The organism is Methylocystis iwaonis (assembly GCF_027925385.1).
GTDB lineage: Bacteria > Pseudomonadota > Alphaproteobacteria > Rhizobiales > Beijerinckiaceae > Methylocystis > Methylocystis iwaonis.
In genome coordinates this window covers 2,001,446-2,111,701 of sequence record NZ_AP027142.1, presented here as the reverse complement: position 1 = coordinate 2,111,701, position 110,256 = coordinate 2,001,446, and the positions used below count along the sequence as shown (strand labels likewise).

The 110,256-nt window shown below is 63.9% G+C and carries 119 protein-coding genes and 4 tRNA genes (2 of these 123 only partly in view); 55 read left to right on the top strand and 68 right to left on the bottom strand.

Going from position 1 to position 110,256, the window contains the following annotated elements; translation table 11 throughout:
• The 4 genes from QMG84_RS10240 to QMG84_RS10225 form a co-directional block, all read right to left on the bottom strand.
• A protein-coding gene (locus QMG84_RS10240; protein WP_202071770.1) for a tetratricopeptide repeat protein crosses the window boundary here: on the bottom strand, positions 1–187 show its start. The gene continues 596 nt to the left of window position 1, outside the view; the window shows 187 of its 783 coding nt (coding positions 1–187); its start codon is at positions 185–187; the stop codon falls past the left edge of the window.
• 118 nt (positions 188–305) lie between these two features.
• Complete coding sequence (locus tag QMG84_RS10235; RefSeq protein WP_281927674.1) at positions 306–917, bottom strand: uroporphyrinogen-III synthase; 612 nt, start codon at positions 915–917, stop codon at positions 306–308.
• 89 nt (positions 918–1,006) lie between these two features.
• Positions 1,007–1,933 carry a hydroxymethylbilane synthase gene (hemC, locus tag QMG84_RS10230; protein WP_281927672.1) on the bottom strand — a complete coding sequence of 309 codons (927 nt, stop codon included), beginning with the start codon at positions 1,931–1,933 and terminating at the stop codon, positions 1,007–1,009.
• A 1,030-nt stretch (positions 1,934–2,963) separates the two neighbouring features.
• Positions 2,964–4,052: a linear amide C-N hydrolase gene (locus tag QMG84_RS10225; protein ID WP_281927670.1), complete on the bottom strand. Its 1,089-nt coding sequence runs from the start codon at positions 4,050–4,052 to the stop codon at positions 2,964–2,966.
• 177 nt (positions 4,053–4,229) lie between these two features.
• On the opposite strand from QMG84_RS10225, the gene QMG84_RS10220 reads away from it, so the two are divergent.
• Positions 4,230–5,450, top strand: a complete 1,221-nt coding sequence (locus QMG84_RS10220; protein WP_281927669.1) for an MFS transporter — start codon at positions 4,230–4,232, stop codon at positions 5,448–5,450.
• A 23-nt stretch (positions 5,451–5,473) separates the two neighbouring features.
• Here QMG84_RS10220 and QMG84_RS10215 read toward each other — a convergent pair whose 3' ends face one another.
• The gene (locus tag QMG84_RS10215; protein WP_202071765.1) at positions 5,474–5,713 is read right to left on the bottom strand and encodes a hypothetical protein; all 240 of its coding nucleotides are present in this window, start codon (positions 5,711–5,713) and stop codon (positions 5,474–5,476) included.
• A gap of 242 nt (positions 5,714–5,955) precedes the next feature.
• Between QMG84_RS10215 and QMG84_RS10210 the strand changes: the two genes are divergently transcribed.
• The 15 genes from QMG84_RS10210 to QMG84_RS10140 all read left to right on the top strand — a co-directional run bounded on the left by QMG84_RS10210 (position 5,956) and on the right by QMG84_RS10140 (position 16,290).
• A complete protein-coding gene (locus QMG84_RS10210) occupies positions 5,956–6,282 on the top strand; it encodes a hypothetical protein (RefSeq protein WP_281927668.1) in 327 nt (108 codons plus the stop codon).
• Positions 6,283–6,333: 51 nt separating this feature from the next.
• A complete protein-coding gene (gene metG, locus QMG84_RS10205; RefSeq protein WP_281927666.1) occupies positions 6,334–7,890 on the top strand; it encodes a methionine--tRNA ligase in 1,557 nt (518 codons plus the stop codon).
• 41 nt (positions 7,891–7,931) lie between these two features.
• Entirely contained in the window at positions 7,932–8,174 is a 243-nt protein-coding gene (locus QMG84_RS10200) for a type II toxin-antitoxin system VapB family antitoxin (RefSeq protein WP_202071762.1), read from the top strand.
• Entirely contained in the window at positions 8,171–8,599 is a 429-nt protein-coding gene (locus QMG84_RS10195) for a type II toxin-antitoxin system VapC family toxin (RefSeq protein WP_350356484.1), read from the top strand. Before QMG84_RS10200 ends, QMG84_RS10195 begins: the two co-directional genes overlap by 4 nt.
• A 36-nt stretch (positions 8,600–8,635) precedes the next feature.
• Positions 8,636–9,442, top strand: a complete 807-nt coding sequence (locus tag QMG84_RS10190) for a class I SAM-dependent methyltransferase (protein WP_281927665.1) — start codon at positions 8,636–8,638, stop codon at positions 9,440–9,442.
• Complete coding sequence (locus QMG84_RS10185; protein WP_281927664.1) at positions 9,439–9,927, top strand: hypothetical protein; 489 nt, start codon at positions 9,439–9,441, stop codon at positions 9,925–9,927. Before QMG84_RS10190 ends, QMG84_RS10185 begins: the two co-directional genes overlap by 4 nt.
• 77 nt (positions 9,928–10,004) lie before the next feature.
• On the top strand, positions 10,005–10,211 hold the full coding sequence (locus tag QMG84_RS10180; RefSeq protein WP_281927663.1) for a hypothetical protein: 207 nt from the start codon (positions 10,005–10,007) through the stop codon (positions 10,209–10,211).
• Positions 10,212–10,243: 32 nt separating this feature from the next.
• Positions 10,244–10,492: a type II toxin-antitoxin system RelE/ParE family toxin gene (locus QMG84_RS10175; protein WP_202071758.1), complete on the top strand. Its 249-nt coding sequence runs from the start codon at positions 10,244–10,246 to the stop codon at positions 10,490–10,492.
• A 264-nt stretch (positions 10,493–10,756) separates the two neighbouring features.
• Positions 10,757–10,906, top strand: coding sequence for a hypothetical protein (locus tag QMG84_RS10170; protein WP_281927661.1), 150 nt, complete (start codon positions 10,757–10,759; stop codon positions 10,904–10,906).
• Between the two features lie 7 nt (positions 10,907–10,913).
• Positions 10,914–11,705 carry a TatD family hydrolase gene (locus QMG84_RS10165; protein WP_281927660.1) on the top strand — a complete coding sequence of 264 codons (792 nt, stop codon included), beginning with the start codon at positions 10,914–10,916 and terminating at the stop codon, positions 11,703–11,705.
• Positions 11,702–12,496, top strand: coding sequence for an MBL fold metallo-hydrolase (locus tag QMG84_RS10160; protein WP_202071757.1), 795 nt, complete (start codon positions 11,702–11,704; stop codon positions 12,494–12,496). Before QMG84_RS10165 ends, QMG84_RS10160 begins: the two co-directional genes overlap by 4 nt.
• A gap of 49 nt (positions 12,497–12,545) precedes the next feature.
• Entirely contained in the window at positions 12,546–13,400 is an 855-nt protein-coding gene (locus tag QMG84_RS10155; protein ID WP_281927658.1) for an alpha/beta fold hydrolase, read from the top strand.
• A gap of 686 nt (positions 13,401–14,086) precedes the next feature.
• Positions 14,087–14,758, top strand: coding sequence for a cold-shock protein (locus QMG84_RS10150; RefSeq protein WP_202071754.1), 672 nt, complete (start codon positions 14,087–14,089; stop codon positions 14,756–14,758).
• Between the two features lie 80 nt (positions 14,759–14,838).
• Positions 14,839–15,678, top strand: a complete 840-nt coding sequence (gene mazG / locus QMG84_RS10145; RefSeq protein ID WP_281927657.1) for a nucleoside triphosphate pyrophosphohydrolase — start codon at positions 14,839–14,841, stop codon at positions 15,676–15,678.
• 57 nt (positions 15,679–15,735) lie between these two features.
• Entirely contained in the window at positions 15,736–16,290 is a 555-nt protein-coding gene (locus QMG84_RS10140; protein WP_281927655.1) for a cytochrome b, read from the top strand.
• Between the two features lie 168 nt (positions 16,291–16,458).
• On the opposite strand, the gene QMG84_RS10135 is transcribed toward QMG84_RS10140, so the two are convergent.
• The 5 genes from QMG84_RS10135 to QMG84_RS10115 all read right to left on the bottom strand — a co-directional run bounded on the left by QMG84_RS10135 (position 16,459) and on the right by QMG84_RS10115 (position 22,602).
• Positions 16,459–16,779 carry a DMT family transporter gene (locus QMG84_RS10135; RefSeq protein ID WP_281927653.1) on the bottom strand — a complete coding sequence of 107 codons (321 nt, stop codon included), beginning with the start codon at positions 16,777–16,779 and terminating at the stop codon, positions 16,459–16,461.
• Between the two features lie 12 nt (positions 16,780–16,791).
• A complete protein-coding gene (gene hflX / locus QMG84_RS10130) occupies positions 16,792–18,132 on the bottom strand; it encodes a GTPase HflX (RefSeq protein ID WP_281927651.1) in 1,341 nt (446 codons plus the stop codon).
• A 5-nt stretch (positions 18,133–18,137) separates the two neighbouring features.
• Positions 18,138–18,398, bottom strand: coding sequence for an RNA chaperone Hfq (gene hfq, locus QMG84_RS10125; protein ID WP_202071749.1), 261 nt, complete (start codon positions 18,396–18,398; stop codon positions 18,138–18,140).
• Positions 18,399–18,979: 581 nt separating this feature from the next.
• A complete protein-coding gene (gene ntrX / locus QMG84_RS10120) occupies positions 18,980–20,344 on the bottom strand; it encodes a nitrogen assimilation response regulator NtrX (RefSeq protein WP_202071748.1) in 1,365 nt (454 codons plus the stop codon).
• Entirely contained in the window at positions 20,344–22,602 is a 2,259-nt protein-coding gene (locus tag QMG84_RS10115) for a sensor histidine kinase NtrY-like (RefSeq protein WP_281927649.1), read from the bottom strand. The genes ntrX and QMG84_RS10115 overlap by 1 nt, the downstream gene beginning before the upstream one ends.
• Positions 22,603–22,805: 203 nt before the next feature.
• On the opposite strand from QMG84_RS10115, the gene QMG84_RS21405 reads away from it, so the two are divergent.
• Genes QMG84_RS21405 through QMG84_RS10105 form a run of 3 tightly spaced genes read left to right on the top strand, consistent with a single transcriptional unit; the run spans position 22,806 to position 23,828 of the window.
• On the top strand, positions 22,806–22,925 hold the full coding sequence (locus QMG84_RS21405; RefSeq protein WP_350356512.1) for an AAA family ATPase: 120 nt from the start codon (positions 22,806–22,808) through the stop codon (positions 22,923–22,925).
• The gene (locus QMG84_RS10110; RefSeq protein ID WP_281927647.1) at positions 22,867–23,346 is read left to right on the top strand and encodes an adenylyl-sulfate kinase; all 480 of its coding nucleotides are present in this window, start codon (positions 22,867–22,869) and stop codon (positions 23,344–23,346) included. The genes QMG84_RS21405 and QMG84_RS10110 overlap by 59 nt, the downstream gene beginning before the upstream one ends.
• Entirely contained in the window at positions 23,343–23,828 is a 486-nt protein-coding gene (locus QMG84_RS10105) for a GNAT family N-acetyltransferase (RefSeq protein ID WP_281927645.1), read from the top strand. The genes QMG84_RS10110 and QMG84_RS10105 overlap by 4 nt, the downstream gene beginning before the upstream one ends.
• A 40-nt stretch (positions 23,829–23,868) precedes the next feature.
• On the opposite strand, the gene QMG84_RS10100 is transcribed toward QMG84_RS10105, so the two are convergent.
• Positions 23,869–25,089, bottom strand: coding sequence for a DUF3047 domain-containing protein (locus tag QMG84_RS10100; protein WP_281927643.1), 1,221 nt, complete (start codon positions 25,087–25,089; stop codon positions 23,869–23,871).
• A gap of 138 nt (positions 25,090–25,227) precedes the next feature.
• Between QMG84_RS10100 and QMG84_RS10095 the strand changes: the two genes are divergently transcribed.
• A complete protein-coding gene (locus QMG84_RS10095) occupies positions 25,228–26,244 on the top strand; it encodes a helix-turn-helix domain-containing protein (RefSeq protein ID WP_281927642.1) in 1,017 nt (338 codons plus the stop codon).
• 295 nt (positions 26,245–26,539) lie between these two features.
• On the opposite strand, the gene ntrC is transcribed toward QMG84_RS10095, so the two are convergent.
• Genes ntrC through dusB form a run of 3 tightly spaced genes read right to left on the bottom strand, consistent with a single transcriptional unit; the run spans position 26,540 to position 30,253 of the window.
• Positions 26,540–28,012, bottom strand: a complete 1,473-nt coding sequence (gene ntrC, locus QMG84_RS10090; RefSeq protein WP_202071742.1) for a nitrogen regulation protein NR(I) — start codon at positions 28,010–28,012, stop codon at positions 26,540–26,542.
• Positions 28,013–28,040: 28 nt separating this feature from the next.
• Entirely contained in the window at positions 28,041–29,213 is a 1,173-nt protein-coding gene (locus QMG84_RS10085; protein WP_202071741.1) for a two-component system sensor histidine kinase NtrB, read from the bottom strand.
• The gene (dusB, locus tag QMG84_RS10080; RefSeq protein ID WP_281927639.1) at positions 29,210–30,253 is read right to left on the bottom strand and encodes a tRNA dihydrouridine synthase DusB; all 1,044 of its coding nucleotides are present in this window, start codon (positions 30,251–30,253) and stop codon (positions 29,210–29,212) included. Before dusB ends, QMG84_RS10085 begins: the two co-directional genes overlap by 4 nt.
• A gap of 101 nt (positions 30,254–30,354) precedes the next feature.
• Here dusB and QMG84_RS10075 point away from each other — a divergent pair, with 101 nt between their 5' ends.
• From QMG84_RS10075 to QMG84_RS10060, 4 genes are all read left to right on the top strand, one after another.
• Positions 30,355–31,599, top strand: coding sequence for a bifunctional 2-C-methyl-D-erythritol 4-phosphate cytidylyltransferase/2-C-methyl-D-erythritol 2,4-cyclodiphosphate synthase (locus QMG84_RS10075; RefSeq protein WP_281927638.1), 1,245 nt, complete (start codon positions 30,355–30,357; stop codon positions 31,597–31,599).
• A gap of 488 nt (positions 31,600–32,087) precedes the next feature.
• Positions 32,088–33,158: an acyltransferase family protein gene (locus QMG84_RS10070; protein WP_281927636.1), complete on the top strand. Its 1,071-nt coding sequence runs from the start codon at positions 32,088–32,090 to the stop codon at positions 33,156–33,158.
• A gap of 322 nt (positions 33,159–33,480) precedes the next feature.
• On the top strand, positions 33,481–33,903 hold the full coding sequence (arfB, locus tag QMG84_RS10065; protein WP_281927635.1) for an alternative ribosome rescue aminoacyl-tRNA hydrolase ArfB: 423 nt from the start codon (positions 33,481–33,483) through the stop codon (positions 33,901–33,903).
• A gap of 3 nt (positions 33,904–33,906) precedes the next feature.
• The gene (locus QMG84_RS10060) at positions 33,907–34,398 is read left to right on the top strand and encodes a CinA family protein (protein WP_281927633.1); all 492 of its coding nucleotides are present in this window, start codon (positions 33,907–33,909) and stop codon (positions 34,396–34,398) included.
• Positions 34,399–34,401: 3 nt separating this feature from the next.
• Here QMG84_RS10060 and QMG84_RS10055 read toward each other — a convergent pair whose 3' ends face one another.
• The gene (locus tag QMG84_RS10055; protein ID WP_281927632.1) at positions 34,402–34,872 is read right to left on the bottom strand and encodes a type II toxin-antitoxin system RatA family toxin; all 471 of its coding nucleotides are present in this window, start codon (positions 34,870–34,872) and stop codon (positions 34,402–34,404) included.
• Between the two features lie 110 nt (positions 34,873–34,982).
• On the opposite strand from QMG84_RS10055, the gene QMG84_RS10050 reads away from it, so the two are divergent.
• Positions 34,983–35,477 (top strand): hypothetical protein, encoded by a 495-nt coding sequence (locus tag QMG84_RS10050; protein WP_281927631.1) that lies wholly within the window; start codon positions 34,983–34,985, stop codon positions 35,475–35,477.
• A 71-nt stretch (positions 35,478–35,548) separates the two neighbouring features.
• Here the strand turns inward: QMG84_RS10050 and QMG84_RS10045 are convergent, their stop codons facing one another.
• The 7 genes from QMG84_RS10045 to QMG84_RS10015 all read right to left on the bottom strand — a co-directional run bounded on the left by QMG84_RS10045 (position 35,549) and on the right by QMG84_RS10015 (position 45,371).
• The gene (locus QMG84_RS10045; RefSeq protein ID WP_281927630.1) at positions 35,549–36,631 is read right to left on the bottom strand and encodes an OpgC family protein; all 1,083 of its coding nucleotides are present in this window, start codon (positions 36,629–36,631) and stop codon (positions 35,549–35,551) included.
• A gap of 124 nt (positions 36,632–36,755) precedes the next feature.
• The gene (locus QMG84_RS10040) at positions 36,756–37,754 is read right to left on the bottom strand and encodes a sodium:calcium antiporter (RefSeq protein WP_281931972.1); all 999 of its coding nucleotides are present in this window, start codon (positions 37,752–37,754) and stop codon (positions 36,756–36,758) included.
• A gap of 2 nt (positions 37,755–37,756) precedes the next feature.
• The gene (locus QMG84_RS10035) at positions 37,757–38,980 is read right to left on the bottom strand and encodes a cation:proton antiporter (RefSeq protein WP_281927629.1); all 1,224 of its coding nucleotides are present in this window, start codon (positions 38,978–38,980) and stop codon (positions 37,757–37,759) included.
• Positions 38,981–39,444: 464 nt separating this feature from the next.
• The gene (gene lipA / locus QMG84_RS10030; protein ID WP_434085941.1) at positions 39,445–40,419 is read right to left on the bottom strand and encodes a lipoyl synthase; all 975 of its coding nucleotides are present in this window, start codon (positions 40,417–40,419) and stop codon (positions 39,445–39,447) included.
• A gap of 22 nt (positions 40,420–40,441) precedes the next feature.
• Entirely contained in the window at positions 40,442–40,771 is a 330-nt protein-coding gene (locus QMG84_RS10025; protein ID WP_281927628.1) for a hypothetical protein, read from the bottom strand.
• 399 nt (positions 40,772–41,170) lie between these two features.
• Positions 41,171–44,632, bottom strand: a complete 3,462-nt coding sequence (gene dnaE, locus QMG84_RS10020; protein WP_281927627.1) for a DNA polymerase III subunit alpha — start codon at positions 44,630–44,632, stop codon at positions 41,171–41,173.
• Between the two features lie 397 nt (positions 44,633–45,029).
• On the bottom strand, positions 45,030–45,371 hold the full coding sequence (locus tag QMG84_RS10015) for a phasin family protein (RefSeq protein WP_202072023.1): 342 nt from the start codon (positions 45,369–45,371) through the stop codon (positions 45,030–45,032).
• A gap of 266 nt (positions 45,372–45,637) precedes the next feature.
• On the opposite strand from QMG84_RS10015, the gene QMG84_RS10010 reads away from it, so the two are divergent.
• The gene (locus QMG84_RS10010) at positions 45,638–47,377 is read left to right on the top strand and encodes a serine hydrolase (RefSeq protein ID WP_281927625.1); all 1,740 of its coding nucleotides are present in this window, start codon (positions 45,638–45,640) and stop codon (positions 47,375–47,377) included.
• Positions 47,378–47,440: 63 nt separating this feature from the next.
• Here QMG84_RS10010 and QMG84_RS10005 read toward each other — a convergent pair whose 3' ends face one another.
• Both QMG84_RS10005 and QMG84_RS10000 read right to left on the bottom strand, forming a co-directional pair.
• Entirely contained in the window at positions 47,441–48,148 is a 708-nt protein-coding gene (locus QMG84_RS10005; RefSeq protein ID WP_281927623.1) for a DnaJ domain-containing protein, read from the bottom strand.
• Between the two features lie 3 nt (positions 48,149–48,151).
• Positions 48,152–48,862 carry a VWA domain-containing protein gene (locus QMG84_RS10000; protein ID WP_281927621.1) on the bottom strand — a complete coding sequence of 237 codons (711 nt, stop codon included), beginning with the start codon at positions 48,860–48,862 and terminating at the stop codon, positions 48,152–48,154.
• A 219-nt stretch (positions 48,863–49,081) separates the two neighbouring features.
• On the opposite strand from QMG84_RS10000, the gene QMG84_RS09995 reads away from it, so the two are divergent.
• Positions 49,082–49,609: a DUF2478 domain-containing protein gene (locus QMG84_RS09995; protein WP_281927619.1), complete on the top strand. Its 528-nt coding sequence runs from the start codon at positions 49,082–49,084 to the stop codon at positions 49,607–49,609.
• Here QMG84_RS09995 and QMG84_RS09990 read toward each other — a convergent pair.
• Positions 49,601–50,560, bottom strand: coding sequence for a DUF817 domain-containing protein (locus tag QMG84_RS09990; RefSeq protein ID WP_281927618.1), 960 nt, complete (start codon positions 50,558–50,560; stop codon positions 49,601–49,603). The two genes, QMG84_RS09995 and QMG84_RS09990, sit on opposite strands and share 9 nt — an antisense overlap.
• Positions 50,541–51,593 carry a transporter substrate-binding domain-containing protein gene (locus QMG84_RS09985; RefSeq protein WP_281927616.1) on the bottom strand — a complete coding sequence of 351 codons (1,053 nt, stop codon included), beginning with the start codon at positions 51,591–51,593 and terminating at the stop codon, positions 50,541–50,543. The genes QMG84_RS09990 and QMG84_RS09985 overlap by 20 nt, the downstream gene beginning before the upstream one ends.
• An 84-nt stretch (positions 51,594–51,677) precedes the next feature.
• Here QMG84_RS09985 and metC point away from each other — a divergent pair, with 84 nt between their 5' ends.
• The gene (gene metC, locus QMG84_RS09980) at positions 51,678–52,859 is read left to right on the top strand and encodes a cystathionine beta-lyase (RefSeq protein WP_281931968.1); all 1,182 of its coding nucleotides are present in this window, start codon (positions 51,678–51,680) and stop codon (positions 52,857–52,859) included.
• A 97-nt stretch (positions 52,860–52,956) separates the two neighbouring features.
• On the opposite strand, the gene QMG84_RS09975 is transcribed toward metC, so the two are convergent.
• The 8 genes from QMG84_RS09975 to QMG84_RS09940 all read right to left on the bottom strand — a co-directional run bounded on the left by QMG84_RS09975 (position 52,957) and on the right by QMG84_RS09940 (position 56,417).
• Positions 52,957–53,430, bottom strand: coding sequence for an NUDIX hydrolase (locus tag QMG84_RS09975; RefSeq protein WP_281927615.1), 474 nt, complete (start codon positions 53,428–53,430; stop codon positions 52,957–52,959).
• 140 nt (positions 53,431–53,570) lie between these two features.
• Entirely contained in the window at positions 53,571–54,311 is a 741-nt protein-coding gene (locus QMG84_RS09970; RefSeq protein ID WP_281927613.1) for a DUF2865 domain-containing protein, read from the bottom strand.
• A 34-nt stretch (positions 54,312–54,345) separates the two neighbouring features.
• Positions 54,346–54,422, bottom strand: a tRNA-Arg gene (locus QMG84_RS09965).
• A gap of 98 nt (positions 54,423–54,520) precedes the next feature.
• Positions 54,521–54,597: transfer RNA gene (locus QMG84_RS09960), tRNA-Arg, on the bottom strand.
• 13 nt (positions 54,598–54,610) lie between these two features.
• The gene (locus tag QMG84_RS09955; RefSeq protein ID WP_202071722.1) at positions 54,611–54,922 is read right to left on the bottom strand and encodes an ETC complex I subunit; all 312 of its coding nucleotides are present in this window, start codon (positions 54,920–54,922) and stop codon (positions 54,611–54,613) included.
• Positions 54,923–55,134: 212 nt separating this feature from the next.
• Positions 55,135–55,211, bottom strand: a tRNA-Pro gene (locus tag QMG84_RS09950).
• 79 nt (positions 55,212–55,290) lie between these two features.
• On the bottom strand, positions 55,291–55,779 hold the full coding sequence (locus tag QMG84_RS09945; RefSeq protein ID WP_281927611.1) for a DUF192 domain-containing protein: 489 nt from the start codon (positions 55,777–55,779) through the stop codon (positions 55,291–55,293).
• A gap of 59 nt (positions 55,780–55,838) precedes the next feature.
• Complete coding sequence (locus QMG84_RS09940; protein ID WP_202071720.1) at positions 55,839–56,417, bottom strand: cold-shock protein; 579 nt, start codon at positions 56,415–56,417, stop codon at positions 55,839–55,841.
• A 299-nt stretch (positions 56,418–56,716) separates the two neighbouring features.
• On the opposite strand from QMG84_RS09940, the gene QMG84_RS09935 reads away from it, so the two are divergent.
• From QMG84_RS09935 to QMG84_RS09920, 4 genes are all read left to right on the top strand, one after another.
• The gene (locus tag QMG84_RS09935) at positions 56,717–56,857 is read left to right on the top strand and encodes a hypothetical protein (RefSeq protein ID WP_281927609.1); all 141 of its coding nucleotides are present in this window, start codon (positions 56,717–56,719) and stop codon (positions 56,855–56,857) included.
• The gene (locus tag QMG84_RS09930) at positions 56,854–58,311 is read left to right on the top strand and encodes an aspartate aminotransferase family protein (RefSeq protein ID WP_413661869.1); all 1,458 of its coding nucleotides are present in this window, start codon (positions 56,854–56,856) and stop codon (positions 58,309–58,311) included. The genes QMG84_RS09935 and QMG84_RS09930 overlap by 4 nt, the downstream gene beginning before the upstream one ends.
• A 148-nt stretch (positions 58,312–58,459) precedes the next feature.
• Complete coding sequence (locus QMG84_RS09925; RefSeq protein WP_281927608.1) at positions 58,460–59,056, top strand: hypothetical protein; 597 nt, start codon at positions 58,460–58,462, stop codon at positions 59,054–59,056.
• A 47-nt stretch (positions 59,057–59,103) separates the two neighbouring features.
• Positions 59,104–59,583: a hypothetical protein gene (locus QMG84_RS09920; RefSeq protein ID WP_281927607.1), complete on the top strand. Its 480-nt coding sequence runs from the start codon at positions 59,104–59,106 to the stop codon at positions 59,581–59,583.
• A gap of 102 nt (positions 59,584–59,685) precedes the next feature.
• On the opposite strand, the gene QMG84_RS09915 is transcribed toward QMG84_RS09920, so the two are convergent.
• Positions 59,686–60,561, bottom strand: a complete 876-nt coding sequence (locus QMG84_RS09915; protein WP_281927606.1) for a branched-chain amino acid aminotransferase — start codon at positions 60,559–60,561, stop codon at positions 59,686–59,688.
• Between the two features lie 202 nt (positions 60,562–60,763).
• Between QMG84_RS09915 and QMG84_RS09910 the strand changes: the two genes are divergently transcribed.
• Genes QMG84_RS09910 through QMG84_RS09900 form a run of 3 tightly spaced genes read left to right on the top strand, consistent with a single transcriptional unit; the run spans position 60,764 to position 63,490 of the window.
• Positions 60,764–61,327 carry a MarR family winged helix-turn-helix transcriptional regulator gene (locus QMG84_RS09910; protein ID WP_434085939.1) on the top strand — a complete coding sequence of 188 codons (564 nt, stop codon included), beginning with the start codon at positions 60,764–60,766 and terminating at the stop codon, positions 61,325–61,327.
• A gap of 6 nt (positions 61,328–61,333) precedes the next feature.
• Entirely contained in the window at positions 61,334–62,110 is a 777-nt protein-coding gene (locus tag QMG84_RS09905) for a response regulator (RefSeq protein WP_281927604.1), read from the top strand.
• 9 nt (positions 62,111–62,119) lie between these two features.
• Positions 62,120–63,490 (top strand): ATP-binding protein, encoded by a 1,371-nt coding sequence (locus QMG84_RS09900; RefSeq protein WP_281927602.1) that lies wholly within the window; start codon positions 62,120–62,122, stop codon positions 63,488–63,490.
• On the opposite strand, the gene QMG84_RS09895 is transcribed toward QMG84_RS09900, so the two are convergent.
• The 4 genes from QMG84_RS09895 to QMG84_RS09880 form a co-directional block, all read right to left on the bottom strand.
• A complete protein-coding gene (locus QMG84_RS09895; RefSeq protein WP_281927600.1) occupies positions 63,487–64,155 on the bottom strand; it encodes a helix-turn-helix domain-containing protein in 669 nt (222 codons plus the stop codon). The genes QMG84_RS09900 and QMG84_RS09895 overlap by 4 nt on opposite strands.
• 72 nt (positions 64,156–64,227) lie before the next feature.
• Positions 64,228–65,055, bottom strand: coding sequence for a pyrroline-5-carboxylate reductase (proC, locus tag QMG84_RS09890; protein ID WP_281927598.1), 828 nt, complete (start codon positions 65,053–65,055; stop codon positions 64,228–64,230).
• Positions 65,052–65,555, bottom strand: a complete 504-nt coding sequence (locus QMG84_RS09885; RefSeq protein WP_202071709.1) for a type III secretion system chaperone family protein — start codon at positions 65,553–65,555, stop codon at positions 65,052–65,054. The genes proC and QMG84_RS09885 overlap by 4 nt, the downstream gene beginning before the upstream one ends.
• 340 nt (positions 65,556–65,895) lie before the next feature.
• Positions 65,896–66,417, bottom strand: a complete 522-nt coding sequence (locus QMG84_RS09880) for a L,D-transpeptidase (protein WP_281927596.1) — start codon at positions 66,415–66,417, stop codon at positions 65,896–65,898.
• Between the two features lie 235 nt (positions 66,418–66,652).
• Here QMG84_RS09880 and QMG84_RS09875 point away from each other — a divergent pair, with 235 nt between their 5' ends.
• From QMG84_RS09875 to QMG84_RS09855, 5 genes are all read left to right on the top strand, one after another.
• The gene (locus QMG84_RS09875; protein ID WP_281927594.1) at positions 66,653–67,516 is read left to right on the top strand and encodes a methyltransferase domain-containing protein; all 864 of its coding nucleotides are present in this window, start codon (positions 66,653–66,655) and stop codon (positions 67,514–67,516) included.
• Between the two features lie 365 nt (positions 67,517–67,881).
• Entirely contained in the window at positions 67,882–68,691 is an 810-nt protein-coding gene (locus QMG84_RS09870; RefSeq protein ID WP_281927591.1) for an SDR family oxidoreductase, read from the top strand.
• Between the two features lie 641 nt (positions 68,692–69,332).
• Positions 69,333–69,545 (top strand): cold-shock protein, encoded by a 213-nt coding sequence (locus QMG84_RS09865; RefSeq protein ID WP_281927590.1) that lies wholly within the window; start codon positions 69,333–69,335, stop codon positions 69,543–69,545.
• Between the two features lie 293 nt (positions 69,546–69,838).
• The gene (locus QMG84_RS09860; protein WP_202071702.1) at positions 69,839–70,090 is read left to right on the top strand and encodes a hypothetical protein; all 252 of its coding nucleotides are present in this window, start codon (positions 69,839–69,841) and stop codon (positions 70,088–70,090) included.
• A gap of 33 nt (positions 70,091–70,123) precedes the next feature.
• A complete protein-coding gene (locus QMG84_RS09855) occupies positions 70,124–70,369 on the top strand; it encodes a hypothetical protein (RefSeq protein ID WP_281927587.1) in 246 nt (81 codons plus the stop codon).
• Between the two features lie 15 nt (positions 70,370–70,384).
• On the opposite strand, the gene QMG84_RS09850 is transcribed toward QMG84_RS09855, so the two are convergent.
• Together QMG84_RS09850 and QMG84_RS09845 are read right to left on the bottom strand one after the other, a co-directional pair.
• Positions 70,385–70,750 carry a protease inhibitor I42 family protein gene (locus QMG84_RS09850; RefSeq protein WP_281927585.1) on the bottom strand — a complete coding sequence of 122 codons (366 nt, stop codon included), beginning with the start codon at positions 70,748–70,750 and terminating at the stop codon, positions 70,385–70,387.
• Entirely contained in the window at positions 70,747–72,165 is a 1,419-nt protein-coding gene (locus QMG84_RS09845; protein WP_281927583.1) for a glycosyltransferase, read from the bottom strand. Before QMG84_RS09845 ends, QMG84_RS09850 begins: the two co-directional genes overlap by 4 nt.
• A gap of 9 nt (positions 72,166–72,174) precedes the next feature.
• Here QMG84_RS09845 and rlmN point away from each other — a divergent pair, with 9 nt between their 5' ends.
• Together rlmN and QMG84_RS09835 are read left to right on the top strand one after the other, a co-directional pair.
• On the top strand, positions 72,175–73,356 hold the full coding sequence (gene rlmN / locus QMG84_RS09840; protein ID WP_281927581.1) for a dual-specificity RNA methyltransferase RlmN: 1,182 nt from the start codon (positions 72,175–72,177) through the stop codon (positions 73,354–73,356).
• A 17-nt stretch (positions 73,357–73,373) separates the two neighbouring features.
• On the top strand, positions 73,374–74,006 hold the full coding sequence (locus QMG84_RS09835) for an SGNH/GDSL hydrolase family protein (RefSeq protein ID WP_281927579.1): 633 nt from the start codon (positions 73,374–73,376) through the stop codon (positions 74,004–74,006).
• A 14-nt stretch (positions 74,007–74,020) separates the two neighbouring features.
• Here the strand turns inward: QMG84_RS09835 and QMG84_RS09830 are convergent, their stop codons facing one another.
• From QMG84_RS09830 to QMG84_RS09815, 4 genes are all read right to left on the bottom strand, one after another.
• A complete protein-coding gene (locus tag QMG84_RS09830) occupies positions 74,021–74,743 on the bottom strand; it encodes a Crp/Fnr family transcriptional regulator (RefSeq protein WP_281927578.1) in 723 nt (240 codons plus the stop codon).
• Between the two features lie 37 nt (positions 74,744–74,780).
• Positions 74,781–75,314: a DUF4142 domain-containing protein gene (locus tag QMG84_RS09825; RefSeq protein WP_281927577.1), complete on the bottom strand. Its 534-nt coding sequence runs from the start codon at positions 75,312–75,314 to the stop codon at positions 74,781–74,783.
• A gap of 72 nt (positions 75,315–75,386) precedes the next feature.
• The gene (locus QMG84_RS09820) at positions 75,387–75,896 is read right to left on the bottom strand and encodes a disulfide bond formation protein B (protein ID WP_281927575.1); all 510 of its coding nucleotides are present in this window, start codon (positions 75,894–75,896) and stop codon (positions 75,387–75,389) included.
• Positions 75,897–76,041: 145 nt separating this feature from the next.
• Positions 76,042–76,620 carry a YqaA family protein gene (locus QMG84_RS09815; RefSeq protein WP_202071689.1) on the bottom strand — a complete coding sequence of 193 codons (579 nt, stop codon included), beginning with the start codon at positions 76,618–76,620 and terminating at the stop codon, positions 76,042–76,044.
• A 158-nt stretch (positions 76,621–76,778) separates the two neighbouring features.
• Here QMG84_RS09815 and QMG84_RS09810 point away from each other — a divergent pair.
• From QMG84_RS09810 to metK, 4 genes are all read left to right on the top strand, one after another.
• Positions 76,779–76,863 (top strand) — tRNA-Leu (locus QMG84_RS09810).
• A gap of 110 nt (positions 76,864–76,973) precedes the next feature.
• Positions 76,974–77,270 (top strand): putative quinol monooxygenase, encoded by a 297-nt coding sequence (locus tag QMG84_RS09805; protein ID WP_281931962.1) that lies wholly within the window; start codon positions 76,974–76,976, stop codon positions 77,268–77,270.
• 563 nt (positions 77,271–77,833) lie between these two features.
• Complete coding sequence (locus QMG84_RS09800; RefSeq protein ID WP_281927572.1) at positions 77,834–80,854, top strand: cation-translocating P-type ATPase; 3,021 nt, start codon at positions 77,834–77,836, stop codon at positions 80,852–80,854.
• On the top strand, positions 80,844–82,019 hold the full coding sequence (gene metK, locus QMG84_RS09795) for a methionine adenosyltransferase (RefSeq protein ID WP_281927570.1): 1,176 nt from the start codon (positions 80,844–80,846) through the stop codon (positions 82,017–82,019). The genes QMG84_RS09800 and metK overlap by 11 nt, the downstream gene beginning before the upstream one ends.
• Here the strand turns inward: metK and QMG84_RS09790 are convergent.
• Positions 82,016–82,459: a hypothetical protein gene (locus QMG84_RS09790; RefSeq protein ID WP_281931961.1), complete on the bottom strand. Its 444-nt coding sequence runs from the start codon at positions 82,457–82,459 to the stop codon at positions 82,016–82,018. The two genes, metK and QMG84_RS09790, sit on opposite strands and share 4 nt — an antisense overlap.
• A gap of 2 nt (positions 82,460–82,461) precedes the next feature.
• On the bottom strand, positions 82,462–82,779 hold the full coding sequence (locus tag QMG84_RS09785) for a DUF5132 domain-containing protein (RefSeq protein ID WP_202071684.1): 318 nt from the start codon (positions 82,777–82,779) through the stop codon (positions 82,462–82,464).
• 311 nt (positions 82,780–83,090) lie between these two features.
• Between QMG84_RS09785 and QMG84_RS09780 the strand changes: the two genes are divergently transcribed.
• A complete protein-coding gene (locus QMG84_RS09780) occupies positions 83,091–85,448 on the top strand; it encodes an Orn/Lys/Arg family decarboxylase (protein ID WP_281927568.1) in 2,358 nt (785 codons plus the stop codon).
• 101 nt (positions 85,449–85,549) lie between these two features.
• Positions 85,550–86,134, top strand: coding sequence for a GNAT family N-acetyltransferase (locus QMG84_RS09775; protein WP_281927566.1), 585 nt, complete (start codon positions 85,550–85,552; stop codon positions 86,132–86,134).
• On the opposite strand, the gene QMG84_RS09770 is transcribed toward QMG84_RS09775, so the two are convergent.
• The 7 genes from QMG84_RS09770 to QMG84_RS09740 form a co-directional block, all read right to left on the bottom strand.
• Positions 86,131–86,913 carry a tRNA nucleotidyltransferase gene (locus tag QMG84_RS09770; protein ID WP_281927565.1) on the bottom strand — a complete coding sequence of 261 codons (783 nt, stop codon included), beginning with the start codon at positions 86,911–86,913 and terminating at the stop codon, positions 86,131–86,133. The genes QMG84_RS09775 and QMG84_RS09770 overlap by 4 nt on opposite strands.
• 412 nt (positions 86,914–87,325) lie before the next feature.
• Positions 87,326–87,703: a hypothetical protein gene (locus tag QMG84_RS09765; protein WP_281927564.1), complete on the bottom strand. Its 378-nt coding sequence runs from the start codon at positions 87,701–87,703 to the stop codon at positions 87,326–87,328.
• A gap of 156 nt (positions 87,704–87,859) precedes the next feature.
• A complete protein-coding gene (locus QMG84_RS09760) occupies positions 87,860–88,387 on the bottom strand; it encodes a YdeI/OmpD-associated family protein (protein WP_281927563.1) in 528 nt (175 codons plus the stop codon).
• Positions 88,388–88,509: 122 nt separating this feature from the next.
• Positions 88,510–89,367 carry a patatin-like phospholipase family protein gene (locus QMG84_RS09755; RefSeq protein ID WP_281927562.1) on the bottom strand — a complete coding sequence of 286 codons (858 nt, stop codon included), beginning with the start codon at positions 89,365–89,367 and terminating at the stop codon, positions 88,510–88,512.
• A 39-nt stretch (positions 89,368–89,406) separates the two neighbouring features.
• Positions 89,407–89,895, bottom strand: a complete 489-nt coding sequence (locus QMG84_RS09750) for a DUF2165 family protein (protein ID WP_281927561.1) — start codon at positions 89,893–89,895, stop codon at positions 89,407–89,409.
• Positions 89,892–91,022, bottom strand: a complete 1,131-nt coding sequence (locus QMG84_RS09745) for a GNAT family N-acetyltransferase (protein ID WP_281927560.1) — start codon at positions 91,020–91,022, stop codon at positions 89,892–89,894. The genes QMG84_RS09750 and QMG84_RS09745 overlap by 4 nt, the downstream gene beginning before the upstream one ends.
• Positions 91,019–91,963 carry a hypothetical protein gene (locus QMG84_RS09740; RefSeq protein WP_281927558.1) on the bottom strand — a complete coding sequence of 315 codons (945 nt, stop codon included), beginning with the start codon at positions 91,961–91,963 and terminating at the stop codon, positions 91,019–91,021. The genes QMG84_RS09745 and QMG84_RS09740 overlap by 4 nt, the downstream gene beginning before the upstream one ends.
• Positions 91,964–92,045: 82 nt before the next feature.
• Here QMG84_RS09740 and QMG84_RS09735 point away from each other — a divergent pair, with 82 nt between their 5' ends.
• The 3 genes from QMG84_RS09735 (at position 92,046) to QMG84_RS09725 (ending at position 94,889) form a co-directional block, all read left to right on the top strand.
• Positions 92,046–92,750 carry a glutathione S-transferase N-terminal domain-containing protein gene (locus QMG84_RS09735; RefSeq protein ID WP_281927557.1) on the top strand — a complete coding sequence of 235 codons (705 nt, stop codon included), beginning with the start codon at positions 92,046–92,048 and terminating at the stop codon, positions 92,748–92,750.
• A 375-nt stretch (positions 92,751–93,125) separates the two neighbouring features.
• Complete coding sequence (locus tag QMG84_RS09730; protein WP_281927556.1) at positions 93,126–93,809, top strand: orotate phosphoribosyltransferase; 684 nt, start codon at positions 93,126–93,128, stop codon at positions 93,807–93,809.
• 435 nt (positions 93,810–94,244) lie between these two features.
• On the top strand, positions 94,245–94,889 hold the full coding sequence (locus QMG84_RS09725) for a M15 family metallopeptidase (RefSeq protein ID WP_281927555.1): 645 nt from the start codon (positions 94,245–94,247) through the stop codon (positions 94,887–94,889).
• Positions 94,890–95,683: 794 nt separating this feature from the next.
• On the opposite strand, the gene QMG84_RS09720 is transcribed toward QMG84_RS09725, so the two are convergent.
• Positions 95,684–96,085: a type II toxin-antitoxin system death-on-curing family toxin gene (locus QMG84_RS09720; RefSeq protein WP_281927554.1), complete on the bottom strand. Its 402-nt coding sequence runs from the start codon at positions 96,083–96,085 to the stop codon at positions 95,684–95,686.
• Positions 96,082–96,330 carry an AbrB/MazE/SpoVT family DNA-binding domain-containing protein gene (locus tag QMG84_RS09715; RefSeq protein WP_281927553.1) on the bottom strand — a complete coding sequence of 83 codons (249 nt, stop codon included), beginning with the start codon at positions 96,328–96,330 and terminating at the stop codon, positions 96,082–96,084. Before QMG84_RS09715 ends, QMG84_RS09720 begins: the two co-directional genes overlap by 4 nt.
• A 104-nt stretch (positions 96,331–96,434) precedes the next feature.
• Between QMG84_RS09715 and recG the strand changes: the two genes are divergently transcribed.
• Positions 96,435–98,537, top strand: a complete 2,103-nt coding sequence (gene recG / locus QMG84_RS09710) for an ATP-dependent DNA helicase RecG (RefSeq protein ID WP_281927551.1) — start codon at positions 96,435–96,437, stop codon at positions 98,535–98,537.
• Positions 98,538–98,539: 2 nt separating this feature from the next.
• Here the strand turns inward: recG and QMG84_RS09705 are convergent, their stop codons facing one another.
• The 10 genes from QMG84_RS09705 to pyrC form a co-directional block, all read right to left on the bottom strand.
• Complete coding sequence (locus tag QMG84_RS09705) at positions 98,540–99,052, bottom strand: hypothetical protein (RefSeq protein WP_281927549.1); 513 nt, start codon at positions 99,050–99,052, stop codon at positions 98,540–98,542.
• A gap of 393 nt (positions 99,053–99,445) precedes the next feature.
• Complete coding sequence (locus tag QMG84_RS09700; protein WP_281927547.1) at positions 99,446–100,666, bottom strand: DNA methyltransferase; 1,221 nt, start codon at positions 100,664–100,666, stop codon at positions 99,446–99,448.
• Positions 100,647–101,177 carry a HigA family addiction module antitoxin gene (locus QMG84_RS21400; RefSeq protein ID WP_350356483.1) on the bottom strand — a complete coding sequence of 177 codons (531 nt, stop codon included), beginning with the start codon at positions 101,175–101,177 and terminating at the stop codon, positions 100,647–100,649. The genes QMG84_RS09700 and QMG84_RS21400 overlap by 20 nt, the downstream gene beginning before the upstream one ends.
• A gap of 36 nt (positions 101,178–101,213) precedes the next feature.
• Positions 101,214–102,350: a tRNA guanosine(34) transglycosylase Tgt gene (gene tgt / locus QMG84_RS09690; RefSeq protein ID WP_281927545.1), complete on the bottom strand. Its 1,137-nt coding sequence runs from the start codon at positions 102,348–102,350 to the stop codon at positions 101,214–101,216.
• Positions 102,347–102,682 (bottom strand): hypothetical protein, encoded by a 336-nt coding sequence (locus QMG84_RS09685; RefSeq protein ID WP_281927542.1) that lies wholly within the window; start codon positions 102,680–102,682, stop codon positions 102,347–102,349. Before QMG84_RS09685 ends, tgt begins: the two co-directional genes overlap by 4 nt.
• Positions 102,679–103,818, bottom strand: a complete 1,140-nt coding sequence (gene queA / locus QMG84_RS09680) for a tRNA preQ1(34) S-adenosylmethionine ribosyltransferase-isomerase QueA (RefSeq protein ID WP_281927540.1) — start codon at positions 103,816–103,818, stop codon at positions 102,679–102,681. Before queA ends, QMG84_RS09685 begins: the two co-directional genes overlap by 4 nt.
• Before the next feature lie 248 nt (positions 103,819–104,066).
• Positions 104,067–104,525, bottom strand: coding sequence for a peptidylprolyl isomerase (locus QMG84_RS09675; RefSeq protein ID WP_281927538.1), 459 nt, complete (start codon positions 104,523–104,525; stop codon positions 104,067–104,069).
• A gap of 145 nt (positions 104,526–104,670) precedes the next feature.
• Positions 104,671–105,225, bottom strand: a complete 555-nt coding sequence (locus QMG84_RS09670) for a peptidylprolyl isomerase (RefSeq protein ID WP_202071662.1) — start codon at positions 105,223–105,225, stop codon at positions 104,671–104,673.
• Positions 105,226–105,253: 28 nt separating this feature from the next.
• Positions 105,254–105,751: a pantetheine-phosphate adenylyltransferase gene (gene coaD, locus QMG84_RS09665; protein WP_281927535.1), complete on the bottom strand. Its 498-nt coding sequence runs from the start codon at positions 105,749–105,751 to the stop codon at positions 105,254–105,256.
• Positions 105,748–107,067, bottom strand: coding sequence for a dihydroorotase (pyrC, locus tag QMG84_RS09660; RefSeq protein WP_281927534.1), 1,320 nt, complete (start codon positions 107,065–107,067; stop codon positions 105,748–105,750). Before pyrC ends, coaD begins: the two co-directional genes overlap by 4 nt.
• Positions 107,068–107,426: 359 nt before the next feature.
• Between pyrC and QMG84_RS09655 the strand changes: the two genes are divergently transcribed.
• Positions 107,427–107,591, top strand: a complete 165-nt coding sequence (locus QMG84_RS09655; RefSeq protein ID WP_202071659.1) for a hypothetical protein — start codon at positions 107,427–107,429, stop codon at positions 107,589–107,591.
• Positions 107,592–107,655: 64 nt separating this feature from the next.
• On the opposite strand, the gene thpR is transcribed toward QMG84_RS09655, so the two are convergent.
• Both thpR and QMG84_RS09645 read right to left on the bottom strand, forming a co-directional pair.
• Positions 107,656–108,225, bottom strand: a complete 570-nt coding sequence (thpR, locus tag QMG84_RS09650) for an RNA 2',3'-cyclic phosphodiesterase (protein WP_281927531.1) — start codon at positions 108,223–108,225, stop codon at positions 107,656–107,658.
• Between the two features lie 33 nt (positions 108,226–108,258).
• On the bottom strand, positions 108,259–108,957 hold the full coding sequence (locus QMG84_RS09645) for an arylesterase (RefSeq protein WP_281927530.1): 699 nt from the start codon (positions 108,955–108,957) through the stop codon (positions 108,259–108,261).
• A gap of 13 nt (positions 108,958–108,970) precedes the next feature.
• Between QMG84_RS09645 and QMG84_RS09640 the strand changes: the two genes are divergently transcribed.
• Both QMG84_RS09640 and QMG84_RS09635 read left to right on the top strand, forming a co-directional pair.
• Positions 108,971–109,648, top strand: coding sequence for an ABC transporter ATP-binding protein (locus tag QMG84_RS09640; protein ID WP_281927529.1), 678 nt, complete (start codon positions 108,971–108,973; stop codon positions 109,646–109,648).
• A protein-coding gene (locus QMG84_RS09635; protein ID WP_281927528.1) for an ABC transporter permease crosses the window boundary here: on the top strand, positions 109,648–110,256 show its 5' end (the start). Its footprint extends 1,950 nt past the window's final position; only the first 609 of its 2,559 coding nucleotides appear in the window; the start codon lies at positions 109,648–109,650; its stop codon lies beyond the right edge, outside the window. Before QMG84_RS09640 ends, QMG84_RS09635 begins: the two co-directional genes overlap by 1 nt.

Here is a 110,256-nt window from a genome sequence, read left to right as displayed (position 1 = left end):
CGGCGACATAGCGGGCGTTGGCCTCCTCGGCGGCCTTGAGGCGCTTATCCTGATAATAGCTCCAGGCGCCGGTCGCGGCGACGATCAGAAAAGCTCCGACGAAAATCGGCGTCTGATAGCGGCGCCAAAATTCGGCGGCTTTGTCCCGGCGGACGTCTTCGTCGACCTCGTGGAAAATATCCGACATGCTCGCGCGACCCTTGCGTTTCCGATTTTTCTTGTCCCCGAAGGGGAGACGCAGGGGTTAGCACAGGCGGGCGCGAAAGGCGAGCATTGCCCGGCCAGAACGCTCCAGCCCCGAGCCGTCACAAAATCGCGGCCGCAGCCTTCAGCAAATGCGCTTCATCAGGCGCTTCAACGCAGGAAACTGAGAGCCCGGCCGCTTTCAGTGGAGCCGCGACGTCCTGCGATAGCGCGACATGAGCCATCCGCCGGAGCTGAGCCGCCAACCCTGCAGCCGAGGCGAGCCGCAAAAATATCTCCGCGCTGCGTCGAGAGTAGTGGAGGATGATGTCGATCTCCCCGGCCGCCAGCGCCGCGCGCGCTTCGTCGGAGAGGGCCTCGGCCGCCCGCGCCTCATAGACGTCGACGGCTGTGACGGCATGGCCGGCGCAGCGCAGGCCGGCCTCCAGCGCCGGCTGCCGATCCCGCCCGGCGAGGTATAGGAAATGGGCCGGGGCAGGGTAGCGGGCAAGCAACAGCGGCAGGATGGCCTCGGCCTTTCCGGCAACGATGTCCGGGCGCCAGCCGCGCTCTAATGCGGTCTTAGCGGTCTTGGCGCCGACGGCGTGCAGAGGCAGGGCCTTATAAGGTTCCGCATCCGTTCCAGCGCAGTCGATCCCCTTGGCGCTCGACGCCAGCACGGCGTCATAAGCGCCCGGCGGAACGCGCGCCCCGGTCGCGCCAACCTCCAGCACGGGTGATACGACTGACGTAAACCCTAATGAATTTAGTTTTTCCGCTGTACGTAAAGCATCTTCCGCTGCACGTAAGACAAGGGCGCGCCTCACATCAGCCCCGCGACGCCATGCGGCAGCTTCAGCACGATCTCATTGCCCGCGTCGGCGCCGATCATCGCCGCGTCGATCGCGCGGCCCTTGCGGCGCGTCATCCACACTTGGCTGCCATCCGCTTTCAACACCTCGCCATAGAAGGAGAGCTCGTCGCCCGAGACCGTCGCATGGCCGGCGATCGGGGTGCGGCAGGAGCCGTCGAGCGCGGAAAGAAAGGCGCGCTCGGCGGCGAGCGCGAGGGCCGTCGCCGCGTCGAGCAGCGGGGCGAGCGCCGCGCGCGTCTCGGCGTCGCCGGCGCGGGCCGTTATGCCGATCGCGCCTTGTCCGACGGCCGGCGGAAAATCCGCGAGCGGCAACAGCGCCGTCGCGCGATCGGCGAGGCCGAGCCGCTTCAACCCGGCGAGCGCCAGAAGCGTGGCGTCGATCTCGCCGCTCTCCACCTTGCCGAGCCGCGTATGAACATTGCCGCGCAACAGCGTAGTCTGCAGATCGGGGCGGCGGCGCTTCACCTGCGCGGCGCGGCGCAGCGAGGCGGTGCCGACAACAGCGCCCGGGGGCAGGGCGTCGATCGTCATGCCGTCGCGGCCGATCCAGGCGTCCCGCACATCCTCGCGCGGCAGATAGCCGGCGATGATGATCTCCGCCGGCAGATGCGTGGGGAGGTCCTTCGAGCTGTGCACGGCGAGGTCGATGGCGCCGCCGATCAGCGCGAGATCGAGCTCCTTGGTGAAGAGCCCCTTGCCGCCGGAATCGGCGAGAGACCGGTCTTGAATCTGGTCGCCGGTCGTCTTGATGATCTCGACGGGAAAATGCTCCTCGCTCACGCCATGCGCCTCGGCGAGGAGGGCGCGAACCATATGGGTCTGCGCGAGCGCCAGCGGGCTGCCGCGCGTGCCGATGCGAAGGCTCTTGATCGTCATGAGGTTTCCCAGCGTGAGAGTTGCGCGGGACTATAAGGGCCGGGAAGGGAAGGGCAAGCCGCGGCGCCTCTAGGCTTCTGCTGTCCCCCGGATCGCGGTCATTCTTTAGTTGTCCTCGCCTTCAAACTGTCACCCTTCTTTCCGGGCTGCTCTGTCACCGTTCTATCAGGGCTGGACCGCCCGCCGGCTCCTCTCCCCGCAAGCGTCGCTTGCGGGGAGAGGAGCAGAGCGCGGCCTTCATCGAGAAATTTGCTCCCCAATTTATCCCCACCCCCAAAACCTCCATTATCCTTCCCTGGCCTCGCCAACTTGCAGGGGCGTCGTCAGGGTCGGCGGCGCCGGCGGGGTCGGTTAAGCGCGGGACGCGACCCTCGTTCCGTGCGGGACTCCGGCGCCGCCCGCCGGGTCTCTCCTTCGTGGGGAGATTGCGTGATGCAAGTCACGCAAAGGCTGGGCAGAATATCCGCGCCCGCAACACGCGGCCCGAGTACCGAAAGGGAAAGCGCCGGCGGGCCGGAGGCGACGCATGTCGAGGCCCTTGCGACGCGCCCAAAGACTGCAAAGCCTTTGGGAAAGAAGCGGCCGCCGTCTGGCGGTCGTGCCGGACGGAGGAACCGCCACTTAGATGGCGCTACTTCGGCTCGGAAAGGTGCGCGCGAATAAAGACCGCAGCCGGGACGCCCTTGGTTCCGATGCGCTTATTCTTTCACGCTACCGGCCGAACGGGGCCGGGGCGTCCCGGCTTCCTGGATCGCTCGCGTCGGAAACGGCGGCGGGGAATTTGGCGCTGGGCAGTTCTGCGGAGGCGTTTGGGAAGCTGAATCGCCCCCCACCCTTGATCCCTCCCCGCCACTCCGTGGGGGGAGGGAGAAAAGCGGCGCCGCTAGGGATCACCGGCAAGCAACGCTGACAAATTTGGGCGCGAGCCGCCTCCCTCCCCCTTGCGGGGAGGGATCAAGGGTGGGGGTCGTTTGAGTGATGAGAATATTGCCCAGTTACACATCCTTAGCCGAGCGGCGCCAAAAGCCCTTCACGCAGCCGCTTTCCACCGCCGCAGGAAGCGCCGTGCGTCGCCGCCGATCGCCGGATCGTGCAGATCGAGAGCAAGCACTGGCGCGCTCGGCTTGAAATTGGCGCTCTTGAAATCGAGCCAAAACAGGCTCGGCGCCGTCGCGCTGCTGACGAAATAAACCTTGTTGGTGACGTCGGCGGCCGTGACCCAATTTGTTTGGCAGGCGCCCCAGAAACCCTTGTCGGGCGCGCGGGCGGAATCGCGGAAGGGAACTTGCGCGATGCGCAGCAGCGACAGCGCGCCGGCGACCGCCTCCCGGTAAGTCTTCGGATCGGGCAGATATTTCGAGTAAGCGGCGAGCCGGACGAAACGATCCTCCGCCGTCTCGTCGCCCGGCAGCGGCTTGGCTCCGCCGAAGGGCGCATATTGCTTCACGCGCTCGATCATCTGGTCATAGGGCGGATCATTGGTCATCACGCGATATTCGGGGCCGTGATGAACGACGAGCTTTCCGTCGATATATTCGATGATCGCCGAGTCGCCCGAGGGGTCTTGCACGGCAAGATGCGTGGGCAGGTGCTGCGTCAGGCCGAGGTCGCTCGCCCATGCGGCGGCGACGCGGAACTTGCCTTCCTTATGCGCGTCGACGACCTCGTTCACCGTCGCGAAATTGTCGAGAACATATTGCGCCCAATGCGTATCGGGCAGAACCGGGCGCTTGTCCGGGGCTTCGAGACGGCTTTCGTCCAGCACCAGCATATGCGCCGCAAGGCCCATTTCATTGAGGCCGTCCGAGGCGGCGCCTTCGAAGGAGACGATCGCGGCGCAGCCATATTTGGAGGTCCAGCCAATCGTATCCGGGCCGACGCCTTCGATCTTGCCCTTCACGCCGGGAAGCACGCTCGCCTGTGACGTGCGGGCCTGGCCGCGTGGAAAAACAACGAATTTTGGCCGCTCCGGCAGAGCGACAGGGAGGTCCATCGAGCGAACGACGATCTTCGCCAGCTTGCGGTCATTGACAAAGGCCAGCGAGCAGGCGCGCAGCTCCTGCGCTTTCAGCGTAAAAGGCAAGGAGATGAGCGAGGTCAAGAATGCGCGTCTTTGCATGGCTCGTGCGCTCTTTCGTCGGCGAAAATGGCGGTCGGAAAATAGCTCGTCCCACTTTGGGCGCGCCGAATGAACAAGCCGTTGCCGATGGCCCGCAAATGCCGCCGTTTCGAGCGCGACGCCTTGCCGCGGATTTTCTATCCCCAGGCTTCGGCGGTGCGATAAAGCTAGCGCCCCTTGAACAAAGAGACAGCTTTGCCACCAGCCGCGACCCCGAAACGCCCGTCTTCCTATCGCTGGTTCGTGCTGGCGCTGGCGACCTTCGCCCAGACCGGCGGCTGTTTCCTCGTGCAGGGGCTCGGCGCTCTGGGGCCTGCGCTGCAGGCGGCGTTTGGCCTCGATGCGGCTCAGGTGGGGCTCACCATGTCCGCCGCGCAGGCGACGCCCATCGTGGGGCTCCCGATCGCCGGCCTGCTGCTGGATCGCTTCAGCGAAAGGCTGATCGTCGGGCTCGGCGCGGCGATGGTCGCGGCGGCGCTCTTCGCAGCCGCGCAAGCCGAGAGCTATCTCGATATCCTCTCCTGGCTCGTCGTCGCGAGCATCGGCTATTGCACCGTGCAACCGGGCGGCGGCAAGGTGGTGGCGGCGTGGTTTGCGTCCGATACGCGCGGCCTCGCGATGGGGATTCGTCAGGCGGGCCTGCCGCTGGGCGCGGCGCTCGCGGCCCTGATCCTGCCGGTCGTTGCCGCGCAGCAGGGGTGGCGCGCCGCTTTTGAACTTGGCGCCGGCGCCGCGCTGATAAGCGGGCTGTTTTTCGCCTTTCTGTATCGCCCGCCGCCGGACCCTTTGCCGGCGCGCAAGCGGGGCGAGAACCTTTGGCGAGAGCGCATCGAGGAGATCGCGCCGCGCCTGCCGCGCATCGCTCTGCCCGGAGCGGCGCTCGTCTGCGTGCAATTCTGCGTGACCGTCTATTTGCCGCTCGATCTTCGCGACCGCTTCGACATTCCCGTCGAAACGGGCGTGAAACTGTTGTTCGCCGCGCAGTTCGCCGGGGCGTTTGCGCGCATCATTCTCGCCCTCTGGAGCGACAGAAGCGCGCGCGGCCGTTTCTTCCCGCTCGCCGTCAGCATGGGCGCGATCATGCTGGGCCTCGCCGCCTATTTGTTTGCCCCCGGCGCGCCTCTATGGGCGGTCGCCCTGCTTGCGATCTGGCTCGGCTTCTTCGGCTTCGGCTGGTACGGGCCCTGGATCGCGCTGGTCAGCGAAGCCGCGCCCAAGGGCGCGATCGGCTTCATGATCGGCCTCGCCATGGCCATCAACCAGATCTGCGTCGTGCTCGCGCCGCCGGCCTTCGGCGCCTTGCGCGATGCGTCCGGAACTTATGCCTGGGGGTGGAGCGCCTTGATCGCGGCGCTGGCGGTGGCGCTTTGGGAAAGCTGGCGAAAGGAAGGTTTATAGGCGCGACCAAGCTAGCAAATAGGTCAGTCCGCGCTCGGCAGACGCCGCATGACGAATTCGATGCGGCCATCCTCGAGCTCGCGCCAGAACTCGATCTCGGTCATGTAAGCGGCTTTGGGGTAGCGGTCGAACCACTCACGCGCCTTGGCGCGGGCGTCGAGGCGCGGCAAGGTGAAGGTCTCGCGCCGCCAGCCGTCGCTCCTGGCGCGGCCCTTCTCGCTGAGCCTGCGCGCAATATCCTTCGGCGCCCTGGTTACGCTCATACCGATGCTCCCGCACAGTGCGCCAAAACATAGCGCTTCAGGGGCAGAAATGGGAGTCTGCGATTCGCCCTCCCGCCCGCGTCGGTCAGGCTTTAATCTCGGCTTTATTTCCGGGAGATGAACATGCGTATTTTGCCTCTCGCGATTTTGTTGCCATCCTTGCCGCCGCGCCCGCCCGCGCCACGGCCAATCTCGACTGCGCGATCGAGGACAAGCGGCTCAAAGGCGCGATCGGCGCATTGATGGGCTCGCTTCCGGGCCTCCTGCAGATTCACGGCGAATTCGACGTTCTCGTTCAAGGCGTTCCCGACGATTTTCGTAAAGTAAGCCTTGCGGGCGATAACCTGCCGCACAGTTGGGTTCACGGCAAAGACCTGAAGCTCCATGCCTATAAGGAGCGCGACGGCGAGCGCTTCGCCAGTTTCGAGCTTGTCGTCGAGACGAAAATGACGAGCGATCCCAATCAGTATCGGGGCGCCTACGAACTGAAGGTCAGCTTCCTGCCGGGTAAGGGCGCCGAGAGCAAGACGGTCACGGTGCGGGGCAGGGCCTCATGCTCGCTTGGCTGAAGCGCAGGCTCCGACTTCCCCGCGTCTCAAAAGCGCGCTATCTCGGGCGCCATGTCTGAGCGCCCCACCTATATGATCTCCACCGCCATTCCCTATGCGAATGGCGCGCCCCACATCGGCCACGCCTATGAGCGCATCGCCACGGACGCTTTCGCGCGTTTCAAGCGGCTCGACGGCTATGACGTGCTCTTCGTCACCGGCATGGACGAGCACGGCCAGAAGGTGCAGCGCACCGCCGAGAAGGAGGGGGTGACGCCCCAGCAGTTCGTGGACGGCATTGCCGCGCAATTTGCCCGCATGGGAGAAGCGCTGAACGCGCGGGCCGACGACATCGTCCGCACGACGCAGGAGCGCCACAAGGAGGCCGTGCTCGACATCTGGCGGCGCATGGAGGCCAGGGGCGACATCTATCTCTCGAAATATTCCGGCTGGTATTCCGTCCGCGACGAGGCCTATTACGACGAGAGCGAGCTGACCGAGCGCGAGGGCAAGAAATACGCGCCGACCGGCACGCCCGTCGAATGGGTGGAAGAGGAGAGCTGGTTCTTCAAGCTCTCCGCCTATGCTGAAAAGCTCCTCGCTCATTACGAGGCGCATCCCGAGTTCATCACGCCCGAGCATTACAAGAACGAGATCGTCGCCTTCGTGAAACGGGGGCTCTCGGACCTCTCCGTTTCGCGCACGACGTTCGACTGGGGCATCAAGATTCCGCCGCGCCCGCAGACGACGGCGAACCATGTGATGTATGTCTGGGTCGACGCGCTGACGAATTACATCACGGCGACCGGCTGGCTCACCGGCGGCGAGAAGGCGCGCTACTGGCCCGCCGACGCCCATGTCATCGGCAAGGACATCACGCGCTTTCACGCCATCTATTGGCCGGCCTTTCTGATGTCGGCGGAGGCGCCGCTGCCCAAGCAGATCGTCGTGCATGGCTTCCTCTTCTCGCGCGGCGAGAAGATGTCGAAATCGCTCGGCAATGTCGTCGGCCCGCAGGAGCTGATCGACCGCTATGGCGTCGACCAGCTTCGCTATTTCTTCCTGCGCGAAGTGCCTTTCGGCAATGACGGCAATTATTCGCATGAAGCCATCGTCATGCGCATCAACGCCGATCTCGCCAATGATCTCGGCAATCTGGCGCAGCGCTCGCTCTCCATGATCGCCAAGAACTGCGACGGCGCCGTGCCGAAGAAGGGCGCCTTCACCGACGCGGACAGGGATATTCTCGCCCAGGCTGCCGGCGTGCTGGAGAAGGCGCGGGCGGCGATGGACGCCTATCAGCCGCATCATGCGCTTGCGGAGATCTTCCGCGTGGTGGCGGAGGCCAATCGCTATTTTGCCGGCGAGGAGCCCTGGGCCAAGAAGAAGACCGACCCGGCGCGCATGGAGACGATCCTCTATGTGACAGCGGAGACACTGCGCCGGCTGGTGATCCCGCTGCAGGCCTTTATTCCCGAGGCGGCGGGGAAGTTCCTCGATTCCTTGGGCGTTGGCCCGGACGAGCGCGATTTCGCCCATGCCGGGGAGGGGAACGCGCTGCAAGAAGGCGCGCCGCTGCCGCCGCCGGCGCCGGTGTTTCCGAGGTTTGTGGAGGAGGAACTGTCCTGAATATCCCGCTTTTGCTATATTGATCTAAGAGGGTCACGTTCATGGCGCTTTACATCAAAGATAAAGACGTCGATGCGCTCGCGGAGAAGCTACAGGCGGCTGTTGGAGCAAGCACGAAAGCGGAAGCCGTGCGGGCCGCACTTTTGCATGAACTCGAGCGCGTGAACGCACGTCAGTCCTTTGCAGAACGAAACGCCGAGGCTTTTGCTCTCGCGGATAAGATCGGCGCACCCAACCCGGACTTCGACGCCAAGGCGTTTATGGACCGGATGTGGGGCGAGTGATTTTCCTCGACGCCTCGGCTGTCATCGCGATTTTGAACCGCGAGCCGGATTCAGAGCGCCTGATCACGGCGATCGAAGAGGCTCGTGGCCAGCTTAATATTTCGCCGATTTCGACGTTCGAGTCAGTTCTCGGCTTGGCCCCGGCTCGGATCGGAGCCCCCGCACGCCGCTCGACTGCAGAGAATCTCAGACTAGCGACCGCCTCGGTGCGAGAGTTCATCAGGGCGAACGACATTAGAGAGATATCCATCTCTTCAGAAATCGGCCAGGGCGCGATCCTCGCAGCCGCGACATATGGAAAGGCCGTCGGCCATCCTGCGGACCTCAATTTCGGCGATTGTTTCGCGTATTCTTGCGCTAAGGCGCTGGGGGCGACCCTCTTGTACAAAGGGGACGACTTCACCAAGACCGATTTGGGCGGCTGATCGATCTGCACTCAAAACGCCGAAGGAACAGCGATCTTGTCCTCCGACCCCGCCCGCTTCATCGGCGACATTCCCCGCCATTACGACCGCGGCCTGGGCCCCGTGATCTTCGAGGCCTATGCCGAGGAGACCGCGCGGCGGGCGGCGATTTGGGGACCGCGAAACGCGCTGGAGATCGCCGCCGGCACGGGCATCGTCACCCGCAAGCTGCGCGATGCTTTGCCAACGGACGCCCGGCTCACCGCGACCGACCTCAACGCGCCTATGCTCGAGATCGCGCGGGAGAAGTTTAGGCCCGACGAACAAGTAAGTTTCGACGTGGCGGACGCGCTCGTCCTGCCCTTCGCGGACGGAGCCTTCGACGCGGTCATCTGCCAGTTCGGCTTGATGTTTTTCCCAGACAAGGACGCCGCCCATCGTGAAGCGGCGCGCGTGCTGAGGCCCCATGGCCGCTATCTGACAAGCGTCTGGGACGCGCCGCGCTACAACCCGTTCTCGCGCCTCGGCCAGGAAATGGTCGAGCGCTTCTTTCCCGGCGATCCCCCCAAATTCGTGTCGCCTTTCTCGTGCCCCGAGATCGACCCGACCAAGGAGGCGCTCATCGCGGCGGGTTTCACCAATATCGTCATCTCCGTCCTGCCGCGCGTGCATGAGATCGCGGATGTCAAGGCTTTCGCCACGGGCCTGGTTTTCGGCCACCCGCTCCTCAACCAGATCCGCGCGCGGGGCGAGGTCGCGCCCGAGGCGATCGCCGCGGCCTTGGCGGAGAGGCTCGGGCAGGAATTCGGCGCGCCGGCGAGAATGCCGATGCAAGCCATTCTATTCGAGGCGTCGCGCTTATGAGATTCCTAGGGGCGCTCGCTTTTTTGATCTTCGCATTTATGGCCGCCCACGCTGGCGATTGGTGGACGTATCGCAACGATCGCTTCGGCGCGACGGCCGACGTTCCGGTCGGCTGGCGCATGGGGGAGGGGCCGGAGAATGACGACGGCCGAGCTTTCACCTCTCCCGACGGGCGCGCCAGCGTCACGGTGTCTGGCAGCTATGCAGTCCTGCCGCGCTTTCAGGAGGTCGAGATCATAACCAAGCCAGGCGCAGGGGAAACCGTCGACTACAAGCGCCAGGGCAGGGACTGGATCGTCGCTTCTGGCCGCAAGGGCGATCGGATTTTTTACCGAAAGTCGCTGCTCTCCTGCGGCGGGACGGTATGGAACAGCGTCTATCTCGACTATCCGGCCGCCGAGAAGGCTGCTTTCCATCCAATCGTCGCCCATGTCGCAGGCTCGCTGCGCGGCGGGAAGGGCTATGGAACGGGCAACTGCCGCTGAATGGGCCCGGCAGAGTCGGCGCTCGCGGCGGCAGCTCTTTGTGATATTCTTGAGGGATGATTTCAACCCTGAAAAAAATGCTCCCCGCGATCGAGAACTGGCCGGAGGAAGATCAGCAAGCGCTCGCCGACGCGGCGCGCGAAATTGCGGCGGCGCGGGCGGGCTTCTACGCCCTGACTCCGGATGAGGAGCGCGCCGTTGCGGAAGGATTGGCGCAAGCCGATCGCGGGGACTTCGCGACCGAAGAGGAGATGGCCGCACTCTGGCGACGGTTCAAGCGATGAAAATCCGCGTTACGCGGCGTGCTAGAACCGACATGCTCGAAATTCTGTCCTTTGTGGCGGAAAAGTCCCCGCAGGGAGCGGCGCGTGTCGCCGCCGCAATCGAAGCTGGCTTGTCGTTCCTCTCGGAAAATCCCAGGGGCGGGCTGCGCACGGATCACCCAGAGCTTTACGTAAAGATATTGCCCGACTGCCCCTACAAAATTTTCTATCGGTTTCGGACGGACGCTATTGAGGTCGTGCATATCCGCCATTCCGCACGTGCGCCGTGGCCCGCCTCGTGAAGGCCTCCGCGCCGATGCGGGTTTGTCGAAAACTCGTCCTATCTCTTGGGGAATAGCCGCACCACAGCGGCGCGAAACAAAGCGGTATGATTATGTTCCTAAGCGCCTCTGGGGCTCCCTCGTCCTCATTGGCCTGGAGGCTGGCCGGCTCCGTCCAAGCCGCGACGCCGCCGTCGACGCCTTTCGACGTCCGGTGGATCATCGACGCGACGACATCGAGCTTTGTTTGCCCCGTCGAGCGGAAGCAATTGGTCACGATTGTGCATGGCGAGCGTGTCGCTCAACATGAAGGTTTTCAGCGTCACCGCCGCCATTCGCGGCAAGATGAGCGGCCAGTCGGGCGCAGGCGACTGGTCGGCCAATAATGTGCTATGCGCGCGGGGCGCCTGGCGCGCCGCCTCTGCAGGAAACTGAACGTCTCATGCTCATCGACACCCATTGCCATCTCGATTTCCCCGATTTCGCACCTGAGCAGGCGGAGGTCGTCGCGCGCGCCAAGGCGCGGGGCGTCGGCCGGATGATCACTATTTCCACGCATCTGTCGCGCTTCGACCGCGTGAAAGCGATCGCCGAGGCCTATCCGGACGTCTTCTTCACGGTCGGCACCCATCCGCTTCACGCCCACGAAGAAGCCGAGCCGACGGTCGAAGAGATTGTGGCGCTCGCACAGCATCCAAAATGCGTCGGGCTCGGCGAGGCGGGGCTCGACTATTTCCATGATCAAGCGCCGCGCGCGCTGTCGCAACGGGTCTTCCGCACCCATGTCGCCGCCGCGCGCGAAACCGGCCTGCCGCTCGTCATTCATACGCGCGACGCCGACGACGATTGCGCCGCGATCCTGCGAGAGGAAATGGGGAAGGGGGCTTTCACCGCCCTCCTCCATTGCTTCACCTCGAGCCGCGCGCTGGCGGAAACGGCGGTCGATCTCGGCCTTTACATCTCGTTTTCCGGCGTCGTGACCTTCAAGAATTCCGCCGAGCTGCGCGAGACGGTGAAGGTCGTGCCGCTGGAGCGGATGCTGGTCGAGACCGATGCGCCTTTCCTTGCGCCCGTGCCGCATCGGGGCAAGCGCAACGAGCCGGCCTTTGTCGTCGACACGGCGCGGTTGCTCGCGGAAATCAAGGGCGTTTCAGAGGAAGAGCTTGCCCGCGTGACGACGGAAAACGCGCTTCGGCTCTTTTCCAAAATGCCTCCGCTCGAGGCCGCCGCTTGACGCTCACGGTCACGATCCTCGGCTGCTCCTCGTCGGGCGGCGTGCCACGCGTCGGGCAGGGGTGGGGCAAATGCAACCCGGACAATCCCAAGAACCGGCGCCGCCGCTGCTCGATCCTGGTCGCCCGCGGCGACGATGCGGCAAAAACCCAGCTCCTCGTCGACACGGGCCCCGATTTGCGCGAGCAGCTCATCGACGCAGAGGTCAGGCGGCTCGACGCGGTGCTCTATACGCATCCGCACGCCGACCATACCCATGGGATCGACGACGTGCGCGGCCTCGTCATTCTGAACGGCAGGCGCATTCCCGCCTATATGGACGAGCGCACATCCCGCGATGTCAGCGAGAAGTTCGGCTATATCTTCACCACGCCGCCCGGAAGCCTGTATCCGCCGCTGATGACCGAGCATCGGCTGCATCCGGGCCGGTCCGTGACAATCGAGGGGCCCGGCGGGCCGATCGAAGCGACGCCATTCCGGCTCGATCACGGCGACATGGACGCGCTGGGCTTCCGCTTCGGCAATCTTGCCTACACGCCCGACCTGAACGCCATCCCGCCGGAGAGCGCGCGCTTCCTCGAAGGCCTCGATCTTTGGATCATCGACGCGCTGCGCTGGCAGCGTCATGGCACCCATCTCTCAGTCGAACAGGCGCTGGCCTATATCGATCGTTTTCGCCCGAAGCGCGCCGTGCTGACCGACCTCCATGTCGATCTCGATTATGATGCGCTGACGGCCGTGCTGCCGGCGAATGTCGAGGCGGCCTATGACGGGCTGCAGATCGAGGTGTAGTTCATTATTTTTCAAGCCATTGATCTGATTTTTCGAAGAAGGATTTAGCATGAAAGCCGAACGCCGCGCATTCCTCGTCGGAAGCTCCCACGCCATCTTATTCAGATCGTCGCTCGCCGCCGCCCAGCCCCTTGCCACAGACGATCCGACAGCGACGCCGCTGCCGCGCGGCGGAATGAGCCATTTCGCACAGCTCAATGGCGTGAGGCTGCACTATGTCAGCGTCGGATCGGGTCCGACCGTGATCCTGCTGCATGGCTGGCCGCAGACATGGTTTGCCTGGCGCGGAGCCATGGAGCGGCTTTCCTCCCGGTTCACATGCGTCGCGCTCGATCTCAGAGGTCTCGGACTGTCGGAGAAAACGCCGGCCGGCTACGACAAGCAGACGATCGCCGCCGACGTCGCCGCGTTGATCGACCACGTCGCTGGCGGCCGCGCCCATGTGGTTGGGCACGATATGGGCGGCAAAGCGGCCTTCGTTCTCGCCAATCTGCAGCCCGGAAAGGTCGAAAAGCTCGTCCTTGTCGATTGCCTGGTTCCGGGGACGGAAAACATGGACGCTAGGCGGGGCGGGGCTTGGCACTATGGCTTCCATATGGCTCCCGAGATTCCAGAGATGCTGACGCGCGGGCGGGAGCGAGAGTATATCGCCGCCCAAATTCGCGCCTGGTCGCACAAGAAGGATGCCGTCTCGGAAGCCGCAATTTCCGAGTTCGCGCGCCATTACGCGTCCGCGGGCGGCATGACGGCCGGGTTCGCCTATTATCGCGCTCTTCGTGACGATGCAGCGCTGGTCGCATCTTTTGAAAATCGGAAGCTGGAGGCGCCGGTCCTTGCGATCACCGGCCGCTATGCGTCGGCGAAAAGCTCGCGGATGCGCTGCGTTCGCACGCGGCTCAATTGACGGCCGTGATCGCCGAAGATAGCGGGCACTTTGTCGCCGAAGAGGCGCCGGAGTTTTTCCGCGCGCAGCTAGAGCGATTTCTAGCGGCGTGACAGCTCTGCATTTGGGGCGAATTTGCCATGTTTCCAGAAATCGGCGCCCATGGCGCGGCGGCATGTTACTTTCGAGACGCGTTCTTGTCGGCTTTGTCGTTCCAAGACTGGGCCCGCCCGATCGTCGGTTTTAGTTCCATAATATCGATTATGCGAATTGATGCTGCGGTCAGTCCCGAACGCCATGCCCTTCCAGTCCGACTCGCCTCGAAGAATCAGCCGGGTTGATCTGCGGGCAATTTGCTGCCCGCGCGCGAACCGCCGAGCGCTGCTGTGCGTCCGTAGCGGCGAAGGTTCAGAAACGTGGCGGCTTCCGCGGCCATGGCGCGCGCGAATGAAACCTCTGAAAAAACGGCCGATTGCCCCAGCCCGAGCGCGGCAGTTCTTTGGTTTTTTCGATGGGGCCACGAAAATCTCTGGCCAGAACGGCCTGAAATCTGCTAAAAGCCCTGTTGCGCGGGACTATATGGCATTCAACTGGCAACATCCCATCCTTTCCGAGCGGACGCATTTTGCGCGTCCGAACGGTTCTGCTTGGGCGCACGCGTTTGGCATAAGAGTCTTGCCTTTTTTGGCGGAGACGAGCAGGTAGACATGAGCAAAGGTAGAGATTTCCGGGGACCCCGTAAGCGTGGGTTCGACGACGATGGTCCGTTTGGCTATGACGCGCCGCGGCCCAGTCGCGCTCCGAGGTCGCCCTTCGGCGGCGGCGGATTCCCGGATGCGGCGCCCCCGATGATGAACGAGCCGTCCGTCGACGCCGTCGTGAAATGGTTCAAGTCGGACAAGGGCTTCGGCTTTGTCGAGCTGGCCAATGGCACGGGCGACGCGTTCCTCCACATCGGCGCGGTCCAGGCGGCTGGCTATGAGACGCTTCCGCCCGGCGCGAAGCTGCAGGTCGTGGTGACCAGCTCGGTCAAGGGCCAGCAGGTCTCCCGCATTCTCGACGTCGACCTCGCCGGCGCCGCCGAGCGCGCTCCTCCGCCCCCGCGCAGCGGCGGCGGCGGCTTCGACAGCCCCCGTCCTCCCCGTCGCCAGGCGCCTGATCCGTCGAGCGCCGTGCCGGTCTCCGGCAAGGTCAAATGGTTCGACGAGACCAAGGGTTTCGGCTTCGTCCAGTCGAACGACGGCGGCAAGGACGTCTTCGTCCATATCTCGATCCTCGGTCCCTCGGGCGTGAACCGCCTGCTCGAAGGCCAGCCGGTGACCATGCAGGTCGTCGACACCGCGAAGGGTCGTGAAGCCCTCTCCATTGCTCTGGACTAACGTCCCGGCAATCTGATCAGACGCCGCGTCGCCCCTCCGGGCGCGCGGCGTTTTCTTTTGCTCCAGAGGATCTCCCCCTGATGTCCGGCGACATTGCGCGTCTTATCGAGATCATGGCGGCGCTCCGCACCCCCGGGACCGGTTGCCCCTGGGACCTCGAGCAGGATTTCCGCTCCATCGCTCCCTATACGATCGAGGAGGCCTATGAGGTCGTCGACGCCATCGAATCGGGCGACCTTGGCGATTTGAAAGATGAATTAGGAGACCTGCTGCTCCAGGTGGTCTTTCATTCCCGCATCGCCCAAGAGCAGGACGCTTTCGCCTTCCCCGACGTCGTCGGCGCCATTTGCGACAAGCTTATCCGCCGCCATCCGCATGTCTTCGAAGCGGGCGAATCGCTGACGCCCGAGGGCGTGACGGCGCAATGGAACGACATCAAGGCGGCGGAGAAGGCGGCGAAAGGCGCCCCTGCTCCCGCGAGCCTGCTCGATGGCGTCCCCCTCGCCCTGCCTGCGCTCACGCGGGCGGTGAAGCTGCAGCAGAAGGCGTCGAAAGTCGGTTTCGATTGGAACGACGCCGCGCATGTCATGGGGAAGATCCGCGAAGAGACCGAGGAAGTCGCCGAGGAATTGCGCCGGCCGGACCTCGACCCCAAATCTCTGGAAGAGGAGATCGGCGATCTTCTTTTCGTCGTCACCAATCTCGCGCGTCACGCCAAGGTCGATCCAGAACAGGCGCTACGGGGCGCCAACGCCAAATTCGAACGTCGATTCCACCATATCGAAAGGCGCCTGTCGGAGATGGGCTCGTCCGCGGAGGCGGCGTCTCTGGATGAAATGGAGGCGCTCTGGAGCGAGGCGAAGCAACTGGAAAAAGGGGCAAAGGCCGGCGCCGCGCCAAAGGCGGCGGATGTGCCTTAATTTGGAGCCTTCAACGGCGCTAAGGTCACGCTGACTACCATGGAGGCCATCTGTACCATGTCCATTGCCTCGAACCCATCACGTTACAGCCCGCCGTCGCAGCTCTTTCATTGGCTCACCGTTTTATGCGTCGCAGGCGCCTGGATTCTCGGCGTTGTCGGCGACGATCTGCCAAAGGGCTCGATCCGCCATATGGGCGAGTTCGTTCATGTGATCCTGGGCGAACTGGTCGTGCTGCTGCTCGTCCTGAGGATCGTCTGGCGCTTCATCGCCCCTGCGCCGCCCCTCGAGCCCACGCGCTTCGGAACGGCCGGTGAACTGGCGACGAAGCTCGGCCATCTCGCCATCTATGGGCTGCTGCTCGCCGTTCCCGTCGTCGGCGTGCTGACGCTCTTCCATAGCGGCGAGGCGCTGCCGCTCTTCGGCCTCTCGGAGATTTCATCTCCCTGGGTCAAAAATCGCGAGCTGAAGCACTCTTACAAGGAAATCCACGAGTTCCTGGCGCATACGCTGATGATAGTGGCGGCGCTGCACGCCGCAGCGGCCATCGCGCATCACCATGTGCTGAAAGACCGGACATTGAAGCGCATGTTGCCGGCGGTTTTCGAATGACGCCCATTTCCGGTTGAACAGCGCGCATCGGGAATGGTCATTCCCAGCGGGCAAGCCCGACCGGGAATCCAGAGCCACAAAAAGCGTTGCGGCTTTTGCTCTGGATTCCCGATCGCTCGCTTCGCGAGCGTCGGGAATGACACTAAACCAATGAAGCAGATTATGACTTCAATGGCCGCCGCCAAATTTCAAAACGATAATTCCTAATCCTATCAACAGGATGCCCGCGATCTCCACCGAACCCAGGCTCTGGCGATAAATGACCCAGCCGGCCACGGAAACCAGCGCGAGGCCGACGCCCGACCAAACCGCATAGGCCACCCCCAGCGGGATGTCTTCCAGCGTCAACGACAGGAAATAGAAAGCCGTCGCATAGCCGGCGACGACGGCAAGCGACGGCAGCGGATTACGGAAGCCTTGGGCCGCCGGCAACGCCGTGGAGGCCGCGACCTCGGAGAGGATCGCAATCGCAAGGTAGAACCAGTGCATGGCGCTAAGGTCTTATGTTCGCAAGGCTGATGAATAGCGCCGTCTTACCTCGTCCAGGCGCTCCGGCGCAACGCGCACTGTGAGGCGGGAGCCGCCGTCCTCCTTCGTCTCGCGGGAGAGGACCTCGGCATGGGCATGGAGCCAGGCGAGCCCCTGCCCGTCTTCCGGAGAAATCTCCAGCGCGAGCGTCACGCGGCTCTCGGCAAGCAAGGTCTCGATGCGCGCCAGGAGATCGTCGAGCCCCTCGCCTGTCAGCGCCGAGACCAGCGCCGGGCGGCGGCGCGGATCAAAGCCGCGCGCGGCGAGGCGCATGGCTTCGAGCCGCTCGGGCTCAAGCCCATCGATCTTGTTCCAGACCTCGACGATCCGCCCCTCGGCTTCGCCCTTGAGGCCCAGCTCCTCCAGGATCGTCTCGACATCGCGCGCCTGCGCTTCCGAGTCCTCATGGGAGACATCGCGAACATGCAGGATCACATCTGCAAGGGTCACTTCCTCCAGCGTGGCGCGAAAGGCGGAGACCAGCATGGTCGGCAGGTCCGAGATGAAACCGACCGTGTCGGAGAGCAGGACGCGCGCGCCATGCGGCAAACGAATTTGCCGCAGCGTGGGATCGAGGGTCGCAAACAGCATATCCTGCGCGAGCACCTCGGCCTTGGTCAGCCGATTGAAGAGCGTGGACTTTCCGGCGTTGGTGTAGCCGACGAGGGCGACGACGGGATAGGGAACCTCCCGCCTAGTCTTGCGATGCAGGCCGCGGGTGCGCTTCACCTTGTCGAGGTCCTGCTCGATGCGGCGCATGCGCTCTTCGATGAGCCGGCGGTCGGTTTCGATCTGCGTCTCGCCGGGACCGCCAAGGAAGCCGAAGCCGCCGCGCTGACGTTCAAGGTGGGTCCACGACCGCACCAGGCGGGATTTCTGGTAAGCGAGATGCGCGAGCTCGACCTGCAGCGCGCCCTCCTTGGTGCGGGCGCGCTGGCCGAAGATCTCCAGAATGAGGCCGGTGCGATCGATGACCTTCGCGCCCCAGGCCTTTTCAAGGTTGCGCTGCTGCACGGGCGAGAGCTGGCAATCCATGCTCACGAGGCCCGCCTCTTGCGCCTTCACCGTCTCGGCGATTTCCTCGACCTTGCCCTTCCCGAGGTAGGTCGCTGGCCGAACCTCGTTCAAAGCCACAGGAAGCTCGCCCACAATATCGAGGTCGATCGCCTGCGCGAGACCGACCGCCTCAGCGAGCCGGGCCTGGGGATCACGAGAAAGCGCCGCCGGACCGCGCGAGAGATAGGGCCCGACGACGACCGCGCGCGTACGGTCCTCACCGAGCGCGCGTTCTTCAACTGATACTTCGCCGATCAATCCGCTTATCTTTGCTTCTCCACGCCCTCGTCTTCCGCCGGTTCGAACATCTGGATCGGATGCCCGGGCATAATCGTCGATATGGCGTGCTTGTAGACCAATTGCGAGTGGCCATCACGACGCAGCAGCAGGCAGAAATTGTCGAACCAGGTGACAATACCCTGAAGCTTGACGCCGTTGACGAGGTAGATAGTGAGCGGAACCTTGTTTTTTCGGACGAAATTCAGAAATGTATCTTGCAGATTTTGCGAACGCTCCGACGACATCGGCTGTCCTGTTCTTTATCTTGTTGAGCCGAGCGGTATGACGCCGCCCCCCGCGGTTTATGATTTTTAGTTCGGTCGCCGCGCCGCCATTAGAACCCCTCGAAAGTTTTCGCGCAAGGCGGAAGTCGAATGGAGCCGAAGTTAGCCACCGCTATCGGCCACGCTGGCGCTTGGGCGATTGCTTCAGTAATGGCTTTCGATGCGTTTGCGCAACCAAAGCGTGTAGCATTCGCTTGGTCTGGATGAACTCGAAGCAGCGCTCCCCCTGTCCGCCACCCGACGGCGTTACCGAGGGCCCGAATGACGAGCCGGGGCGCTCGGGCCGCGCCGGGGCAATTAAGGGAGGCGCAATTGTGCAGCGCAACCGTCCACAAGAGCGCTCGTTTTACTGAGCCCGTCATTGCGAGCGAAGCGAAGCAATCCAGGGCGGCGATGCGGCCCTGGATTGCTTCGTCGGCTCCGTCTCCTCGCAATGACGGCGGTGAGTCCCTGCGAATGCGGGCCGTCGGCCAGCCCGCTTCGGAAGCCGCAGATAACCCTAAAGTAAAGCATGAACATTAAGTCATAATTATCTGAAATAACTACTCAATTGAGAGCGACTTCAACTTCCTGTGGAGGGCCGACCTCTCCATTCCGATGAACTCCGCGGTGCGCGAAATATTGCCGGAGAAGCGGTTCAACTGCGCCACCAGATATTCCCGTTCGAAGACTTCGCGCGCCTCTCGCAGCGGGAGGCTCATCAGCTTTTCACCCCTCACGCCGGCGGGGGTGGCGGGCACCAGCTCCCCGACATCGGCCGGCAGCATGTCCGCGGTGATCACGGCGCCGGGCTCGCCGGCGGTCAGGATCATCAGCCGTTCGACATTGTTTTTGAGTTGCCGGATGTTCCCTGGCCAGTCGTGCAGTTGGAGCACGGCAAGGGCGTCCTCGGCGATTTTGCGCCGCGGCAAGCCCGCCGCGAGCGACAGGCTCTCCATGAAATACTCGATGAGGGCAGGAATATCCTCCCGGCGCTCGGCCAGCGACGGCACGCGGACCGGCACAACCGCAAGTCGATGGAAGAGATCCTCGCGCAGCGTCCCTTCCTCGATCGCGGAGGCGAGATCGCGGGCCGAAGACGAGATCACGCGAACGTCCACCTGGACCTTGGTCGACCCGCCGACGCGCTGGAAGGTCTGGTCGACGAGCACCCGCAGGATCTTGGCCTGCGTGTCCTTGGGCATGTCGGCGATCTCGTCGAGGAAGAGCGTGCCGCCATGGGCCTCTTCCAGCGCGCCGATCTTGCGCTCGCCGTCCGGCCCTTCGCGGCCGAAAAGCTCGATCTCCATATTCTCTGGCGTGATGGTCGCCGAGCTGATGACCACGAAAGGCCCATCCGCGCGCTGGGACGCCTCATGGATGCAACGGGCGGCGAGCTCCTTGCCGGCGCCCGGCGCGCCCATGATCAGCACGCGAGAATTCACAGGCGCGACCCGCGCGATGAGCTGCTGAAGCTGATGCGCCGGCGGCGACGAGCCGACGATCCGGTCGAAGGCCCCTGCCCTCTGGCGCAGCGCCGAGATTTCGCGCCTGAGCTGGTAAGCCTCCAGCGCGCGCTCGGCGACCAGAACCAGACGATCCGCCTTGAAGGGCTTCTCGATGAAGTCATAGGCGCCGATTTTGATCGCGCTGACGGCCGTCTCGATATTGCCGTGGCCGGAAATCATGACCACCGGCAGCCCTTTGTGCTGCTTCTGGATCTGCTCCAGCACCTGCAGCCCGTCGAGCCGCGAGCCCTGCAGCCAGATATCCAGGAAGACGAGATGCGGCCGACGCGCGGCAATCGCCGCCAGCGCCTCATCGGCGTCCTTGGCCGTGCGCGTTCCATGGCCCTCGTCGCTCAGAATGCCCGCGACGAGCTCGCGGATGTCTTCCTCATCATCGACAATCAGAATGTCGCTTGCCATTAGGCCCCGCTCGTTTCAGAGGAATTTGCCGTTTCCGGCTGGTTTGTGTTGTCCTTGTCGGCGTCCGCCAGCGGCAGGACGAGCCGCACGCAGGCCCCGCGCCCAACGGGAGCGTCGAGAAGCTCTAGTCGGCCGCCGTGATCTTCTATGATTTTGGCGACAATGGGCAGACCGAGCCCCGTGCCGTCCGACCGCGTCGTCATGTAAGGCTCCAACAGACGTTGCCGGTTGATCGCCGGGAAGCCTTTTCCATTGTCGATGACGTCGATCTCCGCCATGCGCTCGCGCACGGACAGGCGGATTTCCACCCTGCCCTTCTCGGCCGCGTCCTGCGGCGCGCGGGCGGCGATCCCCTCTATGGCGTTCTTCACGATATTCGTCAGCGCCTGCGAGAGGAGCCGGCGGTCGAATTGCGCATAGACGGGCCCCGCCAGCTCGGTTTCGACGATGTCGACGTCGGAATTGCCGACCCGCATCAGGAAGGCGACCTGCCGGGCGCATTCGCTGATGTCGTCACGCGCCGGCCGCGCCTTGGGCATGCGGGCGAAGGAGGAGAACTCGTCCACCATGCGCTTGATGTCGTCTACCTGCCGCACAATCGTGTCGATACATTGGTCGAACACGTCGCGGTCCACCTGAATCAGCTTGCCATATTTGCGCTTGAGGCGCTCGGCGGAGAGCTGGATCGGCGTCAGCGGATTCTTGATTTCATGGGCGATGCGGCGCGCGACATCGGCCCAGGCGGAGGTGCGCTGGGCGGAGACGAGGTCGGTAATGTCGTCGAGCGTGACGACGAAGCTCGGCGCGCCTTCCTCGGCGCGGCGCGCCGAGGTCACGCGAATGTTGAGGGTCCGCTCGGCTGTCCCGCGCTTCATCGTGACCTGGCTCTGCACCGCGCGCGGGAAAAGCTCGAGCGCGTCGGTAAGAAGCGGCGCGATTTCGGGCATGACATCGGCGATATTGGCGCCGACTGTCGCCTGCCCCTTGGCGTCGTTGAGCGACAATTCCTCGGCCGACCGGTTGAGGACGGTCACGATCCCGTCCGCGTCGACGCCCATAACCGCCGCCGGCACGCCAGCCAGTACGGCCTCGGTGAATTCGCGCCGCTCGTCGTTGATCCGGTTCGCCTCCAGCAACCGGCTCTGCTGAAGGTTCAGCTCGGTCGTCATATTGTTGAAGACGTCGCCGAGGCGCGCCAGCTCGCCATGGGCGCGATCGACCTGCACCTGCACCTGGAGATTTCCGCCCGAAACCTGATCAGTCGCGGCGATAAGCGTGCGGATCGGGCTCACCAGCCGGTCGGCGAAGTCGAGGCCGAACCAAACCGAGGACAAGAGCATGATCATCGTCAGCAAGGCGTACATGAGCACGAAAGCGCGCTGCACGGCCACGCGATAGGCGTCGAAGGCGTCATAATTGCTGATCAGCTTCTCGGCCTGCTTGGGGAAGTCGACGGCAAAGGGGTCGATCGGGCGGGTGACGTAAAGAAAGGTGTTCTCGAAGGCGTGCAGCGCCCTGAGCGCGACGAAGCTCTTGCCGTCGTCGATCATCAGGCAAAGCGGCTCGCCCTTGCGCGCATTGTCGAATTCCGATTGCGGGGGCGCAATGACGATCGCCGAGGCGTTCTGGCTCACATCCACCCGGTCGATGACCTGACCGTTGGAGGACACCAGGGCCGCGACGGAAAAGCCGAGGAATTTGGCGCGCGAGTCGAAAATCTGGTGGAAATAATTGCGGTCGGTGATGAAGAGCACGCGCGCCCGGTCGAGGTCGGAGGCGGTGAGCTGCGCCTCCTGAAGCAGCGCCTGACATTGGCTCGATTGAAACGCTTCGGCCGCCTGGGCAGTGTTGTGCACAAATACCTTCACGCCATTCATGAAGGCGGGGTTCAGCGCCCGCTCCAGCGTCAGCGACCCCGCGACGGCGAGGAGCACCGCCGGAATGAGCGCGATAACCGAGAAGAAGCCGACGATGCGGACATGCAGCCGCGCCGCCGCCTCGCCGCGCCGCCAGACGCGATAAAGCCGCATCGCCTTGGCGACCACCATGGCCAGGAGGACGCCGACGAAGAACACATTGGCGATGAAAAGCGGGATAAGCCGATTGTCCGTCGGCGAGATAACGCCGAACTCAGCCGTAACGAGGAAGGTTGCGAGCGCACAGCTTACAGCGCCGACGACGACCGCCGGCCCGAACCAGGCGCGGCCGCCCGCGCTTTTGCCGCTGTCGGAAAGTGCTTGCTCGCCTGTTTGGATCATAAGGCGGTTATAGGCCGCGGGCGAGACTGTCGCAAATGCGTAGCGCTTTGGGTGGGGGCGTGCTGGGGAGGCCCGTCACCGCTCGCTCTTCCTGACAAACCAGCGCCGCTCTTCGATCGGCGTCAACCGCGTTTGGCCCAAGGCGGCCCTTCACTGAAATTTGCGCGTTGCGCCGATTGGCGAGCGCCTCCTATCCTTACTTGATGCAACTTGGAGCGACTCTCATCGTTTTTTCAGGCCTGCCTGGCACGGGCAAGTCGTCGCTTGCCCGTGAAATCGCCCGGCGGCTCGGCGTCGCTTTGGTTACGGATCGACTCAATTGAAACGGCGATCAAGGCATTAGGCGTCGTCCCAGGTTCGATCGAGGACGCCGGTTATCGTGCGGCTTACGCTATCGCTGAAGACAATCTCCGGCTGGGGCGGCTCGTCGTCGGAGATTGCGTAAATCCGTGGATGCTGACGCGCGACGCGTGGCGCAATGTGGGGCTTCGGGCAGGCGCGCGCGTGCTCGAGATCGAGACGATTTGCTCGGCTGTCGATGAGCACCGTCGGCGCGTCGAAACGCGTGTCAGCGAAATCCCCGGTCATGTTCCGCCAACATGGGCCGAGGTCGCCGACCTAGATTATCGCCCTTGGAACCGCGCCCATCTGGTGATCGATACCGCTGGTCAACACCTGACGCGTTGCGTTGACCAAGCGCTTCTGGCCCTAGACAACGACGCGAAAGCCGAGTTGATAAGATGATAATCCGTCACGAAGAACCTTCTGACGTTTGTGAAATCCGAAAGATTGTCGAAGCTGCTTTTCCCACGCCCGCCGAAGCGCGGTTGGTCGAGCAGCTCCGGTCGGATGGCGACGCCGTTATCTCAATGGTCGCTGTCCAATCCGGGATCATAGTGGGACACGTCATGTTGTCGAAAATGGACGCCCCGTTCCGAGCGCTTGGTCTTGGGCCGGTTGCCGTCGCCCCTGATCGACAGCGTAAAGGGATTGGCGGTTCGTTGGTCCGTTCAGCCTTGAAGGAGGCTGAAAAGGAAGGATGGCAGGGTGTTTTCGTGCTTGGCGATCCAAACCTGTATCAAAAGTTTGGCTTTGATCCAGCCCTCGCAAGTGGCTTCACATCTCCCTATGCGGGGCCGCACCTCATGGCTCTGTCATTTAATAGGCCTTTGCCTGTTGCGACTGGCATAATCGATTACGCACCAGCTTTTGCCGCGCTTGGTTAAACAAATTTCTGTTGCTGCGAGCAGCAGCCGAGCCCCGATTCTAAAGTTTTTGCACCACACCGTCAGCCGTCTCGACCCTGATGTCGGCGTAACGGCACGCGCCCCGGCGGCGCTGGAAAGGCGTGATCGCCAACAGCCAGATATGGCTGATCGCTTTCGCCGACCCGCCGATATGGGCGGCGTAGTCGGAAGCGACGTCCCGCTCCCTCTCGCGCCACAATCCGAGGCCGGTGGCGCCGGAGTCGACGATCATGTGGGTTTCGACGGCATTCCAGCCGGGAAGCGGGCAGCGGAAGACCTTGCCGGTCGGCAGCGCGGCGCTCCAGATATATGTGAGGTCCTGCCCGTCCTCGAATTTCACGCCAATCGAGAGATAGTCGTGGACGGGGGCCTGATCCTCCGGGACCGCAGACGGCAGTTGGTCGATCTTCCAGCGCCAGCCGAGCTTTGGACGGGATGCGAGAGGAAGCGACAATGGCCGCTCGATAATCGACGCGCTTCCCGCGCTTTCACAGACGATCTCGCCGTTCGCGTCTCGAACGAAGCTTTCCTCGCCGCCGCCGAACAAGAAGAGGTTGGACCAGCCTTCCGGCAGCCTGCGGTTGCGCCGCAGCCGCGCCAGCTCCGCCGCCAAGAGGCCGCCGACGTCCCCATGGGCCGCAAGGCTCGCAAGACCCGCGGCGGCCTCTCCGCGCCACAGCAGCGCGACGCCGGTAATTGTCACGTCGTCCTTGGCGTAGACGTCTTCTGGAATGGTCAGGCGGCCGTCCTCATCGGCGCCCAGCGGAGCGAAGCGGGCCACTTCGATCGGACCGTCGTGCAAAGCGGTCATGGCGCCCGTGTCGACGCCCGGACTGTAGATCGGTCGTTTGCCGCGCGTGCGGGCGTGGAAGCCGAGACCGGGACGAAACCAGAGGTCGTGTTGTCGAGACAGCCACCAGCGCCCGGTGACGAGAAAGGTGATTTGCTGGCCTTTGACAGCCTCGAGGCCAAGATCGATCCAGGGCAGATCGGGGCCATTGATTTGGAAGAGCCGATAGCCCGCAAGCTCGGGCGACTGCGCCCGGGCGATGAGGTCTTCGACGCCCTTTTTGAAATCCACTGGCGCCAGGCCGCTCTGCTCAGCGGCGAAGGTGGCGTTCGAGGCGGCCATGACGGGCAAGGCCACGCCGAGCGCCGCGGCGCGCCGCAATAGGTCGCGCCGCGAAAAAGCGCCGGGCGCGTTGGCGCCATAGGAAAGATTGAGACAATAAAGGCACATACGCTTCCTCCTTGATCACGCGCAAGCGCTCTGCGGTCAGGCGTTCGTGATCGGGAAGCCGAATGTTATGCTCGCGCCGGAAATCTGCATGCCTTGGCGTGCCGAAATCGAGCTTTTTACGGCGCGAGAGGGCAATCGATGCGACGGACCGGATATACGCGCGCGAGCACGCTCGGGCCGATCGCCGGCGTCGTCATGGAAAACGGCGGCTCGATCGAGCGGGTCTTTCAGCGTGCCGAGCTTCCCATCCGTTTGTTGGAGTCGCCCGACACCCTTCTGCCGCTGCGCGACCATTTTCGGCTGCTTGCGACCGCGTCTCGCGAGCTGCGCGACGAGGCTTTCGCGGCGCGCCTCGGTCGCCAAACGTCGATCGCGGGCCTCGGCGTCTACGGCAAATGGGTCACACAGGCGCCCACCTTATTCGAAGCGATCCACCGCTCGGGAACAAGTCTGCCGCATATGATGCAGAGTGCGACGCGGCTCGCCGTCCGACGATATGGCGACGAGGTCCACTGGTCCTATGAATTGGCCGACCCCGCCACAGACGGAAGGCCTCAAAATGAGATGCTCGCGCTGTGGTACATGATTGTCATGATCCGCCATTTCGCTGGCGCCGGGTGGTTGCCGAGCCGCATCATGGTCGGCGGCCTGCCCGTGACGGCGCGGCGTTCCATCGACGCGCAAATGGGCGTCGATACGATGATCCGCGACGCGCCCGGCACGATCGTTTTCGATCAGCGGCTGCTCATGGCGGTCAACCCGCATCTCGGCGCCGATCGAGGACTGGAGGCGGACGAACTCGCGCGCATTTTCGATATACCGGCTCCGGACGACTTGCCAGGCAATATCGGCGCCCTGATCGATCTGGAGCTTCTCGACGGTCGTCCTGACCTTTCGCGCATTGTTCGTCGGATGGGCCTATCGAAACGAACGCTGCAGCGTCGGCTCGCGGAACTGGGGCTGAGTTTCTCCGATCTTCTGAAAAACACACGGCAGCGACGGGCGATAAGCTTTCTTTGCCAACCAGACCTGTCAATCACCGAGATTGCGGTGATGCTCGGCTATCGTGACCCCGCGCATTTCAGTCGCGCCTTCGAAAGTTGGAGCGGCGTAGCGCCCGGCCGATGGCGGAAATTGGCGAAATCTGGCGGATAAAGGCAGGCAAACAAGGTGAAACTTAAAACTAAGCGACTCATCGCGCCCTGTGCGTAGAAGCGCGTCTTCTCCGAAAGCAGGCTCGCTCTTTCCGTTTGGACAGCTCGCGTGGGGCCTTGTCATTCCCGGCGGGCTGAAAGCCCGACCGGGAATCCAGAGCCGCAAGAGCGCTGGTTCGGCTCTGGATTCCCGATCGCTCGCTGCGCGAGCGTCGGGAATGACAGCGCCCCAATCAAGCGGATTTTAACGTCCCGTCGTCGAAAATCGAGCGCCGCCTCGGCGCTCTTCTTGCCCCTCACCTCGGCGATCTCATCAGCCGAATGTCGAGATCATTGACCTTCTTCCGCAGCGTATTCCGGTTCAACCCAAGAAGCTCCGCCGCCTTGATCTGATTGCCGCGCGTCGCCGCCAGCGCCGCCGAGATCAACGGGATTTCGATCTCGCGGATGACGCGGTGGTAGAGGCCTGGCGGCGGCAGCCCGTCGCCGTAATCGCGGAACAGCTTGGCGAGGTGCTGTTCGACGGAGGTCGAGAGCGTCTGGCCGTTCTCCAGCTCCTTCGTCGGTGCGGCGCCGGGCGACGACTGCTTATCCACAGTCGCTTGCCGCAACTCGTGGTCCAGCTCCGCTTCGACGAGCGGGTCGGAGATCACTTCCTGCGGATGCAGCGCGGCGAGGCGGCGGATGAGATTTTCCAGCTCGCGGATATTGCCGGGCCAGCGGTATCTCTTCATCCGGTCGAGCGCCGCCTGCTCGATATATTTCTGCGGCAGGCCTTCGCTCGCCGCCACTTTGAAGAAGTGGTGGACGAGATCGGGAATATCCTCGGTGCGCTCGCGCAGCGGCGGCAGGCGCAGCGGCACGACGTTGAGGCGGAAATACAAATCCTCGCGGAAGAGACCCTGCTGGATCAGGCCGCGCAAATCCTTGTTGGTCGCGGCGATGATGCGGACATTCGTCTTGATCGGCGTGCGACCGCCGACCGTCGTATATTCGCCCTGCTGCAGCACGCGCAGCAAACGAGTCTGCGCCTCCATCGGCATGTCGCCGATTTCATCGAGGAAGAGCGTGCCGCCCTCGGCCTGCTCGAAACGGCCGGCCGAGCGCTGGTTCGCGCCGGTGAAGGCGCCCTTCTCATGGCCGAACAGCTCGCTCTCGATCAGGTCGCGCGGAATCGCCGCCATATTCACTGCGACGAAGGGGCCCTTCTTGCGCTTGCCGTAATCATGCAGCGCGCGCGCGACCAGCTCCTTGCCCGTGCCGGACTCGCCGTTGATCATAACCGTCAGATCGGTCTGCATCAGCCGCGCGAGCGAACGATAGATCTCCTGCATCGCCGGAGATCGCCCGACGAGCGGCATGCCCTCCATTTCCTCCGGCGCGGCCTCTTCGCCGCCCTTGCGCGGCTCGGCCATGGCGCGGCCGACAATGCCGACCAGCTCCTTCAGATCGAAGGGCTTCGGCAGATAATCATAGGCGCCCCGCTCAGACGCGCGGATCGCCGTCATAAATGTGTTTTGGGCGCTCATGACGATGATGGGCAATTCCGGCCGCAACTTCTTGATGCGCGGCAGAAGCTCGAAAGCGTTTTCGTCCGGCATCACCACGTCGGTGACAACGAGATCGCCCTCGCCCGATTGCACCCAGCGCCATAAGGTCGCCGCCGTGCCGGTGGTGCGCACCTCGTAACCGGCGCGCGAGAGCGCCTGGGCGACGACAGTGCGGATCGCGGCGTCGTCGTCGGCGACAAGAATTTCGCCTCTCGTCATCAGACCAGTCTCCCCCGCTGGCGAAGCGTCATGAACGGGCCGCCTCTCTCTTCTCCGTTTTGGCGCGATACATGGGCATCAGAATTCGGAAGGTCGTACGTCGGGGAAGGGATTCGCATTCAATAACGCCGCCGTGGTCGTTGACGATTTTGGCCACCAAAGCAAGACCCAGGCCAGTCCCGGAAGACTTCGTGGTGACAAAGGGGTCGAAGAGATGCGCGGCGATGTCGTCGGGCACGCCGGGACCATTGTCGCGCACGCAGAATTCGAGCGGCAGGCCGACGGGGCTGCGGGCGCCCATGGCGCGCAGGCTGACCCCCGGCCGAAACGCTGTGGAAAGCTCGATTTCGCCATCGACGGCGTCGAGCCCGATCGCCTCGGCGGCGTTCTTCACCAGATTGAGAAATGCCTGCACGAGCTGGTCGCGATTGGCGTAAACCGGCGGCAGCGACGGATCGTAATTCTCGACAAATCTGATGCGCCGGGCGAAGCCGCTCTGCGCCACCTGCTTCACGTGATCGAGCACCGAATGAATATTGACGCGCTCGCGCTTCAAGGGCCGCGCGTCGGAGAAAACCTCCATGCGATCGACCAGCCGCACAATGCGGTCGGTCTCCTCGCAGATCAGCCGTGTCAGCGCCCGGTCCTGATCCGAAAGGCCGCTCTCCAGTAATTGTGCGGCGCCGCGAATTCCGGACAAAGGATTTTTGATTTCATGCGCCAACATGGACGCGAGCCCGGAAACTGAGCGCACGGCGCCGCGATGGCTGAGTTGCCTGTCTATTTTATCGGCAATTGTTCGTTCTTGCAGCACAACCAGAACCAGGCCGTCCTGCTCCGGAAGCGGGGCGCAATGGACATCCACGCGGCGGTCGCCCTCCTGCCCAGGCCGGCCGAGATCGACCTTATATTCGTTGATCGCCGCGCCGCGGTCCTGGACATGCTGGACGAGGGTGATGAGCGGCGAGCCGAAGGGCAGCAGCCGCTCGAGCTTTTGGCCGATGAGCAAAGGCTTGCCGAGCTCGAAGAAGCTTTCGGCCGCGGCGTTGGCGTCCTCGATCACCCCCTCGCGCGAGACGGTGAGAATGACGCTCGGCAGCGCCTCGAGCACGCAGCTACGGCCGCGCTCGTCGATGATCTTGAGCGGGGTAAACTCGCCGCGCCGGGGGTCGTCGCGTCTGGGGCGATCCGAAAGGCTCATGCGGCGACCTCTTGTCCCTCTGTAAAAATGGCGTCGATCAGCCGAAAGGCCTCCGACGCGCAAGCGGTGGTGACGAGCGCGTGGCGCAGCGCCGCGACCTCGGCGCAAGCGGCGCCGAAAGCCTCGTCTACATAGGCGGCGAGATGTTTGCGCGCATGGCGCAGGCCCGCCTCCGCGCCCATTTGCGTGAGAAGCCCATCGAGATGCTCGCGCGCGAGCGCGCTGCGCTCGGCAAGCGACGGCTCGGCGCGACGTAGCCCGGCGCCAAGATAATGCGCAATATCGCCGACGAGCCAGGGGCGCCCCTGCGCGGCGCGGCCGACCATCACCGCATCGGCGCCAGACAATCTCAGCATTTCCGCGGCGTCCTCGACCGAGCCGCAATCGCCATTGGCGATAACCGGGATCGAAACGGCTTGCTTGACCGGGGCGATTGCCGCCCAATCCGCGCGGCCTTTGTAGAATTGCTGGCGCGTGCGTCCATGGACGGTGATCAGCGCGGCGCCTTCCTGCTCGGCGCGGCGCGCGAGCTCGGGCGCATTGCGCGAAGCGTCGTCCCAGCCGAGCCGCATCTTCACGCTCAGCGGAACGCGGATAGCCGCGCGCGCAGCGGCGATGAGGGCCGAGGCCTGGTCGAGGTCGCGCATCAGCGCCGCGCCGGCGAGGCCGCCGGTCACCCGCTTGCAGGGGCAGCCCATATTGATGTCGACCCAATCGGCGCCCGCTTCTTCGGCATGGCGCGCGGCGACGGCGATTTCCTGCGGGTCGCGCGCCGCGATCTGGATCACGCGCGGCACCGTATTTGTATTGCTGGAAGAAGCGAGCCGCAGCGTGGTCTCGCGGTCGCCCCGGGCGACGCCCGCCGCCGTGATCATCTCGCTCACGGTCGCGCTGGCGCCATAGCGTTCGGCAATGCGGCGCATGGCCGCATCGGTGACGCCTGCCATAGGCGCCAGAAAAGCGCGCCCGGAAAGGCGGACGGGCCCGATTCGCAGCGCCTCGCGCTCGGGTTCAAAGCCCGATTTTTCAGCAGCAGTCATCTTGCCTATACCATAAGCAGCTAGCTTCGCAGTTGCAACATAGCATTTCGCCGCATTCTCGCACATTTGACGCGATGCATGAAAAGCGACACAGGAGCGGCATGGTTGATGGAACGGAAATCTCTATCCTCGTCGTCGCCGGGGGACGCGGTTCGCGCGCCGGCGAAGGCTTGCCCAAGCAGTATCGTCGGCTCGCTGGCAAGACCGTGCTCGCGCGCACGCTGGAGGCGATGGGCGCCAGCGCGCCGGGCGCGCGCCTGAAGGTTGTCATCCACCCGGACGACCGCGCGCTTTATGCGCAAAGCGTCGCCGAATTGAGCGACGCGGCGCGCGCCGCCGTCTCGGAGCCTGCGCTCGGCGGCGCCACAAGGCAGGAGAGCGTGCGCAACGGGCTCGAAGCCGTCGCCAGAGAAAGCGCGCCGCAGATTGTGCTGATCCACGACGCCGCCCGGCCCTTCGCCGATCCGGCGCTCATCGCCCGCGCGGTCGCGGCGGCGCGGGCCCATGGCGCCGCCGTCCCGGGCGTGCCGCTCAACGACACGGTGAAGGAGATCGACGCGGCGGGCTTCGTCGTCGCCACGCCCGACCGGGCGCGGCTGCGCGCCGTGCAAACCCCGCAGTCTTTTCGCTTCCCGCTTATTCTCGCGGCGCATCGCGCGGCGGCGGCAGCCGAGCGCGACTACACGGACGATGCGATGATCGCGGAAGCCGCCGGCCACGCCGTGCATGTCTTTCCGGGCGATCTCGCCAATTTCAAGCTCACGACGCCGGAGGATTTCGCACGCGCCATGGATCAGATCAAAGCCCCGTCCGTCGCTCCCGGATCAGGTAATTTAACAGACGTTAGAACGGCCAATGTTTTAACAGACGTTAGAACAGGGCAAGGCTATGACGTCCACGCCTTTGCCGAGGGCGATCAGGTTTGGCTCGGCGGCGTTTCGATCCCCCATAGCCATTCCCTCGCCGGCCATTCCGACGCCGACGTGCTGATGCACGCGATTACCGACGCGGTTCTGGGCGCGATCGCCGAAGGCGACATTGGCGCGCATTTCCCGCCTTCCGATCCCCAGTGGAAAGGCGCGGCCTCGACAATCTTCCTCGAACACGCCTGCAAGCTCGTCCGCGCGCGCGGCGGCATGATCGCCCATATCGACGCGACGGTGGTCTGCGAGGCGCCCAAGGTCGGCCCGCATCGCGACGCCATCCGAGCGAGTCTTGCCGAGATCATGGGCGTCGACATCGGCCGCGTGGCGGTCAAAGCGACGACGAGCGAAAAACTCGGCTTTACCGGGCGCCGCGAGGGGATTGCGGCGCTAGCGATCGCGACGGTGCGGCTGCCGGAGTGACGGGACATTGCGTCGGCGCCTTCGCGCTGCCCGGCGCAACTGTCGTAATTCTCCGGCCGACGAAACCAGTCATACCGTTTCCGTTTGAATAGCGCGCACGGGGGCGTGTCATTCCCGGCGGGCTGAAAGCCCGACCGGGAATCCAGAGCACTAGAGCGCTTGTTTTGCGCCCAGAGCCCGTCATTGCGAGCGAAGCGAAGCAATCTAGGGCAGCGATGCGGCGCTGGATTGCTTCGTCGGCTCCGCCTCCTCGCAATGACGGCGGTAATTCCGATCGCTCGTTTTGCGAGCATTGGGAACGATAGCGAACCAATCAAATGCACCTCGTATCAGAGTGACGGACGCTTGCCCGGCCATCTCAACGCGCCGGCGTCCGGGTGATATTCACCATGTTTTCGAGAAAATGCGGACATTTCAGCGCGGCGCGCGCATGAACGATTTGGGGCACGAATTGGAGTAAAACTGCGCATTTTCGAAGGTCATTCTTCATGCTCGCGAGCACCAAGGCCCCCCTTTCCGCCTTGCCCACCACACGAGTCGATTGGGTCGATTACGCCAAGGGCTGGTGCATCATTCTTGTCGTGATGATGCATTCGACACTGGGCGTCGAGGAAGCGCTCGGCCAGCAGAGCTGGCTTCATGGCTTCATCGACTGGGCGCGGCCCTTCCGCATGCCGGATTTTTTTCTGGTCGCAGGCCTCTTTCTCTCGCGAACGATCGACAAGCCCTGGGCCGATTATCTTGACCGCAAGGTCCTGCACTTCGTCTATTTCTTCGTGCTGTGGACGCTGATCCAGGGCGCGCCCAAGCTGCTACTCGCGGGCGGCGATCCCTTGTCGATCTTGGGTGATCTTGCTTTCGCAATGGTCGAACCCTTCGGCACGCTGTGGTTCATCTATCTGCTGCCGATCTTCTTCGTGACCACCAAGCTCCTGCGCCCCGCCCCGCCCTGCGCTGTGCTGGCCGCCGCCAGCGCGCTTCAGATGGCGCATATCGCCACGCATTCGACCGTGATCGACGAATTCGCGGCACGCTACGTCTACTTTTATGCAGGCTATCATTTTGCGCCGCGAATTTTCGCTTTCGCCGAAGCGTCGCGCGCGAATCTGCGACGGACAATTCCAGCCCTCATCCTTTGGGGCGTGACAAACGAACTTGCCGTGCGGTGCGGCTATTCGGGCCTCCCCGCAGTCTCGCTTCTTCTCGGCTTCGCCGGCGCGGCGGCGGTCGTCGCCTTCTCCGCGTTGCTGGCGGAGGCCCATGTGCTGCCCTCATTGGCTTGGCTGGGCGCGCGCTCGATGGTCGTCTATCTCGCCTTCTTCCTGCCGATGGCGGCGACGCGCATCGCGCTTTTAAAGACGGGCCTCATTGTGGATGGGGGCGTGATCGCGCTGATTGTGACAGCCATCGCAGTCCATGTTCCCATACTTGTTAGAACAGCAACCCTGGCGACTCCGTTCGAATTTCTGTTCGAACGTCCCACTTTTTTCAGAACGGGCGCCGCACGCCTGCCAGCTCACACCGGCCAGCAAGCCTTGTCGGCCGCGCGTCGGCAGTAGGTGCGTTGACCCGCATGCTTGTGAGCCGCATGCGTGCGTCCCTCTGTCGCCAGGGCTCCGAATTCGGGTTAACGAGCAGACGTGTTGCGGCGTCATGGCCGCGCTTGTCGCGGCCATGACGCCGTGCCGACGCGGAAAGCTGAGAGCATGAGCCGGAATAACGCCGCTTCTTCTCCCCGCATGTCGCAATGTCTCGGCGTGGATGCCCGCGACAAGCGCGGGCATGACGCGGCTGCCCTCCGTCGCCGTGCGCCTTGACAATTGCCGAACGCCGTCGCGTTAAGAGAGGCCGGAACGAGCCCGGCGTGTCGAGGCCGCGCAGATGATCCGCGTCACCCCTTACATTTCGCTGGACGACTCCGAGATTTCACTGGAGTTTCTGCGCGCGTCCGGCCCTGGGGGCCAAAATGTCCAGAAGGTGGAGAGCGCCGTGCGGCTTCGCTTCGACATTTGGCGGTCGCCGAACCTTCCGGAAGGCGTAAAACTGCGGCTGGCGCGGCTCGCCGGCTCCAGGCTCACCAAAGAGGGCGAAATCATCATCGAGGCGCAACGCCATCGCACGCAGGAGCGCAACCGCGCCGACGCGCTGGAGCGGCTGATCGACCTCATTCGCGAGGCCGCCGCGCCGCCTCCGCCGCCAAGGCGCAAGACCAAGCCGACGCTCGGCTCGAAGATGCGGCGGCTCGAAGGCAAGAAGCTGCGCGGCGATGTGAAGGCGATGCGGGCGAAACCAGCGCAGGACTGAGCGATGCAAGATACGTTTAACGTAAAAGCTATTACGCTTATCGTAAAAGCTAAAGAGCGCGGATTTCGCGTCGCTACCGCGGAGTCCTGCACGGGCGGGCTGGTTTCGGCGGCGCTAACCGACATCCCCGGCGCATCGGACGTCTTTGATCGCGGTTTTGTCACTTATTCCAACGCCGCCAAGATCGACATGCTCGGCGTCTGCGCGGCCGTCATCGACGCCTATGGCGCCGTCAGCGCCGAGACGGCGCAAGCCATGGCGAAGGGCGCGCTCGAGCACTCGCTCGCCGACGTCGCCGTCGCCATTACAGGCGTCGCAGGGCCCGGCGGCGGCACGCCTCAAAAGCCCGTCGGCCTCGTGCACTTCGCCTGCGCCAAGCGCGGCGCCGAGGTCGTAGCCATAGAGCGGCGCTTCGGCCCCCTCCCCCGGCGCGAGATCCGTCAGGCGGCGGTCGATCAGGCGCTCGATCTCATGATTTCGGCGCTCGGCGATTAGCGGCTATTTGCGCCGGTAAACCGCATCCGCCCGGCTCACGAAAGCGTCGGCATATTTCTGGAAAGCCTTGTCGAACATCGCGCCCATCAGCAGCCCAAGCGCCATGCTCTTGAACTCATAGGCGATGAAAAATTCCACGGTGGAGCGCGGGCGCCCGTCGGGCCCGGGCGTCTCGTCGCGGAAGGACCAGCGATTGTCGAGCTTGCGGAACGGGCCGTCGATATAGGTGACCCTCACCTCCAGCTTGTTGGAATCGCAGGTCACCCGGCTCGTGTAGCGCTCGCAGACAGCCTTGAAGCCGACCTGCATTTCAGCGACGAGCTCGACGACCCCGGGCGCGATCTCGCTGCGCTTGCGCACCTTCAGCCCCTCGCAGAGCGGCACGAACTGCGGATAGGAGTCGACGTCGCAGACGAGCGCGAACATATCGGCGGCGCTGTGCGACACATGGCGGCGAGTGCGAAAGCTTTTCATGAGGCTGGGCTTTTAAGCCATTTCCCCGCCGTTTGGAACGCCGCGACCAAGCGCCTCTCGCACGGTCGACGGAAAGGGTCTAGCTTATTCCCTGTCACAGGGGGGAATCTATGGCGAACAAATCCAGCTTCACGGCCGAGCAGTGGGACAGGATCATTCAGGCGCCTCTCCTGGCCGGTTTCGCCATCAGCGCCGCCGACCCGAACGGCTTCATCGGCGCGCTGAAGGAAGGCATGGCCAGCGCCGAGGCCCTCTCCGCCGCAAAGACGGACGGCGGCGCGGATGAATTGATCCAATCCGTGGTGGACGATCTTTTTACCCCGGAAGGCCGCACCTCCGCCCGCGAGGGCGTCAGGAAGATCATCCAGGGCGCCGCGCTCGACGACATCAAGATCCGCGCCCTGGAGGAGCTGCGCAGCACGGCCAAAATCCTCGACGCCACGGCGCCGTTGGAGGCGCGGCCGTTCAAGAACTGGCTCAGCCATATTGCGCGACTTGTCGCCGAAGCCAGCGCCGAGGGCGGATTTCTCGGTTTCGGGGGCGAGCAAGTCAGCGCCAGCGAGCGCGCGACGCTGTCCGAGATCGCTTCGGCGCTCGGCGCCTAGAGCGCATTCCGCAAAAGTTCCACCTTTTTGAATCTCATCGCTCGCATGATTCCATGCGAGCGGAAAGCGCGCTAGGCCACGGCGAACTGCGCCGCCTTTCGACGATCGATAAGCGCCGCAACGGCGTGAAGCCCTTTCAGGCTCACGGCGACGAAGACCACGTCGAACAAGGGAGACGCGGTGTATGTCTCCCGGATGATTTGCCCGACCGCGCTGAGCACGCTACCCAGGCAGTACACAGGCAAAGCATGCCGCCCCATGAGGGACGTCGCAGGATAAAGGGAGACGGACCGGAGCCTTTGGGTCAAGCCCGAACAATAGATCACATAGGCAAGGGCCATGAAATCGAGGATGCGGACGGTCCCCAACTGGGTCTTGTCCCAATCGAGATACTCCCCCGCCGCATCGACCAGGCCCGGCACGAAGCCGAAGCAGTTGGATACGATGAGCGCCGCCCCCAGCGTGAAGCTATGCGCCAGTCTATAAGTCACCGGCTCCGCCGTGAATCTGCGCCGAATGCCGCCGAAACCGCAGAACATGCCGAGCGCGAACATCAATTGCCATGCGAAAGGGTTGAAATACCAAAAGCCCTCGTCCGGCCACGAGGGCGCGTTGATCCCGCTCCAGCGCGCGAATGCATAGGAAGCGGCGGACACGGCGAGCATCTTCCAACGATTTTGCAGCCCCAAGACAAACAATGCCGGGGCTGCGAACAATAAAACAACGTAGAGGGGAAGGATGTTGAAATAGCCGATCTGATGGGTGAGCGTGAGAATCCCGAGCACGCCCCGCAACGGGTCGGCGAATGGCGTCCCGCGTCCGTGCTCCGCGAGAAGCGAATCCTGGCCGGTGATCGCGCTCGCGAGCCCAAAAAGCGCCAGGGCGGCGATCGTCAGAACCAGATGAACCCCGTAGAGGCGCAAAGCGCGTTTGACGAGGGACGCGGCCCCGAAGAGCGCGGCGGACTGGAAGCGATTTCCGTAAGCCAGCGAGACGGAGACCCCGGAAAGAAAAACGAAGGCCTCGGCAGAGTCCGAAAAGCCGAAATTTCGGGGTGTGATATTTCCCAGGATGTTGCCGGGAATGTGGTTGATGAAGATGGTGACGAGCGCAATGCCGCGCCAAAAATCTATCTCGTCGATACGCTCTCGCATTGCGATTGCCGGTTTTCCTGTGGGACGTCCTGCCGCCAGAAAATCATAATTATCCCGATTCGACAGGGCAATGCGCCTAGCGCTTTCTCGTCGCAAAAGCCTGTCCACTTTTGCGGAATGCGCTCTAATGTCCGTAGAGGTAAATCACGTAGGAACTGAGAAAATAGCAGGCGGAGAGAGCAAGGCTGGTCCAGCCCATCAGCCCAAAAAAGCGGGTTGATGGCCGGTAAAGAAGGGCGACGATGACAATGCCGGACATAATGACGGCCGCAAAAGCGGTCACGGCGTGCGTCGGCGACACGGCGGCGAAAAGAGCGCCGCTACGGTAAGCGACATCGTCGATCGCCAGGATCAGCATATTGAACAGATTGCTTCCCAGAAGATTGGCGATACCCATATCCAGCGCGCCGATCCGCACGGCGGCCAGCGTGACGATCATCTCGGGGGCGGATGTTGCAGCCGCGATGAACAGGGTGCCGACAAAGGTCGCCCGCCATCCCATCGCCTCGGAAATCTCCATGCCGACAAATGGCAACCAGATACCCGCCGCCGCCACGACCACTGCGGCGGCGAGGTAGCCCAGGACGGCGCGGGCGAGCCCGACGCCTGGCCTGGCGTCCTGCGTGTCCCAGGTGACTGGGCGGCGGGCCTCATAATCGAAAAGGGCGCGCATCGCCACAAGGTAGAGGACGATCAGCACGGGCGTGAAAATCCCGATGTGAGAGAACGCGGGCGCGAAACCGCTCGATCCGACCAGAACTGAGGCTCCGGCAAAGCCGATCAGGATGACCCCGAAGCCCGCCGTGAGCACGTGGCCCTGATCCATTCGGGTGAAAACCGAACTTTCGCGGCTCATGACGTCGAGCAACACCAGGATCACCAAATTGAAAATGCAGCTTCCTAAGGCGTCGCCAACTGCAATGTTCGGCGCTGCGGCGGCTGTGACGGCGCTCACGCCCGTGAAAAGCTCGGGAAGAGAGGTCGCCGTCGCCAGGAGCAACAATCCGATCCATCCCCGCGACAAGCCCGTCTTTTGGGCGATGACGTCTCCATATCGGCTGAGTGAGGGCCCGGCGACGGCAATCAGGGAGACGCAAACGACGAACTTGCCCCAGACTTCCATCATCAGTGATGGCCCCCATTTGCTTCCTCCAGAAACCCGAGCCGCCGTAGCAGCAAGGGCATCGTGAGCCCCTGGATCACGATGGAAAAGCCAACCACGGCGAATGTGGCCACCATGATCTCGTCGCGCATCGGCAGGGTTGGCGGCAGCGAAAGCGCGAGGGCGAGCCCCAGGGCGCCCCGCAGACCGCCCCACCAAAGAACATGCTGCTCGGGGAACGTCACCGCCCAGCGGGAGCGCAGGAACGCCGAGCTGATCGGGTAAACAGTCAAGGCGCGGCCGATCAGCCCAATGAGAATGGCCCCGGCAATGAGTTTAGGGCCATAGGACTCGAAAGGCGCGCCGGCGACGTCGATCCCGATCAGCAGAAACACGACCGAATTGGCGACAAAGGCCGCATATTCCCAAAAGGAGACGACAAACTCCCGGCCTTTCCGGGTGAGATAGCTCTTATCCTCGGCGCTCAGAAGCCCGAGGTTCCCCATCATCAGCCCCGCTGTCACGGTCGCGAGCACGCCGGAGACGTGCAGATGCTCGGCGAGCAGAAAGGAGCTGAAAGCGGCAATCGTCGTCAGCGCGGCTTCGACAAGATGCTCGGATGCTCTTCCGGCCAGAAGGATGGCGGCGGCGCCGCACGCCGCCCCGACGCCGATCCCCCCAAGGACGATGCGCGCGAGCGTGCCGAGGGTCTCCAGGCCAAGCTGCTCGCCGCCTCCCGCCAGCGCCCAGCCGAGCGTCACGGCAAAAAGGACCGCCGCCGCCCCGTCGTTCATCAGGCTTTCCGCCTCGACGAGCAGCCGCATCCGCCCATGAATTTTATTGTCCTTGAACATGGCGATGATCGCCACGGGGTCGGTTGCGGCGATCAGGGAGCCATAGACGAGCGCCGATGCGAGTGGCCACCCGAGCAGCGATGTCATTCCGGTCGCCACGGCGGCGGCGGCGGCTGCCGTTCCCAATGTCGAAAGCGCCAGGATCGGCGGGCCGTCGCGCCGCAGTTCACGCCATGGAATGCTGAGGGCCGCCTCGAAGAGAAGCGGCGGCAAAATCAGGTCGTAGATCAAGTCGTGGGTGAGATGCGGCCCAAAATCTGTGTGTGAGAGCGTCAGCGCCGCCCCGACGACGACCAAACCGACAGTATAGGGCAGCTTGATTTGGCGCGCCCCGATCGCGACGATCATCGCCACGGCCAAAAGCAGGACGACCTGTCCTATGCTCTCATCCATCTCAACTCTTCTCTCACATGAATTACGTTGCTGGGAATAACGCGAAAGGCAGGGAGCTTGCGCGGCGGGATCGTTGTGTGCGCAGCTCGATCATAGGCACACCGTCTCCCGAGAAATGTCCAGCGTTTTCGGACATTCGTGGAGCGCTCCAACCACACGAGATGGGCTTGATCGGTTCGCGGTCATTCCCGACGCTCGTAAAATGAGCGATCGGACCGCCGTCATTGCGAGGAGGCGGAGCCGACGAAGCAATCCAGCGCCGCATCGCCGCCCTGGTTTGCTTCGCTTCGCTCGCAATGACGGCTCTGAGCAAAACCAGCGCTCTTGTGGCTCTGGATTCCCCGTCGGGCTTTCAGCCCGCCGGGAAATGACACGTCCCCATGCGTTCTATTCAAACGGAAACGGTAACTTCAGAAAGTGAAGGCGGCTGGGCGCGGCGGGACTGCAGATTTGGCCGCGGAACGCTAACGAGACGACGCCCTACGCAGCCTTTCGAAATCTTCCCCCGCATGATGGGACGAGCGGGTCAGCGGCGAGGCGGCGACATAGGCGAAGCCCTTGGCGAGCGCGATCGCTTTATAGGCGTCGAACTCCTCCGGGGTAACGAAGCGATCGATGGGATGATGCTTGCGGGTCGGCTGGAGATATTGGCCAAGCGTCAAAAAGTCGACATTGGCGCTTCGCATGTCGTCCATGACCTGCATCACCTCGTTGCGGGTTTCGCCGAGGCCCAGCATCAGGCCGGATTTGGTGAACAGCTTCGGGTCGAGTTCCTTGGCGCGCTGGAGCAGACGCAGGGAATGGAAGTAGCGGGCGCCCGGCCGCACCGTGACATAGAGCGACGGCACGGTCTCGAGATTATGGTTGAACACATCCGGGCCAGCCGCCACGACCCGCTCGAGCGCCGCCTCCTTGCGCAGAAAATCGGGCGTCAGAACCTCGATCGTCGTCCCCGGACAGACCTGGCGGATCGCTTCTATGGTGCGGGCGAAGTGCTCGGCGCCGCCGTCGGGAAGATCGTCACGGTCGACCGAGGTGACGACGACATGGGAGAGCCCCAGGGCTTTGGTCGCCTCCGCCACCCTGCCCGGCTCGCTCGGGTCGAGCGGCGCGGGCAAGCCGGTCGCGACGTTGCAGAAGGCGCAGGCGCGGGTGCAGACCTCACCCATGATCATGAAAGTGGCGTGCTTTTTCTCCCAGCACTCGCCGATATTGGGACAGGCGGCCTCCTGGCAGACGGTCGCGAGGCCGGAGCCCTTCAATAGCGCGCTCGTCTCGCCCCAGGCGGCGGACCCAGGCGCCTTCACCCGTATCCATGGCGGCTTCCTCAGGACCGGCTGATCCGGCCGCGCGGCCTTTTCGGGGTGGCGCAGAGCCGCCGGCTCCCGCGCCTCGCTGTTGGGCCGAGGGTCGTCGTTGAGCAAATCGATGGTGGGCACAGGGCGCCTCCTGCGCCCTTATCTACGCATGGGACTGGTGAATAGCAATGTCGTCGCCAGACTCCGGCGGATGCAGCCGTCGCCAGGCATGCGCGAGCCACAAAGCCCCGATGGCTGCGGCTGTCAGCTCGTTGGCGCCGCCAAGTTCAGCCTGCCCGAACAGGTGGGCAAATTCCGCCCCCATCCACGCCCCGCAGACGCCAATCATCGAGAGCGAGCTGGACCAGCCCGCTCGTCCCCGGGGCCGCGCGAGCAGCCAGCCGACCATGGCGCCGATCGCCAGGAAAGAGACAAATTGAACGCAAGGGAAAAGGGCGGAAGCGCTGAACGCTTCGTCGAACATCGCCGACATAGCCAACCCCGAAGGCTCGCCGCCAAGCCCTGTGGCCTGGCGCTCCTGCGGCCAAGAGACCAACGTCGAAAGGACGTGAATGTTCCAGTTGAAGATGAAAAAATTTGGCTAGGAAAAAGTTCGCAAATTTATGGAGAGGCCGTTTTCGCGAGGGCGCGGCCAAAGCGTTTGTGCTCTTGTTTGACATTAGTCTCGTCATTGCGAGGAGCGAAGCGACGAAGTAATCCAGGGCAGCCACGGCGGCCCTGGATTGCTTCGCTTCGCTCGCAATGACGGGCGGTCGTCTCCACCTCCCGACGCGCATCAAGAGACTTACATTTCAACTTCAACATCATTCATTATGATATTTAAAAACAATATGTTGCATGCTCATCTTACACTAAAACATGAACTAATCCTCTACAGATACTCGACCTCCAGAACCCCAGGGATGTCCCGTAGCGCGCTCGCTACGTCGGCATTGACGGGGTAAGAGCCCGGCAGGCGAATTTCGACCTCTTCGGGCGCAACGTCGCGTTTGACGAGCAGCGACACCTCGCCTTCGCCCCTGCCGGAGAGCCTGCCTTTAATCCTATCGAGCGGACTTTGGTCGCTGACGACGATCCGCAAACCCTTCTGCGCGCGGGCCGCGGCGGCGGCGAGAGGCGTGACCGAGACAATTCTGGCGCGCACATCGTCGCCATCGACGCTCGCCGTGAGCTGCACCAAAACGGCGGCGCCCTTCTCCAGCGCGTCGCGATATTGGTTGAGCGCCTCCTGGAAAAGAATGGCCTCATACTGGCCAGTCGGGTCCGATAATTGGACGATGCCCATCTTCGAGCCGGACTTGGTGCGCCGCTCGGCGCGGTCCAAAACCACTGCCGCGAGGCGGTCGGCTTCGGCGCCGCGCTTCACCGCCGCCGAGAATTTCGCCCAGTTTGTTACCCTCAATTTGGGTAGGAGGCCGGCATAGGCGTCGAGTGGGTGGCCGGAGAGGAAAAAGCCGGCGGCCTCATACTCCCGCCGCAGCGTCTCGCCCGCTGGCCACGGCTGGACCTTGGGCAGGACGAGGTCGTCCGCCTCGGCCTCGCCGAAGAGCGCGTTCTGACCCGCCTTGCGATCCTCGGCGTGGCGGTTAGCGGTCGCGAGCACGCTTTCAATGGCCGCAAAAGCGCGCGCGCGGTTCGGCTCCAGCTCGTCGAAAGTCCCGCAGGCGGCGAGATTCTCGAGCACCTTTTTGTTGACCTCGCGCGGGTTGAGCCGCCGGGCGACGTCGGAAAGGCTCTTGAAGGGCCGCTCGCCCCGCGAGCGCACGATCGACTCCGCCTGCCCCTCGCCCACCCCTTTGATCGCGGAAAGCGCGTAGCGGATCACCTGCTTGCCGTCGGGAGCGGTCGCGACGTCGAAGTCGACGCCCGAGCGCTTGATCGAGGGCGGCTCCACGGCAATCCCGAGCCGGCGCGCCTCGTCGCGAAATTCAGCCAGCTTGTCGGTCTGGCTTTTATCGAAGGTCATGGAGGCGGCGAGGAACTCGGCCGGATAATGCGCCTTGAACCAGGCCGTCTGATAGGCGATCAGCGCGTAAGCGGCTGCGTGCGACTTGTTGAAGCCATAGTCGGCAAATTTCGCCAGCAGGTCGAAGATCATATTGGCGAGCTCCGGCGCCAGCTCCCGCTCGACGGCGCCCTTCACGAAGCGCTCGCGCTGGGCGTCCATCTCGGCCTTGATCTTCTTGCCCATGGCGCGGCGCAGCATGTCGGCTTCGCCGAGCGTATAGCCGGAGAGCGCCTGGGCGATCTGCATGACCTGTTCCTGATAGATGATGACGCCGAAGGTCTCCTTCAGGATGGGCTCGATCTTGGGGTGGTAGTAGTTCGCCTCCTCGTCGCCGAGCTTCACGGCGCAATAGGTCGGGATATTGGCCATCGGGCCCGGCCGGTAGAGCGCGACAAGGGCGATGATGTCCTCGAACCGGTCCGCATGCATCTCGACCAGGGCCTTGCGCATGCCCGCGCTTTCGAGCTGGAACACGCCCACGGTCTCGCCGCGGCCGAGCATGGCGTAGGTGTCCGTGTCGTCGAGCGGCACTTTGGCGAGGTCGAAATCGGGGTCGCGGCGGCGCGCCAGCCGGCTCGCCATGGCGAGCACGGTCAGCGTCTTGAGGCCGAGGAAGTCGAATTTGATGAGGCCGGCTGGCTCGACCCATTTCATATTGAACTGGGTCGCCGGCATGTCGGACTTCGGGTCGCGGTAGAGCGGCGCCACCTCATGCAACGGCCGATCGCCGATCACGACGCCGGCGGCGTGGGTCGAGGCGTTGGAATAGAGCCCTTCGAGCGCGCTGGCGATCTTGAAGAGTCGCGCCACGCGCTCGTCCTCGTCGACCGCCTCGCGCAGCTTCTGCTCCCCGGCGAGCGCCTCGGCGAGGCTCACGGGCTTGGCCGGGTTCTGCGGCACGAGCTTGGCAAGCTTGTCGACCTGCCCCAACGGCATTTCCAGCACGCGGCCGACGCTGCGCAGAACGCCGCGCGCCAGGAACGAACCGAAGGTGATGATCTGCGCCACCCGGTCCGCGCCGTAGCGGTCGCGGACATAGTCGATCACCTCGCCTCGGCGAGTCTGGCAGAAGTCGATGTCGAAGTCGGGCATCGAGACGCGCTCGGGGTTCAGGAAGCGCTCGAAGAAGAGGCCGAAGCGGAGCGGATCGAGGTCGGTGATGGTCAGCGCATAGGCGACCAGCGAGCCCGCGCCCGAGCCGCGGCCCGGCCCGACCGGAATGCCCTGCGACTTGGCGTATTTGATAAAGTCGGAGACGATCAGAAAGTAGCCGGGAAAGCCCATCTTCTCGATTGTGCCGAGTTCGAAGTCGAGGCGGTTGAAATATTCCTCCCGCTCATGGCCCGGCGCCGGCCCGTGGGCGGCAAGCCGCGCCTCCAGCCCTTCGACCGCCTGGCGTCGCAGCTCTTCGGCCTCGACCTCGGTGAGAGGCCGGTCGCCAGGCGCGTCGCGCAGGAAGCGCGGCATGATCGGCTTGCGGGTCTTGGGCCTATAGGCCGTCCGGCGGGCGATCTCGATCGTATTGGCGGTCGCCTCCGGCAGGTCGGCGAAGAGCGCGAGCATTTCGGCGCGCGTCTTGAAGTAATGCTCGGGGGTGACGCGGCGCCGCTCGGCGACGCTCGTCACCGTGCCTTCGGCGATACAGAGCAGCGCGTCATGGGCCTCGAAATCACCGCGCGAAGCAAAGTAAGGCTCGTTGGTGGCGACCAGCGGCACGCCCCGGCGATAGGCGAGATCGAGAAGCTGCGGCTCGACTTCCGCTTCGGATTGAAGCTTGTGCCGCTGGATTTCGAGATAGAGCCTGTCCTGGAAAAGCTCCTGCAGCGTTTCGAGCCGCGTGCGCGCGAATTCCGGCCGCCCGGCGGCGAACATGCGGTCGAGCGGCCCATCCGGCCCGCCGGTCAGGGCGATCAGCTCGGCGGCGTCCTCGGCGAGGGCCGCAAGCGAGACATGCGGCTCGTCCCCCTCCTCCGTGTCGAGATAGGCGCGCGAGGCGACGCGCATGAGGTTGAGATAGCCAGCTTCAGTCTTGGCGAGGAGCACGATATTGGCCAGCGCCTCGTTCCGCCCCAAGGGGCCGCTCGTCTTGGCGTCGGCGAAATCGACGCGCAGTTGCACGCCGGCAATCGGCTGAATCCCCGCTTTGGCCGCTTTTTCGGAGAATTCCAGGGCAGCGAAGAGGTTGTTGGTGTCGGTGACGGCGAGCGCCGGCTGCTCGTCGCGCACGGCGAAGTCGATCAGCTTGCCGATCGTGAGCGCGCCTTCGCGCAGCGAAAAGGCCGTGTGGAGATGGAGATGGACGAAGCCGGCGGAAGTGGCGCTCATGGCCGGAGTCTAGCGCTTGCGAAGGCGCCCTGAAACCAATGTTTGCGACCGTCCACAGTGGCCTGGACCGCGCGCCTTCAGGCGCGCTTTGAAGGCGCGCGCCGTTTGTTGACAAACCTCCGAGGCGGCCTCGTCCTTCGAGATGCGAGCTACGCTCGCTCCTCAGGATGAGGCCTAAGTGTTTGACCAAATTGCAGAAGCTCCTCATGCTGAGGAGCCTGCGAAGCAGGCGTCTCGAAGCACGAGGGGCGTCACCGCCACTTCGCCAACAAACTGGGCGCGCGCCTGAAGGCGCGCGGTCCAGCTTCCCCCCAAACGACCAACGCCCGGCCGGGGAAGCTCCCCGCCGGGCGTCTGATACTCCGCCCCGGACGAAAGGGGGCCGCGAAACGGCGTCTTACTCTGCCGCCGTCGTGAAATTCTTCGTGGCCGTTTCGATCGGCTTGAAGGCTTCCTTGGCGATGGCGGTGTACAACTCGCCGAGCTTGGTCGCCTCGGCGACGAAATCTTCATAGGCGCTCTTGGCATAGTCCGACTGCAGCGCGAAGGCTTCGTCGATCTTCTTCACCGTGACGAGCTTCTCGGCAAGCAAACGGCTCTTCTCAAAAGACTTCTTGGAATAGTCCGTCGTCTCGGCGGCGATGTTCTGCCAGCCCTTCGTGACAGCCGCCGCGGCGGCGGAGACGGCTTCGAAGTGCTCTTTTCCGAGCTGCTGTACGCTTTCGAAATTGGCCACCATTGGCTTCGTCCTCATAATATGGCGCCCCGCCCAGCGCCGCCCCCTGGCGGCGCGACCCACGCGCCTGCTGACAGCACAGTTATATGCGTTGCACAAATACGCGTCAATTAAAATGTTGCATTGCAAAATTGCCATAGAAAATCCTGTTTTGGCTTAACTCCCGGGTAACCGCGTTCTCTTACCCTTGATAACTGTAGCGTTTATGCGACGCCAATCCACGGTTGTCGCCTCGCGCTAGCGCCAGTTCCGTAAGAGGCGTGTGGCAAATGTCGAAACCGAGTCAGCTGGATCGTCTGGCGCAACCCCGTTCCCTCGCTGCTATTTTCGCGGTTGTCATGGCGTTCGTCGCCATCACGGCGATCCCGGCGGAAGCGCGCAGGCATGGCCATCGCCATCACGCTTCCTATAGCCGGCACGTTTTCCATCATGCCTTCGCGCATCACAGAGGCGTCCGTCATGCACGCCATGCGCGCAGCCATCGCTTCTACGCCTCGACGGCGGGCGAAGGCGCCGGCGAGATGGTCGGCGAGCATCACGGCTTCGCCGCCATTGTGGTCGACGGCAACAGCGGGAAAACTATCTACGCCCGCAACGAGCACGAGCTGCGTCACCCGGCCTCCGTCACCAAGGTGATGACGCTCTATCTCCTGTTCGAGCAGCTCGAGAAGGGCCAGCTGAGGCTCGACTCGCCGCTCATGATCTCGGGTCACGCAGCCGCGCAGGCGCCCTCCAAGCTCGGTCTGCAGCCAGGCGAGACGATCAGCGTCGAAAACGCCATCAAGGCGGTGGTCACCAAATCCGCCAATGACATCGCTTGCGCCATCGCCGAGAACATCGGCGGCGACGAAGCCAGATTTGCGCAGATGATGACGCGCAAGGCCCATGCGCTCGGCATGCGCAACACGCATTACGAGAATGCCTCCGGCCTGCCGAACCCGCGACAGATCACCACGGCCTATGACCTTGCGATCCTCGGCCGCGCGATCCAGGACCGCTTCCCGCGCTATTACCGGTACTTCTCGACGCATAGCTTCGCCTATAACGGCGCGTTGCATCGCAACCACAACCATCTCCTCGGCCGGGTCGAGGGCATGGACGGCATCAAGACGGGCTATACCCGCGCCTCCGGCTTCAATCTGCTGACCTCGGTCCGCCGGCACAGCCATCATATCGTCGCCGTCGTCATGGGCGGAACCAGCGCGGGCGCACGCGACCGCATTATGGCGCAGCTCATCGAGCAATATATCGGCGGCGGCGCTTCGACGCGCACGGCCGCGGCCATAACGGAAGACGACAACGCCGCCGAAGAAGTTGCCGCCGCCCCGACCGCCGTCGCCGCGCTCGAACGCGCGCCCGCCTTCTCCGCGCCGGTCGCCGAGCGTCAGCCGGAACGGACCGCCTATGCCGCCGAAGAGCCGGCAATCGATTCCGAAACGGCCGTGGGCTCCATCCCGCGACATGCCGCGGCGCCCGTCCTGAAAGAAAAGATCGAGAAGCCGATCGAGCGCGCGCCGCAGGTCGACGCCGCCGCGCAAGTGCGCCCGGCCTTTGTCTCGGGCGTGCAGAAACGCGTCGCCGAGGAGCCCGCCGTCGCGGAGAAGAAGGGACGCGGCAAGGCTTCCGAGAAGAAGAGCGCCTCCCCCATCGCCGACGGCTCGACCTCCGGCCGGCCGACCAAAGGCATTACCGTCGCGACGACGACGCCCGCCGCCATTCGCTCGACCACCAATGTGGCGAAGGTCGACGCCGCGCGACCGACGAAGCCCGGTTGGATGATCCAGATCGGCGCGGCCGAGGACCCGGCGAAAGCCAATGAGCTGCTCTCGCGCGCCCGCAGCCAGCTTCAGGGCTTCCCCGCCACCGCCAAGTCCTTCACGGAGAAGGTGCAGAAGGGCAACGAGACCCTCTACCGCGCCCGCTTCGCCGGTCTCGAGGAAGATAGCGCTCAGTCAGCCTGCAAGGCGCTGAAACGCGCCGGCTTCGCCTGCTTCACCACCAAGAACTAAAAAAGAAGAGACCCCGCCGCCATGTCCGCCACCTGGGACCGCCTCGAGGGCTCCCGTCGCGCCTCAGTGATGGCGCCGCATCAGGACATCCTTAGCTTCATTCACGCGGGCGGCCAGATCCGTCGTCCCGCCAAGATCTGGATGAAGCTTTTTCATCAGATCGCGATGAGCCCGCGCAATGTCAGCGGCGGCCGCACCCTTTTTCAGGCCGAGGATTTCGTAGGCTTCATCCTCGGTAATCGTGCCCGCTCGGCGCGCGCGCGTCTCGCCGCCCCCCGAGTCGCGGTTCGGATCGCTTGCCGCACGCCATCCGGCAAAGCGGCGGTCCAGATACGCTTCAAGTAGCCGCGCCCCGTCGGGATCGTCACGCAGACACATATTGTAGAGGTCGAGAAGCGCCGGCCGGGTCAGGGCGTCGAGCCGCTTCCCCTCATTCCTGCCGGCGAGGATCATGCCGCGAATGGCGCCGGTCGCATGGTCGAGCTCCATCTCGATCATAGCCGAGCGAACACGGGAAACTCCGGCCCCTCCTGCTCCGGCGTTGCGCAATCCGGCGCGCTCCGAGCGCCCCATGATCCACAGGCCGGCCGCGCCAAGGGCGAGGCCGAAGTCGATCCGCCCGCGCGCCAGCAGCAGGCCGCCGAGCGCCATCAACAGAAATCCGCCCCCACGCCTGATCATACGCGCCAGAATGGCCGGCGACGCCTTCGTATAGGCCTTGAGCGCGAAGAGCGTGAGCGCGAGCGCGAAAAATCCCATCAAGACCGGCATGGCTTATCGTGACCCCATCTGCGACAGCAGCAGACGCGCAGCTCCCTCGCCCTCGCCCGCGCGTTTTTCCAGTTCCGGCAATCCGCCAACGGCATAAGCAGCGGCGGCGCCAAGCAGTTCCGCGAGACGGCGCGGCGCCGAAAGATCGAAGGCGGCGTAGGCGCCCCCGGAGAGGCGCGCAATCTCCTGGAAAGCCGTTCGCGTTTTCGCGTCCTGGCCCTCCTGGAACATGAAGGCCTTGAGCCCGAGAAGGCCCATCTCGCCGGCCGCGCCGCCCAGATGATCGATCTTCTCCTCCATCGCGTCGCCGATATAGACGAGCGCGCCCACGCGCTCGGATCGCGTTTCGTCGAGGGCGTGGCTCAACACGCGACCGATTTGCGTGTGGCCTGCCTGACAGGAGATCTGCGACATCAGAGCGCCGAGCCCCTCGCCCTGCGAGACGAAGCGCGAGGCGCGGCACTCCCTGAACCCGCGGAAGTAGACAAGCTGGACGTCGAGCCCGCCCTGCGCGGCGGTCGTGCGAAACATCTCGCCCTGTATGGATTGCGCCAAATCCCATGTCGGCTGGCGGCTCATTGTGGCGTCCAAGGCGAAAATCAGCCGCCCCCGCGCGCGCCGCTCCGTGACGCCGCGCGCCTTTTCGAGAAAAGCGTCGATGTCGCCATTACGTGCGGGGCGCGGCGCCGGCGCCTTGTTTTGTTCGTCGCCCACTTTTGTTCACGTCGCTTGTTCGTAACGATATATAAAATCGTGCCAGCGGCCTACAAAGCAAGTGGCCCGAGCGAGAGTTGGAAGCTACGCCGGATGGCGCGGAACGCAAGCGCGAGAGGGGCAATATGCAAGCGCATCATCGGACCGCGAGCCTTCAGGCTCGCCCCTTGGAAGCGAGCCTGAAGGCTCGCGGTCCAGGACATCTGCGCGGAGGGCGTTATGGAGCGTGAAACGGCTGCTACGCCCATCGCCGCCTTGCCGGCTGAGGACAGCGAGAATGTTCAGGCGCTCATGCGCCGCTTCGCGCTCGAGCTTGCAGAGAGCGGCGTGCGGGTCGCGGGCGTCACGCAGATGCGCGGCGCCGACTCGGCGGGCCGTTCACGGATTTTCCTGCGCGATATCGCTTCGGACGCTGAATTTGTGATCTCGCAGGACCTTGGGCCGGGCTCCGTCGCCTGCAATCTCGACACAAGCGGGCTCGCCATGGCCTGCGCCTCCGTCGAGCATGCCGCGCGCGCGGGCGCTGGTCTCATCGTCGTCAGCAAATTCTCCAAGCAGGAAGCCGAACGCGGCGGGCTTTGCGACGCCTTCCGCGCCGCCATGGCCGCGCATGTTCCCGTGATTGCGGCGGTGTCGCCGCATTTTCGCGATGAATGGCGCCGCTTCGCCGGGCCGCTCGCCGAAGATGTCGCGCCGACGCGCGAGGCGCTGCTCGAATGGTGGTCGCGCGCGCGGGTTTCAGCCTGAGGCGCGTGAGCGGAAGGTCAGCCTGTCAGCATGGCGCGCCTGCGATTCCGCGATGGGCGCGTCATCCGGCTCCCGGGGGCGGCAAGCGATCGCCACCAGCGCATAGCTGACGATCTGGAGCAGAAACCACGATCCGAGCTTGCCGACGCCGACCGGCTTCCAGATCGCAAGTTGATCCGGATAAAGCCAGACATGGCTGTAAGTGGCGATGTTTTCCGCAAGCCATATGAAGCAAGCCGCAAGGAAGGCCGCAAGCAGCAGCGGCATCGTCCGCCAGCCGTGGTGGATGCGGTAATAGATGGTCGTGCGCCAGAAGATCGCAGCGCTCGCGGCGAACAGAACAAGGCGCATGTCCGCGACATAGTGATGCGCGAAGAAATTGACGTAGATCGCCAGGGCGAGCGCGCTCACCTGCCAAAGCGGCGGATGTTTGTGGAAGCGAAAATCGAAGAGCGCCCAGGCGCGCATCATATAGCTGCCGACGCAGGCGTACATGAAGCCGGTAAATAGCGGCACGCCGCCGATGCGAAAGAAGGCGGGTTCCGGATAGACCCATGAGCCATGCGCCGTCTTGAAGATTTCCATCGCCGTGCCGACGATATGGAAGAGAAAGATTACGCCGGCTTCCTCGAGCGATTCGAAACGCAGAAGGATCAGCGCCGCTTGTACGCCAAGCGCGGCGAGGAACAGGAAATCATAGCGCGCAAGGGCCGCATGGGCGGGATAGAAGAAGCGCGTCGCCAATACGAGAGCGACCATCAGGCCGCCGAAGAGGCAGGCCCACGCTTGTTTGATTCCAAAGCGGACGAACTCATAGACAAAACGTCGCGCCGGCTTTTGCGAGGCCCATCGCCCGAGGCGCGCCTCTTCTTCGACAAAGCGCGCGAGCGGCGGCCAAAGCTCCGCCGCGCTTTTTTCCCTTAATCCACGTTCACCTGACTGCCGGCGCATAAAGTAGCCCGCCCTTATTCCACAAAGCGTTCAAGCGACGCTCCATATTGAGCGGCGAGGACTGCCCGAGATTGCGCTCGAACACATCGGCGTAATTGCCAACATGCTTGATGATTCGATAAGGCCAGTCGCCCGGCAGCGCGAGACCGACGCCGCGGTCGCCTTCGACGCCGAGGAGATGGCGGATGCGCGGCTCCTCAGACTTCAGAGCGGCGTCGACATTCGCGTTGGAAATCCGCTGCTCCTCCGCGTCGATCATCAGGAAGAGCGTCCATCGCACGATGGAAAGCCATTGGTCGTCGCCCTGCCGCACCACCGGCCCACGCGGCGCCTTGGTGAGGAGATCCGGCAGGACGTCGTGCTCCACTGGCGCCGCCAGCTTCGTTCGCGCCCCATAGAGCGTCGCGGCGTCCGCCGTCAGCGCGTCGCACTCGCTCTTGTCATAGCCTGCGGCAGCCTCCTCGAATGTGGCGAAGAGCTTGGGTTGATAAGACGTTTTGCGTTTGTGGAAGAAATCCGCGAGCTCCAATTCATAGGACGTGCCCTGCTGCACGCAGACGGCGACCTCGGCGAGATCCTGCGCCGAGGCGAAACTGCGTTGTCGGCGCACGAGAAAAGACTGGCCGTCATGGAGCGAGACGCCCGCGTAAATCACCCGCTGGCCGCCGTCGCGGGTTTGCGTCCAAGGCGCGGCGCTGGCCAGCAGATCGACCCAGCCGGCTTGCAGCGACGGAACGCGCTCCTTTGCGCTGAGGCCGAGGAAACGGACTTTCGTGGGATCGTCGAAAATGGCGGCGGCGACGGCGCGGCAAAAGTCGACGTCGAAGCCGCGCCACTCGCCGTTCTCGCCCGAGGGCTGCGCAAACCCCGGCGACTCGACGACGCCGCAGGCGAGATAGCCGCGTTTAACGACGCCCGCGAGCGTCGGCCCGGCCTCGGTCTGCGCCCAAGCGCCCTGCCCCGACAGAATGGGCAAAAAGCCGGCAAGCACGATCGCTGTGGCGACGGCGAAAAACAAGCGTCGTGCGATCATGTAAGAGGCTCGGATTTGGACGGTCGCTATATTACGTTCGACCCAGGCAGGCGCAAGCGGGCGCTCGGCGAGCCAAGGACCATGATGAAGAGCGATAAACACGAAAAGCGGCAAAAAAAGCGTATTGCCACGGTTGTGACGCAAGCCGGTAGAGAACCCTTCGAGCATTTCGGCTTCGTCAATCCGCCGATCTATCGCGGCTCCACCGTGCTTTTTCCGACTGTCGCGGAGCTGGGCACCCCGAGCCAGCCCTACACCTATGGCACGAAGGGCACGCCGACGACGCGCGCTTTGGAAAAGGCCTGGAGCGAGATCGCCGGCGCCGAGGACACGGTTCTGGTCCCCTCGGGGCTCGCCGCGATCGCTCTGGCGCTGCTCACCGCCACCAAGGCCGGCGCGCATCTTCTCGTGACCGATTCCGCCTATGCGCCGACGCGCTTCTTTTGCGACGGCTTCCTGGCGCGATTCGGCGTGACGACGGAATATTATGATCCTGCAATCGGCGCGGACATAGCGGCGCTGATCCGGCCCGAGACGACGGCGATCGTGCTGGAATCGCCGGGCTCGCAGAGCATGGACATCCAGGACGTGCCGGCGATCGCCGCCGCGGCGCACGAAAAGGGCGTCTGCGTCATCCTCGATAATACTTGGGCGACGCCGCTTTACTTTCCGCCGCACGACCGCGGCTGCGATCTCGCGATCGAAGCAGGCACCAAATATCTCTCCGGTCACTCCGACCTGCTGCTCGGCCTCGTCTCGGCCAATGCAAAATGGGCCAAGCGGCTGCGCCACACCTTCAATCTCTTCGCGATCGGCTCCGGGCCCGACGACGCCGCGCTCGCGCTGCGCGGCCTGCGCACCATGGCGCTGCGTCTACGCGAACAGGAGCGCGCCGCGCTCGACATCGCCAATTGGCTGGCGGCGCGGCCGGAGGTCTCGCGGGTGCTGCATCCCGCCTTGCCCGACCATCCCGGCCACGACATCTGGAAAAGGGATTTTTCCGGCTCCTCGGGCGTCTTCTCGATCATATTGAAACCTGCGTCCGAGGCGGCCGTCGCAGCCTTCGTCGACGGGCTGGAGCTTTTCGGGATCGGCTACTCCTGGGGCGGCTTTGAGAGCCTCGTGCTGCCCTTCGACTGCACGTCCTACCGCACGGCGACCAAATGGCAAGCGGAAGGGCCCGCGCTGCGCTTTTCGATCGGACTCGAGGACGTCGCCGATCTCAAGGAGGATCTCGACGCGGGCTTCGCGCGGTTGACCTCCTAGCCCGTCATTGCGAGCGAAGCGAAGCAATCCAGGGCCGCGGCGGCTGTCCTGGATTGCTTCGTTGCTTCGCTCCGCGCAATGACGTTAGCGTCAGTCGTCAAAAAACGATCGACTTTCCGAATGCCAGTATGATCTCTCGCAACTCGGGTTCATCCACCTGCTCGGCCGCGAGGGCGTAAGGAAACCAATAGGTCGCGCGCTCCGATTTTTCCGGCCATTTCTTGCGCTGCAATTCGACTCGCAGCGGGAACACTTCGACAAGGCACTCGACGGCGGAGCCCGACTTGAGCCGCTTGGGATAGTGGTATTCGCCGAGCTTGGTCTTCTCGATCTTGCCGTGCAGGCCGGCCTCCTGCTGCGCCTCGATGGCGGCGACGATATGCGGCTTACGCCCCTTCATCGGCCAGCCCTTGGGGATGATCCAGCGCCTGGTGTCGCGCGACGTCGCAAGCAATATTTCGACGCCCTTCTTCGCGTCGACACGCCAAGGCAACGCGCCATATTGCATGCGCGGCGCTCCGGGAGGCTTTTTCTTCGCCTTGTCGGCGGATGATTTCTTTGGGGCCTTCATGCGGGGCTTCGTTCTAGTTGGGCAGGCGGCTGGCCGGCCCTGCTGGCCCAGGGCGAAGACTGATCTATACCGTTTTCCTGTTCTCCGGTCTTGGACAAACGCTGTCGTCGGCGAATTGAACACACGCCCGTCTTGCTGATTTACCGCGTCGTGCTGCCGGTCCTGTCGTCCTTCCCGAAGCTGATCTCGCCGGTCGGCCCACTGGTCTCGGCCTGGGCGGGGGCCGCTTTCATGCTGGCGGTTCGCCGCAGCATGGCGCGCAGCCGATCGCGCACGGCCGAGGACATGAAAGAAGCGTTGCGTAGCGGTACGAACTTATCGCTGCGATAGACGAAGGCGCCGGTCTCCTCCACCAATATGTCGCCGCTCTGCAAGGTCGGATCTTCCCGGGCGGTCTTTTCGAAAAACGCTTGCGAGGTGCTCGGATCGTTGCAGACGCAACTGCTGTTCGCCTTGTCCCGGAAAGCGAAGGCGGCGGGCAGGGCCGAATAGCGCTGACCCTTGGAATTGCGCGCCGTCTCGATCGAACCGCCGTCATATATCTCCACCTGAGCCGACGGGCAGGCGAGCTCGCAGGATTGCTGGCGCGACGCGCGGGTCGATTTGATCAGCGGGAAAAAATAACCGTCGCAAGTGCGCACGCAAAAACCGCCGGCGTTTGTCGACGCGAAGCCGCTCCCTTCCTTCGGTTGGCCGAAACGCAAGTCACCCTGCACCTTGGCGCGCCGCCGCGCGGAATCCGGTGCGCGCTGCGGCGCCATCTGCACGGGCTCGGGATCGGAGCCGAAAAGGAAATCCAGCAGCCCCGCCTCCGCCTGGCTGGAGAGCCCGGTGGCGAGAAGCGCCGCGAAGACAGCGAAAATTGGTCGATGGAGCCGCATCTGCGCCGTTCCCGTTTCCTTGTCGCGCCCACATTGGCGACCCCGGCAGGATTCGAACCTGCGACCCACTGCTTCGAAGGCAGTTGCTCTATCCGGCTGAGCTACGGAGCCATCAGTGTAAGCTTGCCGCTCCGCCGGCGGCGAAACGGTTTTCTGAATAGATCAAGCCGCCCTTGGACAGGCAACCTGCTACATAAATATGTCGAATCTGGCGACCCCGGCAGGATTCGAACCTGCGACCTACTGCTTAGAAGGCAGTTGCTCTATCCGGCTGAGCTACGGGGCCTTGGAATTCGAGGTCAATGCGTCCACAAACCAATACGATTGGTTCTGAAATTATCCGAATAGGTCACGGTGCGGCGCGAGGCGGTCTCGGGCTTGGGCTCTTCTACCCGATAGGGAATTCCCTCGCGCTCGGCGTAAGCGATCGCTTCTTCCTTGGTCTCGAAACGCAGGCGAATTTGCTGCTTCATGTCGGCGGAGCTGGTCCAGCCCATGAGCGGCTCGATCGAGCGCGGCAGCTCGGGGTCGAAAACCAGACGCCAGGGCTTGGCGGAGCCCGGTCCCGACTGCGTCACGCTCGGCGATTGGCGATAGATGCGAGCCGTCATCTCAACCTCTTGCTTCATTTGGAGCGGCGGCGGGCGCCGCCCTCGTCTCAATTGCCGCGTTTCAGGCGCAAGCCGTCGCTTCCTTCGTAATCGGCGGAAGACAATTTGCAACCCGAACTTTTCAGTTATGCGACCTTTTGGCCAGGACCGCGAGCCTTCCGGCTCGCGCTTTGATCCTGCGAGCCGGAAGGCTCTCGGTCCCGGCTGAATGCTGGTCGGGGCAGCAGGATTCGAACCTGCGACCTGAAGTACCCAAAACTTCCGCGCTACCAGGCTGCGCTATACCCCGACGATCCGACGAAAAGCCTTCCCTTCGCTATCACGCGGCGCCCTCCCCCACAAGGCGGGGGGCGCGCGTCGAAAGCCCGTTAGCGTTTGAAGGCCCGATGCCGAATCTGGTCGCCTCTTTTCAGGCCGATCTTATCTGCGACGCCGGCGTTGAGCTCGATCACGGCATAAGCGGGGCCGTCCGACGAGATGACCTCTTCCGACATGGGAACGGTATTCGCCGCGACCCGCGTCACCAACCCCTGCCGCGACACAAAGATCATGTCCAGCGGAATATAAGTGTTCTTCATCCACATCATGACCGGCCCTTCGACATGGAAGTCGAAAAGCATGCCCTGATTCTGGGGCATGGATTTGCGATACATCAGGCCCTTGGAGCGCTCGCTCGGCTTGTCGGCGAGTTCGACCTGAAATTCATGCGCGCCGCTCTCGGTGATAATTTCCAGCCGCTCCAGCGCGGCCTCCGCTCTTGCGCCCACCATCGCCAGGCAGAGGATGATTACGGGAAACAACGCTCGGAAGATGGGCAGGACAGCAAAACGTCTCACCACGGCAGATCCACGCGCCATATGCGCACTCCGATCGACAGGGCGCTCGGCTGAGGGGTTATCGGCCGATGCGCCGCTTTTCAGTGGGAGGGATTCTTGGCTTCGAGCGGGCGCACCTCGGCGGCCATCAGCCCCTTCGGGCCGTCGCCGTAACGCACCAGCACGCTGTCGCCGGGCTTGAGTTCGGTCATGCCGAAGCGTCGCACCGTCTCCATATGGAGGAAAATGTCCTCCGTGCCTTCGCCGCGCGTGAGGAAGCCGAATCCCTTCACGCGGTTGAACCACTTCACAATGGCGATTTCATAGCCGCTCGTGGCCTTGATCTGGACATGTGTGCGGGCGGCGGGGGACTGAGCCGGATGCACGGCCGTGGTTTCGTCCATCGCAATCACGCGGAAGACCTGTAAGCCCTTCGTGCGTCTTTGCGCCTCGCAGACCACGCGCGCGCCCTCGAAAGCGGTCTGATGGCCGCTGCGGCGCAGAATGGTCACGTGTAAAAGAATATCGGGCGAACCGTCGTCCGGCACAACGAAGCCATAGCCCTTGGCGACGTCGAACCATTTGATGCGCCCGGCAACTTCGATAAGATCGAGAGCCTCTTCGCCCTCGGCGGCGGGCGCAGCGCCCAACTCGTCTGCAAAAGTCACCTTCGCTCCCAAGCGACCAACTCCCCGTGCTGATCCAGAGCATTCGACCGGCGCAGTCTGCGAGCTATAAAAATCTCGAATCGCTGCGTGCCAAATGAATCACTGAGGTAAAGATAGCATTGACGACGTGGCGTCCAACCAAAGAATTTGACCGAGAGCGCAAAACCTTGTGGATACACGCGAAGAGGGCAATTGTTTGATCTTTGCCAGCGCTCAATGCCGGGCGCGCGCAATTCGATTTGATTTGATTTTCTTCTTTGCTGTAGATGTCCTAGCCGGCCGCTGCAGCGCAGCAGCTTCGAGGCGACGCCATGCGCCCCCGCCGCGCCCGCGCCGGCGGCCGCGTTTACGAGGATTTGACAAATCCGCCGTCGCGCGCAATCGAAAGCTGCGCGGACTTGTCGAACAAGGCGATCCCCGCCCCCTTCACCCATCTTGGAGCCGCCGCATGACCGATCTTTCGACTGCGCATTCGGGCGTTTCTGCTGCGCAAGGCGCACACGCGCGCGACGCCTCCCCTTATGATCTCGCGGCGATGGTCGCCGCGCGCGAAGACGAACGCTTCTCGCTGCACTCCAAATATCTCAATGAAATGTGGGTGCGGGTGCTCAAGACGATCGGCTACGACGTCGGCTTCACGCGCGGCCTCGGTCCCTATCTGTGGGACCGTAAAGGCGACCGCTATATTGATCTCCTGAGCGGCTGGGGCGTGTTTGCAATCGGCCGCAATCATCCGGCCGTGCGCGACGCCCTCGTCAGCGTGATCGACGGCGAATTTGCCAATCTCGTCCAGCTCGACGTGTCGACGCTCGCCGGCATACTCGCCGAGAAACTCATCGAGCGCGCGCCTTATCTCGAGAAAGTCTTCTTCGCCAACTCGGGCGCGGAGTCGATCGAAGCCGCGATCAAATTCGCGCGCGCCGCCACGGGGCGTCCTGGAATTCTCCACTGTGCGCATTCCTTCCACGGTCTGACCTATGGCTCGTTGTCAATGAATGGCGACGAGATATTCAAGAAGGGCTTCGGACCACTGTTGCCGAATGCGCGGGAAATCCCCTTCGACGATCTCGCCGCGCTGGAGCAGGCGCTGGCCGGACGCGATGTCGCGGCGTTCTTCGTCGAGCCGATCCAGGGCAAGGGCGTCAACATTCCCGCCGACGATTATCTCGCGGGCGTGCAGGCGCTTTGCCGTAAATATGGAACGCTGTTCGTCGCCGATGAAATACAGACCGGCATCGGCCGCACCGGCAAATTCTTTGCGATCGACCATTATGCGGGGGTGGAGCCCGACATGGTCGTCGTCGCCAAGGCGCTTTCGGGCGGCCATGTGCCGGTCGGCGCCGTGCTCACGCGCAAATGGGTCTTCGACAAGGTTTTCGATCGCATGGACCGCGCCGTCGTGCATGGCTCGACCTTCAGCAAGAACGACCTCGCCATGGCGGCGGGCGTCGCGACGCTCGATGTGATCAAGAACGAGCGCATTGTCGAAAACGCCGCGGCGAAAGGCGAGCGCCTGCTCGCATCGTTCCGCAAGATGGCCGAAGGCTATGAGCTCGTCTGCGACGCGCGCGGCAAAGGACTGATGATCGGCGTCGAATTCGGCCCGCCGAAATCCCTCAAGCTGAAAGCGGCGTGGAACCTGCTCGAGACCGTCAATTCCGGCCTCTTCTGCCAGCTCATCTCCATCCCGCTGTTCCGCGACCACAAGGTGCTGACGCAGGTCGCCGGCCACGGCAACCACACGATCAAATTGCTGCCGCCGCTGACGCTGACCGACGCCGATTGCGACTGGATCGAAAGCGCCTTCGACGCGGTGATTGCGGACGCCCATGACGCGCCTTCCGCCGTCTGGTCGCTCGGCAAGACGCTTGCCGGCCACGCGATCAAGGCGGGCATCGGCCGCTGATCCTCGCCGGCCGCGCAGGGAGCTTACCTTCGCGGCCGGAACGCTATTTGCCCTGAGTGGAAGGCGCGCCGCCGAGGCGCGCCAATTTCGGACAGTTGCGGCGCAAAAGCCCGCAACCGCTCCGATCCGACACGAAAGGGCGCCTGTCATGCGTTTCATTTCAGGATTTCAGGCCGCCGCCCTTGCGGGAGCGCTCATGCTGCTCCCCGGCGCGCCGCTTGCCCAGGGTGGCGGCTTCGGCGGCGGGGGCTCTGGCGCCGGACATGGCGGTTTCGGCGCCGGCGGTTTTGGCGGCCATCGTGGCGCACCCGGTCCTCTCCCGGGCTATGGCGCGAACGCCTATGCGCCCGGCCAGGGCAACACCGGCGCGGCCGGCTGGAACGGCGGCAACTGGCGCGGCTTCACGCGAGGGCCCTTCGGCTATTTCGGCGGCGGCTACGGCGGCGGTTATGGCGGCGATGGCGTCGCGATCGTTCCCGGCCCCTCGGCCAACGTCTTCAATTACAACTACAACGACTACCGCCGGCGCGATGGCGGCTTTTACGGCGGCGGCGGCGTCTTCTATGGCGACGACGGCTATAGCCGCCTCTATTCGATCCGCCCGCCGGGGGACTACAGCGAGCCGACCTACGGTCCGACGGGCTATGCGCCCTATTCGGTTTACCGTCCTTCTCAGCACATCTTTTACCTGCCGGACAACAATCCGCGCGGCGCCCGAAAAGCTGCTCGCCATGCAGCGGAGTAATGAGTTTCAATGACGCGAATGGCGCGTCGTATCAGGGGGTGAGTAACATGCGTTTTATTTCGATTGTCCGGTCGCTTGCTCTGGCCGGCGCAGCCGCGGGGGGTCTCGCCGCGAGCAACGCCGTCGCACAGGACTTTGCGACCCCCTTCTTCGGCGGCGCCTATGGGCCGGGGCCGAGCTACGCCTATAGCGGTTACAACGGCGGCTACCAGGGCGGTTACGATGGCGCGGTCGGTTACGACCAGGGCTATTATCAGGGCGGCTACCAATATCCGGCCGGCGGCTATGGCGGCGGCGCCTATCGTCGCGCAGCCTACAGCGCCGCCGACGTCTATCGGAACGCCGGCTATTCCTACGGCCGGACCTATGAGCGCGCCTATGTCGTGCCGCGGACGGTCTATCGGCCTTATGTCCGCACGCATTACGTGCCGGTGACGACTTACCGCACGTACAATACGGTCTCCTATCGGCCGGTCACGCAGTACCGGGTGGTGCGCAAGCGCTGCCACTGCGAAACGATTTACTAAAAAGCAAAGCGGCGGCCCAAAAGGCCGCCGCGACATTTTTAAGACCGCGAGCCTTCAGGCTCGCTTTTTTATTGCGCGCCTGAAGGCGCGCGGTCCGAATACTCAGGCGTGGATCTCTTTATTGTAGTCCTCGACCATCGCCCGCGAGACGGCGCCCGGCGTGAAGCTGTATTTTCCGCCGATCCCGGAGACCGGGGTGACTTCCGCGCCCGTGCCGCAGATGAAGCATTCGTCGAAGGACGCCATCTCTTCCGGCATGATGCGGCGCTCGATGAGCTCGATTCCGCGGCGCTTGGCGAGGTCGATGACCGTGCGCCGCGTAATGCCGTCCAGAAAGCAGTCGGCGATCGGCGTATGCAGCGCGCCGTCCTTCACGAAGAAGACATTGGCGCCGGTGCATTCGGCCACCCTGCCCTGCCAGTCGAGCATCAGCGCATCGGCGTAGCCGCGCCGCTCGGCCCGGTGCTTCGAAATGGTGCAGATCATGTAGAGGCCGGCGGCCTTCGCCAAGGACGGCGCCGTGCGCGGGTCCGGGCGGCAATATTCGGCGATGTCGAGCTTGATGCCCTTCATCTTTGTGGCGATGTCGAACATGCTCGGCCAATCCCACATCGCAATGGCGACATGGATGGTCGAGTTCTGCGCGGCGACCGCCATCATCTCGCTGCCGCGCCAGGCGACAGGGCGAACATAACAGTCGGTGAAATTATTCGCCTTCAGCGTCGCGTCTTTGGCCGCGACCAGCGCTTCGACGCTGTAAGGAATCTCGAAGTCGAGAATTTGCGCCGAATTCTTGAAGCGCTCGGAGTGCTCGACCGACTTGAAGATTTTTCCGCCATAGGCGCGTTCTCCCTCGAAAACGCAAGAGCCGTAATGGAGGCCGTGCGAGAGAACATGCAGTTTCGCGTCGCGCCATGGGACGAGCGCGCCGTTATACCAAATGAATCCGTCGCGCTGATCGAAGGGCGGAACAATCATGGCAAGCTCCGGGAAATGGCGCCTTGACAAAGGCCCGGCTGGCCGCAAGGGCGCGCGACGGAACCACTAGCCATCGGCCAGAAATATGTCAATATAGCTGACGTAAATTCGAGAGGACCGCGAGCCTTCAGGCTCGCTCTGATCCGAGATGCGAGCCTGAAGGCTCGCGGTCCCATCAGCTAGGCTGGCAAGGAAACGCGTCTTGAGCGAGCTTCTCGAGCGAAAGATCGCCCCAACGGCCAACGCCCTTGTCCCGCCTGGCGGCGCCCGGCCGGCGCGCCGTCTGGAAGAAGACGCCGAGGCGCTCGATCTGGTGGAGCTTTTCTTCTTCGCCTATCGCGACTTTGTCGGCGACGCCGACCGCCTGTTGGAGAATTATGGGTTCGGGCGGGCGCATCATCGCGTCCTGCATTTCGTCAGCCGGCGGCCCGGGCTCACCATCGCCGCGCTGCTCGATATTTTGAAAATCACCAAGCAGAGCCTCAATCGCGTTCTAAAGCAGCTCCTGGACGCGGGTTTCGTGGAGGCGCGCGCCGGCGCCGTCGACCGGCGGCAGCGGCTGCTTTACCCCACGCCGGCCGGCGCGCAGCTTGCCCGCGAGCTGGCGGCGCTGCAATCGGAGCGCTTCCGCCGCGTCATGGAAGAGTTGGCCTCCCCGGCGCGCGAGGCTGCGGCGGAGTTCCTTTTCGCCATGATCGACAAGGACGAACGCGAGAGGGTGCGCGCGCTTCTGGGCCGGCCGGACCTCGGCCGCGAGGGACGGTGAGCGCCCATGCGCGCCTCGCCGCCGCTGCACGCGGCCTCCACGCAAAATCCAAGCGCCGGCGCGAAGGGCGCGCATATTCTCGTCGTGGATGACGATCGCCGAATCCGCGCGCTTCTGACACGCTATCTGATGCGCGAAGGCTATTTCGTCAGCGCCGCCGCCGACGCGCGCGAAGCGAGCGCGCTCCTGGTAGACTTCGCCTTCGATCTCATTGTGCTCGACTGCATGATGCCCGGCGAAAGTGGGACGCAATTCGCCGCGCGGCTGCGCGAAGGGCCTGAACCATTGCGATCGGCTCCGATCCTCATGCTCACGGCGCTGCACGAGACCCGCAATCGCGTCGAGGGACTCGAGGCGGGCGTCGACGACTATCTCGCCAAGCCCTTCGATCCGCGCGAATTGTCCCTGCGCATCGCCAGCATTTTGCGACGCGCGCGCCGGCCCGAGAGCGTCGACCCCCTCGTGCGCTTCGGCCCCTTCGCCTATGATCCTGCGCGCGCCGAGCTTGCCACGCAGGCCGGCGAGGCGGTGCGGCTCACGACCCGCGAACGGGACATGCTGCAGATTCTGGTCGAACATGCCGGCGCCATCGTTTCGCGCCAGACTCTCGCCAGTCGCGAGTCGGAGCCCAAAGCTGCGGAGCGGTCGGTCGACGTCGAGATCGCCCGCTTGCGCCGCAAGATCGAGCTCGATTCCGGCGCGCCGCGTTATTTACAAACCGTGCGCGGCCAGGGATACCGGCTTGTCGTCGATGCGCCGCGCGCGCGGAAAATGCAGAGTTAGAGGCGCCCAATGTCGCTCGTAATTGCCGATGTTCTTTCCGCGCCGCGCCAGGCGTGGCGCCGTTTCGCCGACTGGCTGCATGCGCGCATGCCGAAGGGCCTTTACGCGCGCGCGCTGCTGATCGTCATCCTCCCCGTCGTGCTGCTGCAGTCGGCGGTAGCCTATGTCTATATGGAGCGGCATTGGGAGGTCATGACCTATCGCCTCTCCGGCGCAGTGGCGCGGCAAGTGGCGACAATTGTCGACATCTATCAGACCTTCCCGGACGACGCCGCCCATAGTCAGCTTCGGCGCATCGCGGCGCTCGATCTGAACATGGAGCTCTCTCTCCTTCCCAAGGAGCCGCTGCCCGAACCGCTCACCAAGAAGCCGATCTTCTCCCTGCTCGACAAAGCGCTGTCGATCGAATTGTCACGCAAGCTGCTGCAGCCCTATTGGATCAACACTGGCTTTTCCAGCGATCGCTTGGAAATCCGTGTCGCCATGAATGACGCGACCCTGCGGATGCTCGTCTTCCGCACCCACGCCTATGCGTCGAACTCCTATATTTTCTTCATGTGGATGGCGATTGCGTCGGTTATCATCCTCGCGATCGCCACCTCTTTCCTGCGCAATCAGATCCGCCCGATCCTGCGGCTGGCGCATGCGGCGGAAGAGTTTGGCAAAGGTCGCGACGTGCAATTCAGCCCGCGCGGCGCGCGCGAGGTTCGCCAGGCCGGGGCGGCCTTTGTGGAGATGAAGCGCCGCGTCGAACGCGCGATCGAGCAGCGGACCACCATGCTAAACGGCGTCTCGCACGATTTGCGCACCATCATCACGCGTTTCAAGCTTTCCCTCGCCCTGATGACCGAGGCGAACGAAACGAGCGAGATGCGCAAGGACGTCGATGAGATGGAGCGCATGGTCGAGGCCTATCTCGCCTTTGCGCGCGGCGACGGCGGCGAGACCTCCACGCCGACGGATATCAAGGCCATTCTCGAAGAGCTGAAGGCGGACACAGAGCGGCGCGGCGAGGCCGCCACGCTACACGTCGAGGGCGATCCGATCGTCATCGCGCGACCGGCCGCGATCAAGCGCCTGCTCGCCAATCTCGTCGGCAACGCCCAGCGCTACGGCAAGGCGTTGGCGTTTTCTCTTGTAAATGACGGCGAGTCGATGATCGTCCATATCGACGACGACGGGCCGGGGATTCCGGTCGAGCGGCGCGAAGACGCCTTCCGCCCCTTCTACAGGCTCGATGAATCGCGCAATCAGGACAGCGGCAATTCGGGACTGGGGCTCGCCATCGCGCGCGACATTGCGCGTTCACACGGCGGCGACATCACCCTCGACCGCAGTCCGCTGGGCGGGCTGCGGGCGACGGTAACGCTGCCGATCTAGGCCGAATGGTGCGGATATTCGTCTTCGGCGTGGCCGTGGCGGCGGCGACGCATTGCGCCGCCGAATTCGAAGAGCCGGTTCGCCATATCTGCAAAGGGCCGCGTGATGCGGGCGAAGTCCTCGACATGCTCGACATAGCGCTCGCCGCGGGCGATCTCGCGATCGAGCGTCTCCAGCGCGAAGGAGAACCCGTCCTGGAACCAGGCGTCGAGCACCCTGCCCCAGGCCATCGCCAGACCTTGCAGCTTCAACGAGCCGACCGGGCCGTCGCAATCGATGTCGGCCGCCTCCAGCATGAAGCGCATGGAATTGAGGGTTTCGCGATTGAGCGCGGCGCCGGTCAGCGGATCGCGCGTCGACCAGCGGAAGATGCTGGCGAGCGCGTCGCGATGGGGCTCCAGCACCTCCAGCCGCTTGCGCAGCACCTCGTAAAGCCGATCACGCGCCGGATCGTGTGAATCCTGGGCCGAGACGGCCTCCAGCACGTCGCGGTCGATCCGCCGGTTGAAGCCGCCGATGATCGCTCCCTTCGAGGGGAACTGATCGCGCAGATCCGCGAGCGAAATGCCTGCCTCATGGGCGATATCGGTGAGGCTGACGTCGCCGAAGTCGCGGCGCGCCGCCAGCCTCAAAGCGGCGTCGATCACCCTGTTTCGGACGCTCATCTTCGTTCTCCGATTGTCTATTGTCTTGCGGCGTAATTTATTGCTCCGCCGCCGAGTGGCAAGCGGGATTGCTCAGCCGGACAGCTCGCCGGCGCGCTTTTTCGCCGCCGCGACCGCGCGAGACATCAAGGGCGCGAGGCCCTCCTCGGCCATCAGCACCGAGAGCGCCGCGGCCGTTGTGCCGCCCGGCGAGGTGACGCGCTGCCGCAAGGTCTCGGCGGCAACATCCGCCTGCCGATGCAGGAGCTCGCCGGAGCCTTCTATGGTGGCGCGGGCGAGTCGGGCGGCGAGATCCGCCGGCAGGCCCGCCTCGACGCCTGCGGCGGCCAGACATTCCACCAGATAGAACACATAGGCCGGGCCGGAGCCCGAGACAGCCGTCACCGCGTCGATCAGCGGCTCGTTTTCGACCCATTCGACCTGGCCCGCGGCGGCGAGCAGCGCATGCGAAAGGGCGCGCTGTGCCTCGCTCGTCTCGGGGCTCGCAAAAGCGCCTGTCACGCCGCGCCCGATGGCGGCCGGCGTATTGGGCATGGCCCGCACGATGGCTTTGGCGGCGGGCAGGCGCGCGGCGATGTCAGCGATGCGCTTGCCCGCGAGAATCGAAACGACGACCGACTGGGGCCCCACGAAAGGCGCAGCCGCCGACGTCCCGGCCTCGAGCATTTGCGGCTTGATGGCGAGGATCACCGCGTCGCGCGCGCCGCCGACCGCTGCGCCGTCGCCGAGCAAATAGCCTTTCGCCGCGCAAAGCGCCTGCAGGCGCTCGGAAGGGTTTGGATCGACCACCACGACCCGATCGCCGGCAAGCCCCTCGGCCGCCCAGCCCTCGAGCATGGCGAGCCCCATATTGCCCGCCCCGATTAGCGCGACGGTCTTGCCCTCGAGCGCTCGGTTCACGCCTCGCCCTTCGTCTCGAAATTGGCGGCCTCCAGCGCTTCCTTGGCGGATTTTCCCGCCCAGAGGACGAATTGGAAGGCCTGATAATAACGCTCGCAGGATGAGAGCGCATTGTCGAGCAGCGCCGCGCATTGCGGGGCGGAGGGCTGCGCGCCCCCGGAAAGGATCAGGCCATGGCGGTGCATGGCGACGTTCTCTTGCGGCCAAAAATCGAAATGGCCGATCCACATCTGCTCATTGATAGCGTTGACGAGCGCCATCACTTCGCGGCGGCGCCGCTCCGGCGCCTTGAGGTCGAAGGCGCAGCTCACATGCAGCGTTTCAAGATGCGGAAGCCAGGTGAAGGCGACGTGATATTCGGTCCAGGCGCCCGAGACAGAAATACAAATCTCGTCATCGTCTTCGCGATCGAACGACCAATCATTCGTGGCGGCCAATTGCTCCACGACATCCACTGGATGTTCGGCGCGTTCGATTTCTTTTTCTGTAGCGATCAGCATAGCCAACCTTCATCGGAGTGTCAGCAGGACGCGGCGACCAACAGCAACATAATGTGACGCATCACGAAGCGTCGAGTAACAGGGGCGTCTCCAGACGAATCACCTGCCTGAGCCACTATACTCCACCTATCCGCAAACGCATGACGATCGCCATTGGCGCGTCAACTTGGTGCGCAGACTGCGGGATTCGGCTTCCGTCGTCTATGGCCGCGACGCCCTATTCCACAGATAGACGCCGGAGCCCCCAGAAAAAACCTTGGAGAACTCCGGCCGTTACTTTCCGCGCCTGAATTATCTAATGTTTTTGCAACTTTGCCGCGCGCTGGGCCTGTGGATAGGATCAAGGCTGCATGATGACCGGCGATCCGACGCTGACCCGGGAATAGAGATCGACGACATCCTCGTTCAGCATGCGGATGCAGCCGTAGGATGCCGCGGTGCCGACAGAGGCGCGCATTTTCGCCGTCGTGCCATGGATAGCGACCTCGCCGCGGTCGAGCGTCAGCGCGGCCACGCCCATCGGATTGCGGGGCGAGCCGCCGGGGATGAGATTGGGAAGCTCGGGATGGTCGGCGCGAACGACCGCCGGCGGCGACCAGTCCGGCTCGTAATATTTGCCGTCGACGGCGGCGTAGCCCGCCCATTCCTTGCCGCGCTTGGGCACGGCGACCGGATAGCGGATGGCGACGCCGGGGCTCACCACATAAAACAGCCTGCGCTGGCTGGCGCTGATGACGATCGTGCCTGGCTCGACGCCGGGCGCGAAGGCGACGGTGTCGCGCGCCGAAGCGGCCTGCGGCATGGCGAAACCGAGCGCCGCAGCGGCGCCGAAAAATACGGCTTTGAGGGACGAGCTACGCATGGGACTCACCTTTGACTGGCCGCTCGACACGGAAGATTCGGATGCTTTGCATTTTAGCTTCAGCTATGGCCTTGTCTAAGCGTTCCGCCTCTTGCGGTTAGGGCTTAACCTTAAGGTTTTCTGCATGTTGCGCTCATGCAACAGCGGTCTTCGCCTTTATTTAGCCCTCTCTGCGCCAAAATCCGTGTGGGCGCGCACTTGCCCCTTCGTGGCGGCGGGGCGTTAGGAAAACACGATGGAAAAACAGAGCTCTCCGCCAAAAATTTTTGATCGCGCGCTGCTGCATGCGCGGCTGCGACGGGCGCTCGCCAAGGGCGCCCCCGATTTCCTGCTGGCGCGGGCGGCCGACGACCTTCTCGACCGGCTTCTAACCGTTAAACGCGCCTTCCCGCGTTCACTGGATTTGGGGGCGCCGGCCGAGCATTTTTCGCAAGCGATCGTCGCCAGCGGCCGCGCCGCGCCGCTGCGGGCGAGCCGGCTAGGCGGCGCCGTGATCGCAGATGAAGAGGTCCTGCCTTTCGCGCCGGCCTCTTTCGATCTCGTCGTCTCGGGGATGGCCCTGCAATGGGTGAACGATTTGCCGGGCGTGTTCGCCCAGGTGCGCCGCATCCTCGCGCCGGATGGGCTGTTCCTGGCCTGCCTGCCCGGCGGGGCGAGCCTCGTGGAGCTGCGCGTGGCGCTGGCCCAGGCCGAGGAGGAGATCACCGGCGGCGCGAGCCCGCGCGTCTCGCCCTTCGTCGACGTGCGCGACATGGGCGGGCTGCTGCAGCGCGCCGGCTTCGCCCTGCCCGTCTCCGACATCGACAGCTTCACGCTGCGCTACGACTCGGTCTTGGGGCTAATGGCGGATCTGCGCGCCATGGGCGCGGCCAATGTGCTCGTCAAGCGCGCCGCGCGCCCGCTGCGCCGCGACGTGCTGGCGCGCGCCGCGCAGATTTACGCCGAGCGCTTCTCGGACCCGGACGGACGGGTGCGCGCGAGCTTCGAGATCGTGTGGATTTCCGGCTGGGCGCCGCATGAGAGCCAGCAGAAGCCGGCCAAACCGGGCTCGGCGACCATGCGCCTGGAGGATGCGATGAAGGCGGGGCGGCGCGAGTGAGCGCCGCGCGCGGTTAAGCAGCCTTCGCTTGGGAAATGAGTCCCGCGACAATCATCTTCGTCTTTTCCGAGGAAAGAATATTTTTAAGAGCTGCGACAAACTGCTCCTCGTTTTGGACCTTTATCTCACGTCTAAGGAATTTTGCTCCAGAATTCCATGAAACATTATGATATTGTGATGGCAGCACAATATATCAAGCCACTGCATTCCATGCGGTGAAACCGACATCGCGATCAGACATAGCCGCGATCTCGACACAAAGCTCCATTACTGCACCGCTCGCGGTAAGAATACTCGCTTATCCGTTTTATCCGACTTCATCTTGTCGTTCGGAATGAACGCTACTACGGAAAGATTTCTTCTCTATGACTTCCACGACCCAAGACTCCAGAGTCGTATTGGTTACAGGCGCTTCCTCCGGGATCGGAAAATGTTGCGCCGAGCGTCTCGCCGGCGCGGGCTGGCGCGTGTTCGGGGCGTCGCGCTCTGCGCCCGCCGCTGAGCGTTATGACGTGTTGCGAATGGACATCGCGGATGACGAGGCGGTCGAGAAAGGCGTCGCGCATATATTGGCCACATGCGGTCGCATCGACGCCATCGTCAATAATGCGGCTGTCAATTTACGCGGTTCGGTCGAGGACGTTCCGATGGCCGAAGGTCGCGAGATCATGGAGATCAATTATTTCGGCACACTGAGAGTGTGTCGGGCGGCGCTGCCCGCCCTGCGGGCGCGGAAGGGCTCTATTATCAATATAGGCTCCTTCGCCGGCTCGATCGGCACGCAGTTTGGCGGTCATTACGCCGCGTCGAAATATGCCGTGCAAGGCGTGACCGAAAGTCTACGACGCGAACTTGCGCCATTCGGCGTACGGGTCACGAATATTTCGCCGGGTTTTTTCCGGACGGGAATGTCCGAAAACATCGTCGTTTCGGACTCGATGCAAGACGGCGCCTATGCCGAGCGGTTCAGCCGCTTCATGAAAAACGCAGATAAGTTCATGAAGAACATGACAACGCCCGAGCCCGTCGCCGCGCTGGTCCAGGAGATATTAGAGAGCCGTAATCCCAAGGGATATTACTTCATTGGTCCCGCCTACCAGCGCGCCGTGTTGCTCGCGAAAAGGCTCCTGCCACAAACGGCGTTCGAGGCGATCATGGATCGCGTGCTCGAGTAATCCTGACCGTCAGCGCGGCGGGCGATTGCTTCCGGCTTTAGGGAGTGAAAGGGCGCCAGAACATCAAAACAGGCATGTGCGCGAGAACCTCTAACTTCGCAACGTGATACCATTTTCGTTTGAAAGGCTGAAAGCCCGACCGGGAACCCAGAGCCGGTTTTGCTCAGGCCCGTCATTGCGAGCGAAGCGAAGCAATCCAGGGCGGCGATGCGGCCCTGGATTGCTTCGTCGGCTCCGCCTCCTCGCAATGACGGCGGTAATTCCGATCGCTCGTTTTGCGAGCGGCATGATCAACACCGAACCAATCAAGCGGATCTCGTATCAGGCGCGCAATTCCGCGCAAGAATGGCGGCTGGCATGATCGCAGCGAAAATCTTCCCGGGGCGCAGCGCTGAAGCTTAGCTGAACAGGCGCCGAAAAGGAAATTTTGAACGAAGATATTACGTCGTGAAAATATTTCTCAAAGACAACAATTGTAATTCCAGAAGATAGGATTATGTTGATACCATCGGGTTTCGGCCGGACGTTCGTACTTTCTCTCTTGCCCCTGGCAAGTCGGCTTGTGACCTCCTCTCCAGAACTTTGATTAACTGCGGCGGCGAACCTTCGCCCCGCGCAACTGCTCCTGGAAAGGACATCTCATGCAAGTTGGCGTCGTCAAGTGGTTCAATGCGAACAAGGGGTTCGGCTTTATCCAGCCTGACGCCGGCGGTCCCGACGTGTTCGTTCACGTCACCGCGAACGAGCGCGCCGGCCTCCCCTCGCTCGTCGAGGGGCAGAAGGTCGGCTACGAGCTTTTCGTCGACAAGCGCAGCGGCAAGTTTTCCGCTGACCAGCTTCAACTCCAGAGCTGAGCTATCTCACGCCTTTAGGCCGACCGCGGATGTACCGGCGGTCCATTGGTGAGGGGTTCGGAGAGCGGCGACTGTGTTCGCCGCTCTCCCAGTAAAATCGCTCTCAACACCAAGGCGTAACGGCCATGTCCAAAGAGCAACGCCGCGGCAATCGCGAAGCGAAAAAGCCGAAAAAAGACAAATCCGTTAGCGCGCCTCTCCCAGCGAGCGACTCGCCATGGGCCACGGTCGATAAGTTGAAATCCCGTGACCTCAGCAAGAAGAAATAACCTCAAACGACCGAGAGCGCGAACATGAGCGACTATATCGGCATCGGCGCGCGCGAACGCTTTCGAAGCGCTAAAGCAACGGCCACTGCGACCCACAAGTTCGATGTAGGGACGCTCGTCTCCCACCGGATCGGCGCGTCGTCGGAGCGTAGCCTGTTCCGCGTGACGCGCCATCTTCCGGATGGCGGACAGGGACTGCAGTATCGCGTCCGGTCCGAAAGGGATGGCCAGGAGCGCGTCGTTGTCGAAGCGTCTCTTCAGCGGGACATGCCTTAAGCTTATCGTAGAGCAACTGCTTTGGAGGCGGAAATGGATGCAGCGGATTATGCGTCGGAAGCCTCGCTCTATTACGCGAAGAACACGCAGCGAAAGCAGAAATCCTTGGTCTACCGGAAATTCACGGTAGCGGCGGAGGCGATCCGTTTCGCCGTCGAGGAACTCTCGCCTCAGACCCTCAGCGGCTGCTCGCTCGAAGTGAATGAGGTACATTATTTCGGGCGGCAGATCCGACCGCTTTACGACGACGGGGCGTTTCCGTTGCCCCGCCGCGGCTGAGCGCTGCAGCTCCTGCTAGGGTGAAATCTTGAAAACAATCCGCCGGGTCTCGGCCGGAGCCGGCTCCCAGGGACGCTGATAGACGAACTGGACCGTCGCCGTTCCCGGCTCGAGCGCGCGAATGGTCCAGCTATGCGTTCCCGGCGCGCCGGGGAGGCTCTTTCCGGCCTTGTGGCCGCCATCGGAAATCGCGAGAAGATCGAGCCCCGCGCTGGCGCTCGGATCGATGCGCCAAATGTATCCGGTCGAAGGATTTTCCTTATTGGAGACGCTGAACGTCTCGCCGGGTTTCATCCGATGCGCCTCATCCGCCAGGGCTTGCAGGCTCGCCGCGCCGAGGCCGAGGTAAAAAGCCACAAAAAAAGCGACGCGTTTTCTCATGCCAATGCCTCCTCCTGCGCCAGCGCGCGCTGGGCGATAAGCGCTGCGATCCGCAGCGCCGCCAGCGCCGCCCCATCCTCGCGCCCAGCCTCCTCGGCCATGGCGGAGGCCCGAGCCTCATAGCCCGCATCGAAGGCCGCGAGCTCTTCATACAATGCCTGCGCCGTCGCCGTCTTGCCGTCCAGCACGCGGGCGACGCCGAGCCTTTGCAGCCGCTCGGCATTGTCGAACTGGTCGCCGAGAAATGGCGTCACCAACTGCGGCCGTCCGGCGCGCAGCGCCTGCCCTGTCGTGCCGATGCCGCCATGGTGGACGACCGCGCGCGCCCGCGGGAAGACCAGCGAATGCGGCGCATAGGAGGAGACGTGAATATCCGCGCCCATATCGCCGGCAAGCTCCGCGACGTCGTCCTCATGCGCGAGCAGCACGGCGCGCCGCCCGAGCCGGCGGGCGGCGTCGATGCAATCGCGGTAGAAGTCGCATCGCGCCCGAACGACGAAGCTGCCGAGCGTGAAAACGATCGGCGCTTCGCCAGCGTCGAGAAAGGCGGCGAGCGCCGGCGACAGCCGCCCGCCTTCGAGATAGCGATCGTGGAAGGTGTGCCCGGCAATCAAGGTCCGCCGCCCGTGATCCGGCTGCGGCGGCGCTAGCAGCGGGCTGAACAGGCCGACGACCGCGTCGCTGGATTTCACGCCGAGCAGCAGGTCCAGCCCATAACGAGGGTCGAGCCCGACGTCCCGACGCAGCCGACGCAAGGGCTCGGCCCAAAGCGCGATGGCGTGGGAGAGCGACCAGAGCAGGAAGCGGTTATAGACGATCTCGATCGGCCAGGCCGGGGCGCTGCGCAGCGGCATGCGCGAGCCGAGCGGCGGGTCATACGCCGAATAGAGCATCATCGGCGAGAGCAGCGCCGTGACGAGCGGCAGGCCGCGCCGCTCCGCCGCAATCCGGGCGGCGAAGGCGAGGCTGTGCGAGACAACCGCGACGGCGCCCTCGCTCGCCAGGAGAAGATCCGCGTAGCTCTCCCGAAGATGCGGGAAAATCAGCGAGTCGAACAGGAACCTGTCGTCCTCCGACATTTTGCGGGCGATCTCGCCCATATCCATGCCGAGCCGCGCCGTCAGATCGTCGGCGTCGGGCCGGATCGGCGCGAAGGCGATCCCCTCGCCCTGAATAAAATCGGCATAGGCGGCGCTGGTCGCGATGACGGGCGCAAAGCCCTCGCGCGCCAGAGCATGCGCAAGCGCGACAAAGGGATGCAGATCGCCGAGCGACCCGAATGTCGCAATCAGGATTTTTTGGGGAGACAGAGTGGTGGCCTTTTCTTTCTCTGGATAAATCGCCCAAAAAAGCGCATCTGAAAGGTTCGAACTTGAAATGCCGGCCGCCCGAACCCGACAAGCCGGGCCGACCAAAGGTAGAAAATGACTTTCTCACAGACCATCGCCGCCGAAAAGCCCTCGCTTGCCGGCATGACGCGCGCCGAAATCGGCGACGCCCTGCGCGCGCTGGGCCTGCCCGAGCGCGAAATCCGCATGCGCATCTCGCAAATCTGGCACTGGGTTTATTTCCGCGGGGCGCGAGACTTCGGCGAGATGCTGAATGTCTCCAAGACCCTGCGCCAGACGCTCGACGCCGCCTTCGAGCTGCGCCTGCCGCAGATCGTCGAGGAGCAGATTTCGGTCGACGGCACGCGCAAATGGCTGCTGCGGATGCAGCCCGTCGACGCGCTCGATAAGGGCGCGGAGGTCGAGTGCGTCTACATCCCCGAGAGCGACCGGGGCACGCTTTGCGTTTCCTCCCAGGTCGGCTGCACGCTCAATTGCAGCTTCTGCCACACGGGCACGCAAAAGCTCGTGCGCAATCTGACGACCGCGGAAATCGTGGGGCAGCTTCTCGTCGCGCGGCAGCGGCTCGGCGATTTCCCCGACCGCGAGCGCCCCACCGACGGCCTCGTTCCCATGGGCGAAGGCGTGCGCGCGGTCTCCAACATCGTCTTCATGGGCATGGGCGAGCCGCTCTACAATATCGACAATGTCATGGCCGCGATCGACGTGATGGCGGATGGCGACGGGCTCTCGCTCAGTAAGCGCCGCATCACCGTCTCGACCTCGGGCGTCGTGCCGCAGATCGAGCGGCTCGGCGCCGATTGCGGCCCGGCGCTGGCCATATCGCTCCACGCCGTGCGCGACGATCTGCGCAATGTGCTCGTGCCGATCAACAAAAAATATCCGATCAAGGAGCTACTGCAGGCCTGCCGCGACTATCCCGGCGTCAGCAACGCGAGGCGCATCACTTTCGAATATGTGATGCTGAAGGGCGTCAACGACAGCCCGGCCGAGGCGCGCGAGCTGGTGCGGCTCCTGAAGGGCGTTCCGGCCAAGATCAATCTCATACCCTTCAATCCCTGGCCGGGCGCGCCATATGAATGCTCCGATTGGGAGACGATCGAGCGCTTCTCGGACATCGTCTTCAATGCGGGCTACGCCAGCCCCGTGCGCACGCCGCGCGGCCGAGACATTCTCGCCGCCTGCGGCCAGTTGAAGAGCGAGACGGAGAAGCTGCGCGCGAGGGCGCGGCTGGCGGCGCAGGAGGCGGCGGAGTAACCACGGCGGCGGGTCGGATGTCGCATCTCGTTCTTCTCGGCGACTCGACCTTCGACAACGGCGCCTATACGGCCGGCGGGCCAGCGGTAATTTCTCAGGTGAGGAAGCGCATCCCCGTCGGCTGGCGCGCGACGCTCGCCGCCGTCGACGGCGCGACGATGGCCGATGTCGCCGCGCAGCTCGCGCGGCTTCCGGCCGACGCCGAGCGCCTTATCCTGAGCATCGGCGGCAATGACGTCTTGCAGCAGGCCGATATTCTGGGCGCGCCCGTGACCACCAGCGCCGAGGCCATCGAGTTGATCGGCACCGCGGCGCGCCGTTTCGAGGCCGCCTATCGCGACATGCTGCGCCCCTGCCTGCAGATCGACCGCCACACGACAATCTGCACGATCTATTCCGGCAATTTTCCCGAGCCGGCGTTTCAGCGCATCGCCGAGATCGCGCTGACGCCGTTCAACGACGCCATCATCCGCATCGGCGTCGAGCATGGGCTGACCATCCTCGACCTGCGTCTCATCTGCAACGCGCCCACGGATTACGCCGGTTCGATCGAGCCCTCGTCCATCGGCGGCGGGAAGATCGCAGAGGCCATCGTCAGCGCGGCGAAGAACGACAGGAGCTGGCCACGCAGCGCGCGGATCATCGGATGAGCCGCGGCCCCGGATCAGCTCGTGAGACTCTGCAAACCATCGAGATCGAGGAGCGTTATTCGGCCCTGCATCGTCTCGACCAATCCGCGCGCGGCCAGCCCCCGCAGAACCCGCGACACAACCTCTCTCGACGTCGAAAGATGACGCGCGACCTGCTCTTGGGTCATCTCGACATTGGCCTCGCCTTTCGAGCGCCGCAGGAGGAAGGCGGCGACGCGGGCTTCCACACCCTGCGACGCTGTCTCTTCCATTAACGCCATGAGCTCGACAATGCGGCTCGACAGAGCGTCGAAAGTAAATCCTTGAATAGCCGGTTCGAGCGTTAAGAGGCGACGATAGACGTCGCCGGGGACGATGCTGATTTCCGTCTCTCCTTCACTCTCCACCCAAGCCGGATAGGGATGGCGCGAGAACACGCAGCTGATCGCCAATATGCAGGATTGGCCGGGGTCCACCCAATACAGCGTCCCCTCCCGGCCTTCCGCATTGACGTAATAGATCCGCAGCGCGCCGCGCTCGACCAGATAGGCGCCCGCCACCATATCGCCGCGGGCGACAAGCTGCGCGCCGCCAGCGCAGGAGATATGGCGCACCGACGCGCCCAAGAGCTTGCGTCCTTCGGCGGATAGTTCGCCGAGCGATGGAAAGAGCCGAAGGGAAGGAAATGTCATCCGCCGATCATAGTCGGCTTCGGACTCTTGCGTCGACACAGCGGCGAACGACCTTCTTTCACGCATGATTGCGGGTCTCCTTCGGCTCTATGCAATTTCTCGTTTAGCGAGAGCCAACTTCACGCGCCATGGCGCGCGTTTGCGAAAGATGCCCCTCGAAGGCCTGCAAAATTTCGTGCAGATGGGCGCGCAGCTCCGCACAGCTCGCCGCCGGCTCGAGCAGCTTTTTTGCCGCGTCGATGGCGCCTGCGTGAAAGGCCTCTTCATGGCGCAAATAGGCCTTGTCGAATTCAGCGCCTTGCAGCGCCGCGAGTCTCTGCATCGCCGCCGCATGATCGCTCGCCGCCGCAACGCGCTCAGCCGGCGTCGTGGGGGTGACACCGCATTTTTGGGCGAGATCATAAGCGGCTTTGCGTACGCCGATATGGTCCGCGGCAACATGAGCGGCAAGCTTGCGGAGCGCGGCCGACGCCCCCTGAGCGCGCGCGAGCAACGCGGACTCGATGTCGAAGCTGTTGACCTGGATGTAGATCCCTAAAATCTGCCCACCATCGAGGCCCGCCGCTTGAGCGGGGACGCTGGCGGATAGCCACAGGCCTGTCGCCGCGACGATTTGCAGGAATGTCAGTTTTTTCATGGGAACGCCTTCCGGTTCGACTGCTATCGAGGCCGGTGTAAGGCGAAGGCTGCTAGAAGGCTGGAACTAAAGTCACACCCTGCGCGCCGGATCGCGCTTGACCATACGGGCGGCGAAGCCCGCCGCCCCCGCCAGCGCCGCCGTAATCAGCGCATTCCAATTCGCCAGCGTCAGGCCGAGCACGTAGAGCGAGGGCTCGTCGCAACGCACGACCTTCACGGTCTGAAGCTGCTTCATGAAATCCGCCATGGAGCCTGCCTGGTTGACTGCGCCGGAGCAGTCCGAAGGACCGGCGAAAATCTTCCACTCGACGCCGGAGTGATAAACCGAAAGCGCGGCGTCGGCGGCGAAGAGCAAGGCGAGCAGCAGAAAGGCCCCGCGCGCCAGCCCCGCCCTGCCCGTCCGCGCGGTGAAGCCCGCCAGCGGCGCCAGCGCAAAGGCGGCGTAATAGGGAATGCGCTCCTTGTAGCAGAGCTCACAGGGCAGATAGCCGAGGGATTCGTAAAGCCACGCGCCGCCGATGGTTGCGACGGAGGCGGCGAAAATGATTGCGGCCAGAGCCTGTCTTCTATCGAGGTTCATTCGGGACAATCCCCCGGCCCCTCACCCAGCCTCTCCCCGCGCGCGGGGAGAGGAGCCGCGCCGGCGCCGTTCTAGTTCCTCTCCCCGCTTGCGGGGAGAGGTCAGGTGAGGGGCGCGGGGCGCGATCCAGAACGAAAAACGCCGCTCAGAACATCTTGGCGGCAAGGGCGAAGCCGCCGACCACGATCGCCGCCATCACGCTGACGAAGAGGCCGAAATGGCTCTCGAGCTTCGCGCGGATGGCGTCGCCGAAATGGTTGATCGCCGCCGCCAGAATGAAAAACCGCGCGCCGCGGGTGATGAGCGACAATCCGATGAACAGCGGGAAATTATAGGCGAGCAGCCCCGAGACGATCGTCACGAGCTTGTAGGGAATGGGCGTCAGGCCCTTCACCAGAATGAAGATCGCCCCCCACTGGGCGTAAAAGGCGCGCAGGCTCTCCATCTTCTCGGTGTAACCGTAAAGATTGATGAGCCACAGGCCGATGGTGTCGTAGAAGAGCGCGCCGAAAGCGTAGCCGAGCGCCCCGCCCGCGACCGAGGCGATGGTGCAGAGCAGAGCGAAATACCAGGCCTTTTTGGGCTCGGCGAGGGTCATCGGCACGAGGATCACATCCGGCGGCACCGGGAAGAAAGAGCTTTCCGCAAAGGCGATCGCCCCCAGCGCGAAAGGCGCGTGCTTGCTGGCGGCCAGCGACATTGTCCAGTCGTAAAGCTTTTTCATTTTGCCTCGTGAGGTCGGGCCCAAGGCCGTCTAACGCCTGCCGGCAGCGCTTAGCACGAAAACTTTGGCCAAAGAAGGAGAGCGCCGGGTTGACGCGGCGCGGCGCCTCGCTAATATCCGCGCCGCTCGCTGGGTCGACTCACAACCGGCCGCGACGGGCCCCTGTGGCGGAATTGGTAGACGCGCTCGACTCAAAATCGAGTTCCGCAAGGAGTGCTGGTTCGACTCCGGCCAGGGGCACCACCCACCTTTTTCATAGCTTTCCAGAGCCCCAAATTCGCCCCTGCTACTCTCCCTACCGGACCCGGCAGGGCGCGGCGCAGATGCTGCATTTACGGAGGAAAGCATTGATTGTGGTCGTCACCGGCATCCTGCGATTTCCGCCGCAGAACATGACCGACGTCCTGCCGCATTTGCGCAACCTTGTTGAGGCGACACGGCGGCGCGACGGCTGTATCGCCTATGACGCGGCTGAAGATATTTTCGAGCCGGGCCTGATCCGGTTCTCGGAAAAATGGCCCGACGCGGAGACGCTGGCGCGCCATCTGCAAGCGCCACACATCGCCCCCTGGCGCGCTGTCTGCCGGGATCAGGGCCTGATCGAGCGGGCCTTCACGGCTTTCGAGGCAAGAAATCCTCGCGAAGTCTGATGCCGCCAACCGCGGACCGGCTAACCATTCCGGGCGGGGTTTGGCTCCACGCGCGAATAATCACTTCGCCCCTTGGGCGGAGGCTTGTCGAGAAGCCGAAGCTCAGATGTCGTTTGTGGAAAGAATCTTCGGGCCGCTCTGCATCGCTATGGCGCGCGCAGGGTCACACGCCAAACAGAGACGCGCAAAAAGCATCGCTCAACCGGAAACAAGTTGCAGGGCGATTATGAACGCCGCAACGAGAACGGAGAGCATAATTGCGTAAGAGATTTCCTCTCGAATGAACATGTGCCCAGCATCCTAGCCCAAAGACGCGCCTAATTGTCGCATCATTTTCGAGAAAGCGCGAGCCGGTCATTTTGATCCGCCGGGCGATTTCGCACGACCCATGAATCGATCCGAGGCGCTTCGCGCTCCGAATAAACGGCCCGGTCGCTCTACGCGCTAAATAGCCCTCGCGAGAAACGCGTCGGCGCTGTTGCCTGCGGCGCAGGCGCACGCGGCGCCTATTTGTCATCTACGCGGAATAAGCAAACACCGCCGATACGAGCCTGGTTGCGCGGATGCTCCTGTCGAAGCTTGACCTCTCCGTCGACGCCGACGCGGCCATGGGCGCATGGATCGCGCACGAGGCCGTTCCTGGCCGCGTTCGGCTTCGGCATCCGACCCTCCTCGGGCGGGACGAGCAGAGGCTGCAAATCGAAAAGGCGCTGCGACGGGTTCCGGGCGTCGGGAGCGTCAAGACCAACGGGCTGACGGGATCGGCGCTGATCGCCTTTCATCCGCCGGCGACGGCGCAATCGCTTTCACGCGCGCTCGACGCGGCGGCGCGAGAGGCGGAAGCTTGCGCCCCTCCCCTCGGAGCAACCGCGGCTGCATCGCCGAAAAGCCTCTCCGCGGACGCAGACGCCTGCCACGCCGAACCCCTCGCGGCGCTCGTGGCGCGGCTGGGGACACGGCCCGCCGCCGGGCTGAGCGCCGAGGAAGCGGCGGCGCGAATCGCCAAATGGGGACGCAACGAGCTGCGCCCCGCCGAGCGTCGCTCCGCCGCGGCGATCTTCGCCGAGCAGATGGCCAGCCTGCCGGTCGCCTTGCTCGCCGTCTCGGCGGCATTGTCGCTCGCAACCGGCGGGATCGCCGACGCCGTCATGATCGCAGCCGTCGTCGTGGTGAACGCAAGCATCGCCACGGTCACGGAGCGCGAAGCCGACCGCACCGTCCTCGGCATGATTGCCGAGAAGCGGCAACTGGCGACTGTCATCCGCGACGGCGTCAGGCAGTCGATCGATCCCGCCGCTTTGACGGTCGGCGACATTCTCGTGATCGAGCGCGGCGCTTCCGTGCCGGCGGATGCGCGCCTGATCGAGAGCGACGATCTGAGCGTCAACGAGGCGCCGCTCACCGGCGAGGCGCATCCGGCCGCAAAGGACGCGCTGGCGTTGCTGCCGGCGAAAACCCTAGTATCCGATCGCCGCAACATGGTCTTTCGCGGCACGGCGGTGACGGGCGGCTCCGGCGCCGCGATCGTCACCGCCATCGGCGCGCGCACGGAAATCGGCCGCGTGCAAGAGCTGATCGGCGCCGCGCGGCCGCCTGAAACCCCGATCCAGCGCGAGCTCGGCGAGGTCGGACGCGAGCTGGTGATCATCAATGGCCTGATCTGCGCGAGCGTTTTTGCGCTCGGCGCGTACCACGGCCATCCGCTCGTGCGCACGCTGCGCAGCGCGATATCGCTCGCGGTCGCCGCCATTCCGGAGGGACTTCCCGCCGTCGCCACCACGACGCTGGCGATCGGCGTGCAGGACATGCGCAAGCGCAAAGTGCTGGTGCGCAAGATCGACGCGGTCGAGACGCTGGGCGCCGTCGAGGTCGTCGGCCTCGATAAGACGGGAACGCTCACGCAGAACCGCATGGCGGTCGAGGCGCTCCATCTCGACGGCGCAATGCTCGACTTGCAGGGCGGTCGTTTGCTCAAAGACGGCGAAGAAACCGACGGCGCCCTGCGGGAGTTGGCGCGCCGGCTCTTCGAAGTGGCGACGCTGTGCAGCGACGCGGTCGCAATCCGCGCCGGCGACGGCGTGACATTCGACGGCACGCCGACCGAGATCGCCTTGCTGGCCGCCGGCGTCGCGCTCGGCGCCGATCCGGTCGATCTTCGTCAGTCGACGACGGCCATGACGAGCGCCGCACGCGGCGAAGGGCGCAAGCGCATCAGCACGCTGCACGAGACCCGCGATGGCGCGCGTCTGCTGTGCGTAAAGGGCGATCCCGCGGAAGTGCTGGCGCGCTGCGCGTGGCGACGCAGCAGCGACGGCGTCGCCCCATTGGACGACGACGCCCGCGCGGCGGCGCTGAAGGCCAATGAACGCATGGCCGGCGACGCGCTGCGCGTCCTCGGCGTCGCTTATCGTGACGACGGCGGCGATCCGCGCGACGAGCGCGATCTCGTCTGGCTCGGCCTCGCCGGCATAGCGAACCCGATCCGCGCCAGCGTGCGACCCGCGCTGAAGCAATTGCACCGCGCCGGCGTGCGCACGGTCATGATCACCGGCGACCAAAGCGCCACCGCCTTCGCCATCGCGCGCAATCTCGATCTCAATGACGGCGGCGAGCTGCGCGTTCTCGAAGCCGGACAGATCGCCAATATGCCGCCCGAGCTTCTCGAAGCGCTGGCCACGCAACCGCATGTCTTCGCGCGCGTCAGTCCCGTCGACAAGCTCAACATCGTCAAGGCGCTGCAGGCCGGGGGCCGCATTGTGGCGATGACGGGAGACGGGGTGAACGACGGGCCGGCGCTTCGCGCGGCGGATGTTGGAATCGCCATGGGCGGCGAAGGCGCCGACGTCGCGCGCCAAGTCGCCGACATTGTTCTCGCGACCGACGATATGGACGGCATCGTCGAGGCGATAAGGCTCGGCCGCGCGACCTACGCCAATATTCGCAAAGTGCTGCGCTATCTCGTCTCGACCAACGCTTCCGAAACCATCGCCATGCTCGGCGCGGCGCTGGTCGACGCCAGGGAGCCGTTGACGCCGATGCAATTGCTCTGGCTCAATCTGGCGACGGACGCCCTCCCCGCGCTCGCGCTCGGCCTCGAGCCGCCGGAGGCCGAGATTCTCGACCAGCCGCCGCATGATCCCGGCGCGCCGATCATGGGCGCGAACGACTTCCGCCGCGTCCTGCGCGAAGGCGCCGTCATCGGGGCAGCCGCGCTTCTCGGCTATTACAGCGCCGGCGGCTCCAATGGGCATGCGCGCGCGAGCACGATCACTTTCCACGGGCTGACCTTCGCCCAATTGCTGCATGCAATCGCTTGCCGGTCCGAGACCCGCGGCCTTTCGGCGGAAATTCGCCGCCAGCCCAACCTCCGGCTCTATGGCGGCGTCGGCGTGTCCCTGCTCGCTCAATGCGCGGCGCAGTTTCTGCCGCCGACGCGGCGGCTTCTCGGGCTTGCGCCGCTCGGCCCGGGCGACATTCTGCGTATCGGCGCCATCGCCATCAGCAGCGCGCTCGCCAATGATTTTCTGGGCTATCTGGTCGAGCGCGCCGCCGCCCGCCACGAGGAAGAAAGCCATGTCGGCTGACATGATCTTCACATCCCAATCGGTCACGCCCGGCCATCCAGACAAGCTCTGCGACCAGATCAGCGACGCGGCGGTCGACGCCTTGCTGAGAGAGGACGAAACAGCGCGGGCGGTGGTGGAATGCGCTCTCGCCACCGGCGTGCTGTTTCTCGCGGCGCGATATGCGGCCGACGCCCGGGTCGATCTGCCCTCGCTCGCGCGCAAGATCATCATGGACGCCGGCTATGTCTCGAACGGGTTCGACGCGCGCAACTGCTCGATCCTGACGAGCTTGACCGAGCTTCCGCTCTCCACCCGCGAGGCCGAGTCTCCGGGAGACGCGCCGGAGGCGGTCGCGCGCAGGGTGGCGCATGAGCAGGCGAATGTTTTCGGCTATGCCTGCCGGGACACGAGCGAGCTGATGCCGGCGCCGATCAGCTACGCGCATAAAATGGCGAAGGCTTTGGATACGGCGCGCCGCGGAGGCTTTCACGCCTTGTCGCCTGACGCGAAAACGCAGGTCTCCGTGCAATATCGGGACGGACGCCCAGTGCGTATCCACAGTCTGTCGCTCACCGTGGCGCTCGACGACTCTGCCGCGCCGGACACGCAGGATCATCTGCGCACTTTGGCGCTCGACGCCTTGGCAAGCGACGACGTCAGGCCGGACGATGGGACGCAGGTCATCATCAACGCAGGCGAGCCCCTCGACATCGGCGGTCCCGGGCGCCACGCGGGATTGACCGGGCGCAAGAACGGGATCGATTCCTATGGGGAGATCGCGCGCATGAGCGGTTCGGCGCTTTCGGGCAAAGACCCCTCGCGCATTGAGCGCGCCGGCGCCTATGCCGCGCGCTACGCCGCCAAGAACATCGTCGCCGCCGGATTGGCCGAGCGTTGCGAAGTCCATTTGGCCTATGCCATCGGCCAGGCGGAGCCGCTGAGCCTGAGCGTCGAGACCTTCAATACCGGGAAGTTCAGCGACGAGGCGATCACTAAGCGTCTCGCCGCGATCCTCGATTTCCGCCCGGCCGCGATCGTGAAGCGTTTTTCGCTCCGAAGCCGGCCGAAGGCCGCCGGCGCCTCCGGCTTCTATCTGCCGCTTGCAACCTATGGGCATTTCGGACGCGACGATCTCGCGCTCCCTTGGGAGGCGATTGATTTGGTCGAGGCCCTGCGCGGCTAGATCATGGCGTCGTCGCCGCTCTCGGGCGACCGCCAGACGCCGGCGAGATGGCCGGCGTACCACAGCAGCGTGAATGCAGGCGGAAAGAACTTTTCCCGCGTCACCTGCCAGAGCGCGAGCCCGACCAACGCCAATGCGACGAGCGCCTTCGGATCGAACTCGACCGGCTTGTCAGTCTTCGTCGCGGATCGCGCCTTGCCGATTGCGAAAAGCCCCGCTTCCAGCGCCGCCTCGCTGACCTTCTCGAGCGCGTCGCCGTGCTCGATGAGCACGCTGCCGGTGAAGGGCCTCGCCGCCACCTTGTAGACGCTCGGCAGCGCGGACAGACCGCTGGAGACAGAGGCAAAAAAGTCCGAGTCGCCAAGGCGGTCCGGGAACCGCAGACGGGCCCGGCCCGGCATGGCGTGCGCGATTTCGGCGATTGGCAGGCCGGCGCCCATGCTCACGCCCCTTCCGAGGTCGGCTGCGGCGTCGTTTCGGCGGCGGCCCCGCCTTCCTCGGGCTTCGGGCCGGCGGACTTGCGGGCCTGCGCCATCGTGGCGGCAAATATGTCGGAAGCCGCCTCCGCCTTCGCCTCAGCGAAGAGATCCTCGGCCGTTTCCATCAGGTGTGCGCCCTGCACACGCGCTTCGTGCAAGGCCAGGACGGCGGCCTTCAGGGCGGCCTTGGCGACGGGCCGCACGCGATTTCCCTCGCGGTCAAACAGGAGCGCCGCTGCGGCGCCGGCCGCCACGCCTAACGCAAATCCCCACGGCTTCATGAAGCTTCTCCCGGTCGGAAACCAAGGCGTTCCAATTTAAGCGCGACCATGACGCGCTCGTGACGAGCGCAAATACTGCCGTTCGTCGCCCGCACCGTCCGACGCTGTCGCAAATGTTATAGGACAGTCGGCGTTTTACGAAAGCGCGGCGGATATCGCCTTCCCCGATAATTAACGCATGTTGGCCTAGCTTCTTGCCGTCTGACAAGCTAACGGCGCGCACTGTCACGATTGCGTCACGCAAGAAGTGTCTGCGAACCGTCGACAGCGCGGCTCAGCTTAACGCGCGCTTTCCGAATGGACGGCATTGGATGGACTTTTCCCAGCGCTTCACCTTCCTCTTCTCCGCGCCCAATTTCGAGGCAGACGACCTCGAAGGCCTGCGCGTCAATCAGATCATCGCGGCCATCGAGCGCATGGGCTTTCAGGTCGTCCGGGCGCGGCGATTGGAGGACGCCGAGATCGTCGTGCAGACGGACGCCGCGATCGGATGCCTTGTCGTCGACTGGGGCAAGAGGGGGATAGAGGGCAAGACCGCCTCGCTCATTGATCTGATGCGCAAGCGCGGTCTGGACATGCCGATTGTTTTGCTCATCCGCCGCAAGCGCTTCGAGGATATACCGGTCGAGGTGCTCGACTTCATCGACGGCTATGTGTTCCTGGCGGAGGAGACGCCGGAGTTCATCGCCAAGAATCTTGTCTCGCGGCTCAAGCAATATGCCGACACGCTGAAGACGCCTTTCTTCGGCGCCATTGTCGATTACGCCGAAGAAGGCAATCAGCTCTGGACCTGTCCCGGCCATAATGGCGGCATTTTCTATAGCCGTAGCCCCATCGGGCGCATCTTCATGGAGCATCTCGGCGAAGCGGTGTTCCGCGACGATCTGGACAATTCCGTCGTCGAGCTTGGAGACCTCCTCACACACGAAGGCCCTGCGCTCAAAGCGCAAAAGGCGGCGGCCGAAATCTTCGGGGCAGAAAAAACCTATTTCGTGCTCAACGGCACGTCCACATCGAACAAGGTCGTCCTCACCAATCTCGTGGCCGAAGGCGATCTCGTGCTCTTTGACCGCAACAATCACAAGGCCGCGCATCATGGCGCCTTGCTCTTGAGCGGCGGCGTGCCGATCTTTCTCCCCACCACGCGCAATGCCTTCGGCCTGATCGGCCCGATCGACCACAAAGCCTTCGACGAAGAGACGCTGCGCACGCGCATTCGCGACAATCCGCTGGTCAAGGATAAGGACGCCTGGCGCAAGGAGCGGCCCTTCCGCGTCGCAGTGATCGAGCAATGCACCTATGACGGCACAATCTACGACGCCGAATGGATCGTGAAGAAGATCGGCCATTTGTGCGACTACATCCTCTTCGACGAAGCCTGGGCCGGCTTCATGAAATTCCACCCGCTCTACGAGCGGCGCTTCGCCATGGGGCTGAAAAACCTCAACGAGGCTTCTCCCGGCGTCGTCGCCACCCAATCGACGCATAAGCAGCTCGCGAGCTTCTCGCAGGCGTCGCAGATCCATGTGCGCGACCGGCATATCAAGGGGCAGAGGCGCCGGGTCGAGCACAAGCGCTTCAACGAAGGCTTCATGCAGCACGCCTCGACCTCGCCCTTCTATCCGCTGTTCGCCTCGCTCGACGTCGGCGCGCAGATGATGAAAGGCCGCTCCGGCGAAGTTCTGTGGGACGACACCGTTCGTCTCGGCGTCGAGTTGCGCAAGAAGCTGCGCGCCGTGCGCCGCGAATTCGAGGACAAGGAGAAAGATCCGGCGCGGCGCTGGTTCTTCGATCCTTTCGTTCCCGACAAGGTTTCCATTCCCGACGCCGCGCGCGAAACCGGCGCGCATCAAGTCGGCTGGGAAATGGTCTCCACCGAACAACTCTCGCGCAACGCCGCCTTCTGGGAGCTTGCGCCGGGCGCGGGCTGGCATGGTTTCCAGGACATGGCGCCGGGCTTTGCGATCACCGATCCCTGCAAGCTTACCTTGCTCACGCCAGGATTCGATCGCAGCACGGGCGCCTATGAGGATCACGGCGTCCCGGCCCCGATCGTCGCGCAATATTTGCGCGAGAACCGCATCGTGCCGGAGAAGAACGATCTCAACTCGCTCCTCTTCCTGCTGACGCCGGGCGTCGAGTCGAGCAAGGCGGGAACGCTCGTTTCGGCGCTCGTCGCCTTCAAGCGGCTGCACGACGACAATGCGCTTCTGCAGGACGTCATTCCGGAATTCGTCGCGCGGCGGCCGGGCCGTTACAAGGGCGTGCGGCTGCGCGATCTTTGCGGCGATATGCATCGCTTCTTCAAGGAAGCGGGCGTCAGCGCTTTGCAGCTCGCGCAATTTGCGCGCGAGCATCTGCCGGACATGGCGATGACGCCGCGCGAGGCGTATCTGCATCTCGTGCGCAACAACGTCGATTATCTGACGCTGGATGAAATCGAGGGGCGCGTCGCGACGACGCTCTGGGTCATCTATCCGCCGGGCATCGCCACCATCGTTCCCGGCGAGCGGCTCGGCGAAAAAGCGCGTCCCATGCTGCACTATCTGAAAATGTTCGAGCGCAGCGCCAATCAGTTTCCGGGTTTCGACTATGAAATCCAAGGGCTCTATAAGGAAACCGACGCACAAGGCCGCCTGCGCCTCTACACTTTTGTCGTGAGCGAATAATACGGGATCCGCTTGTTGGGTTCAGTGTCATTCCCCACGCTCGCTTGAGCGAGCGATCGGGAATGACACGCGCCAAGGCGAGCTATTCAAACGGAAATGGTATGACCCTGGAGTCGGAGAGAACTGCAATTGCGGAAGCCGAGCGTTCGGCGATCGTCGTAAGGCCCTCGCGCGACGACGACGTCGACGCCATGCTGGCGATCTATCTGCATCACATCCGCAAGGGGCTCGATCCGTCCGAGGCGCCGCTCTACGACACGCCGCAGAAAGACGACCTCAAGCGGCGTCGGAAGAATATGGGCAAGCATCGCCTGCCCCATCTCGTCGCGGAGCTCGACGGCGCCGTGATCGGCTACGCCTATGCCGTCCCCTTTCGCAAGCGGCCGGCCTATCGCTATGTCGTCAAGCACTCGATCTATGTCGATCCGAGCCATTTGCATCGCGGCGTCGGCCGCCTCTTGCTACCGGCGCTGATCGACGCTTGCGCAGCGGCGGGCTACCGCCAGCTTATCGGTTATATCGACGCGGCGAACGAAGCCTCGCTGAGGCTCCACAAGGCCTGCGGCTTCGTGCAGGCGGGCTATCTCTCGTCGGTCGGCTTCAAATATGGCCGCTGGACAGACTCGGTGATCATGCAGCGCTCGCTCGGCCCCGGCGCGTCGACGCCGCCGGGCGCGCCGCGTTAAGCGTCGGACCAACGTAAAGAACGAAACGCCCCCGCAATCGCCTCGGCGCGCGCCATTGTTTGGTCTTCAGCGGCGTGGTCGGCGTCAGTGCAGGCTTCGAACGCAATGTCGAGCAAGGCCGATTTCTGATAGACTTGGCCCGAGCGGCCCGGATGGGCGCAAAAGTCGCAAGCGCACACCGTCATGAGCTGGCAGAACCGCTCCGGCGCGTCAAAGGCCCCGAGGCGTTCGAGCATCGCCGCGACGGGCCCGGCGCGCATTTTCGAGACGCGATGCACGCGTTCGCATTCGGCCAGCGCCACAAGCGCCAGCTCCTTGCAGTCCTCAGGCGCTTCGAAGCGCGCACAGAGCGCCTCGATGCGTGGGCGTCCGCGTTCGACATGCTTGTAATGGACCGGAAGATGCTCACGAGGGGAATCGGACTTGCCGATATTCATCACCAGTAGAGCGAAACGCACCGGCAAGGACGCATTGCCGAGGGCCGCCTCGTCGAGCGCGTGTAGCATATGCTCGCCGAGATCGACCTGCGCCGGCTCATCCGACAGTTGCGGAACGCCGAAAATTGCGGCCACCTCGGGGAGTATCTGATAAAGTGCGCCGCACTCGCGCAAAGCGCCGATCATTCTGGAAGGGGATTGGCACATCATCCCGCGAACCAGCTCCGGCCATATGTGGGACGCCTCCACGCCGGCCAGAGCCCCGGCCTCTACCTGAGCGGACATGAGGCTCAGCGCTTCGTCGTCGGGATCGGTCTGCGATTCCGCAAAGAGCGTCGCCATGCGCAGAACGCCCAGCCCAGGATCAGTCTGGATGAAATCTGCCGAATTTGGAGGCTGGGATTGGGGTTTCATCGGAGCGGGGCCCTTGCTTTCCGCCCGCATGCTTCCTGGCGGCCGGAATGCGCACGAACGAATGGCTCCCTAGCAAACGCCTTGCCGCGCGCGGCAAGATACGGGAGCGACCCCCGCCGCGAAACAAGCACGCTTCGCGCCGGGGGCCCAGGCTCGGCGCGCTGCCGTGGACACTTGGGGGTGCGCGGCGTCGAGCCCTTGGACCGCGAGCCTTCAGGCTCGCCGCCGCGAATGCGCGCCTGAAGGCGCGCGGTCCATTCTTAAGCTGCCGCCTTGTCGCGCTCATGACTCCAATGTTGCTCGCTCATGTCCGAAAGGCGCCAAAAGCGCAGCTCTCCCCTCACCTGCAATAATGCGAAGGGCGGACCCGCTGATAACGCACGAGGTCGCCGCCGGGGCTGGCGTTGATCTCGCTCGCGACGCACCGGCGCCCGACGCGCGCGAAGGGCGTCGTATAGCCCCACGGATACTCCGCCGCGCTGTTCGGATAGCCGGCGACGGGATCGACATCCCAAGGAGCCGAAAGCCCCCAATCCCGAACGGCAGGCGCGCGCGACCAATCCTCCCGATCCCAACCCTCCTCGAGCCAGGGGCCGAGGAAAGTTGGACCATGCGCGCGCGGGACGCGCCCGCGAAAGCCGGCGTCGGCGCCGGAGGCCGCCAAAAGAGGAAGCGCCGCCGACACGAGACAGACAGCCAAGGACGCAAGAAAGCGCATGATAACCTCCGCACTCGAGCCAACCATATCAGCGCCCCAAGGGCAGCGGAGAATTCCGCCGCGTAGCTACCCGCTTCGACAAGTTCACCGCCAACTTCTTCCCCTCAGGCGCGCGCTCGCAGCCGCCATCGCGTTTTGGACCTGATCGGCTCCGCTTCAGTGAAAGCGCTCGCCGCGATCAAGCTGGGCAAGGATTTGCGACAACCTCTTGGCGCGCGTCTCAGGGCGCTTGGCCGTGTGAAGCCTATAGTAGATCGAATAGAGATTCTTGCGATCCAGCGTCTGGTAGAGGGCCTTGGCGGCCGGCATTACCTCCAGAGCGTCCAGAAAGTCTTGCGGGATGGTCATGGAGGCTGATCCTTCGTAGCCGCTGTCCCATCGACCATCAGCCTTTGCAGCCTCGACATGAGCGAGGCCCGCAGGCGTCATCCGCCCCTCTGCGATGAGCCGCGTCGCATGTTCGCGGTTCTTGGCGGACCAGTTTGACTTCTGTTTTCGAGGCGTTAGGCGTTGCAGAAACGACGCCTCATCCAGCGGCAGCTTCTGTCCATCGATCCAGCCAAAGCGAATTGCTTCGATCACGCAGTCTGTCCACGTCACCGACTGCTTGCCGGCCCCCTTCTTGAAGATTTGCACCCAAACCTCACTGCTGCACTGATGATGGCCCATCAACCACTCGCTCAATTCTGCAGCATTCTGGAAGGCAATCGAATCCCGTTTGCTCTTAGACATGTTTTGAGATTAGCAGAATTGAGAATATGTCGTAAGCGAACCGACTGAAGCATCGCTAGCACGCTTCCAGCGCGCTAATGCCGATGGTGATGCGGCGCGAGCTGCGACGAGGCCGCGCGCAAAGTGAGACCGCCGCCTTCGATCCATTTTTGCGTCGAGAGAGTCGCGCGCGTCATCAGCCGTTCCGACTGCGAGAAATCGTAAGGAGAGACATCGAGCGGGCAGAGCGCGGGCGCCATATGCAGCTCGACGGTCTCCGACAGACGTTCGATGTCTCGGCTCAACTGCCAGGCGATCAGCAGCGTGATGGCGTGGAGCGCCCGCGCGACGGCGCCCGACGGCGGGCCTTGCAGATCGCAGGCGTAGCCGGTCGGCAGGATGAATATCTTTGTCGCGCCAAGCGACGCGGCGGCGCGGACCGGCGTATTGGCGGCGACCGCGCCATCCATCAGCGGCGCGCCGTCGATGTCGACGGTCGGATAGACGCCCGGGACGGCCGCGCTCGCCATGATGGCTTCGACGGCCTTGCCGCGCGACAAGGGAACCGCGACCCCTTGCATGTCGGTCGCCACGAGGCACACGGGCAGCTTGGCCTCCTCCAAGAGGCTGTACGGCAAAGCCTTCTCGACAAGCCGTCGCAAAGGAGAAGGATCGATCAGCGAGTCGCGCCGCTTGATGACCGACAAGGCCGTCGCGAGTGTGAAAGGGAAGATGTCTCTGCGCCGTACCGACGCCCAGATTTTGGCAAGCGACTCGACGCCCTTTTCATCCGGATAGGCGGCAAAGTAACAGGCGTTCAGGGCGCCGACCGACGAGCCGACGACGAAGTCCGGATAGACCCCGGCGGCCAGCAGCGCTCTCAGCATGCCGACCTGGATGCAGCCGAGGCTGCCGCCGCCCGCCAGGACAAAGGCCGTTTTCTCTTCGCTCATCAGCTTCCACGCGCCAAGCGGAAGGAAGTTAGCGCGCCTCTAGCTCAATTCCATATCGGCCAGCGCAAGGAAGATCATCGCAACGCCAATGCTGCCGATGAAACGAAACGCCGGCTCCTGCATGTTGTAGACGCCGGCGCGCCACATCTGGAACCATTCGCCGATCGCCATGAAGCCGAAGAAATAGAGCAGGAAACCGACGCAAAGGCCCGCAAGCGCCAGGCTTTTGGCGTTGTTGAAAGCCGCCGCCCGCCCTGCCCGCGCTTTCCAGAGAATCCATGCGCCCCAGAGCGTGAGCCCGGCGGAAACAAATTCGGTCGCGATAATGAGGAGATAGCAGATGTGATGCAGCGCCGGGCTCGAGATCGCGCGCCATTTGAGAGGGCTCGCCGGGATCATATCCATCGAAAGGATGTGCTGCACGACCTCGAAATTCGGACCGTAGTCCAAGAGATTGTCGAAAGCAACGAGAAGGATCAGAGCGCCAGCCGAAAAGGCGATCGCGATCTTCGCCAGCCTGACGATCATGTCGTTGTCTCCTTTGGCCTCGACACAGACAATCTAGCGCCCCGACGCCCGAAGGAGAACGCGCCTTTTACGCGGGCGAACGACGGCCCGGCGGCGCGAAGCACGCGTTTGACGAAAGGACGCAGCCGGGCGAGCGCGAAGGCCGCCAGGGCGCCGCTCAATGTCCGCGCGACGAAACGCGCCCCGATTTCCATCTCGCCCGTGGCCCAGGCAAGCTTATAGGCGTCGGCGGGCAGCAGCATGTCATAGGCGACGAGCCCCTCTTGCGCGCAACGCGCGACGAGGCGGCTGGTCAGCGCCTGGCCCGGCGATCCTTCCGCAAAGCGCTCATCGAAACAGCCGAGGAAGGAACGGTAGGCGCCGCCGCCAATAAATCCCAAATCCATCGCGCAAATCTCGCCACCCACGCGCAGCGCGTTGACTTGCAGGAAGCCGTCTCGCGCCAGCGCCGCGATGAAATCTTCCGCAAAGGGATTCGAGAGGCCGGCGCTATAGACGCCTCTGGCGGCGAGCCAGCCGCGCTTGAGTGCAAGCGCATGACGCGCGAGACTCTCGCGCTTCGCGGGCGTCTCGGCCTGAGCAAGCGCGAGCGGCCCATTGGCTTCGAGGCGCTTCACGCGACGCTCGATGCTTTTATGCCGCCGCGTCGTTGCGAGACGCAGATCGACATAGGGCGCCGAAAAAGATTCGCCGGCCCGCGTTCCATCGGCCATGACGGCGCCGGTCCGCAGCCGCGTCAAAGCAAAGAGATCGACGTCGCGCCAGCGCATCATCTCCGCTTGCGCGAGCTTGCGCCAATGCGCCCGACCCGCCTCGGCGCGCGCCAGCGCATCGCCATATTGAGTCATGGGTTCGCCCAGCCAGCGCGCGATCGAAACGCCGAAGCGCGTTTCGATCTGCAGCGGCAGCAACATCACGAGCCGCCCGCTCTCGCGCAGGCAGAGGATGCGCGGCCGGATGCTTGGCCCCGCGACAGCAATCCAGTTGCGACACCAGACGAAGCTTTGGAAGCCCGTGGCCTCGGGCGTAGCGCTTTCCAGCTCCGCCCATTCGGCGGCGAGCGCGTCAATGGCCTCGACCGTCTCGGCGCGCTCCAGGCGATAGGACGAGGGGGCCGACGCGCTCATTTCATCACCTGATACGGCGCGACGTCGCGAAAGCCCATCTCGGCCGCAGGATCGACCCGGAAGTCGATCGTCAGAGGCGCAACTGTGCGGCCGGCAAGTTTGCGCCAGCCCTTATGCGCGGCCGTCAAAGCGAGCTTGCCCCAAAAATCCGGGCCGGTCGTCGCGCGAGCAAGATCGCGGCCACCAAGGAGCGGCCTCAACAGAGCGTTGGCGTAATCGACGACATAGCCGTCGCGCAGCTCATTCGTCCAATGCTCCGTCGTGAACGAGACATTGACGCAATCGGCGTTGCGAACGCGGTGCGGGGCGTTACGGGGCCATGTCGTCCAGTCGCCCGGCAGAAGTTCGAAAGTTTCGGCGCCCGCCTCATATGCCGGGTCATAGGGAAGGTCCGTGTCGGCCGCGCGCCCAAGGACGATATTCTCGATCTTGTTTTGCGGCAGATAGGGCGCGCGCGGCGGATAGACCCAGACGCGCTTCCTGCCCCTCACCTGCCAAAGACTCTGGCCGGGAACGTCGGCGTGCAGGGCGACATTCATGTTCGGGGAAGAAATCAGCACGCTCATCGAGCGCTTGTAGCTGCGAAAGCCGGGCACATGGCGCTCGATGTCGGCGAACAGGTCTCCCAGAAAATCGTCGTAGGTTTCAAAGGCTTCGTGCACGCGCTGAAGGTGAACCCAGATATTTCCCCGCGCCACCGCCGCCATCACCTCGCGTCCCGAAAGTCCGGACATGTCGCCCTCGCGCCATTTGCGAGGGTCGGTTTCCTCGCGGGCTATGGTATTTACGTGGAATCGCTCGCGGGGCGTCGCTTCGATCAGACGCTCCAGCGCCGCGTCGGAGAACAGCGGGTGGTCCGCCAGCCTGTGCCGCAACAGCATCGGTTTTCGGCCGAACGCCGTCATCTGATCGGGGCGCCATTCTGTAAGAATTTTGGTCATCGCAGTGCTTGAGCCCGTGGAAATTCACGACAGGCTAGCGCTCGAAAAGGAAATAAAAGGTGGATGCGGCAAGGAGTCTCCTATGATCGACCTCTATTACTGGCCTACCCCGAACGGCCATAAGATCACGATCTTCCTGGAGGAGACGGGTCTGGCCTATCGCATCAAGCCGGTGGACATCGGCAAGGGCGATCAGTTCAAGCCAGAGTTTTTGGCCATTTCGCCCAACAACCGCATGCCGGCGATCATCGACCGGACGCCTGCCGACGGCGGGCCCGAGGTCGCTCTGTTCGAGTCCGGCGCGATCCTTCTCTATCTCGCCGAGAAGACCGGCCGGCTGCTTCCTACGGACCTGCGCGAACGCATGCGCGCCCTGCAATGGCTGTTCTGGCAGGTTGGCGGGCTCGGCCCGATGGCGGGGCAAAACCACCATTTCGCCAAATATGCGCCGGCGCGCATCCCCTACGCCATCGAGCGCTACCGCAACGAGACCAACCGCCTCTATGGCGTGCTGGATCGCGAGCTCGCCAAATCGCCCTATGTCGCCGGCGACTATTCGATCGCGGACATCGCCTGCTATCCCTGGATCGTGCCGCACGCCGACCAGGGCCAGGATCTGGACGACTTCCCCCATCTCAAGCGCTGGTTCGAGTCGATCAAGACCCGGCCCGCGGTCGTGCGCGCCTATGCCGCCGGCGCGCCCTATGAGCGCAAGGGCCCGGATTTCTCCGCGCTGGAGCGCGAGATTCTTTTCGGCCAGACGGCCGAGCGGCCGGACGCGAAATAGGCTATAGGCGGGGCGCCAGGAAAATGGCCGGGCCCCCCTCTCCCCTTTACGGGCCGAAGGAGTCACACATCTCGGGGCCGTCATGGCCGGGCTTGTCCCGGCCACCCACGCCGAGGGGCGCAGCCGAACAGGACGCGTTATTCGCTATGGATAAAGTTAATGTAGAGCTTGGGATGCTCGCACCGACGCAAACATTCCGATGACGATGAATGCCCCGCATCAGCTATCGCTGCATGGCGTGGATGGCCGGGACAAGCCCGGCCATGACGAGGGCGGCGACGTGAAGATGTGTGTGTGCATGCGGGCCATGCGCCCCACCCCATGATTGCTCTACGCCTGACGCTCAGCGAAACACCAAGGAGACCTAGCCGCGCCATGTCCAACGAACGTCAATTCTACGCCCAGGAAACCGCCAAGGCGCTCATCGAGGTGCAGGCCGTGCTCGTCAATGTCGAGAAGCCTTTCATCACCACGGCAGGATGGGCGTCGCCGGTCTATATCGACATGCGCAAGGTGATCAGCTTTCCGCGCCTGCGCCGCCGCCTGACGGAATTCGCCGCGCGCACGATCGAGCGCGACATCGGCTATGAATCCCTCGACGTGGTGGCCGGCGGCGAGACGGCGGGCATTCCCTTCGCCGCCTGGGTGTCGGACAGCCTGATGCTGCCGATGCAATATGTCCGCAAGAAGCCCAAGGGCTTCGGCCGCAACGCCCGCATCGAGGGCGATCTTCACGAGAACGGCCGCGCTCTGCTCGTCGAGGATCTCGCCACCGACGGCGGCTCCAAGAAGGATTTCGTGCAGGCGCTGCGCGACGCCGGGCAGCGCTGCGAGCATGTGTTCGTGTTTTTCTTCTACGACATCTTCGCCGGCGCCCGGGACGATATGGGCAAGCTCGGCGTCGAGCTGCATTATCTCGCCACCTGGCGCGACGTGCTGGCGGTGGCGCGGGAGCACGGCTATTTCCCCGAGCATACGCTGAAAGAGATCGAGGCCTTCATCGCCGATCCCATCGCGTGGTCGGCCGCGCATGGCGGCGCGGACAAGCCGAAGGCTTAAACCACCCACGACCTCTGCCAAACGTCATTGCGAGCGAAGCGAAGCAATCCAGAGCCCCATCCCGGCTCTAGGTTGCTTCCTCGCTGACGCTCCTCGCAACGACGGGCCTTCAATAGCAACTGATGAACTCCCGATAGCCCCAGCCGAGCCGCACACAGGGAATCACCGCCGTCATTGCGAGGAGGCGGAGCCGACGAAGCAATCCAGGGCCGCATCGCCGCCCTGGATTGCTTCGCTTCGCTCGCAATGACGGGCGCCGGGCAAAACTAGCGCTCTTGTGGCTCTGGACACCCGCCCGATGCGCGCTGTTCAAACGGGAATGGCGCCGAACCACTCAAGCGGAACTCGTATCAGTCTCGGACCTCCTCGATCTGCGCAATCCGCTATAATCGCCCCGACGGCGCGCGCCTTTGCGCGGGCGCATGAGAGCTTCCAATGAACAAGACCGCCGCTTTCGCCTGCCTCCTCTCCCTCGCCGCCACGACCGCCCGCGCCGAGCCGCCGCCCGGCTTCACGCGCCTCGCAGACGTTGCGCCAGATATTGCGCAGGACATGCGCTATGCGGGGTCGGATAATTTCACCGGCCATCCCGTTCCCGGTTATCGCGCGCCGCAATGCTGGTTGCGGGCCGAGGCCGCCACGGCGCTTGCCGCCGCGCAGAAGGAAGCGAAGGCCCAGGGCTTTTCTCTCGTCGTCTATGACTGCTACCGGCCCATGCGCGCCGTCGCCTCATTCGTCGACTGGTCGCGCAACGCCGATCAGGGGACCAAGCCCGCCTATTATCCAAATCTCGATAAAAGCCAGCTCTTTGCGCAGGGCTATATCGCCGCGCAATCCACCCATTCGACCGGCCTCGCCGTCGATCTCGGCGTCGTCGGCTGGGATTTCGGCACGCCCTTCGATTTCTTCGATCCGCGCTCCTGGACGAAATCGAAAGTCGCCGGAGACGCCCGCGCGCATCGCGACGCCCTGGTCGCTTTGATGAAACGCCACGGCTTCGAGAATTATCCGCGCGAATGGTGGCATTACGCCTTCAAGGGCGCGGGCGACGTGCGGGCCCATGACGAGGAAGTAAAATAGACTGACGCGCATTGATGGCGTTCTTCCACCGCCCCTTTGAGGTTATGCAGAGGAGCCCACGCGGTCTTTGCCGTCGCTGCCTCGCCGTAGCGTTGCTCAATGAAACGTAAAAGCCTGTGATCCAAAAGCGGCGCCGCAGCTTTTTGGCCCGCGAGACTCCGCTACGATGAATTGCGCGGCGGACGCGTGCTCAGGCGTCGAGCCAGAAGCGGCAATCACAGAAATCTTTCCTCCGGGTTCTACGCGAAAGGCCACACGAGCAGTTCCCGGCCCAAGGCCTGTCGATCGTGGCGTGTGACGCCGCATAGATTCCACGATGGCGGGAAGGCACGTCATTTGCGGCGAACTTACGCCGCCAGACGCTGCGGCCCCTTGGCCCGCATCCCTTGCCCCAGCAAGGGCTTCCGCCGGGAGCAGGAAACCAATCAGAACGACTACGAATATCCGGCTCATTATTGTTCTTCCGAAAATGGATAGCTGCGTCGTCAGATAATGACCGCAGATTAAGGCAGCAGTTCTTGAATTGCGAGCCCTTTGGCTCCCCCATCAGGGCTCGGAATCCAGTTTAACAAACCCTACGCAGCCGCGTCATGCCCGCGCTTGTCGCGGGCATCCACGCCAAGACATTACGACACGCGGGGAGAAGAAACGGCGTTATTTCGCTCATGCCCTCAGCCTTTCAGCGTCGGCGCGGCGTGGATAGCCGCGAAAAGCGCGGCCATGACGCCGGAACGTCTTCTCGTTAAGTGCGTTACCGAGGGGCCGCCGGCATTGCCGCCTCCGTGTTTCGGCGCTCACGCCTCCCCATTCTGCGCCTGGCAATTCTCCCGAATCCAGGCCGCCAAAGTCGTTTCGTCGATCTCGCGATTGGCGAATTGCGAGATCAAAACGAAACATTCCTCGTCGCTCGCCGTCAGCTCATAGCCATTATCCACAAGAAACAGCTCCATCGCCACGAGCGCGACGCGTTTCTTGCCGTCGACGAAAGGATGGCAGCGGATGAAACCCGCCGCGTTGGCCGCCGCAAGGCGCGCGGCGTCGCACGCCGCCTCCTTCCGCACAGTATCTTGCGGGCGCAAGATTGCGTTCCCCAGCGCCGCTTCGCTGATGACGCCGACGGCGCCGCCATGCGCCGCAAGCACCTCCTCATGGATCGCGAGCGAGATATTGCGGTCGAGGAAACGCCAGCCGCTCATTTTGCGAGCTGGCGCAGCGCATTGTGACGCTGGCTGATGATGCGCCGCGCCAGCGCCGCGCGGCGTTCGAAATCCGGATCGCACTTGGTGATTCGATAGCCCTCGGGCGAGCGCGTCAGATACAGCCGGTCGCCTTTTTCGACCGCAAGATCAGCGACGATCTCGCGCGGCAGCACCACGCCGAGGGAATTGCCGATACGGATGATCTTGAGCGCGCCGAAGGCTTCGCCATTTTTCTCAGTCACGTTCGAACTCCCGTATTAACAATCGTCGTTAATACGAAAGTTAAAACACGCCGATGACGGCGGCAACATGACAAACGGCCACCGGTGGATAAACTGCGCGCCCCATGCGCCCCGATATCCTCGCCCCGCTCTTTGGCCGCATTGCAGCCCTTCCCGGCGTCGGTCCGAAGACCGCGCCGCTTTTCGATCGTCTGCTGGCCAGGCCCGGCCAGCAGGCGCGCCTTGTCGATATTCTGTTTCATCTGCCCACGAACATCATCGACCGCAGCCAGCGCCCGACCATCGCCGAGGCGCCGCTGGAGACCATGGTGGTGATCCAGGCGCGCGTCGTCGCGCATCGCCGGCCGCAGGGGCGCTATGCCAAGCAACCATATCGAGTGCTCGTCGAGGACGACACGGGCGATGTGGAGCTCGTCTTCTTCCTGGCCAACGCCGACTGGATCGAACGCAGCCTGCCGCTGGGCGCAACGCGCTGGATCTCGGGCCGCATCGAGCTTTACGACGGCCGCCGCCAGATGGTGCACCCAGACCGCGTGCTCGACGAGGCCGGCCTCGCCAAATTGCCACCCTATGAAGCGGTTTATGGACTGACCGAAGGGTTGCAGGCGCGCTTTGTTATGCGGGCGACAGAAGAGGCGCTGGCGCGCCTGCCTGTTCTGCCTGAATGGCAGGAGCCGACCGTGCTCGCCGCCAATAAACTCCCCGCCTTCGCCGACGCCCTGCGCACGGCGCATCGCCCGGACAGCCCCACGGCTTTGTCGCCGCAGCATCCGGCGCGCCAGCGCCTGGCGCTCGACGAGTTGCTGGCAAGCCAGCTCGCGTTGCGGCTCATGCGCGCGAAAATGCGCCGTCTGCCGGGCCGGGAGAACAAAGGCGACGGGCGCATCTCGCACGCAATCGAGGCCGCCCTTCCCTTCCGCCTCACCGGCGCGCAGCAACGCGCGCTCGCCGATATTCGCGCCGACCTCGCTTCCGAGATGCGCATGCTGCGGCTTGTCCAGGGCGACGTCGGCTCCGGCAAGACGGTTGTCGCCGCCCTCGCCATGGCGAGCGTCGTCGAATGCGGGCGGCAGGCGGCCTTGATGGCGCCGACCGAAATCCTGGCGCGCCAGCATTACGAACGCCTTGCGCCGCTCATGGAGCCCGCGGGCGTGCGCGTGAAGCTTCTCACCGGACGCTTGAAGCAGAGCGAGCGCGCCGCTGCGCATGCCGCCATTGCAGCCGGCGAGATCGACGTGGTGGTCGGCACGCATGCGCTGGTGCAGAGCGATCTCGCCTTCCACGATCTCGGCCTCGCCGTCGTCGACGAGCAGCATCGCTTCGGCGTGCAGCAGAGGCTTGCGCTCGGCGCCAAGGGCGCGGCGGTCGATGTGCTGATGATGACGGCGACGCCTATTCCACGCACGCTGGCGCTCACGGCCTTCGGCGACATGGACTCCTCGGCCCTCGACGAAAAGCCGCCGGGCCGCACGCCGATCTCGACCCGCGCCCTGCCCGCGTCGCGCATCGGCGAAGTCGTCGCAGGTCTTCAGCGCGCGTTGGGCGAAGGCGCCCGCGCCTATTGGATATGTCCGCTTGTGGAAGAAAATGAAGACCTCGACCTCGCCGCCGTCGAAGCCCGCGCCGCCGATCTGCGCCATTATTTCGGCGACGCCGTCGGTCTCCTCCACGGACAAATGAAAGGGCCCGAAAAAGACGCGGCCATGGAGGCCTTCCAGCGCGGCGACACACGCCTGCTCGTCGCAACGACAGTGGTGGAGGTCGGCGTCGACGTGCCCGAAGCGACGATCATGGTGATCGAACACGCCGAGCGCTTCGGACTTGCGCAATTGCATCAGCTCCGCGGCCGCGTCGGCCGCGGTTCGGGCAAATCGAGCTGTCTCCTGCTCTACAAGGGCCCGCTGAGCGAAGCCGCAAAGGCGCGCCTGATGGTTTTACGCCAGACGGAAGACGGATTCCGTATCGCGGAAGAAGATTTACGACTCCGTGGCGAAGGCGAATTGCTCGGCACGCGGCAGGCCGGCCTGCCGGGCTTTCGTCTCGCCGATCTCACCGCCCACGCCCGCCTCCTCGCCATCGCCCGAGACGACGCCGAGATCATTCTGAGACGCGACCCAGAGCTGACGAGCGAACGCGGCGAGGCGCTACGCGCCCTGCTCTATCTTTTCGAGCGCGAGGAGGCGATCAAGCTTTTACGCGCAGGGTAAAACTACGCCGCCGCCTGTCCGAGCTGACCGAACCCAGGGAGAAAACCCGCAACCGTCTCGAAGGGAATGCGGCGGTCGAAATTGAGCGTGCGGGCGTCGCCGACGATGAGCGCCTGCGGCGCGAGCAGCACCGTCTCGAAATCCATGTAATTTTGGAAGCACTCCTGGTTCATCATGGCCTTTGCCACGGCCCGGTGCGAGCCCCTCTCGAAAGCCGCCAGCTCCTCCGCGCGCATCGCTCTTTCGACATGCAGCGAAAAGCGCAGCTTTGTCTGCTCCACTTCGAAGATGAAGAGCATTCTGGTGGAGATGCGCCCGGTGGATTCCGAACGCCAGTTGCGCCACCAGGGGTCCGGCCCCTGAGCCTCCTGCTGCTCCGCCTGAAGCAACCGAACGAGGGGCCAAAGCCGCGCAAATTTAGTTCGGCTGAGGAACCAGGAGCGAAATTCGTGTGACGATGCGAGCGTCGACGCGAAGAGCTCGTCCAAATCGCTCGAAAGTGGGTCGCCCTGCATGTTCGATTTCCTATCAGGCAAGAGCAGCCCGGGCCGCGCTCGGGCTGTTCTCATCTTGCTAGGCTTCGCGTGTGAATCTTGTCTTTAAAACAGCGTGTCGGAGCTTGGTAGGATTAATGACTGATTAATACGAGATTTGCTTGATTGGACCGGCGCCATCCCCGACGCTCGCTTAAGCGAGCGATCGGGAATCCAGAGCAAAACCAGCGCCCGTCATTGCGAGCGAAGCGAAGCAATCCAGGGCGGCGAGGCGGCCCTGGATTGCTTCGTCGGCTTCGCCTTCTCGCAATGACGGCGGTGATACCCTGTGTGTCCAAACGGCGCGAGCGTCGGGGATCGCGCCGAACCAATCGAGCGGATCTCGTATCGATCAAGCGGGGAGGATATACGGCGCTAAATGCGCCGGGCCACAACGATGCGGTTGCTGTTGACGCCTTTGCTGTTGTTGGCGACGCCCCAGCAATTGCTGGTCTTGGTGAAACGCTGGCGATTGACCATAACGCACAGCCTTTCGAAAGGCAGGCCTTCCATGGCTTCCCAAACGAGACGCTCGAGCAGCACCGCGCCGCCACGTACCTCGCCGACTTCATAGGCGACATGGCCGCCAGGCCTGACGACGCGCGCGAGCTCTTCGAAAACGGCGCGCGTCATGCGCGTCCAGGCCTCGAGGCTGCGCAATTGCGACAAAGCGATTTGATCCGCTTCGACGCCGGCGAACCAATTGCGCAGCCAATTGTCCCCCCGGTAATCGACGACATTGAGAAAGGGCGGCGACGTCACGACCAGATCGACGCAAGCGTCCTGCAAATGCGCAAGCTTCGCCGCGTCGGTCACGGCGAGAATTGCCGCAGGTCCCGACGGCGGCACGCCATCGGAGAGAAGCGACCGCGACTTTCTCGAAATCAAGGCGGCGACGTCGCGCATCGGCGGCGTTTGCGCACGGCGTTCGTTGATCTTCAACTGCGCCTTCACGCTCACAGCCTGATTAGGAGGCATGGTGTAGACGGAAAAAAAGCCCGGCGAGTGGCCCGTCAGGCGGTTGAGCGCGACCATTCTGATCCAGTCATCGACCGGATCAGGCGTGACCTCCGGCGGCAGGCGCTCGATGAGCCAGGCGCGCAAGGCGCAGATCTGCCGCAACGTCTCGGGATGGTAGAAAGCCAGAAGATCTTCGCGCTCGATCTGGCCGGCGCCGAGAGGCGCCTCGGCAAGGCGCGCAACCACATCCTCGATCACGGGCGGGCGCAGTCGCGGGCGCGTCAACATCAGGGAGAGCGGATTAGCGTCGGAACCGACCGCGCGGCGGCCCAGCAAAGCCGCTTGAAGCGGCGTCGTGCCGCGCCCCATGAAAGGATCGCAAACCACGTCGCCGGGCTTTGTCAGCCGCTCGATGAAAAAAGCCGGAAGCTGCGGCTTGAAGCAGGCGCGGTAGCTGACCTCGTGCAGCGAATGCGCCGAGCGCTGCGAGGCCGTCCAATACTCATTTACGTAATACGTAAGACCACCCTCTTCCACTACGTGCGTGGGCGCGCCGAAAGCGTCGAACGCGCGCAGCGCCGTGAGGAAATCGCTCTCCGCCGCCGGGCGCGCGGATTTACGCGATGCGATCGGCAAGCCGGGGGCGCCCCTTGATCTCAGCGCCAAGCTCCGCGCGCGCAAGGGCCAGCTCATATTGCAACTGCAAATCCAGCCACTGTTCCGGATCGACTCCGAACCAATGACCAAAGCGCAGCGCCGTGTCCGCGGTGACGCCGCGCTGGCCATTGAGAATGGCCGTCACGCGATTGACCGGCACGCCGATGTCTCTGGCGAGATTGGATGCCGTCAAACCAAGGTCGAAGAGATGTTGCGCGAGAATGCGGCCCGGGTGGGTTATTCCCTCCTCCGCAGAGGAGAGCTCGAAACTGAGCTGTCGATTCGTGCGGCGAAGCGAAGCGCTCGGCGCGGCATCCTTGGCGACGCGGCGCGGCGCAGCCGCAATGGCCGGCGCTTTACGCGCTGGCGCAGAAGCGACGGCAGCGCTGGCCTGGGCCTGCGGCGGCGAGCGATCGTCGCGCGCTCTGAAGCCGCCGGTCAGAAGGAGGCGGGTGAGCGCCTCGTAGTAAGTGCCCGCGATAGGCTCCACTCGCTCCCTCCTAAAGATTACGCGCTCCGTAAAGCGTTAGGGCGCGAGATGTGACCTCTCGCCCTCGGCCCATTGCGCGCGGGTCTCGGCAATGAAATCGGAAAGCCGGCCCTCGACGACCGCGGCGCGCAACCCGGCCATCAACTGCTGATAATACGCCACATTGGCTTGGGTCAGCAGCATCATTCCCAAGATTTCCCCAGCCTTTACGAGATGGTGGAGATAGGCGCGCGAGTAATCGCGCGCCGCGGGGCACGAGGAGTCGGGGTCGAGCGGGCGCGTGTCTTCCGCATGGCGGGAGTTCTTGATGTTGATTTTTCCGAAGCGCGTATAAGCGAGGCCATGGCGGCCGGCGCGCGTGGGCATCACGCAATCGAACATGTCGATCCCGCGCGCGACCGCCTGCATAATGTCGTCCGGCGTGCCGACGCCCATGAGGTAACGGGGCTTTCCGGCCGGGAGATGCGGAACGGTCGTCTCCAGCATGTCGAGCATGACCTCTTGCGGCTCTCCGACCGCCAGGCCGCCGACCGCCAAGCCGTGGAAATCCATATCGGCGAGCGCCCGGGCGCTTTCGACGCGCAAAGCTTTGTTTGCGCCGCCTTGAACGATGCCGAAGATCGCCCTGCCCGGCTGCTCGCGAAAAGCTTTGCGAGAGCGCTCGGCCCAGCGCAGCGACAGGCGCATCGCGCGTTCCGCCTCTTCGTCGGAGCATGGCAGACGAACACATTCGTCGAATTGCATCTGAATGTCCGAGCCCAGCAGATGCTGGATCTCCATCGAGCGCTCGGGCGATAGATGGTGCCGCGAGCCGTCGATATGCGATTGGAAAGTGACGCCGCTTTCATCGAGCTTGCGCAGCTTGGCGAGCGACATAACTTGAAAGCCGCCCGAATCCGTCAGGATCGGATAAGGCCAGCGCATGAATTCGTGCAGGCCGCCGAGCTTGGCGACCCGCTCGGCGCCCGGCCGCAGCATCAGATGATAGACATTGCCGAGCAGAATATCCGCGCCGGCGGCGCGCACGTCCTGCGGAAACATGGCTTTCACCGTCGCCGCCGTTCCGACAGGCATGAAGGCGGGCATGCGGATTGTTCCGCGCGGCGTAAAAATCTCGCCCTTGCGCGCCGCGCCGTCTGTCGCCTGCACGGCGAAGGAGAAGTCATCACTCATTTTCGTTCCTTGGCGCCGAGTTCGGCGAGCTTGACGATTTTATACTGTCCGGAATCCATCTCGTTGAACCACACGGAGAAGGTTGCGCCCACCCTTATTTCCGCCTTACGTAAGTCGGTGCGCCATGGGTCTGCGCTCTTGCCGAATTCAATCCGTCCGTCGCGTCGCAGGATAAAGGGGAGCGGCGCGGCTCCGTCGAGGTCGAAGGCGCCGAAGACATCCCATGCTGACGCGACGCGTAAATCCTCGACGCGCAGATCGACAGTCATCCGCGCCTCGGTGGGATCGTCCCGCCATTGCGCAATCAGCCTCAAGTCGCGCGCCTCGCTCATCGGTCGGCGCGATAGAGAAGGCTGGCGTCGCCGTAAGAATAGAAGCGATAGCCGTTGGCAATGGCGTGCACATAGGCGGCTTTCATACGGTCGACGCCGCAAAAGGCGCAGACCAGCATGAAGAGCGTCGAGCGCGGCAAATGAAAATTGGTGAGCAGCATATCCGTCGCGCGGAATTTATAGCCGGGCGTGATGAAGATGCTTGTACGTGCAGCGTAAGGAAGGACCATCCCCTCCTCGCTCGCAGCGCTTTCCAGCGTGCGCAAAGCTGTCGTGCCAACGGCGATGATGCGGCCGCCCCCGCTGCGCGCGGCGTTCAGCGCGTCGGCGGTCGCCGCGTCGATGCGGGCGAACTCCTCGTGCATCTTATGCGCGTCGGTGTCATCCGCCTTTACGGGCAGAAAGGTGCCGGCCCCGACATGGAGCGTAACGCGATGCAGCGTCACGCCCATCGCTTCGATTTCGGCGAGGAGCGCCGGCGTGAAATGCAGCCCCGCCGTGGGCGCGGCGACGGCGCCGGCCTCGCGCGCGAAAACCGTTTGATAGTCCGTCTCGTCGCGTTCGTCGGCCGCACGCTTGCCGGCGATGTAAGGCGGCAAGGGCATCTCGCCCAAGGCTTCGATCGCTGCGTCGAGTGCCGGGCCGGAGAGAGCAAAGCTCAGAGTGATCTCGCCTTCCGCGCCCTTTGCCTCGACATGCGCCACAAGGGACGCCGCCTCATCATTGCGAGGAGCGTTAGCGACGACACACTCCAGAGCCGGGATGGCGCTCTCTATTGCTTCGCTTCGCTCACCATGACGGGAGAAGCGGATTTCGTCGCCGATGACGAGCTTTTTTGCCGGCCGCATGAGCGCGCGCCAGCGTGATGCGTCGAGCCGCTCGATCAGCGTCGCCTCCACGCCCGCGCTCAATTCGCCGCGAATGCGCTTTCCGGAAAGCCGCGCGTGAATGACGCGCGTGTCGTTGATGACGAGAGCGTCGCCGGGCCGCAAATAGGAGAGAAGGTCGCGCACGATCCGGTCTTCTAAAGAGCCTGACGGCGGAACGACGAGCATGCGTGCGCCGTCGCGCGGCTCTACGGGGCGTAGCGCGATGCGGTCTTGGGGAAGCTCGAAGTCGAAGAGATCGACGCGCATGTTTGTTGCTCGATCAAACGGGCGGCAGGCGAGGCGCGCCATCCCCCGCTTGCCGGGAGGTCGGTGGTCGGAGACCGCCGGGGGCTCTTTCGCTGCGAAGAGCCCGCGTCGACGCCCCTCGCGCTTCGAGACGCCTGCTGCGCAGGCTCCTCAGCATGAGGGGCTTCTGCATCTACGCCAAACACTTAGGCCTCATCCTGAGGAGCGAGCGAAGGACGAGGCCGCCTTTGTCACCGAACTGAGCGCGCTCAGCCGCCCAGCGTCGCCTTGATGATCTTGTCGGGATCCTTCACCGGCTCGCCGCGCTTGATCTTATCGACATTCTCCATGCCGGAGATCACCTCGCCCCACACCGTATATTGGCGATCGAGGAAACGGGCGTCGGTGAAGCAGATGAAGAACTGCGAATTAGCCGTATCGGGGTGTGAAGCGCGCGCCATGGAGCAGGTTCCGCGCACATGCGGCGCCTCGTTGAACTCGGCTTCAAGGTTCGGATATTGCGAACCGCCCGTGCCGGTGCCGCGCGGGCAGCCGGTCTGAGCCATGAAGCCCTCGATCACGCGATGGAAGACGATCCCGTCATAGAAGCCCGCGGAAACGAGCTTCTTGATGCGCTCGACATGCTTGGGCGCGAGATCGGGACGGAGTTTGATGACGACCGGACCCTTGGTGGTCTCCAGCGTCATGGTGTCGGCGGCTTCAGTCATTCTCGTTTTCCTTAGAGAAAGGCTCCCTCACCCTGAGGAGCGGCGGAGCCGCGTCTCGAAGGGCGAGGGAGCCGTTGCGTAAACGCCCTCCTGCTTCGAGACGCCGCCTGCGGCGGCTCCTCAGCACGAGGGCTTTTCACCTTGGTTAGCTCTCGTCGCCGGCGGCGCGCATCTTCACGATCTTGTCCGGGGCAACGACCATGCCATTGTTGGATTTGTCGCCCTTTTTGATCTTGTCGACGACGTCCATGCCCGAGATCACCTCGCCCCAGATCGTATATTTGCCCTGGAGCTGCGGCGCGTCGGCGTAGCAGATAAAGAATTGCGAATTGGCGGAGTCCTTGTCGCCGGGCTGGCGCGCCATGGCGACCGTGCCGCGCTTGAAGGGTAGATCGCTGAACTCGGCCTTGAGATCGGGATAGCGTGAGCTGCCCATGCCCGTGCCCTCGGGGTCGCCGGCCTGCGCCATGAAGCCGTCGATCACGCGGTGAAAGACGATCCCATCATAGAAGTGTTCCTTGGCGAGGCGCTTGATGCGCTCGACATGCTTGGGCGCCAGATCAGGCCGCAGCTTGATGGTGACGCGTCCGTCTTTCGTGTCGAGGTAAAGAAGCTCGTCTTCCGCGCGGACGATCGAAGCGGTTCCCAGCGCGGCCGAAAAAGCCACGGTAGCGAGCAGCAGGCGGCGGGTAAGTTTCATGGAAAAAGCCTCCCTTTAGGCCTTGGTTTTATCCGCGCCTTGTGATGGCGCGTTTCAGGGCCTCGACGGAAGCGGCCGGCGCGAAGGCCGACACGTCGCCGCCGAGCGCCGCGATCTGGCGCACGAGGGTGCCGCTGATGTGGCGGAGCCCTGGCGAGGCCGGCAGGAAAACCGTGCGAATGCCGGGCGCGAGCGTCCCGTTCATCCCCGCCATTTGCATTTCATAGTCGAAATCCGAGCCGTCGCGCAATCCGCGCAGGATCGCGCATGCGCCCTGCTCTTTGGCAGCCTCGACCACGAGGCCGTCGAAGCTTGCGACCGCAACCTTCTCGCCGAAACCCTCCTGGGCAACGACCGTCCGGATGGTTTCGGCCCGCTCCTCGAAAGTGAGCCAGGGCGCCTTGCCGGGATGCACGCCGATGGCGACGACGACCTTGTCGAAAAGCGCGACGCCCTGGCGGAGAATATCCAGATGACCGTTGGTCAGCGGATCGAAAGTGCCGGAATAGAGGGCGGTGCGGCTCATGAGGCGCGCTCGTAGACGATCTCGCCAGCGACCACAGTGGTCTTTGGCGCGCCCTGCAGCAGAGCGCCGTCGAAGGGCGTGTTACGGCACCGCGAATGGAGCTTTTCGGGATCGACGACGAAGGGCTCGTCCGGATCGAAGCGGATGAGATCGGCCGGCGCGCCCTTTTGCAGATGGCCCTGCTCCAATCCGAGGATTTCGGCCGGTCGCGACGACATGGCGGCGAGGAGCTTGGGAAGCGAAATATCGCCGGAATGGACGAGCCTCAAGCCGGCGGCGAGCATGGTTTGCGTGCCGATGGCGCCGAACTCGGCTTCCGCAAAAGGCAGGCGCTTCATTTCCACGTCCTGCGGATCGTGGTCGGACACGACGACGTCGATCAGCCCCTCGGCGAGTGCGGCGACGAGCGCTTTGCGTTCGTCCTCGAGGCGCAGCGGCGGGCGCAGCTTCAGGAAGGTTCGATAATCGCCAATGTCGTTTTCATTGAGCGTGAGATGGTTGATCGTCACCCCGCAGGTGACGGGAAGCCCCGCCGCCTTGGCGGCGCGCAGCGCGTCGAGCGACAGCGTCGTCGTGACAATGGCCGCGTGATAGCGCGCGCCGGTGAGCGCGACGAGGCGCAAATCGCGATCCAGCATGAGCGCCTCCGCTTCGCGCGGCACGCCCGCAAGGCCGAGGCGCAGAGCGAAATCGCCCTCGTTCATCACGCCGCCGGCAAGGTCCGGGTCCTGGGGGAAATGCACCACCAGCGCGCCGAAGTCGCGCGCATAGCTCATGGCGCGGCGCATCACGAGCGCGTTTTTGACCGAGCGCGCGCCATCGAAAAAGGCCACGGCGCCGGCCTGCTGCAAAAGCCCGAGCTCGGCGATCTCCTTGCCCTCGCGGCCCTTGGTGAGCGCCGCCATGGGCAACACCCGCACGCGCCCCGTGTCGCGCGCGCGGCGCAGGACGAAATCGACCACCGCCGGATCGTCGACGGCCGGGAAGGTCGCGCTTGTGGCGACAAGCGTCGTCACGCCGCCGGCGGCTGCGGACAGCGTGGCGCTGGCGATGGTTTCGCGGTGCTCGGCGCCGGGTTCGCCGACGAAGGCCTGCATGTCGATGAGGCCGGGCGCGAGGACGTCGCCCGCGCAGTCAATGACCCGGGCGCCGTCGGGGGCGTTTTGCGCGGTCAACGTCGGCCCGAGATCGGCGATGCGGCCATCCACGGCGAGCAGCCCGCCGCGCGTCTCGCTCCCCGCGGCGGGGTCGATCAAGCGGGCGTTGACGAAAAGGAGCGGCGCAGAAGGCCGCGGCGACGGCTGATGAGGCGACATGGCGCCTGATTAGGGCATTTTGCCGGGGTTGGGAATGCGCAGAGGCGAATGAATGTCCGGCGGCGCCGCGACCGGCGCAAGGCCCAGCCACATCCCTCCACTTTCGTAAGACCAGCTCTTGTCTTGAATCCAGCCAGTATAAATCTGATAGATCCAAATAAATTGCCCATCTGTTTGTGCGTCTGTGGTCCTTTTGCTTGGAAGTTTTCTCGCTCAACCTGCTGGCGTCAACGAGACGGCGTTCCCCCTGTTGCCTTGTTGGCGAGCGACGGCCGGCCTCCCGCGAGGCCTTGGGAGCCGGCCGTCGCTCCCTCGTCGACAGGCGGAATTCGCAAACAATCAACTAAAGGGAGGGAAACATGGCTGTTAACGTCCATACCGGCGAAGTCGGAAAAGTCCTGATCTACATCGCCGGATTTGTCGCCTTCGTCATTGTCGCGATGACCTGGGTCCCCGCGTGGATTTCACCCGACTCGGCAAATATCACGGGCAACACGGGCTCGACCGCGCGCATGGTGCAATAAGCGCGTGCAAAAGGGCGTTCCAGGAACCGATCCGCCCGGAACGCCCGTTTCTCTATTTGCTTGCCTATAACCCTACCGTTCCCGTCAGCGCCGGTCGCGCCTCATAGAGCGGATACTCCGCCTCGACGACATAGGGTCCGCCGCCCACCGAATCCCGCGACGAGTAGAGCACGAAGCGATCGGCTGTGAACCGCAGTGGCGGGAAATAGCCGCGCGCCCCGAGATAGGCCGCAACAGACGCTGAATTCGACCCGCGCAGCCGCGCCAGCGTCACATGCGGCGAAAACTTGCGCGGCTCCGGCGGCGCGCCGAGGCGCCGCATCAGCCTCTCCTGCTCCGCCTGCATCTCCAATACCGCCGGGTCCGGCCGCACGCGCGCTACGATGGCGCGCGGCTTGTCGCCGCCGAAAGAAGCGAGCTGATCGATCGTCACCTCGACTTCGGGACGCTGGATAAAGGAGAGGGCATTCGCGGCGTCATGGGCGAAGCGGTCGTCGACGTCGCCCAGAAAGCGCAGCGTGATGTGGTAGTTCTCGACGTCGATCCAGCGCGCGCCAGCGACGCCCCCGCGCAGCCGCGCCAGGCTTTCCGCAATATGGGGAGGAACTTCCAGGGCCGTGAAAAGTCTAGGCATGTGCTCCTCCTCTATGCTGTTGAACATCCCGCGCTATTGCGCGCGCGACTGGGCCTTCCCGTCCGGAGACGCGAGAACCTTTTCGACATAAGGGGCTATTTTCGTCACGACCTTGGCGACGCCCGCCGGGTTCGGATGCAGGCCGTCGCCGAGCAACAGCTTGGGCTCGCCCCAGACCCCTTCCATGAAAAACGGAACCATCGTCACTCCATATTTGGCGGCGAGGTCGGGATAGATCGAATCGAATTCCTGGCGGTAAGCTTGCCCCCAATTGTTGCTGGAGACCATGGCCGCTAAAATGACAGTGACGCCTTTCGACTGAAAACTTTCGATGATCGTCGAAAGATTGTCCCGCGCTTCCTGGGGGGATGAGCCGCGCAGCATGTCATTGGCGCCGAGCTCCAGAATCGCAACGTCCACATGGCCGTCGGACAAGGTGTAGTCGAGGCGCGCGAGGCCGGTGGCGGTCGTGTCGCCGGAAACGCCGGCGTTAATGACGTCCACGTCGTAGCCGTCCGCCTGTAGACGCTTTTTCAACTGGGAGGGCAGCGAATCCCCGGCCGGCAGCCCGAAGCCCGCGGTCAGGCTGTCGCCGAAAGCCAGAACCCGCTTTTGCGCCGCCTCGGCGCCACCCGAAAACAACGCCATGGAAACGCTCAAGATTTGGAGCCAGCCCCCGAAGAGGCGATATAAGGGCGAAGCAAAATGCGTCTGAAGCGGCGCGTCGTTCAAGGATCGTCTCTCCGTGCAACCAGTTATCGAACTCGCAGACGTCCATCTCACGCTGGGCGAAGGCGCCGCGCGGGTCCATGTCCTCAAGGGCGTCAGCTTGAACATAGCCCATGGCGAAACTGTGAGTCTTCTGGGCCCCTCCGGGTCGGGAAAATCCACGCTGCTCATGACCCTCGCCGGGCTGGAGCGGCCCGACTCCGGCGCCGTCAGGATCGACGGAGCCGATCTGGGCGCCCTCTCGGAAGACGCGCTGGCGCGCTTCCGTGGTCAAAAGATAGGGGTCGTCTTCCAGTCTTTCCAGCTCATTCCGACCATGACGGCGCTCGAGAACGTCGCTGTGCCGCTGGAGCTTGCGGGCAAGCCCGACGCCTTCGCGGTCGCCGAGGCGGAGCTCGTGGCCGTCGGGCTCGGCCATCGCCTCTCCCACTATCCGACTCAGCTTTCCGGCGGCGAACAGCAGCGTGTCGCGCTTGCCCGCGCGCTCGCCCCCGACCCGCTGATTCTGGCGGCCGACGAGCCGACCGGCAATCTGGACTCTGAGACCGGCGCTTCCGTGATCGACCTCATCTTCGCCCAGCAGAAGCGCCGGGCCGCGACGCTGGTGCTCGTCACCCATGACGCCACCCTCGCCGCGCGCTGCGGACGGCGCGTGCGACTGCGCTCGGGGCGCATCGAGACGGACGAAAACTGATGGCCGGCGCGCGCTTTCGCTCCCTCCCCTTCGGCCTGCGCTTTGCGCTGCGCGATCTCCTCGGCGATCCGCGCGGCTTTTCGATCTTCTTCGCCTGCATCGTCATCGGCGTCGCCGCGATCTCGGGCGTCTCGGGCTTGTCGCGTTCGCTCTCTCAGGGCCTCGCTCGCGAGGGCCGCACCATTCTCGGCGGCGACGCCTCCTTCAGCGTTACCGCGCGGGAGCTGACGCCCGAACAGCAAGCGTTTTTCCAGGCGCGCGGGCGCCTCTCGGAAATCTCGCTGATGCGCGCCATGGCCCGGCGCGACGACGGCGAGGCGGCGATGATCGAGATCAAAGCCGTCGATCCCGCGACCTATCCCGCCTTCGGCGCGGTCGCGCTCGATCCCGCCGTCTCGCTCGCCGAGGCGCTGGCGGAGAAAGACGGCGTCGATGGAATCGCCGTCGATCCGATCCTGCTGGCGCGGCTCGACGTGAAGCTCGGCGACACGCTCTTGATCGGCAATAGTCGGATGAGATTACGCGCGCAGCTCATGAGCGAGCCCGATAAGCTCGCGGGCGGCGTCGGCTTCGGCCCGCGCGTGATGATGACGCGCAAAGCGCTTGTC

Coding starts and splice junctions, on each gene's coding strand:
- hemC (WP_281927672.1), bottom strand. CDS start 1,933: ATGACGATCAAGAGCCTTCGCATCGGCACGCGCGGCAGCCCGCTGGCG.
- QMG84_RS10225 (WP_281927670.1), bottom strand. CDS start 4,052: ATGCAAAGACGCGCATTCTTGACCTCGCTCATCTCCTTGCCTTTTACG.
- QMG84_RS10215 (WP_202071765.1), bottom strand. CDS start 5,713: ATGAGCGTAACCAGGGCGCCGAAGGATATTGCGCGCAGGCTCAGCGAG.
- QMG84_RS10210 (WP_281927668.1), top strand. CDS start 5,956: ATGGGCTCGCTTCCGGGCCTCCTGCAGATTCACGGCGAATTCGACGTT.
- metG (WP_281927666.1), top strand. CDS start 6,334: ATGTCTGAGCGCCCCACCTATATGATCTCCACCGCCATTCCCTATGCG.
- QMG84_RS10200 (WP_202071762.1), top strand. CDS start 7,932: ATGGCGCTTTACATCAAAGATAAAGACGTCGATGCGCTCGCGGAGAAG.
- QMG84_RS10185 (WP_281927664.1), top strand. CDS start 9,439: ATGAGATTCCTAGGGGCGCTCGCTTTTTTGATCTTCGCATTTATGGCC.
- QMG84_RS10180 (WP_281927663.1), top strand. CDS start 10,005: ATGCTCCCCGCGATCGAGAACTGGCCGGAGGAAGATCAGCAAGCGCTC.
- QMG84_RS10175 (WP_202071758.1), top strand. CDS start 10,244: ATGCTCGAAATTCTGTCCTTTGTGGCGGAAAAGTCCCCGCAGGGAGCG.
- QMG84_RS10170 (WP_281927661.1), top strand. CDS start 10,757: ATGGCGAGCGTGTCGCTCAACATGAAGGTTTTCAGCGTCACCGCCGCC.
- QMG84_RS10165 (WP_281927660.1), top strand. CDS start 10,914: ATGCTCATCGACACCCATTGCCATCTCGATTTCCCCGATTTCGCACCT.
- QMG84_RS10155 (WP_281927658.1), top strand. CDS start 12,546: ATGAAAGCCGAACGCCGCGCATTCCTCGTCGGAAGCTCCCACGCCATC.
- QMG84_RS10150 (WP_202071754.1), top strand. CDS start 14,087: ATGAGCAAAGGTAGAGATTTCCGGGGACCCCGTAAGCGTGGGTTCGAC.
- mazG (WP_281927657.1), top strand. CDS start 14,839: ATGTCCGGCGACATTGCGCGTCTTATCGAGATCATGGCGGCGCTCCGC.
- QMG84_RS10140 (WP_281927655.1), top strand. CDS start 15,736: ATGTCCATTGCCTCGAACCCATCACGTTACAGCCCGCCGTCGCAGCTC.
- QMG84_RS10135 (WP_281927653.1), bottom strand. CDS start 16,779: ATGCACTGGTTCTACCTTGCGATTGCGATCCTCTCCGAGGTCGCGGCC.
- hfq (WP_202071749.1), bottom strand. CDS start 18,398: ATGTCGTCGGAGCGTTCGCAAAATCTGCAAGATACATTTCTGAATTTC.
- ntrX (WP_202071748.1), bottom strand. CDS start 20,344: ATGGCAAGCGACATTCTGATTGTCGATGATGAGGAAGACATCCGCGAG.
- QMG84_RS10115 (WP_281927649.1), bottom strand. CDS start 22,602: ATGATCCAAACAGGCGAGCAAGCACTTTCCGACAGCGGCAAAAGCGCG.
- QMG84_RS21405 (WP_350356512.1), top strand. CDS start 22,806: ATGCAACTTGGAGCGACTCTCATCGTTTTTTCAGGCCTGCCTGGCACG.
- QMG84_RS10105 (WP_281927645.1), top strand. CDS start 23,343: ATGATAATCCGTCACGAAGAACCTTCTGACGTTTGTGAAATCCGAAAG.
- QMG84_RS10100 (WP_281927643.1), bottom strand. CDS start 25,089: ATGTGCCTTTATTGTCTCAATCTTTCCTATGGCGCCAACGCGCCCGGC.
- QMG84_RS10095 (WP_281927642.1), top strand. CDS start 25,228: ATGCGACGGACCGGATATACGCGCGCGAGCACGCTCGGGCCGATCGCC.
- ntrC (WP_202071742.1), bottom strand. CDS start 28,012: ATGACGAGAGGCGAAATTCTTGTCGCCGACGACGACGCCGCGATCCGC.
- QMG84_RS10085 (WP_202071741.1), bottom strand. CDS start 29,213: ATGAGCCTTTCGGATCGCCCCAGACGCGACGACCCCCGGCGCGGCGAG.
- dusB (WP_281927639.1), bottom strand. CDS start 30,253: ATGACTGCTGCTGAAAAATCGGGCTTTGAACCCGAGCGCGAGGCGCTG.
- QMG84_RS10075 (WP_281927638.1), top strand. CDS start 30,355: ATGGTTGATGGAACGGAAATCTCTATCCTCGTCGTCGCCGGGGGACGC.
- QMG84_RS10070 (WP_281927636.1), top strand. CDS start 32,088: ATGCTCGCGAGCACCAAGGCCCCCCTTTCCGCCTTGCCCACCACACGA.
- arfB (WP_281927635.1), top strand. CDS start 33,481: ATGATCCGCGTCACCCCTTACATTTCGCTGGACGACTCCGAGATTTCA.
- QMG84_RS10060 (WP_281927633.1), top strand. CDS start 33,907: ATGCAAGATACGTTTAACGTAAAAGCTATTACGCTTATCGTAAAAGCT.
- QMG84_RS10055 (WP_281927632.1), bottom strand. CDS start 34,872: ATGAAAAGCTTTCGCACTCGCCGCCATGTGTCGCACAGCGCCGCCGAT.
- QMG84_RS10050 (WP_281927631.1), top strand. CDS start 34,983: ATGGCGAACAAATCCAGCTTCACGGCCGAGCAGTGGGACAGGATCATT.
- QMG84_RS10045 (WP_281927630.1), bottom strand. CDS start 36,631: ATGCGAGAGCGTATCGACGAGATAGATTTTTGGCGCGGCATTGCGCTC.
- QMG84_RS10040 (WP_281931972.1), bottom strand. CDS start 37,754: ATGGAAGTCTGGGGCAAGTTCGTCGTTTGCGTCTCCCTGATTGCCGTC.
- QMG84_RS10035 (WP_281927629.1), bottom strand. CDS start 38,980: ATGGATGAGAGCATAGGACAGGTCGTCCTGCTTTTGGCCGTGGCGATG.
- QMG84_RS10025 (WP_281927628.1), bottom strand. CDS start 40,771: ATGTCGGCGATGTTCGACGAAGCGTTCAGCGCTTCCGCCCTTTTCCCT.
- dnaE (WP_281927627.1), bottom strand. CDS start 44,632: ATGAGCGCCACTTCCGCCGGCTTCGTCCATCTCCATCTCCACACGGCC.
- QMG84_RS10015 (WP_202072023.1), bottom strand. CDS start 45,371: ATGGTGGCCAATTTCGAAAGCGTACAGCAGCTCGGAAAAGAGCACTTC.
- QMG84_RS10010 (WP_281927625.1), top strand. CDS start 45,638: ATGTCGAAACCGAGTCAGCTGGATCGTCTGGCGCAACCCCGTTCCCTC.
- QMG84_RS10005 (WP_281927623.1), bottom strand. CDS start 48,148: ATGCCGGTCTTGATGGGATTTTTCGCGCTCGCGCTCACGCTCTTCGCG.
- QMG84_RS09995 (WP_281927619.1), top strand. CDS start 49,082: ATGGAGCGTGAAACGGCTGCTACGCCCATCGCCGCCTTGCCGGCTGAG.
- QMG84_RS09990 (WP_281927618.1), bottom strand. CDS start 50,560: ATGCGCCGGCAGTCAGGTGAACGTGGATTAAGGGAAAAAAGCGCGGCG.
- QMG84_RS09985 (WP_281927616.1), bottom strand. CDS start 51,593: ATGATCGCACGACGCTTGTTTTTCGCCGTCGCCACAGCGATCGTGCTT.
- metC (WP_281931968.1), top strand. CDS start 51,678: ATGAAGAGCGATAAACACGAAAAGCGGCAAAAAAAGCGTATTGCCACG.
- QMG84_RS09975 (WP_281927615.1), bottom strand. CDS start 53,430: ATGAAGGCCCCAAAGAAATCATCCGCCGACAAGGCGAAGAAAAAGCCT.
- QMG84_RS09970 (WP_281927613.1), bottom strand. CDS start 54,311: ATGCGGCTCCATCGACCAATTTTCGCTGTCTTCGCGGCGCTTCTCGCC.
- QMG84_RS09955 (WP_202071722.1), bottom strand. CDS start 54,922: ATGACGGCTCGCATCTATCGCCAATCGCCGAGCGTGACGCAGTCGGGA.
- QMG84_RS09945 (WP_281927611.1), bottom strand. CDS start 55,779: ATGGCGCGTGGATCTGCCGTGGTGAGACGTTTTGCTGTCCTGCCCATC.
- QMG84_RS09935 (WP_281927609.1), top strand. CDS start 56,717: ATGCGCCCCCGCCGCGCCCGCGCCGGCGGCCGCGTTTACGAGGATTTG.
- QMG84_RS09930 (WP_413661869.1), top strand. CDS start 56,854: ATGACCGATCTTTCGACTGCGCATTCGGGCGTTTCTGCTGCGCAAGGC.
- QMG84_RS09925 (WP_281927608.1), top strand. CDS start 58,460: ATGCGTTTCATTTCAGGATTTCAGGCCGCCGCCCTTGCGGGAGCGCTC.
- QMG84_RS09920 (WP_281927607.1), top strand. CDS start 59,104: ATGCGTTTTATTTCGATTGTCCGGTCGCTTGCTCTGGCCGGCGCAGCC.
- QMG84_RS09915 (WP_281927606.1), bottom strand. CDS start 60,561: ATGATTGTTCCGCCCTTCGATCAGCGCGACGGATTCATTTGGTATAAC.
- QMG84_RS09905 (WP_281927604.1), top strand. CDS start 61,334: ATGCGCGCCTCGCCGCCGCTGCACGCGGCCTCCACGCAAAATCCAAGC.
- QMG84_RS09900 (WP_281927602.1), top strand. CDS start 62,120: ATGTCGCTCGTAATTGCCGATGTTCTTTCCGCGCCGCGCCAGGCGTGG.
- QMG84_RS09895 (WP_281927600.1), bottom strand. CDS start 64,155: ATGAGCGTCCGAAACAGGGTGATCGACGCCGCTTTGAGGCTGGCGGCG.
- QMG84_RS09885 (WP_202071709.1), bottom strand. CDS start 65,555: ATGCTGATCGCTACAGAAAAAGAAATCGAACGCGCCGAACATCCAGTG.
- QMG84_RS09880 (WP_281927596.1), bottom strand. CDS start 66,417: ATGCGTAGCTCGTCCCTCAAAGCCGTATTTTTCGGCGCCGCTGCGGCG.
- QMG84_RS09875 (WP_281927594.1), top strand. CDS start 66,653: ATGGAAAAACAGAGCTCTCCGCCAAAAATTTTTGATCGCGCGCTGCTG.
- QMG84_RS09870 (WP_281927591.1), top strand. CDS start 67,882: ATGACTTCCACGACCCAAGACTCCAGAGTCGTATTGGTTACAGGCGCT.
- QMG84_RS09865 (WP_281927590.1), top strand. CDS start 69,333: ATGCAAGTTGGCGTCGTCAAGTGGTTCAATGCGAACAAGGGGTTCGGC.
- QMG84_RS09860 (WP_202071702.1), top strand. CDS start 69,839: ATGAGCGACTATATCGGCATCGGCGCGCGCGAACGCTTTCGAAGCGCT.
- QMG84_RS09855 (WP_281927587.1), top strand. CDS start 70,124: ATGGATGCAGCGGATTATGCGTCGGAAGCCTCGCTCTATTACGCGAAG.
- QMG84_RS09850 (WP_281927585.1), bottom strand. CDS start 70,750: ATGAGAAAACGCGTCGCTTTTTTTGTGGCTTTTTACCTCGGCCTCGGC.
- rlmN (WP_281927581.1), top strand. CDS start 72,175: ATGACTTTCTCACAGACCATCGCCGCCGAAAAGCCCTCGCTTGCCGGC.
- QMG84_RS09835 (WP_281927579.1), top strand. CDS start 73,374: ATGTCGCATCTCGTTCTTCTCGGCGACTCGACCTTCGACAACGGCGCC.
- QMG84_RS09830 (WP_281927578.1), bottom strand. CDS start 74,743: ATGCGTGAAAGAAGGTCGTTCGCCGCTGTGTCGACGCAAGAGTCCGAA.
- QMG84_RS09825 (WP_281927577.1), bottom strand. CDS start 75,314: ATGAAAAAACTGACATTCCTGCAAATCGTCGCGGCGACAGGCCTGTGG.
- QMG84_RS09820 (WP_281927575.1), bottom strand. CDS start 75,896: ATGAACCTCGATAGAAGACAGGCTCTGGCCGCAATCATTTTCGCCGCC.
- QMG84_RS09815 (WP_202071689.1), bottom strand. CDS start 76,620: ATGAAAAAGCTTTACGACTGGACAATGTCGCTGGCCGCCAGCAAGCAC.
- QMG84_RS09800 (WP_281927572.1), top strand. CDS start 77,834: ATGCTCCTGTCGAAGCTTGACCTCTCCGTCGACGCCGACGCGGCCATG.
- metK (WP_281927570.1), top strand. CDS start 80,844: ATGTCGGCTGACATGATCTTCACATCCCAATCGGTCACGCCCGGCCAT.
- QMG84_RS09790 (WP_281931961.1), bottom strand. CDS start 82,459: ATGGGCGCCGGCCTGCCAATCGCCGAAATCGCGCACGCCATGCCGGGC.
- QMG84_RS09785 (WP_202071684.1), bottom strand. CDS start 82,779: ATGAAGCCGTGGGGATTTGCGTTAGGCGTGGCGGCCGGCGCCGCAGCG.
- QMG84_RS09780 (WP_281927568.1), top strand. CDS start 83,091: ATGGACTTTTCCCAGCGCTTCACCTTCCTCTTCTCCGCGCCCAATTTC.
- QMG84_RS09775 (WP_281927566.1), top strand. CDS start 85,550: ATGACCCTGGAGTCGGAGAGAACTGCAATTGCGGAAGCCGAGCGTTCG.
- QMG84_RS09770 (WP_281927565.1), bottom strand. CDS start 86,913: ATGGCGACGCTCTTTGCGGAATCGCAGACCGATCCCGACGACGAAGCG.
- QMG84_RS09765 (WP_281927564.1), bottom strand. CDS start 87,703: ATGCGCTTTCTTGCGTCCTTGGCTGTCTGTCTCGTGTCGGCGGCGCTT.
- QMG84_RS09755 (WP_281927562.1), bottom strand. CDS start 89,367: ATGAGCGAAGAGAAAACGGCCTTTGTCCTGGCGGGCGGCGGCAGCCTC.
- QMG84_RS09750 (WP_281927561.1), bottom strand. CDS start 89,895: ATGATCGTCAGGCTGGCGAAGATCGCGATCGCCTTTTCGGCTGGCGCT.
- QMG84_RS09745 (WP_281927560.1), bottom strand. CDS start 91,022: ATGAGCGCGTCGGCCCCCTCGTCCTATCGCCTGGAGCGCGCCGAGACG.
- QMG84_RS09740 (WP_281927558.1), bottom strand. CDS start 91,963: ATGACCAAAATTCTTACAGAATGGCGCCCCGATCAGATGACGGCGTTC.
- QMG84_RS09735 (WP_281927557.1), top strand. CDS start 92,046: ATGATCGACCTCTATTACTGGCCTACCCCGAACGGCCATAAGATCACG.
- QMG84_RS09730 (WP_281927556.1), top strand. CDS start 93,126: ATGTCCAACGAACGTCAATTCTACGCCCAGGAAACCGCCAAGGCGCTC.
- QMG84_RS09725 (WP_281927555.1), top strand. CDS start 94,245: ATGAACAAGACCGCCGCTTTCGCCTGCCTCCTCTCCCTCGCCGCCACG.
- QMG84_RS09720 (WP_281927554.1), bottom strand. CDS start 96,085: ATGAGCGGCTGGCGTTTCCTCGACCGCAATATCTCGCTCGCGATCCAT.
- recG (WP_281927551.1), top strand. CDS start 96,435: ATGCGCCCCGATATCCTCGCCCCGCTCTTTGGCCGCATTGCAGCCCTT.
- QMG84_RS09705 (WP_281927549.1), bottom strand. CDS start 99,052: ATGCAGGGCGACCCACTTTCGAGCGATTTGGACGAGCTCTTCGCGTCG.
- tgt (WP_281927545.1), bottom strand. CDS start 102,350: ATGAGTGATGACTTCTCCTTCGCCGTGCAGGCGACAGACGGCGCGGCG.
- QMG84_RS09685 (WP_281927542.1), bottom strand. CDS start 102,682: ATGAGCGAGGCGCGCGACTTGAGGCTGATTGCGCAATGGCGGGACGAT.
- queA (WP_281927540.1), bottom strand. CDS start 103,818: ATGCGCGTCGATCTCTTCGACTTCGAGCTTCCCCAAGACCGCATCGCG.
- QMG84_RS09675 (WP_281927538.1), bottom strand. CDS start 104,525: ATGACTGAAGCCGCCGACACCATGACGCTGGAGACCACCAAGGGTCCG.
- QMG84_RS09670 (WP_202071662.1), bottom strand. CDS start 105,225: ATGAAACTTACCCGCCGCCTGCTGCTCGCTACCGTGGCTTTTTCGGCC.
- coaD (WP_281927535.1), bottom strand. CDS start 105,751: ATGAGCCGCACCGCCCTCTATTCCGGCACTTTCGATCCGCTGACCAAC.
- pyrC (WP_281927534.1), bottom strand. CDS start 107,067: ATGTCGCCTCATCAGCCGTCGCCGCGGCCTTCTGCGCCGCTCCTTTTC.
- QMG84_RS09655 (WP_202071659.1), top strand. CDS start 107,427: ATGGCTGTTAACGTCCATACCGGCGAAGTCGGAAAAGTCCTGATCTAC.
- thpR (WP_281927531.1), bottom strand. CDS start 108,225: ATGCCTAGACTTTTCACGGCCCTGGAAGTTCCTCCCCATATTGCGGAA.